Consider the following 115,343-nt stretch of genomic DNA (forward strand, 5'->3'; position numbering starts at 1 on the left):
CCTGCACGCTACTTGGCTGGTTCAGGCTCTCGCCCATTGACCAATATTCCTCACTGCTGCCTCCCGTAGGAGTTTGGTCCGTGTCTCAGTACCAATGTGGGGGACCTTCCTCTCAGAACCCCTACTGATCGTCGGCTAGGTGGGCCGTTACCCCGCCTACTACCTAATCAGACGCATCCCCATCCCATAGCGATAAATCTTTGGTATTAATCAGATGTCCTCATAATACAACATAGGGCATTAATCCGACTTTCGCCGGGCTATTCCCTACTACGGGGAAGGTTGGATACGCGTTACTCACCCGTGCGCCGGTCGCCATCAAAGTTTGCAAGCAAACTTCATGCTGCCCCTCGACTTGCATGTGTTAAGCCTGTAGCTAGCGTTCATCCTGAGCCAGGATCAAACTCTTCACTGTAAAAATATCTTTTTCAACTATAAGTTGATGCTCTGTCACAGAACGCTCTCATATCCGGTAGTATCTATTGAAGTCAAGTTATTGACGGTTCGTTCAATTACCCAAGAGATTCTTCATCTCTCGCTTCTTGTACTACTACTTCTTCTGTTTTATGTAAGTCTTTCAAAGAACTCTTTTCTTCATTGCCAACACCTATTTTTGAGGCGAAAGCGGATGCAAAGGTACAACCTTTTTCTTGAACTTGCAAACTTTTTCCAAGTTTTTTTGGGGCAAACCGAAAAGTTTTCGCATTTCATGACAAATCAAGAAATTCTCACCTTATTATATTTTATTAATACTGTAAAATTGCAAGAATAGATAAAAAAGATTATATTTGCAGAAAAATAGCAAAAACTGACACGACTATGAAGCAGATGAATATTTACGAAGAAGCAAACAGATGTCTATTATGCCTAGACGCTCCCTGTACAAAAGCATGCAGAACCGGTGACCCAGCGAGAGCAATCCGAGCCATTCGATTTGACAATCACAAGCCAGCATTACGTTGGGTAGCAAACTGCAGTGACGAAGATTTGGACAGTGCAGAAAAAGCCTGCATCCACTACAACTGGCCGATACGTATCAAAGACATGCTGCGTTCTATCAATCACGACGACGTGCCTGACGATAGCTACCCGCCATTGGACATTGACTTTTGTGGTATACACTGTGAAAATCCATTTTTTCTTGCCTCATCGGCCGTTTGTACGAACTATGAGATGGTTGCGCGTGCATTTGACGCCGGATGGGCAGGTGTTTTCTACAAGACGATATGTTTACAAGAAATAAAAGAAGTCTCACCTCGTTTTGATGCCATTCACAGCAATGGCACAAGAGGTGATTTCTATGGATTTCGTAACATGGAACAGTTAAGTGAGAACCCTGTGGAGATGGACCTTGACATCATGAAACGCCTCAAACAAGACTACCCGACCAAGGTTGTGGTCGCCTCAATTATGGGAAAGACAAAAGAAGAATGGATAAAACTCGCAAAGATGGCAGAAGAGGCTGGCGTAGATGCTGTGGAGTTGAATTTCTCATGTCCGCAGATGCGAATAACAGGTATGGGTAGTGATACAGGACAAGACCCAGAAATGGTACTAACAGATACCCGTTCTGTAAAAAATGCGGTAAAAATTCCTGTTATTCCAAAGATGACGCCAAACATCACACACATTGTACAACCCGCCTTATCCGGCTACCTCGCCGGTGCTGATGCCATTTCAGCAATCAACACCATTAAATCTGTAACGATGGAAACGAGGTCAAGTGTTTCGGGCAAATTCACCATCTCAGGTTATTCCGGACGTGCCGTAAAACCAATTGCACTGCGATATATCTTAGAGATTGCCCAAAACGAGGAAATGAAGAATATCGAACTAAGTGGTGTCGGAGGCATTGAGACATGGCGCGACGCACTCGAATTCATCCAATTGGGATGCAGTAATGTACAAGTATGTACGGCTGTCATGCAGTTCGGCTACCGTATCATTGACGATCTTATCCTGGGAATGAAACGATATATGAAAAAAAGAGGTGTCAGCAAGCTGAAGAGTCTTGTAGGCGAGAAACTTGCTACATTCGCAAGTCCGAGCGACCTAGACCGTTCGACCATTGTCTACCCCAAGATTGATTTTGAGAAATGTGTGGGCTGTGGGCGCTGTGAGATATCGTGTAGCGATGGAGGCCATCAAGCTATTGTCTTCAATCACGAGACACGTCAGCCACGGATTGTGGGTAGTAAATGTGTGGGGTGCCACCTATGTAGTTTGGTGTGTCCGGCAGGAGCCATTGGTCCTGCCAGACGAATCACCAAGAAATAAGAACAATATCAGAACTCCAGCACTAACGACTGTCGTGGCTTCATGGTTACGTCAGTCGTTAAATCGTAATAGCGGTTGGTCAGAACATCCTTTGCACGCTTTGTTTTACCGATAATCTCAGCATAACGTCCTACTTGCATTGAAGCAGGTTTTGAGGTGCCATTAAGGACAACAAGAACAGTACGTTCTTTGTACTGACGAGCAATGACATAGATGCCACCATAAGGAATAAACTGAGTCTGGGTTCCCTTCGTTATACACTCGTTTCCCTGTCGCCAGTGAAGTAGCCGACTCAGCCACGAGAACATCTGCTGTTCTGCACGAGTACGTCCTTCAGAGGTAAAGCAATTATGCGTATCGCCCGGGAAACCACCTGGGAAATCCTTACGTACGTTGCCATCTGTGATCTCCTTCGTACCGTTCATCAACACTTCTGTTCCATAGTAAAGCTGTGGGATGCGATTAACGGTAAGCAACAGGGCAAGAGCTTGTTTGAGTGCCAACGTGTCTCGTCCGTTTCCGAGGAAGCGGTCCGTGTCATGATTTTCGATGAAAGCCATCACACTCGATGGGTTAGGATAAAGATAGTCATAGACAAAAGATCCATAAAGTCGGTTTAATCCTTCCCACCAGGCATCGGTCTCTTCATTCTTGGCTTTGTTCAATTTGTCAAAGAAAGAGAAGTCCATGACAGTTTTCAGGAAAGAGTTGGTTTTTGCCAATTTAGAGTCCTTTTGCCACGTTGCAGTATATGCTGGTTCCGTAACCCATGTCTCACCGACTGTATTGAAGTTTGGATACTCCTCATCGAGTTCTTTCATCCATTGTGCCATTGCGTCAGCATAAGCATACGGATAGGTATCCATACGAATGCCATCGATGCCTACCGTCTCTATCCACCAGATGCTATTCTGAATGAGGTAGCGCATGAGATGTGGGTTATGCTGATTCAAATCAGGCATCGTTGAAACGAACCACCCTTCGGTAGTTTCCCTGAGATCCACCTTGGAAGCATACGGATCAACGACAGGAGTTAGTTTGTAACTTGTTTGCAAGAAGCTGGTACCACGTGAATCTGACGTGCCCTTCGATTCTTTCAACCATTGTGGCAAGTTAAGCCAATCGTGAGTAGGCATATCATGGGTCCATGGGTGTTCAAAACCACTATGGTTGAAAATCATGTCCATCACAACCTTAAGGCCTTTTTTATGAGCCTCATCGCATAAATGCCTATAGTCCGCATTTGTTCCAAAACGTGGGTCTACCCGATAGTAGTCAGTAGTAGCGTACCCATGATAAGTAGAGTAGCCCCGCTCACTGTCAGGCGAATCATTCTCCAACACAGGAGTGAGCCATAGGGCAGTCACCCCAAGTTCCTTAAAATAATCCAGATGTTCACATATACCGTTTAGGTCACCACCATGACGGAGGGAAGGCTGGGTACGATCCTCCTTATAGGGGCGCATACCTTTTATCTGCGACTGATGTCCCTTCCCCTGAGCAAAGCGGTCTGGCATGAGCATGTACAGCACATCGGCATTGGTGAAACCCATTCGTTTATCGCCACTCATCTCGCGTTGTTTCAGTACATAGTCCACTTTCTGTTTGTCGAAATGAAGTGTCATGGTACCTGCTTTGGCATTGCGAAGGTTCATATACACCAATAGATAGTTAGGCGATTCAAGTCGAATTACACTGTCAATAGCCACACCGGGATAGTCTGTGGACACGTTCTTTACCTGAGCTATATTTTTGCCATACACCATCAGTTGTACGTGTGGATTCTTCATTCCGACGAACCAATCGGTTGGGTCAATGCGATTAATCGTTAATTTTGCTGCACTCATAGTCATTGTAGCTGTTAGAAAAAGAATGCTAATTGTCAAAAAACGTTTCATAGTCAATTTCATATAGTTTAGTCATGTAATATTACGGCAGATTGAGGAGCCACATTAACTGTAGAACCTTCAATGGAATAGAGTCCCTCTTCGTTGATTATTCCTTCGGCACATACCACGGTATAACATCCTCGTGGAATAGTTGTTTCCATTGTTTTCCGGCTAGCATTCAACACCACGATAATGTTGCGCCAATTGTCACGTCCTGCATAGTCTTTCAAACGGAATGCCACAACATCTTTGGGAGACTTTAAAAACTCAAGATGCTTGCGTACCAAATCGGCAGAACCCATACGGAACGCAGGATGATTGCTGCGAAGTGCAATAAGTCGACTGTAGTAATTGAAAACCTGAGGATAACGCTGCATGTTTGACCAGTCAATCCGATTGACACTGTCAGGTGACTCAAATGAATTATGAACGCCTTTTTTGTCACGTAGCAGTTCTTCACCACTGAGTATGAAGGGTACTCCCTGAGAGGTAAGTACAGCAGTCTGTGCCAACAAATCAAGGCGTATCAGTTCATCAGTAGTCAGATGGGCAACACTTGTTTTCAACCTATCAACCAAACACATATCGTCGTGACAGGAGACATAACTGATCATTTGAATGGGATCAACAGCCCATGGAACAATCGAATAGTTCACCTTTGCCATATCAACCTGCGGATGACTAATACAGCCAACAATGCCAAACTTCAGACTTTCCTTGCTATCTACGACGCCTCCGAGCCATCCAGGCTTGGAATCATCACTAAAAGGACCTCGCAACGCATCACGTATCTCGTCAGAGAAAGCAGCGATACGGGGCATTAAGGGAATATTTGCCTTTACACCTAACTGTTCAGTAGGCAGAGCACATTGTCCAGCACTCCATCCCTCGCCATAAATAAAAATAGAAGGATCTATTTTATCAACCATCTGTCGGATCTGGTTCATCGTCTCAATATCATGAACACCCATAAGGTCGAAACGGAATCCATCAATATGATATTCGTCTATCCAGTATTTCACCGACTCCATCATAAAACGTCGCATCAAAGGTCGCTCTGAGGCCGTTTCATTACCACAGCCACTACCATTACTATAATGACCATCATTCGTTTTACGATAATAGTAATCAGGATAAGTGCGCTGGAAATTAGAATGTTCAATATCGTAAGTGTGGTTATATACCACATCCAGGACAACTCGGATTCCAGCTTGGTGGAGTGCCTGAACCATCTGCTTGAACTCACGAATCCGAGCCTCGGGGTGATACGGATCTGTTGCGTAAGACCCTTCAGGTACATTATAATTAACTGGATCGTATCCCCAGTTGTACTTGTTTTCACTGAGACGAGTTTCGTCAACAGAGCCATAGTCATAACTGGGCAGAATATGTACAGCATTAACGCCCAATTGTTTCAGATGACTGATAGCCCAAGGCTCTGTCAACGCCAGGAATTTCCCCTTGTGCTTTGCTTCAGGACGCGCTATGGAGAAGTCGCGATGATGCATTTCATAAATGACCAAGTCGACAGGTGTCTTGCAGACGGGACGTGTATCACGTTCCCACCCTACGGGATTGGTCGTTTCCATTTGAACAATAGCCGCACGTTGACCATTTACGCCAACAGCTTTTGCGAAAACGCCCGGACACTCCCCCTTACCGATGTCGAAGGTATAGAAGCGTCCCATCATGTCGCCTTTTACTGTAGCACTCCACAAGCCATCAGCATATTTCATCTTAATGGTTTTCAGAGCCTTCCCACCCTGTCCTTGTTGATAGATTCGCACTTTGACCGTCTGCGATTCCTTAGGTGCAAAGAGACGGAACGTAGTCGCTTCAGGAGCATAGGTCATCTCGTTAAAACAGAAATCTTGCGATGTTGCTCCTAACGACATCATTATAACTAGTGATAATAGAACTTTTCTCATCATTTATTGAGCTATTAAGGAAATGGCAAAGCCACCACCAGGAGCTGCGGTCATTTTCAAGACATCGCCTTGTTTCACAACCCTGTGAGTAATCGTATATGCTTTAGGATTCTTTTCATAATGAGCATCCTTGGCATCAGCATAGATGGTGCAGTTATATTTGCGTCCCTTCTCCAGGAAGTCAAGTTTAACAACTGACTTATGGCCATTCTCATCGCATTTTCCACCTATAAACCAATTCTCCGTTCCCTTTGCCTTACGGGCTACTGTGATATAATCGGCCGGTTCAGCCTCCAGATAGCGGGAGTCATCCCAGTCACAAGCCACATCCCGGATAAACTGGAAAGCATCGTTGAAGCGTTCATAGTTCTCGGGCAGGTCAGCAGCCATCTGTAAAGGAGAATACATGGTAACATAAAGAGCCAATTGACCAACCAACGTAGAGCGTACCCACGACGTGTTTTTACTCCATGTGGAGAGTTGGGTCTCAAATATACCTGGGGTATAATCCATTGGTCCCCCTTGCAAACGAGTAAAGGGAAGGATACAAGTATGATCCGGACGATTACCACCGAAAGCCTCATACTCAGTACCTCTGGCCGACTCCCCACCAACCAAATTGGGGTATGTGCGACAAAGACCTGTAGGACGGGTTGCCTCATGAGAATTCACCATGACATGATGTTTGGCAGCCTCCTTGATGACATAGAGGTAATGGTTGTTCATCGACTGAGAGTAATGGTGGTCGCCACGTGGAATGATATCACCTACATAGCCCGTCTTCACCGCATCATAACCGTAGTGGTTCATCAGGTCGAACGCTTCCTTGATGTGGCGCTCATAATTCTGCGTAGACGATGACGTTTCATGGTGCATCAAGAGTTTCACCCCTTTTGAATGGGCATAGTCGTTAAGCATCTTGATGTCGAAGTCGGGATAAGGCGTCACGAAGTCAAACACGTCGCGTTTCCAATGGTTTGCCCAGTCTTCCCAACCAATGTTCCAACCTTCTACCAGCACTTGGTCAAGTCCGTTTTTAGCAGCGAAGTCAATATAGCGCTTTACGTTCTCATTATTAGCCTTATGCGTTCCGTTAGGTGTCGAGAGTTGGTAGTTGAATGTTGAAAGTTTAATGGATGGCAAATCATTGGTATAATGCCAGCTACCGCGTCCTACTATCATCTCCCACCACACTCCGCAGTACTTTGTCGGATGAATCCACGAAGTATCTTCTATCTTACATGGTTCGTTGAGGTTAAGAATAAGATTCGATGACAGCATCTCGCGTGCATCATCACTAACCATCACTGTTCGCCATGGAGTCTCACAAGGAGTCTGCATACACCCCTTAAGTCCAGTCGCGTCAGGAGTAAGCCATGAGGTGAAGACGAAATTCTTGTCGTCCAGATTGAGATGCATGGTAGCATAATCCAAGCAGGCGGCCTCATGGATGTTGATATACAGTCCGTCATCCGATTTCATCTGCAAAGAAGTCTGCACACCTGTTTCGGAAAAAACGGAAACGGAAGAATTTCCCCAATTGACAGCCTTTTTGAAACGTCCCCGGATTTCAGACAGTTTCGTTTGCTGTGTTTCTTGTTCTTGCGTGTCATAGTCGCCAGGCAACCACCAGGCAGTATGGTCTCCTGCCATAGCAAACTCCGTCTTCTCTTCCTTAATCAAAAAATAAGTCAACTCTGGCTGCTGGGGGAATTCATAACGGAACCCTACCCCATCATCATAGACACGAAAACGAAGAACGATTTCACGACGTTCTGCAGTTTGTCTAAGTACAGCAGCATACTCGTTATAATGATTACGAATGGTAGCAGTCTCGCCCCATACAGGACGCCAAGTTTCGTCAAAGGTTGACGTCTGTTCGCTCTTCATGGTGAATCCGTCCATCAGGTCGGTTTCCTTCATTCCTTTGGAAGCATGTTTGTCCTTAGCCAGTTCCAAGCCAAGGTGTGAAGGCTTAATGACAGGACGTCCCTTATAAGTCAGCGTGTAGACAGGACGTCCTTGCTCCACATTGAAGTTTAGCACGACATTGCCATTAGGAGATTTAATTTCTGTTGCCAGCAATCCGGCAGCCATCAGCCAACAACCTACAACTAAGCCTATTTTTTTCATTTTCTACCGCTTTGAATAATTAATGTCTTTATGGTTTCATTAAACTCATCGGCCTGCATCAGTTGCTCTATTGTCATATGCATACGATAACGCCAGTAGTGACGAGGGTTAGCAGGAATGTTAATACGCTCAGCATTAGCATCAGGCAGTCGTAACTGCTCATCAATGGACAGCCAGTCCTGAAGTGACAACAAGCATAGCATCGAGGGTGATGTCAAGTGACGGCTCACGATATCCTTGGCAAGCCATCCGGGTAGCGGATGAGGTGCGGCTCCACCACGGTAGAGCATAGAATTGTAATAGTCCTGTGTACGCTCTTCGTCCTCATCCCACCATTGACGCAGCGTAGGCATGTCGTGAGTAGAGATGGTACAAACGGAGCGATAAGGATTGCACGACAAATGGCCAAACCGTACCTTGTCATCCTTTGGCATCGATTGGATTTCGAGCGAGAGGATTCGCAACTCATTCATCACCCAGGGCACACAATCTGGTACCATACCTAAGTCCTCAGCACAGCAAAGCATACGTGTAGCCTGCGTCAAACGTGGCAGTTTCTTCATCGCCTCATTATACCAGAACTGGTTATTTCGACGATAGAAATAGTCATTATAGAGGCGGTTGAAATTATATTTCTCACCCTCGTCCAACTTTTGGTAGTCCTCATGGTATTGTACTGCAATACGCGGATGCCAGCGGTCCTTCCGTTTATGATCAACCAAGAAGAGTTCCATGTGATTGTAGACTCCATAAGCCTCGATTTCCTCCCGACTTAAACCCAATGCAGGAGAGAACTGCCCCATCAAGCCAGATTTCTCTGGAACGGGGATTTCCCAGATGCGGAAGAAGCCCAGCACATGGTCTATACGATAGGCGTCGAAATACTGAGCCATCTTACGGAAACGGCGAACCCACCAGCGACAACCATCTTTGAGCATTTCGTCCCAGTTATAGGTAGGGAATCCCCAGTTCTGGCCATCAGCAGAGAATGGATCGGGTGGAGCTCCCGCCTGACCATTCAAGTTAAAGTACTTAGGCTCTACCCAAGCCTCAACGCCATCGCGACTAATTCCTATGGGAATGTCCCCTTTAAGAATGACGTGGTGGTTACGGGCATGATCATGAGCAGCATGCATTTGCTGGTCCAGGTTATACTGAACGAAATACCAGAACTGGACATCCTTGTTGGTACTTTTTATAGCCTTCACGGTAGCTTCTTTAGGCCACTCTGAGAAGACGGCTGTGCCATACTTGTCGCGATAATAGCAGAAGGCAGCATAGGGCACAAGCCACTCTTTATTTTGTTCAAAGAATTCTTTGTAGCTGGCCCGTCTGCTTATAGTTCTCCACTCCTGGGCGAACAATTCACGCAAGTATTCCAACTTGGCTTTGTTCACGCGTTCATAATCAATCTGAGGCAAAGCATTCAATTCCTGGCGCAACTGTTCATAATGTGCTTTTCGTTCTTCATTTTTGATTTCAGGTAACTGTCGAAGGTCAGTGTATTGCGGATGTAAAGCATAGATACTTATCGAATTATAGGGGTAGCTATCCTGCCATGTATATGTCATATTGGTATCGTTGATGGGCAACACTTGAATAACACGCTGCTGCGTCTTGTCTGCCCAGTCTATCATCTTCTTTAAATCACCAAAATCACCCACACCAAACGATCCCTCACTACGCAGGGAGAATATAGGGATAACGGTGCCTGCGCCCTTCCAAGGATAAACAGGGAAGTACACTTGTGAAAGTTCGTATACTATGACTTCATTGGATCCTATAGGAGGAAGCTCAACGACACGGTTTTCACCTTGTTCCCAAATAGGCTGGTCAAGTCCCATCAACACAAATTTAAATTCGATTGTCTGAGGCAGTTTAGAGGCGTCAAGACTAATCACCCATTCGTGATATTCATGTTCATACATGGGCTGGGCCTTGTTAACATCCCATTCACCAAGGACCTCGCCAGCACCTACCAAGTCTAGTTGCTCTCCAATACGTATTTGGGGAGCACGCACCTTCAGACGGACAGTCTGCTGAGATTCCGTCGTAGGACTAAACTCTCGCTGACATGCCATAATACAGTCAGTAAAAGCCGATGAATACATATAAGCATCTTCCGGAATATCTATCCAATGGTCGTAGATTGTATAGTTCATTCCTTTCTGAGCAACAAACTCTAAACGGTGTGGTTGGACAAGCCACTCATGACGGGCTTCCTCGTCACCTCGCATCACGCTATAGTAATAGTCAATATAGGTGCCTGGCTTTGCTGTCTTCGACAACTCACAGAACCAGTGCAGTCCGTCAAGGGTTGACAGCTTATGCTGCTGAACTTTTCCTGATTGCTCATCAGTGACGATATTCAACATCAGGAACTCACCAAAAGTGGTCTGATACTCAATGTTAAACAGTAATTTCATAGTTGTATCGTGTTAATTCATTATTATTTCTTCACTTTGATAATGGTCACACATGCCGCACCAATGATCAGACTAATACCTGCGACAAGCATCATCGTACTCTGTGCAGATCCGACCAGCGAGAGGATAGTTCCGCCAAGGGCTGCTGCAATAATCTGAGGAACACAGATCGTGCCATTGAAGAGTCCCAGGTAGGCACCCATGTGACCATAACCCTGCAATGCATTAGTAACCAGAGCAAAAGGCATTGCCAACATCGCAGCCCATGCACACCCTATTAAGATAAAGGGAACAAACAACAGATATTGGTCATGAATGAAAGGAACCATCGCAAAACCCACACCACCTAAAACCAAGCTGAGTGAATAAGCCAACTTTGTATTCTTAAATTGCGTGAGTATCGCAGCCCAAACAACAGAACCGATAGCCTGAACGGCAAACAGAATGCCTACCCAGTCGGCTGCATCCTGATAATTCTTGCTGGCAGTATCGGTCGTGTTCCAAACGGTATCAGCAATAGTGCCTGCAGTATAGGTCCACATGTACATAAAGGCAACCCAACAGAAGAACTGTACCAGTCCTATCTTCCAAAATGCCGATGGGGCATTCTTCAACAAGGTAATCCAGTTACCTGACGCTGTATCCTTGTAATCACCAGGGTCTTCTGACGATGCATTATATTCGGCATACTCCTGTGGGTTCCACTCTTTCACTTTCAACGTGGTGTAGATGACACATAGTATCAGAATTGCTGCACCGATGTAGAACGACCAGATAACGGAATCTGGAATAACACCCTTGGCTGCAACGTTGCTAATGCCTACAAACGCGAAGACATAAGGAAACACATAGCCCACCACGCTGCCCGCATTGCAGAGGAACGACTGGATGCTATAGGCCTTTGCCTTCTGTTCCTCGTTCACCATGTCACCAACCAACATCTTGAAGGGCTGCATAGCCATGTTGATGCTGGTATCCAAGAACATCAAGGCAACTAATCCAAAGACGAGTGCAGCACTGATGGTCAGTCCAAAAGAACCGGAATTGGGCAACAAGCACATGACAAGAACGGCTACAGCAGACCCTATAAATAAATAAGGTATGCGACGACCAAAACGAGTCCACGTCTTGTCACTCAATGTTCCGACAATGGGTTGTACCAGAATGCCCATTAATGGGGGCAGTATCCAAAAATAGCTCAGCGAGTGTGGATCAGCACCCAACGTAGCGAAAATACGCGAGATATTAGCCGACTGGAGTGCATACGCTATTTGCACGCCAAAGAACCCGAAACTCAGGTTCCAAAGACTCCAAAATGGAAGATTAGGTTTTTGTCTCATATATCACTTATATTAATTTCTTCTTTTCTATCTCGTTGTTCCACGGACAACCAGTCTTGTGCGGACAATACGCCGTTCAGCCTTGTCGCGAGGGATTATTCCTTCCACTTGATCTATCAAGATATCAGCAGCTTCCTCACCTACTTTCATTCCCCGTTGTTCTACTGTGGTCAGCATCGGGTCACAAGCCACGGCCCGCTGCCCATTCGTAAAGCCACAAATCGAGATATCCTCTGGTACACGGAAACCCATCCGTTTGGCGGTGTAGAGAATACCAATTGCCGTATCGTCGTTGACGGCAAAGAATCCATTAGGTGGTGTGTCATTTTCAAGCAATTCAGGAGTAACCGCTTCAGCATCAGCCCGATTGTCACAAATGCGAGTCAGTGATTCGTCATAATGCAGCCCATGCTTCAGCAGAGCATCTTTGTAACCGTTAAACCGATTCTTCGAGATCTCCAATGTTGGAGCCGAACCGTAAAATGCAATACGCGTACACCCCGTCTCTATCAGATGAGATACGGCATTAAAAGCACCCATGTAGTCATCAACCACTACCCTACTGGCATTCACGCCCGTACATATTCTATCATAAAATACCAACGGCACTCCTGCATCCATCAGTCGTTCAAAGTGATCATAGCGTTTCGTATCCTTGGCTTGTGACACAATGACGCCGCAGACTTTATTCTCATAGAACGACTGGCAGATACGCACCTCACGTTCATATTGTTCATTGCTCTGCGCCACCATGATGCGATATCCCCGCGAGGAAGCTTCCTCCTCTATGCCTGCCAGCACCGACGAGAAATAGAAATGTGTAAACTCTGGGATAATGACTCCAATCAGTTTGATGGGTTGCACTCTGGAATGCCGCAATGACTCAGCCAGTACGTTGGGGGTGAAGTCGTGCTCACGGTCATACTGCTGGATAGCAGCCCGTCTTTCCGGAGAAATACGGGGCGAGTCCTTCAGCGCACGCGATACAGTCGCTACGCTAATACCCAACTCGCGGGCTATGTCCTTCATTGTCAGTGGAGTCTTACCGTTCATAAGGCTTTCAGTCATTACTTTTGCAAAGATAGGTATTTTTTTAATTCATTATTTATTTAACTAAGCGAAATATGATTTGTTGTTGTGCAAACGTTTGCACTGCCTATATAACGCATTTAACTCAAAAAAAGTATCAACGTATCAAAACAATTTCTAATTTTGCACTTGATTTGAATCAATAGACGAAATTTCGAGACTAATAACTTTTATACTAACTCTAATTTACAAATGATGAAGCAATTAAACATTAGAACTCCGTTTAGGATGTTTGTCCTCCTATTAGGACTCTTCCTTTCGGTAGGTGCCTTTGCTCAGATTGACGTCAAAGGCCATGTGAAAGATGCTACGGGCGAGCCCATCATCGGTGCTACAGTACGAGTGGCGAACACACAAATCGCAACCGTTACTGATTTCGATGGTAATTTTGCCCTAAAAGCCAACCAGGGTGCTGACATCACTATCAGCTACATTGGTTATCAGACAGCTACCGTCAAGGCGGCTCGCTCTATTGAGGTAACGCTGGAAGAAGATGCCACCACACTGGAGAACGTAGTAGTCATCGGTTACGGTGTGGCCCGTAAGACCGACCTGACCGGTTCAGTAACGGCTATGAAGCCCGATGAGAAGAACCACGGTTTGCAGGTTTCTGCCCAAGACATGATTCAGGGTAAGATTGCCGGTGTGAACGTAAGCTCAGCTTCCGGTGAGCCTGGTGGCGGTGCACAGATTCGTATCCGTGGCGGTGCTTCTCTGAATGCATCCAACGACCCTCTGATCGTGATTGACGGAATGCCTTTGGATAACAATTCCACAAAAGGTATGAGCAACCCCCTGTCATTGGTTAACCCTAACGATATCGAGTCGTTTACCGTACTGAAGGACGCTTCTGCTACCGCTATTTATGGTAGCCGCGGTTCAAACGGTGTTATCATCATTACCACCAAGCGTGGTCGTCGCAACCAGTCTCCACAGATTAGCTACAACGGAACACTGTCTGTCAGCACGGTTGCCAAGAAACTGGACGTGATGAATGCAAGCGAGTACCGTGAGTTCATCAAAGATTATTATGGCGCAAACTCAGATGCATATGCTGGTCTGGGCAATGCAGACACTAATTGGCAGGATGAAATCTATCATGCAGGTGTCAGCTACGACCACAATGTAAGCGTAAGCGGCGGTGTTGGCAACCAGAAGTGGGCCATGCCATATCGCGTCAGCGTGGGTTACACCCATCAGGAAGGTGTATTGGTTGATTCAAACTTTAAGCGTTTCACTGCTGGTTTCACATTGAACCCCTCGCTTTTGGACGACCACCTGAACCTGAACATCAATGGTAAGTATGCTTATACTAAGACGAATCCTGGAGGTCAGGGTGCCATTGGTACTGCCACAAGAATGGATCCGACCCGTCCTGTCTGGAGTGACGAAGAGCAGTTTAAGAACTGGGGTGGCTACTGGCAGTGGATCAAGACTACATCAAGCTACGACCCCACCTACCCCTACGCCCGTAACGACGATGCTCCCAGCAACCCTGTGGAACAGGTCAAACACTATCGCAACGACAGAAATGCACATGTACTGTTAGGAAACTTTGAGGCCGACTACAAGATTCACGGTTTCGAAGACCTCCGCCTGCACATGAACCTGTCTGGTGACTATAGTACTGGTGCAGAATACACGAATAACGATCCGCAATCAACCTACGGATACTACTTTGGCGGTTCTGGTGACAATACAGAAAAGAAATACAATGTCGTGGCTACCGGCTATGCACAGTATTTCAAGGACTTTGCCAAGGATAACCACTTCGACATCATGGCTGGTTACGAATACAGCCGTATGAAGTACTGGGGAGGCAGTTCCTATGCCGACTATTATCCCGCAACTTACCAGAAGACCTTTGACGACGGAACACCCAAGGCTGGTACCATCAACAATTCCAATGAGGATTATTGGAAAGGTCAGACCGTATTGGTCAGCTGGATTAGCCGTGCTAACCTGACATTGCTTGACAGATACTTGTTTACCTTTACCTTCCGTGCCGACGGTTCGAGCCGCTTTGCAGACGGACACCGCTGGGGTTACTTCCCTGCTGCCGCTTTAGCATGGCGCATGAAGGACGAGCCATTCCTAAAGAAAGTTGACGTCGTCAGCGAAGCCAAGCTCCGCCTGGGTTGGGGTAAGACTGGTCAGCAAGACACTGGTAAGGAATATTATACTCCTGCCTATCGAAAGAATACGAACAATTCTTACATCTACCCGATTGGCGAAGGCAACCCCGGTACCCTTTACAAGCCTGAGGCTTACAATAACGATTTGACCTGGGAAACAACAACTACCTATAATATTGGTTTGGACTTAGGTTTCTTCGACCAGCGTCTGACACTGAATGTGGATGCATACTATCGCAAGACCACTGACCTGCTCTGCTCACCATCAGTTGCTGCAGGACAGAACTACGACAACAAGATCATGATGAACGTAGGTTCACTGAAGAACAAAGGTTTTGAGATTGCAATTACCGGCAAGCCCATCCAGTCAAAAGACTGGTTCATGGAACTGGGAGTCAATGCAGCCTACAACAAGAACGAGGTTACTGAAATCAACGCCAGTGGACGTGACATGATTGAAGCAGGTATGACAGTTGGTATGCAAAAAGACGTTACTTACCATAAGGTTGGACAACCTGCCAACTCCTTCTGGGTTTACCAGCAGGTTTACGACGAGGCAGGACGTCCTATCCAAGGTGTCTATGTAGACCGCAACGGTGATGGACTGATTGATAACAACGACCGTTACTTCTACAAGAGCATTAACGCTCCTTGGACTGGCGGTTTCTATTTCAAGCTCTCTTACAAGAACTGGGATCTGGGAACCAACTTCCGTGCAAGCTTCGGCAACTATGTCTATAACAACATTGTCCAGGGCAAGATGAATACGGATGTGCTTTACAATGCCTCTAAGAACTTCTACGAGAACAGCACATCTGACATTACAGCACTGAGATGGACTTCTTACGAATATCCTCTTTCCGACTATTTCGTACAGAACGGTAGCTTCTTGAAGTGTGACAACATCACCTTGGGATGGAACTTCAAGACATGGGACGAATACTTGTCTGGCCGCATCTATGCTTCCTGCACCAACGTATTCACGATTACGAAGTACAAGGGTCTTGATCCTGAACAGACTTCCGGTATGGAAAGCAGCCTCTATCCACGTAGCCGTACTTTCCTGGTTGGACTTAACCTGAACTTCTAAATAGACAATATAAAATAAGAACGCATTATGAAACTCAATAAGATAAAAGCAATAGCTCCGGCAGTAGCACTGCTGCTTGCTGCCACGATGAGTTCCTGCATGAACGATCTGGACAAGGGCAACATAAACCCGAAAGTAGAGAGCCAGCCAGACGTAACAGCACTCTACAGCAAGTGCTATGCCTGCCTTATCATGGAGGGCATGGACGGTTCTGCTGATTTCACCGTCGATGATAATGGAAAATCTACTTTCCTCCGTAATCTCTTCAATGCAAACGTACTTTCTACCGACGAAAGTATTTGTTGGTGGTCGGATGGCGGTCTTGGTGACTATGGATTGAACGATCCTAAGCCCAATTCCGACGCTATCAGATTCCTGTACTACCGAATGATATACAATATCTCATTCTGTAATCACTATTTGGAACTGCCAGAGGCACAGGGCGACGCCACAAAACTGGCTGAGGTGCGCTTTATCCGTGCATATTTGTATTCACAGATGCTCGACTTGTTTGGTGACCCCTCGTTCATTCCTGCTATTTCTACAGAGATTCCCAAGCAGGCACACGCCTACAATGAGAAGTTTGATGCAAGCCAGACCTATACCCGTGCACAGCTGTTGGCCATGGGTCGTGAATTCTTGTTCAACTGGGTTGTTAACGAATTGAAGGCTTGTGAGGCCAACCTGATGGATCCTCAGCCTAAGACTGACAGTGACCCCAACTACGGACGTGTTGACAAGGCTGCTGCATGGCTGATGCTGAGCCGCATGTATCTGAATGCCGGTACTTATCTGAATGACAATGGTCAGAACAACCCTTATTGGGCAGAAGCTTTGACCTATGCCGAGAAGGTTATCAACTCACCCTATGCACTCTTTGACGACAGCAAGATATCAGCCCAGGCAAAGGCTAATGGCTATAAGCCTTACGACTTGTTGTTTATGGGTGACAACGGTTCTAACGGTGCTTCATGCGAGGCTATATTCCCACTGCTTCAAGATGGTAAGACCACGAAGGGATGGGGTGGTTCCTTATTCTTCATTGCAGCCATGTGGAATCCTGATATGAGAAACGTCATGGGTCTGGATGCAGGTACAACAGGAAATACCTGGTCTGGTATGCGTGCACGTCCTCAGCTGATTGAGAAGTTCACCAGCGACCCCCAAAGCTTCGTTGGAAAGACTGCTGCTGAAATCCGTGCCATGGGCATTGACGACCGCGCCATTTTCTGGGGCGTAGGTAAAGACTTGGAAGTATTTCCTAACGATGCCACAGGTTTTGCACACGGTCTGACCACACCGAAATGGAACAACAACTATTCTACAGGCGGAACTCCGCACGACACTTACGATGTCGATATCGATTTCTTCTTGCTGCGTAAAGCAGAGGCTTACCTCAATGCAGCCGAGGCCGACATGCATATCAGCGGTGAGAGCTCTGCCAAGGCAGCAGGTTATCTGAAACAGCTCCGTAGCCGTGCACATGCCGGTGAGAAGAATGTTTTCACACTGCAGGACGTGCTTGACGAGCGTGCCCGTGAATTCTATTTCGAGGGCATACGCCGAACCGATCTGATTCGCAACAATCAATATGGCGGCTTGGACGTTACTTACGGTTGGCAAGGCAAGAGTGGCAACCAGGAATATACAGGTGCTCCATTCGACAAGACTCGTAACGTCTTCCCTATCCCATCTGTTGAGATGATGGCCAATCCAAACCTGACTCAGATTGACGGTTATAATGAGGCCAACTAACATGAGTGTAAACAAAACGAAACATTAATAAGAAACGCAATATGAAGAACAGACTATTGCTTGGCGCACTGCTCATAGGCACCGCCAGCTTATTCACAGCATGTTCGGATGACAACGATTCAAACCCCACGCTGATTCAGCCTACGGAGTTTACGTTGAACACACCAACATATATTGACCAGACAGTGGATCTGAAGAACACCGAAGCACTGCAACTATCATGGTCGCAGCCTAAGTACACTGCCGACAACGCACCTTTGCAGGTTACATACCAGATTCAGGTGTCGCCCACTAACTCGTTTACCGTTTCTACCGCTCAGGCAGAAGCTGACAAGGAAGGTAAAACTGTTGCTGACTATGCTAACATAGCGCGCACAACAACAATGTGCAAATATTCATTGCTTTCCGCCGACCTTGACAAGGCGCTGCAGACGATTGGCAAATGGCAAGCAGCAGAGGACGTTCCGGCTATTCAGAACGTATTTGTGAGAATTCATGCCTATATTTCAGAGAATGGGAAGCAGCTCAATTCCATTATCTCTACCAATGAGGTAAAACTGAGTGTTTCCCCGTACTTCGAAATTATGAAGGAGGCTGATCCTATCCTGTGGTACATGGTAGGTAGCTGTATCGGTAGTGCAGAATGGGACAATGGTGGTGATGCAAGTATCGGCAAGGGCCTCGTTCCATTGTTCAAACAAGCCAATGAGAAGTACGACAAGGCAACAGGTGCAGGTGTAATTGCATTTACTGGATTCTTCCCCCAAGGCGGTGAATTCAAGTTTATCAAGGTTCCTGGCAACTGGGATGATGACAAGCAGATTAACTACACCAAAGTGAAGGATGCTCCTTCTTATATTGAAGATAAGGGTGACTTCCATAATATTGGAATTGCACAAAGTGGTTACTACACCATCAGAATGAATACCACAGAAGGTAAAGAGGAAGTCACTTTCGAGAAATACGAAAAGGATGTGAAGGTTTACGAGCAACTCTGTGTCGCAGGAACCATGAACGAATGGGGCGACAGTGACATGATTCCCGTATGGACGCTTGCTGGCGAGAACCATGTATGGTCGTTCGTTGTAAAAGGAGCCGATCACATGAAGGTGAAGACCAAAGGAAGTTGGGACACCAACTGGGGCTACAGAGACGGACTCCAGGGTGAAGGTGACAAAGATGGAAACCTTGTTATTCCTGGTAAGGACACAGATAAATACCTGTTGCTGTTCAACGACATCACTGGTGACTATCTGCTAATTAAACAAAAGTAACCAACAAAATCAAGAAACGTATGAAAAAGATTATATTATGTGGAATCGCCTTGGTGGCAGGACTCATGTCCTGCACCGAGGACTACACTAACTGGGGTACGCCACAAAGCAACACCCCCAACGAGCCTCAGACGTTCGTGATGATGGTTCAGCCAACAGCCAGTTCTATAGACTTTGCCACCTACACAGAAGAAACAGTACAATTGTTTACGACCAATGTAGGCGAGGGACAAACTAAAGGCTACACGGTGACTATCACTGGCGAGAATGTGGATGGCATACAAATTATCCAGGCTGACGCAAATGGAAGAGTTGCCACTTCTACGTTAGAAGATGTCGTCATTGGCTTGTATGGCAAGGCTCCTACGCCACGTACACTTATTCTGTCCGTTGAGACTATAGTCAATAACATCAATACCGCTGAAGGCGTTATTTCTGCCAAAGTGAAAGCATCACCGTATTCTATGACGGCTAAGCTGGATGCTCCATATATTGACGAAAACGGATATTATCTCGTTGGAAACGTTGACGGATGGACATGTAAGCGAGTAGAAGCATATCACATGACGAACAATGGAGGAGATGTCTACGACAATCCTGAGTTCACTGTTGAACTAGAGCCTGTCGACGGTGTCACTACCTATGAGATTAAGATGATACCTGCCGCAGACTTCAACGACGACGGCACCGTAAAAGAATGGGGACGTGCCCTGTCTGCTCTCCCAGGTGTAGACACACCTGCATACAGCGGAAAGTTCTCAGACAAGAATGCAGGCGGCAACATCAAGTTTGATGCCGTTAATGGAGCCAAGAAGTACATCGTAAAAATCAATGCGATGGAAACGACCTACGATGTTAAAGCTATTACCTATAACCCATTCATTTATTTCATCGGAGCGACAGACGGATGGAATAATGACGAGCCTAATCGTCAGAGACTTGCTCTTGTCGACGAAAGCGGCATCTATACGGGTTACATCTATTGCGCTGACCCGAATGGCTGGGGCAATGAGTTCAAGTTCCAGAAGGTTGCTGGCGACTGGGGTACAGAGGTTAACTCAGGCATGATGTCTGGCGGCATCACTGGTGATGTGGCTGACGGCGGTGGTAACTTCAAGGCTACTGCTGGCGAAGGTATCTATTATTTCACGCTTAACATGGCAACCAACTCATTGAATGCCGTTCGTATTACCAATATGAACCTTGTTGGCGACTTCAACGGATGGAATCAAGCTGACGATGCCCAGCAGATGACATGGGATGCAGCCAATTACTGCTTCGTCATCACAGGTGCAGGCGTAACTGCTAATGGTTGGAAATTCACAGCCAACAACGCATGGGGAATCAACTTAGGTGGCGACATCAACGACTTGACACAAGATGGTTCAAATCTCTCTGCAGTTGGAACAACCATCAAGCTCTACCCCACTCGTAAGACTTCTGACAAGATTTACTGCACAGTAGAGTAAACCTCTTTTCTATTCGATATTCAAGCGGACATCCTAAAACGGTGTCCGCTTGTTTTATATTAAGGAAAAATATTGCTACCATTAATGCTCGCAATTGTTAGATTTAAATGTAGCATTTTTATTATTTAATATGCCAGTTCGGGATAAGTATATGACTTATGCTCTGAAAAATATTTTTTAAATTTTGCTGCCACCCTGCCACCAATCTTCTATAACACCAGTTTTTAGACATATTTTTGGTGGCAGCAGGGTGGCAGCAAATTCCGGTTTTTGGTAAAAAACAACAAAAAACTACGAGTAGTTTGTCAATAAGCGGGGGTTATTGTGTAATAACCCAGCCTTATTTTGGAATAACCTTACCTTATTCAAAATTACTTCCGGAGTAACAAAAAATACTTTCGGAGTATTCAAAAATACTTTCGGAGTATTCCCAAAAACAAAGGTAATAGAGTATCTAAAGATGCCAAATGCAACCGATTGCACATACTCTCAAAAAATATTCTACTACGTTGTAGTTCACCCTATTTGTAAATTTTGTATCTTTGCAAAGTAAATCTAACGACTAACGATTATGAAACGACTTTTTACCTCACTACTTATTACATTGACATCGCTGTGTATGATGGCACAGGGATGGCCCGAGAAATACGAAGGTGTAATGCTACAGGGATTCTATTGGGATTCGTATACTGATAGCAAGTGGACGAACTTGGAGTCTCAAGCAGATGAATTATCTCAGTATTTCAAGCTTATTTGGGTGCCAAACTCAGGTAAGACATCAGATTTTCACCACGCTGGAAGAAAAACGATGGGATACGACCCTTGTTATTGGTTTGACCACACTGGTGCATTTGGAACAGAGGCAGAACTTCGTTCCATGATTAGCACCTTTCAGACAAAAGGTGTGGGTATCATTGAAGATGTGGTGGTTAACCACAAAAACGGTCTGAACACTTGGGTGGACTTCCCTAATGAGACCAAGGGAACTTATAGTATCACATGGGACAACACCAATTTCTCTGGAATTTGCAAGGACGATGAATGCAACAGTCATCTAAGTGAATGGGCTACTGGAGCTTTTGCAGGCAAGAAAGCAACTGGAGCAAACGATACAGGCGACAACTTTGATGGTTTTCGTGACCTCGACCATACCAATGCAACTGTGCAGCAAAACATCAAGACCTATGTTAGTTTCCTATTAAATAATCTCGGTTATGTAGGTTTTCGCTATGATATGGTAAAGGGCTTTTCAGCATCATATATTGGCATCTATAACGCATCGGCAAATCCCACCTATTCTGTAGGCGAATATTGGGACGGAGACTTTAATAAGACAAAAGGTTGGATTGACGGGACCAAGGTGGACGGCAAGATTCAAAGCGCTGCTTTCGACTTCCCACTGAAATACAAGATTAACGCAGCTTTTGGTGGTGGTAAATGGGACCAGTTAAAGGAAGCCTTTTTAGCTAACAACACGGATTATTCTCGTTATGCGGTTACCTTTGTTGACAACCACGACACCTATCGTGAGAGGACCTGCCTAAACTATAACATTTGTGCAGCTAATGCCTATATTTTGACTATGCCTGGTACACCTTGTTTGTTTCTTCCTCATTGGAAAGATTACAAGGGAACACTGAAGAAGTTGATAGAGGCACGTAAAGCTGCTGGTATCAACAATCAGAGCACAATAGAGAGTGTAGAGACTTCTGACAAAGGACTTGTTTTGAAAGTGAAAGGCGATAAAGGCTCCTTGATGTTGGTTACTGACGAAGCAACAATAAATACAGCAGGCTATCAACTGGCTGTTGAGGGAGTATTATTCAAACTATACGCCAGCTCGGAAGTTGATCTATCTGGTGTCAATGCTGTTACTGACACTGATGCCAAACAGGAGCCAACAACAGTACCAGACTGCTGCGTAGTCAACGAAGGAGAAACATGTGCTTTCTTTGAAGTTCCTGCTTTCTGGGATATGTCATCACGAGTTATCAAGTGTTGGCGCTGGGATAAGCAATACAACTATACTGGAGGTTCATGGCCTGGAGTAACATGCACTAAAGTTGGAACAGCTCACAATGGTAATGCTGTATGGAAGTGGACTTTCAAGGAGTCGGACAAGAAAACTGCATCTGGCGGTAATGAAGGTATCATCTTTAATAATGCCATTAATAGCTCTGACAACAAAAAAGAACAGACAGACGACCTCGATTTCCAAAATACCGGCTACTATACCATGAATGGTATGTGGAAAAACGTATTGAAGGAAACTACTGGCATCCAAACAATAACAACAACCCGTCAAAATTCGGATACCCATTGGTACAATCTCAATGGTCTAAGACTCACAGAGAAACCTGCAACAAAGGGCGTTTACATCCATCAGGGTAAGAAAGTGGTGGTACGATGAAGCAGCGACTTCTTTTCGTATGTCTGGGTAATATCTGTCGTTCACCGGCTGCTGAAGGAATCATGCAGCAGCTGGTGGACGACAGAGGTCTATCTGACCGGTTCCACATTGAGTCGGCAGCTATCGGCCCTTGGCATATCGGTGATTTGCCCGACAGCAGGATGCGTCGCTGCGGCAACAAGCATGGATATAACTTCAACAGTCGTGCCCAACAATTGGACAGTTCCTATTTCGACCGCTTCGACCTCATCATCGGAATGGATCACGAGAACATCAGAGCTATCACCGCCAAAGCACGCAATGAGGAGGACCTGAAGAAGATAAGACTGATGGCTGACTATCTCCGCCACCACCCATCTCAGCCTACCATCCCCGACCCTTACTATGGCGTAGAGCGTGATTTCGAATTAGTCGTCGAACTGCTGGAGGATGCCTGCGAGGGATTGTTAGACAGCCTCATCAGAAAGACAAACAGGAATCAATAACACAAAAACGATGATAAGAAAAGCTGAAACAAAAGACATCAAGGGAATCATTGATCTTCTATACCAGGTGGACGCCGTGCATCATGGCATTCGACCAGACTTGTTCAAAGGGAACACGCCCAAATATGACGAACAAGCGCTTGAGGCTATTCTGAGCGATGGAAGCAAACCGATTTTTGTCTTTGAAGAAGGAAAAATACTAGGACATGCTTTCTGTCAGATTACGGAGATTAAGAACCACCGATTACTACAGGACACCAAAACACTGTATATTGACGACATCTGCGTAGATGAGGCAGTTCGTGGAAAGCATATCGGAAAGGCACTTTATGAGTTTGTCCGTGACTATGCCAAGTCCATAGGGTGCTATAATATCACTCTCAACGTCTGGGAGGGTAACGACGCGGCCTATTCTTTCTATAAGAACATGGGCATGCAAGTCCAAAAGACAGGCATGGAAACCATTCTATAAGTAAACCTATAACGATTATTTATGAATCAGAGTTCTTCGTCAAGCAACGCGACCCAAGACCGAGCATATCAAATCATCCGTACCAGTTGGATTGGTATTATAGCCAATCACAATTACAGCGAGAATGATTAGAGATTTCATCGCCATCGACTTCGAGACAGCCAATCAGGAGCCTTCGAGTGTCTGCTCAGTAGGAGCAGTCGTGGTGCGTAACGGACAGGTTGCAGATAGTTTTTATAGTCTCATCCAACCTGAGCCAAACTACTATAATTACTGGTGTCAGCGGGTGCACGGCATCACACAAAGCGATACCGACAATGCGCCTGTATTCTCGAAGGTTTGGGAGCAACTGGAACAGCGGATTGCCAATGTCTTCTTCTCCGAACAGCCATGCGATGATTTAAGATACCAGATAGCCACCCTACCCTTCGTCGCCCATAATTCCCGCTTCGATGAAGGATGTTTGAAGGCGGCTTTCAAAGTCTATCAGATGGACTATCCTGACTATCGTTTCTACGATACCCTTACAGCCTCACGCCACCAGTTCGGCCATACGCTGCCCAATCATCAGCTCCATACGGTTGCTGCTGCATGCGGCTACGACCTGCAAAACCATCACCACGCATTGGCCGATGCCGAGGCTTGCGCAGCAATAGCATTATACATTTTGTAAAACTGTAAAGAAGTGGTCTCCTTCCTTGCAATCGGCTGCTAAAGAATAGGTGTATCTTTTCTCATCAACCAGAAGATATATCGTCTGCGATATTTTGTTAATCATTCTTAAAGTTTAAGATAAATCGTTTGCGATATAAAATAATCTTCTTACCTTTGCAACTGCAACAAAAACAACAATAATAAATAATAATAAGGTATGCAAAAGATTTATGATTTCAAGGCTTTTTCAAGCAAAGGTAAGGAGATTGATTTCTCACAGTTTCAGGGTAAGGTATTGCTGATTGTCAACACAGCCAGCAAGTGTGGATTTACCCCTCAGTTCGCAGGACTGGAGGAGTTGAACCAGAAATATAAAGACAAGGGACTCGTTATCATCGGATTCCCCTGCAACCAGTTCAAGGAGCAGGATCCAGAGGGTGATGAAAAGATTGAGGAGTTCTGCCAGCTGAACTATGGCGTGACCTTCCAAATCATGAGAAAGGGTGATGTCAACGGTCAAGACGCGCAGCCTATCTTCGAGTATCTGAAGGCACAGGCTCCTACAGAGGAATACAACGGTCTGAAGGCTAAAGCTGCCAAAACACTTTTCAAGGCTATCAGCAAGAGCGTGGAGAAGGATAGCGACATCAAGTGGAACTTTACCAAATTTTTAATTTCAAAGGATGGTGAGACCATCAAGCGCTTCGCACCCATAACAGAGCCAAAAGATCTTGAAAAGGACATTGAGGAAATGCTGTAGTTTTTTAATTAAGAGTCAAGAGTTAAGAATTAAGAGTTATGCACGCAGAGTTACAACTTGACAACCAGATTTGTTTCCGACTCTATACGGCAGCAAGACTCATCATGCAGGCCTACACGCCGATGCTAACGGAACTGGGCATCACATACCCACAGTACCTCGTTCTGATGGTGCTGTGGGAGCAAGATTCCCAACCTGTGAACGACATTGCTCATCGTCTGCTGCTCGAAACAAACACTGTTACGCCCCTGCTTCAGCGTATGGAAAAGCTTGGTATCGTGGTTCGCAAGCGTGGCAAGGAGGACAAGCGTCAGCAAATTGTCAGTCTCACAGAGAAAGGCCGCGATATGGAGAAACAAGCCTACAAGATCATCCCAGCAGGCATGGGTGAAACACTGAAGGCCTGTCCGCTCCAGATGGATGACTACACGCATTTGGCCTGTGAATTAGACTCGATTATTGAAACACTAAAGAAATAAACAACCGACACACAAAGAAATAGAAGTATGACTTTAGAAGAAGCAATCAAAGCCCGTCATAGTGTTAGGGCGTACAAAGCACAGCCTTTGGCAGAAGAGATTGCCAAGGTGCTGGAGAAGGAGATTGAAGAGCAAAACCGTCAGGGACATCTGCATATCCAGTTGATTAAGAATGAGCCGAAAGCCTTCCAGGGCAAACTGGCTAAGTACGGAAAGTTCTCCAACGTGACCAACTATCTGGTCATGGCTGGCCAGAAAGCCGAAGACCTTGATGAACGTATCGGCTACTACGACGAACATCTGGTACTTCTGGCTCAGACACTCGGTTTGAATACCTGTTGGGTGGGACTCAGCTACTCAAAGATACCAGGAACCTATGTGCTCGAAGAGGGCGAGGTCATCAAGGCCTATATCGCCATCGGCTATGGTGAGACACAGGGAGTCAGCCATAAGATCAAGACCGTAGGAAAAGCGAGCAACGCCAGCGACATCACCCCCTCATGGTTCCGCAAGGGTGTCGAAGCAGCCCTGCTTGCCCCGACAGCCGTGAACCAGCAGAAGTTCTTCTTTGAATATGTATCCGCCAGAGACAGCAAGTCTGCCCAGGTAATCGCCAAAAGAAGCTTCTCGCTGATTGGCTTTACACAGATGGATCTCGGCATCGCGAAGTATCATTTCGAGGTCGGTGCAGGAAAGGATAACTTCGAATGGGCATGAAGATCAAAGAGTGGCTGCAATCCCTTTCGTTCAGGACTGGTGTTATCGTCCTGATGTGCTGCATACCGTTCTATATCCTGTCCTTCGCCCAGATGTTGCTGCCCATCAGTGCCACAATAAAGGGCGTGCTTTGGGCTGTGCTCTTCGGACTGGCCAAGACCTGCCAGTATGGAGGACTGACGATCCTGGGCGTTGAAGGCTATAGACGGCTACGGAATAAATTCAAAAACCAATAATCAAAAAAAAATGTTATGAAGAAACTTATCAAATCATCAGCCCTCGTGCTGACAGGCGCACTGCTCATCTACGCCTGTGGAAATAAGGAGCAGAAGAGTGAGGCAAACGTCAATGAGAATCCTACTCAGGAGAAAGTCGAGGTAAATGCCGTTGAAGGCCGCAAGAACTTCAGCGACAAGGCTGTTATCACACCGTTGCCCGCCATCATGATTGCTACATGGGACGAAAACAAGAATCCCGACGTGATGATGGCAGCATGGGGTGGCCAGTGTGGCCCCAAGCACATCACCTTCGAACTCTCCAAGCACAAGACCACGGACAACATCCGTCTGAAGAAGGCTTTCACCATCAGTTTTGCCACGAAGAATGACATCGTTCAGAGCGACTATTTCGGCATCGTGTCCGGCAATGACGTGCCCGACAAGGTGGCTAAGGCGGGATTCACCATCACACCAAGTCCCAATGTCGATGCACCTATCATCAACGAGTACAAGCTGACGCTAGAGTGCAAGGTCGTGACCTTCGATGAAGACGAGAACGGTGGTGCCCGTGTCGTTGGTGAGATTGTCAACATGAGTGCTGACGAGAGCATCCTCGATGAGGAGGGCAACATCGACCTCGGCAAGCTTCAGCCCGTCATCTTCGATTCTGCCAAGAACGAATACCGTGTAGTCGGCGAGAAAGTCGGTACGGCTTGGGGATCTGGCAAGACCATTCAGGAACGTGAAGTTAAATAACGAACAAGATTGAATCCCTGCTGGCACTTATTTACCAGCAACGACTTCAATCTCTACCAATGCGCCCTTCGGCAGTGTCTTGACGGCAACAGCTGAACGGGCAGGATATGGTTCTGCAAAGAACTCTGCATAGACGGTGTTCATGTCGGCAAAGTCATTCATGTCGGCCATGAATACCGTCGTTTTCACAACATCATTCATTGACAGACCTGCCTCTTCAAGGATAGCCTTCACGTTGAGTAGCGATTGGCGTGTCTGCTCCTTGATACCTCCTTCTGCAAACACACCTGTAGCTGGGTTTATGGGAATCTGTCCTGAAGTGTAAACGAGATTTCCTACTTGGATGGCCTGACTATACGGGCCAATGGCAGCTGGTGCTTTTTTGGTGCTAATTATCTTCATATTGTTTTCATTGATATATTGACTTCGAAGCCAAATTTCCTAAACTTTTTTGAAATTTTCTGCAAAAATAGCAAATTTACAGTAAAAATAAAAAAAATCTCCATTATCTTTAGTATCTTTGCAACTGTGAAAACTATTCGAAGACAAATATCTGCATGTATTTTGTTGGCAGTATTCCTGCCGATGCTGGTATTTTCATCGCTTCATATTCACGAAATCCCACAGACGACTGATACAGAATGTAGTGACTGCGTGCATCATAATTGCCACGGTCACCTGTCAGTTATGGCAACTTGGGCGCACGACTGCGTGCTGTGTCAGTTCCTCACATTGCCGATGTTGACTGCTGTCATGATGGCAGTCATGGTATATGTTCATGTATGTAAAGAATATCATGCGCGGCCTTTGTGCGGAAGCCGTACCGCCTGCTGTGGCTCCAATATCACCAGGGGGCCCCCTTTGGTCTGATTTCCTTAGAATTTTACATACATTATTATATACATCTCTTTAATCAAATCACAGAATGAAAATGAAATGCATTCTGCTATTGTTGTGTATATGCACGGCAGTGGCAGCCCAAGATAGTTTAAAACATCATCATAAGGAGGACTCGACGGATGTATTTTTCCGCCATTTGCAACTGAACGAACTGACAGTAACGGGTGTGACGGGCGACACAAAACTAAAACACGCCACGGCACCCGTGTCGATTATCTCACCCCAGGTGTTACGGGCTACCGCCTCGACAAACATCATCGATGCCATTGCGCACCAGCCTGGTGTCAGCCAGCTAACCACGGGCGGCAGCATCTCAAAACCCATTATCCGCGGACTGGGTTACAACCGGGTTGTGGTAATGAGCGAAGGTGTGCGACAGGAAGGACAGCAATGGGGCGATGAACATGGTGTGGAAGTCGATGGAAGCAGTGTAGGCTCGGTAGAAATTCTGAAAGGTCCAGCTTCACTGATGTACGGATCGGATGCGATGGCAGGTGTGGTTATCCTGCATGCACAACCTACATTGGCAGAGGGTGAGCTGAGGGCCAATATCAGCACGGAGTATCAGACCAACAACGGCCTCTTTCACTACTCACTACAAATGGCGGGTAACCAAAAAGGGTTCGTATGGGACGCCCGCTACAGTGACAAGATGGCTCACGCTTATAAGAACAAGTATGACAACTATGTGCCTGGCTCACAGTTCCGTGAACGTGCAGGGCGCCTGATGTTGGGTATTAATAAGGCGTGGGGACACTCACGACTCACATGGACGGCCTATCACCTGACACCGAGTATCGTAGAGGGTGAGCGTGACCCTGAGACGGGAGAATTAGAACATGAAGTGGGCTGGACAGGACATCAATACAGCAAGTCGTTGCCTTTCCAACAGGTGAAACACTACAGAGCCGTGTGGGACAACTCGTTGAGTCTCTCATCGGGCTATCTGAAAACCATTATCGGCTATCAGCAGAACTGCCGTCAGGAGTTCGAGGAGAGCGAGGAAGAATATGAATTGTATTTAAAACTACACACGCTGACTTACGACCTGCGTTACATCACCAACGAGTGGAACGGCTGGAAACTCTCAACGGGCATTGGTGGTATGTTCCAGAAATCAGGCAATAAGGGCGAGGAATACTTGATTCCTGACTATCGGCTCTTTGACTTCGGTCTCTATGCCACAGCCACAAAATCCATAGGCGACCAATGGACTCTCAGCGGAGGTCTGCGTTATGACCACCGACGACTGCATGGTTATGAGCTGATGGAGGATGGTGAGATGCGCTTTGCAGATTTCACGCGTCACTTCAATGGCCTGACAGGCAGCATTGGTGCCGTATGCAATATCAACGACCACTTTAACCTGCGCCTGAACCTCGCCCGTGGCTTCCGATCACCCAATATGAGCGAATTGGCCTCAAACGGTGTTCATGAGGGCTCTATCCGCTATGAGTTAGGAAACCGGAAGCTTAAGGCCGAATACAGTCTGCAGGCTGATCTCGGACTTGACTTCACCTCACGCTATGTCTCTGCACAATTAGCACTTTTTGCCAACCGCATTGACAACTACATCTTTATAAGAAATGAGGGGCAAGAGGTAATAGGTGAGAGAATGGACTATCCCGTTTATGTCTATACGCAGGGCGATGCCCGTCTGCTGGGTTTTGAGGCCGGTGTGGATTTCCACCCCGTCCACTCCGTTCATTTCTCCAACTCTTTCTCCTATGTTGATGCTCAACTGTTGCATGCTGATGCTAATACTAAGTATCTTCCCTTTACACCTGCACCTAAATGGTCATCTGAGTTAAAGTGGGAACTCTTTCACCATTCGCACAACACGGTTCATCATCACCACACCTCCGATGCTGCCCATCGTTCACCATTCAACAACCTCTACCTTGCCGCAGGACTTGACTGCTATCTGAAGCAGTCGAACATCTATAGTGCAGACGACACTGAGACGGTGACACCAGGCTATGCCCTGCTTTCTCTATCAGCAGGCACCGACATTCAAGTGAAAGGCAGGAAGATTGCAGAAATCTACATCACAGCCGACAACTTACTGAACAAGGCCTATCAGAACCACTTAAGCCGACTGAAGTATGCCGATGAGAATGTCATTACCGGCCGTCGTGGTGTCTATAACATGGGACGTAACATCACGTTCAAGGTAGTGGTACCAATCATTCTGTAACGTAGCCACCGAGTGGCTGTTTTACAAAGCATAGCAACTAAAAGAACCCTCACGATGGTGAGGGTTCTCTACATTGTAACGAAGTGGAAGTGGAGGGAATCGAACCCTCGTCCACACGAGGAAACCATACGCTTTCTACATGCTTATCTTGGCCTTCATTTTCGTGTTGCAGCAAGACCCAAGCCACCAACTGCAACCTTATCCTCTAAATCTCATCAGATTATCGAGGCCTAACCTGACTATTCCCGATTTACCTGCACCGCTTGACCCTCAGATTCGGGACAACATCCTTGGAGCGATGTCTCGTTCTCCTACCTTGTAAGAGAATTAGGCCAGTAAACTACTGTACTTCGTTTAGGCAGCGAGAGCGTACTTTGTTTCGCCAATTAATTTTCTGACCGACGTGATTATGGAGTCCACAGTCGTCACTCCGCATGCTTACGTACCATCTCGGCTCGCTGTCAAATCCAGTCACCCCCAAGATAAATATCGTAATTGGACTGCAAAAATACAACATATTTTCGATACAACCATCGTTTTCTCGGAAAAATTAGTTATTTTTGCACAATATTTTAAAGGACATCGTGTTCTTATATAATAATAATGCGAATAAACATGAAACGAATCTCTACAATCATACTCTGCCTGCTAATGGTATCGGCCGTCACATGGGCCCAGTCCGGCATGACAGATAACCAAGTGATGGACTATGTCATTGAGCAGAACGCCAAAGGAATTTCACGCCAGCAGATTGTCACGCAACTGATGCAACGTGGTGTCACCATCGAACAGATACGTCGCATCCAGAAAAAATATCAGAAGCAGATCAAGAATGGTTCTCTTGGTGCTGAGGATATCACAGCAGGCTCAAAGGCCGTCAAGAACCGTATGCGTGAATCAAATGGCGAAAAACGCGAAGAGCAGGCGAAACAGGATCAGAAAAAAGCCTCTCAGTACCGTGTCAAGGACAGCAAGTATGAGACTTACAAGAAGAAGCAAAAGCGTACTTACGACGAGAATGACAAGGAGTTCACGGAGATGGACGACGCAATGGATTTCATGATGCCAGACTCGCTGAAGTACTTCCTAAAGGAGGATGAGGAGAAAGAAGAGAAGCGCAAGATATTCGGTCACGATGTCTTCAACAACAAGAACCTGACCTTCGAGAGTAGCATGAACCTCGCTACTCCGCAGAATTACCGTCTAGGTCCTGGTGATGCCGTCAATGTAGATATATGGGGTGCCTCACAGGAAAGTGTCACTGAGACTATTTCGCCAGATGGTACCATTACTATTGAAGGCATTGGTGTTATTCAATTGGGTGGACTCTCCGTCAGTCAGGCAAAGGCACGACTGAGGAAAGTCCTCGGTCCCCGCTATCAAGGTTCTCAGATTGACCTGACACTTGGACAAACACGTACCATTACCATCAGTGTGATGGGCGAGGTAAAAGTGCCAGGAACCTATACGATGTCAGCCTTTGCCTCCGTCTATAACGCACTATACATGGCTGGCGGCCCAAACGAGATTGGTACGCTGCGTAATGTAAAGGTATTCCGTCGTGGCAAGCAGATTACCAATGTCGACGTCTACGACTTCCTGCTCAATGGCAAGCTGTCGGGAGATGTACGTCTTCAAGACAACGACGTAATAACCGTCGGTCCATATGAAGCCCTGGTCAATATCACAGGTAAGGTAAAGCGCCCGATGTTCTACGAGATGAAGAAAACGGAAACTGCTGCTACCCTACTCCGCTATGCCGGAGGATTCACTGGTGACGCTTATACCAAGGCTATACGCATCAACCGAAAGGCTGGCAACCAGTATTCCGTATTCAGCGTTGGCGAGTTTGACATGACCCAGTTTAAACTGATGGACGAAGACTCTGTCAGCGTTGACTCCACTATGAACCGCTACCGGAACATGGTTGAGATTAAGGGTGCTGTATTCCGTCCTGGCATGTATCACGTAGGAGGAAACATCAGCACCGTAAAGGCGTTAGTAGAAGCTGCCGACGGTCTGACAGAAGGAGCTATCTCACAGCATGCCATCATGCACCGCATGAGAGTAGACCGCACTTTGGAAATGCTAAGTGTCGACATCCGTGGCATTCTGGAAGGAACGACACCCGATGTTCCCTTGCGCAATGAAGACGTGCTTTACATTGCCAGTCGTGAGGAGAAAATACAGAAACAGACCGTCACCATCACCGGAGAGGTGCTTTACCCTGGTGTCTATAAATACGCAGCTAACGAGAGTGTAGAAGACCTCATCCTACAGGCAGGAGGACCTACTGATGCAGCTTCGTTGGTTAAGGTGGACGTTTCCCGTCGCGTCAGCAATCCGCAAGCAACAGAGGCAGGCGACCAGATAGCACAGACCTTTAGCTTTAAGCTGACTCGCGACTTCAATATTGCAGAACAACCAGACTTCAGACTGATGCCGTTCGACGAGGTATACGTACGCCGCAGTCCCAACTATACCGAACAGCAAAACGTCACTGTTGAAGGTGAAGTACAGTTTGAAGGCACCTATACCCTATCCAGTAAGGGTCAACGATTGAGTGAGCTCATCAAGCAAGCTGGCGGGTTGACCAACCGAGCCTATCCTGAGGGCACCAAGCTTCTCCGCCTGATGACCCCCGAAGAGAGTGAGCAAATGGAAGTTGTGCTTCGTACCGCTCAGCGTAATTCCGGTCGTGACTCCATTGATGTCAAGAAGCTCATGACAAATGCCAATTACCCCGTGGGTATTGAGCTCGACAAAGCCTTGAAGAATCCCGGTTCTGAGGATGACCCCATTCTGCGTGAAGGCGACCGCATCGTCGTTCCCCGCTACGATGGTTCCGTCAAAATCAATGGTGAGGTACTCTATCCCAACACCGTATATTTCAAGGAAGGGAAAGATGCCGACTATTATATCAACTTAGCAGGAGGTACCACCTCTAGTGCCAAGAAGAGTCAGACCATCATCATCTATATGAATGGCATGGTAGCCCGAGCCGACCGCAAGCACAAGCCCCGCCCAGGTTGCCAAATCATTGTTCCCACCAAGCGTCGTGGTCGCACACTTGGCATCACCGAATGGATGAGTATCGGCACAAGCGCAGCCTCTCTCGGTACCATGTTCGCCACTATTGCTAACCTGTTGAAGAAGTAAGAAGTATGGAAGATAAGAAGATTATTAATATCAATATAATTGATGTTATCAAAATACTTAAAGAAGATTGGCGCAAAGTATGCAAATACTCTAGCATAGCGGGTATCATTGGTGTATTACTAGCTTTCGGCACCCCAAAAATCTACAAATCGACTGTTGTTCTTGCTCCAGAAGAGTCTGGCAGCGGATTCTCCGGAAGTATTTCCTCATTGGCAGCCATGGTGGGTATGAACATGAAAATAGGGCAGACGGGAGATGCCTTATATCCCGAGATTTATCCAGACCTGATGGCATCGACTAATTTTATTGTCGGACTGTTTCCCGTAACAGTAACAACCCAAAAGACACACAATACTTTCACCTATCAAGAATATATAAGTAAGCACCAGAAACTAGCTATTCATGAATACCCTTCAGCCCTACTACATAACATTATTGAAAAGATAACTTCTGAAGAAACGCCAAAATCTGGCCATAAGCCTAACCCCTTTCAACTGACGAAGAAAGAGGATGAAATTGCCAAGAATATAAAAAGCAAAATAGATTGTACTGTTGATAAGAAAACAAATGTCATCACTATTGTTGTGGAAGACCAGGACCCTCTAATAGCAGCGACCGTGGCAGACTCTGTACAGATGCACCTTCAACTAGCCATCACAGATTACCGCACAAAAAAAGCGAGAGTAGACTTGGAATATATGGAAAAACTTTTCCAAGAGGCCTATCAACAATATACAAAGGCACGTCAGAAGTATGCAGCATTTGGAGATGCAAACAGCAATGTCGCCTTACAATCAGTCCAATCAAAAATGGATGATTTAGAAAATGAAATGCAATTGAAATACAATATCTACCAACAAGTAGTAGAGCAACTGCAGTTGGCTAAGGCAAAAGTACAAGAACGTACCCCTGCCTTCACGATTGTGCAAGGAGCAACAGTCCCTATCAAACACAGTAGCCGTCCGAAAGTCGTCACACTGATTATTTGGATGTTCCTCGGTCTCATTCTTCGTTTAGGAATGCTTTTATGGAGAAATCGACAACAATTTATTAATATATAATAAGGTTGAAAAAACATCCTTATATCACAGCAATTCTCATCGCCACCCTATTAGCTATAGTAGTGTGGCTTTGTGTGCCTAAAGAGTACACTGCCGTCACAAAAATTAGTGACGAGTACCAAGAGACGGATCTTGCCATTGGTCTTTCAAAGATACAGGCCAACATTAAAGAAGCCATTGGTAGTGCCAATAATGGGATTAATGACATGGAGACCTATTGTAAAGTCTTAAAAACTGAAGATTTTGCCCGTTCCATATCACACAAGCAGGTTCCCAATAAAGGAGTAACCTATGGAGAGTATCTTGCTGAAAAAGATACCATTGAAATCATACAAGCCCATATAAACTACAACTATAGCAGTAAACACGAAACACTAACTATAGGCTTTTCAGACAACGATCCTGTCATTGCAGCACAAATGCTAGATAGTGTTACTGCGGAATTACAAACAGTTATTACTCGATCTCGCCGTCAAGTCATTGAAGCAGCAATAAAAAATGCTGAGAAAGAATTATCAAAAGCATCCCAACTGTATAAAATGGCCCAAAAAGAATATGCTTCTTTTACAGATTCTCATTTTTCAACCACTTCGAAAAGTGTTTCTGAAAAAAAACATGCCATACAGCGCGACCTGACATTAGCACAAAGTCTTTACGAAAAAGCTGTTAAGCAGTATTCGCGGCAGATTGCACTAAAACAACGCACCTATCATTCTTTTACCATCATACAGTCAAACACAGTCCCTACCAATAGAAATGACCATTTTGCAAATTTTCTTTTTGCATTTGTCATTATTGGCCTGTTTGCTACAACAGCCTTTCGTCAATACTCATTAAAGAAAAAAAATGATACTTTATCCTTGGAAATGGGTGATTTTTTTTCTCCTTGGAGTCTTACTTTTGCTATTTGGGGTGGTTTATTTATTATGTACTTCCTACAAGGTACTTTGGATCCTATCGGTCCACTATTCATTACAAATTTTCTTCTATGGATAGGTACTTTTATTCCAGCATCTTTACTTACTTTTATATTAACAAAAGATGAAAGTAAGGCAAAACCCGTATGGCGCGGAAAAAGTATTGATGTTAATATGAATCTATTCTATGTCATTTTAATTGTCTCACTACTCTTTACAATACTTTATGCAAAACGGATATATGAAATAGTTAGTCAGTTCGATACAGAAGATTTATTGTATAATATTCGTTTGTACACTATCTACAAAACAGAATCGCCAGGAATATTAATTCTCACTCAAGGAATAAATTTTTCTTTATTTTTAACTGCAATATGGCTTTATCCTAAAATATCTAAATGGACTATAGTCCTTATTGTCGCTATTAATTTACTCCTTGAATTCTCCATGATGGAGAAAAGCGGTATTCTCATCATGACTTTGAGCACGCTATTCGTATTGTATGAGAAACAAACCATCAAAATACGCTCCATAGGACTTACTCTCTTAAGCATCATTGTCCTATTCTTTTTCTTTAACATGTCGAAAGAATCCCAAGATCAAGATTCTGTTGATTTTATAGACTTCTTGGGAATATATGTTACGTCACCCATAGTAGCCTTTGAAAAGTTACAAATAACCATTACCAATGGTTGGGGAGTAAATACATTCAACGACGTATTCCCTTATTTACGATACCTGGGCATCCATCTCGAGAGCATAGAACGTCTTCAGGATTTTGTCTATGTTCCAGTACCAACAAATGTATATACCATCATGCAGCCTTTTTATAACGATTTTGGATCAAAAGGGGTCGCTGTTTTCGGCATTCTATATGGCTGGGGTGCTGGATATGTTTATCGCAAGTTTTACGATGGTAGCAGTACATATAAATGCATTTATACATTTTTGATAGAAGTCATCATTATTCAATTCTACAATGAGAACCTGCTACAGCAGTTCCATATCGTTCTAGAGACATTCTTCTTTGTTGTCTTACTGACTGCCACCAGTCACAAAAAAATTACAAAAGAAACAGCAAATGAAGTTATTTAATAAAAATGACATAAGAAGCAATAAGATATACAAGAATGTAGCATTTTCATTCTTGTTAAAATTCATTGCCACCATCATTCTGTTTGTAATGGTACCTCTTACTTTAACATGTTTAGGGAACTATCAAAATGGTGTTTGGCTAACTATTAGCAGTCTTCTTATTTGGATTGACCAAATGGACATTGGTTTAGGAAATGGTTTGAGAAACAAATTGTCAATAAGCATAGCTCATCATGACATGGAAGAAGCTCGCAAAATGGTTTCGTCCTGTATGGCAATGCTAACCTGTATTATTATACCACTTGCAACATTTCTATTGTTTCTCATTCAAATAACAGATATATATGCATTTTTCAATGTTGAACCTGAACGCATACCCACTCTCAGAACAGCTTTACAAGCCGCTGTTATTTTTGTATGCATGACTTTCATCTTCAAACTGATTGGTAATGTATATATGGGAATGCAAGCCCCATCCATCAGCAATCTCATTATTGTAATAGGACAAGGCTTGGCTTTATTTTCCACATGGATTTTGCTTAAGACGGGAAATGCCACTTTCCTTAATGTGGTCATCGTAAATACGGCAGCTCCTTTGCTCATTTATATGATTGCCTACCCCATCACCTTCTACAAGGTATTTCCTACACTACGCCCCTCCTTGTCTCTCATCAACTTACGTTCTGCCCTATCTTTAGGCAATCTTGGTGTTCGATTCTTCTGGTTGCAGATTGCCGGTGTCATTCAAATGATGACGGCCAATATTCTCATCTCCAACCTCTTTTCTCCTGAGATTGTTACTCCTTACCAGATTGCATATAGATATTTCAGTTTGGTCTTAGCCGCGTTTACAGTTATCTGTATGCCTTTTTGGAATGCCACCACAGACGCTTATGAACGAGATGACATTCAATGGATTCGAAAGGCTGACAAGCGAATGGGGTTTGTCGTCATAATACTAGGACTGTGCCTCGTTTTGATGGTAACAATCTCACCATTTATATACGATTTATGGATTGGCGATAAATGCGAGGTGCCATTCGGAATAACATTGATGATGGCTATCTACACCTTTATTATTATTGCAAGCAGCCGATATTCTTATTTCCTAAATGGTATCGGTGCCCTTCGGCTTCAAATGTACATGACGGTAACCGTATTGTTCTTCATACCACTGGCATGGCTGGCAAGCCACTTGACGCATGACATCAATTATTTCTTGGCCGTTATGTGTCTGTGTATTACGCCAAGCTGGATTGTCAACAAGATACAGTTCAATAAGATAATTAATGGAAAGGCGACAGGATTATGGAAGAAATAAAAGACAAGATATCCATTATCACAATCTGCTATAATTGTGCTTCTGATTTAGAACGCACTATTAAGAGTGTACTTACACAAACATATAGTAATATAGAATACATCATCGTGGATGGCGGAAGTACTGACCACACGCCACAAGTCATAGACAAATATAAAGATCGTATCAAATGCATCATCAGCGAGCCTGACGATGGGATTTATGACGCATTAAACAAAGGTATCAGAAAGGCTTCCGGCGAATGGATTTTATGCTTAAATGCAGGAGATGTTTTACGCAACAGCCAAGTTTTAACAGATGTCTTTTCTAACGAAATACCTGATGATATTTCTTTTCTATATAGTGACTATGTGCTCACTTTCGGCAACGGAAAAACTGAGACACGCCATTGCGACAGGAACAAAGGAATTATCCATCACCAGAATTCCATATACAGACGCAACTTGCATGAAACTTACGGATATTACATCGTAACGCATCCCTATATTGTTAGCGACCTTTTGTTCTTTCTGGCAATTCCTGAGAACAAGTTCCTAAAAATGAATACAATTATTGCAAATGTTCAGTTTGGCGGTGTATCTAATGGACAATGGTGCACAATACAGCGATGGGCTGCTCATATCATTTATGGCAAAGAGACATTCCCAAGTGTTTTCAGGCAATATGCCCTTATGCAAATTAAGAATTTCGTAAAGTTCGTGCTACATATTAAACATTAACATTCCACATGACAGCAGATTTGCAAAAAAGCAAGATAACCGTACTCATGTCCACCTACAATGGAGAGAAGTATCTTACGGAGCAGATAGAAAGCATTCTCAATCAGAGGAATGTTGATATCAACTTACTCGTACGTGATGACGGTTCTACTGACCAAACACTAACCATACTGAAGAAATATCAAGAAAAAGGTGCCTTAGAGTTTTACACTGGCAAGAACCTTGGTCCACAGAGAAGTTTCCTGCATCTGCTGCAAAATGCTCCACAATGTGACTATTATGCCTTTGCCGATCAAGACGACGTATGGTTGGAAGACAAATTATATTCTGGCATCTCACAATTGGAGAACGCCAAGGGAAAGCCTGCCCTATATTTCTCACAGACACAACTGACAGACGAGAATCTACGCCCCATACCCAGCATTATCATCCATCCGAAACTGACCTTTGGCGAAATGTTGGTTTACAAGTTTATAGGAGGATGCACCATGATTCTCAATCATCCACTACGGAAAGTTATTGGGACATTTATCCCTGTCAATATGCCCATGCACGACCTTTGGGTATATTCCATAGCATTGGCAGCAGATGCACATGTTGTCTTTGATCCAAATTCCCATATACTATATCGTCAGCACGGTAACAACACCATAGGACAAGGACAAGGTTTCATCTATGAATGGACACTGCGCCTCAAGCGCTTTGCAACAAAGAAAAATGACAGATACAGCCAGGCCCAGGAGCTTGCCAATGGATATCTTTCCATCATGTCTGAAAAAAACGCAACCTTACTAAAGTTGTATCTGGAAGGAAAACAGAATTGGAGAAAGCGCTTGTCTCTTATGACAAATAAAGAACTGCGTTGTGCTGACAGAACTACGCAAATACTTTTTTGGATTAATGTAGTCTGTAACAAGTACTAAAACAATTGAGCCTGCTTAAGTTAAACGAAAACAACATAGAATAGAAAAAACAAGCGAAAATGATTTCATTAGTTGTGTACTTGATGACCTTGACAGGCATCAGCACCGCCTCGGCGCAGACCCTCGTGCTGCACCATGACGATGGCACCACCACCGACGTGGAGCTTTACCTGATGCCTCACATCCAGTTCCAGAACGACCATGTGCTAATCACCTCCTCGGTGCTCGATATGGACTATCCCAAAGAGAACGTCTTGCGGTTCTCATATAAAGGGGTGACCACTGATGTGAAGGCCGTGAAGCGCGATGCCGACTACTCACGTGAGAACGGTCAGCTGGTGTTCCACGGCATCGACCAGACCGACAAGGTGGCAGTCTATAACACGAACGGCATCCGAGTCCCCGTCCGCTTGATCCGTTCGGGCAACGATGTGACCCTTCCCCTCGCTTCCATCCCCTCTGGTGTGTATGTGCTTTCAGTTAATGGTCGGACCTCTAAATTCTCGAAACCATGAAGAAGTTCTTCCTTACCATGATGTTTGCCGTAGCAGCTATGGCAGGCATGGCTCAGACTATTGGCGAGGCTTTCTATGTTTATCGACATGACGGACAATGTTATACGTTCCTCAGAAATCAAGTAGATTCTATTGTTTATTCTCATATCAACGCTGATGGTGTGTTTCATGATGAAGTTGTTACCCAACTGATTTACACTAAAGATAGTATCAGTAAAATGCCATTATTGGAGGTTGATGGTATTGGATTTGTTAATATGGAAGATTTCTATACTTCCTGTCCCGGCTCCAACCACCCTCACATGATAGACCTTGGCCTGCCCAGCGGCACGAAGTGGGCCTGCTGCAATGTGGGGGCCAGTGCACCTGATGAATATGGTAACCATTATGCTTGGGGAGAGACCCAGCCGAAGAGTTCGTATTATGAAGTTACTTATTCATATTTTACTGGAAAAGACACTGATTGTGACGGCTGGTTTGATAATAGGATTTTCTCAGTAGTGGATATCGGCAGCGACATTGCTGGTACAATCTACGATGCCGCTACCGCCAACTGGGGCGCTCCTTGGCGCATGCCAACTTTGGAGCAAATGCAGGATACGACCTCTATTTGGACTTCTGAGAACGGGGAAAATGGTTGGAAGTTCACAGGTTCTAATGGCGGCACAGTGTTCCTTCCTGCTGCTGGCTACCGCTGGCATGGTGAGTTCCACTACGCCGCAGGCTCATGGGCCAACTACTGGTCGTCGTCGCTTTATGATGGCCAACCGCACTGGAATACTCAATTTGAGTTATCAGCGAATGACTGGTCGCACTGGGCATGCGACCTGGACGGCTACTCGGAAAGCGTAGGCTTGTCCGCCTGCAGCCGCGCCACCGGTTTATCTGTGCGCCCCCGTGCGTAAGAACTGAGCATGCTTCCAATGATGTAAAAAAGCCGTTTCCTTAAGTAAGCTCAATAAATGTTTATCTCATGAATATACTTCCCAAAATTTCTGTTATTACTATATCCTACAATAGTAAGGATACTATAGAAAAGACTATTAATAGTGTCATTTCACAAGATTATGACAACAAAGAATATATTGTGATAGACGGGGGCTCCAAGGATGGGACAACAGACATCATTCGACAATACAGCAGTGACATCTGCTTCTTTGTCTCTGAGCCGGACCATGGAATCAGTGATGCCTTTAACAAAGGCATCAGACATGCCACAGGAGACCTGATTGTTCTTATCAATTCCGACGATTATCTGTTACCGGAAGCATTAAAGAATGTGGCTCAGCATTATGACACAGCAACAGACATCTTTTGCTGTAACCTGTTACTGTGGAATGAGGATTCTGGTGAAAAACGTATTATCAAGCCATCAACAGACTTCCCCACCATGCCTTTCTTCCGTCGTCCTGCCCATCAAGGTGCATTCATCACGAAAGCATTATATGAGAGGATAGGTCTTTACGATACAAAGATACGCTATGCGATGGATCTTGACTTCTTAATGAGGGCGACAAAGCATCATGCCATATTCAAGCATATAGACATCAATGTGGCAGTATTCCGATTAGGAGGTGCCACAGACGAAAGTATTTTCAAGAAAAAAAAAGATTATCTGACAATCGTACGAAAAAATGGTGGATCACGGCTACAATCTTATCTATTCTATGCCTTTCTTGTCATCACCCAGACAACAAAGAAAGCCCTTCGTCTTTCCGGCATTGACTGGGTTCGAAAAATAAGATATCGTCCGGCCTGCCATTTAAGTCTATAGCAAGACAATAAACACACCTCATTTCCGTTTTGTAAAAAAAACACCGCGAATGAAGATATGTATACTCACACCACGCTTTCCCATGCCTGAATGTGGAGGCGACTTGCTGAGAATCAACTATATTGCCCGGCATCTAAAGTCACAAGGCCATCAGTTGGTATTGGTGTCATACACAGAAGAGACACCTGACATTGATGCTGCCCAAGAATTGTATGATAAGGTCTATACCGTAAAACGCAATAAGATAGCCTCTATATTTTATTCTGCCCTGTTTATGCTGACGGGACGCCCCATACAGTGTGGCTATTATTACTCATGGGCTTTCAACAGCCTCTTTAAGAAAATTATCCAGAAAGAAAAGCCCGACCTCTATATCTCCCACTTGCTACGTATGGTGCCTTTCTTGGAGAATGCAAAGCTACAAGGAAAATCTATCATTGAAATGACCGATGCCTTGTCAAAAACCTATGCGTTGGCTACAGGAGCGAAAGGCAACAATCTGCTTCAGAATATCTATAAAATAGAGAAACATCTGATTGCTAAATACGAAAAATTTGTCATCAGACGTTATCCTAAAATTGTACTGGTATCTCTGTCAGACATCGACTTCCTCAGCAGCAATATGAAGGGGAAATACACAGAAGCGTTGGAACTTCATACCAATGGTGTGGAGTATTTGTCAGAAACCATCAATCATACTGATACGAAAAAGATATGCTTCATCGGTCACATGCAGTCTCTTCAAAATCAGGACGCCGTTCTTCATTTCGTCAACGACATCTTTCCGCTCATTTTGGCCAAGAAACCCGACATGAAGTTCTACGTCGTTGGAGCGCATCCTCCCAAGAGCATCCTGAAACTCGACAATGGAAAAAATATCTTTGTTACTGGGTTTGTAGACGATCTCAACAAGTTTGTTGCCGACTCCTGTATTGCCGTTGCGCCTGTGCAAATCGCAGCAGGCATACAAAATAAAGTTCTTGTAGCTTTGGCTAACGGCATTCCCGTTGTCTTGACCTCACTAATAGCAAAAGCCATTCCAGAACTACGCGACGGCGAGAACTGTTTCATACGAGATGACGACCTGTCGTTTGCCGAAGCATGTCTCTCTCTTCTCGAAGATATTAATCTTCGCGCCAAAATTAGAGAACAAGGCCGCCATACAGTTATTGAGCACTACTCATGGCATTCAAAACTATATGGTTATGAACTATTTGACAAGCATTAAGATTATATCAGGGATAAATATTATAAAAACACTTGCATATCTCAAGAAAAAGTCAAACCCTTGCCGCATCGTACCCCATTTTAGACCTAACTTACCTCCAATACAACCTAGTACTAGCCTCTATTCTTGTGCGATTGAACTACATTTGATATACGTTTGTTGTCCGTTCATGAATCGAACAACAATCGGACAACAAACGGACAACAGTGGGAGGAAGAGCGAAGGAAGGGTTTGGAAAAGTTGGAGATAATATGGAGTGTGATATGACAGGAATTAGAGTAGAATTAGAGTAGAATTAGAGTAGAATTAGGGTAGAATTAATATACAATTAGAAAACAATGAAGTATGAAAAGGAAAGGAACAGGAAAGGGACTGATGATGGTAAGCAGATTGCGTCTTTCTATGGTCGAGGCGAGAATAATAGAAAAACAATATGAGAGAACACAATAAAACGCAGTTTTAGCAGTTATATTAAGTATACGACTGATAAAATAGCTTATGACGATATCTCTACTTGGTGCATTTTTGTTGAGTTTTATTTGTGGGATGGTATTTACACCCCTTATCCTTGATTTCTGCAAACAGAAAAACTTATATGACATTCCCAATGATCGAAAGGTACACAAAAATGCCATTCCACGACTGGGAGGCATCTCATTCCTTCCCAGCATGTTGATAGCTTTTTTCGTTATACTGATATTCTTCTCATTCTACAAACATGGCGATATTTCCATAAAGACGTGGAGCATGAGCTTCATTACAGGACTGGCTATCATCTATTTTGTAGGCATCATTGACGACCTGATAGGGTTGAATGCAAGTAGTAAATTTCTGACTCAGATAGCAACAGCATGTCTGCTGCCCTTTTCCGGACTATACATCAACAACCTCTACGGACTTTTTGGAATCTATGAGCTGCCTTATATTACAGGTGTTTTGTTAACCATCTTCATCATTGTGTTTATTGACAATGCCATCAATCTCATCGATGGGATTGACGGACTAGCAGGGGGACTATCGCTGTTAGCATTGAGTGGTTTTCTGGTATATTTCATACACTATGATGTTTTCATGCACACTTACAGCATCATTGTGGCAGGCTTGATAGGAGCGCTCATTGCCTTCCTTTATTTCAATATCTATGGGAGCACTGAGCGGAACACAAAGATTTTCATGGGCGATTCCGGCTCGTTATCGTTAGGATTCACACTTGGATTCCTGTCAATCAAATGTATAATGAACAACACATTGATTTGGCCTGAGCGTAGTGAGGCTTTTTTGGTTCCTGCCTCACTGCTTTTCATTCCTACGGCAGACGTTGTGAGAGTCACCTTGCATAGACTGCGCCATTGTCATCCACTATTTCTAGCCGATAAGAACCACATCCACCACAAGTTCATGAGAGCTGGATTGTCGCAGCATCAGACGTTAGCATTCATACTGATGCTGGCTGTTGCTATCGTGATACTGAATGCTTTACTCTACCCTACTATATGTGCAACATGGATAATAGCAATTGATGCTGCGCTATACTGCCTTGTCAATGTATGCATCAACCAATGGATAGATAGCAATTATATGAAGAGAGCTTTCGACGTGATTACATCATGTCTGTGTCTCATCATTTTTTCCCCTTTAATACTCTTATGCTATCTCATCATCAAAATTGGGGGAGGACCTGCTATCTACAAGCAAGAGCGCATAGGACTGGGAGGGCGCCCTTTCTACATTTACAAATTCCGAAGCATGAAAGTAGATGCAGAAAAAGAAGGTGAAGAGTTGCTGCAAATGGACAACGACCCACGACTGACAAAAATCGGACGCATTCTACGCAGTCATCATATTGATGAACTACCTCAGTTATGGAACGTCCTTCGTGGCGACATGTCCTTTGTCGGACCTCGTCCGGAGCGCAAGTACTATATTGAACAAATTATGAAGCGTGATTCACGATATGAAAAACTATACGCATTGCGCCCTGGAGTAACCAGTTATGCTACTTTGAAAAATGGTTATACAGATACAATTGACAAGATGCTGGTACGTCTGGAAATGGATTTATATTATTTAGAACATCAATCATTATGGACTGACATGAAAATATTACTGAAGACGTTTGTAAACATCGCATCAGGACGAATTTTCTGTATAGCTTTCGCCATACTATGTATGAACAATGCTATGGCACAGGATTCATTGCAGACCAACATCACCTACGACCTGACGACGGAAGCCGCCTTTGGTACGGGCGACTTCACAGCTTATCAACTGGTAACGAATCGACATCATGTATTGGCAACACGCCCCAACACGGCCTATCTGCGAGGTGCCGTCAATGTAGAGCATGCGTTCAATGAAGACTGGAAACTTTCCGGTACTATCGATGCCATCGGTTCTCTGCATGCTGATCACAAATCCTATCTGCAGCAGTGTTATGCCAACCTCTCGTGGAAATCGTTCTTTCTGGAGGTAGGCAGCAGGGAACAGCAACAGGTAGTGCGGGACGATCTGCTTTCCGTTGGCTCGTTCGTTAAAGGCACCAATGCCAAACCTATTCCTCAGGTACACATCGGAACTAATGGATTCTGGAACATTCCATATACAAAAGGATGGATACAGGTAAACTTCGATTTCGGCTATGGGAAATTCCTGGATAACAGCTATCGGGAGAAACAATATTTTGATCGTCAAGATGTCTGCTACCAATATGTCACAGGAGCTTATTATCACCAGAAGCATCTTTATATCCGCACCAACCCAGAGAAAACATTCTTTGCAATGGTGGGTATTGAACATGCCGCCCAGTTTGGTGGCACCAACTACAAGAATCAATCAGGTATCTTGGTCGCAAAAAGCAAGCCAGCTAACTTCAAAGCCTTCTGGAAAGTTATCCTGCCCCTAGGCGATAGCAACTATTTTGAGAATGAGGCTCTGGAGGATTGGGTGTATGGAAATCACGTGGGCGTGATGACCTATCAGATTGGATGGAACATCAACAAGAGCCATCAAGTACAAGCATATTTAGACAATCCATTTGAAGACGGATCTGGTATTCGTAAGGGTAATGGTTGGGACGGTTTATGGGGTTTGCAGTATAGCAACAAAACACTAGGCAGGCAGTATGTGCGCGGAGCTGTCTTTGAATATTTCCAAAGCACCAACCAGTCAGGTCCTTTGCATTGGGATAAGGGTGATTTTCCGGAACCTATCCGTAGCCAAATTACCGACTTAGTGACGGGTAATGACAATTATTACAACCACTTGTTCTATGGTAGTTATGCTCACTACGGCATGACGCCAGGCATTGCCCTGATTACATCTCCCATCTATAATAAGAATGGGTTCAATGAGTTTAGCAACAATCGTGTCAAGGCATGGCATCTGGGTGTCAATGGCGAGTTGACAGACCATCTTTCCTATCTTGTCAAAGGCTCTTATCAGGAAGGATGGGGCACCTATGGTGCTCCTGCACCTCAAAAGCTACACTCTTTCGATGCCATGTTCCAAGGCATCTACATACAGGGGCCTTGGAAGATCTCTGCTGCCTATGCTTTCGATGCAGGCAACGTCTATGGCGACTGTAACACGTTTAACATTAAAATAGGTTATCATGGCAAGATTCTTTAAATATTTTCTCTTTTCACTTTGTGCGATTCACTTTTCACTTCTCTTTTCCTCATGTCAAGAAGGAAGAGAAGCCGGCGATTTGCTGGGCCAGTGGCGCATGGATCATACCGATTCCAAATACATCAGTTTCTCTGGTTCTATTGTTTGGGTGAAGGATCTTAAGAACTGTAACGTGTATGGAAATTTCCAGCATGTGGGTGACAGTCTGTTCATTCAGTGTTATTCAGAAAAGGCAGAGAAAGCAGACACCATAATGATTGAGGAATCGTTTGGTTTCAAGCCTTTCAATAATATCAGGGTAAAAATAGCTGCCTTAGATAACGACCAGCTTGTCATTACCAAAGGCAGCCAAACATGGAGTTTCCACAAATACTGATTTATTTCTTGATGCGGTAGATACGGAACGACATGGCAGGAAGCAGGTCGTTGATGACCGACTGCTTTTTACCTACCTCAACTGCCGCACTACCTTTCTTCGGTGTGATGAATTCAGGATGCTGGATGCTGTTCTCATCATCCAGACCCTGATGACTCAGCGTAAGTGTCTGAGCAGTTTCGGCACCTGTCATGTCCTTCAGATTCAGTGTGATGGACTGCTCGTTCTTCGACGTATTGACCACCTTGACAATGACCTCGTTGGCATCTTTGTCATAGGCGGCTGAAGCAAAGAGTCCATTCTGACCTTCCTGGTTGGCGACAGGCTGAGGCTTGCCCTTTTTCGTCTTGGCTGGTGTGGTCAGCGAAAGAACATGCGTACCCTTGTTGGTGGCGTACATCTGCTGAACATAGTAGCTCACGGTCTTGAACATCTGTGTCTGGTCGTACCAAATCTGGTCTGGACGCCATTGCCATCCGTCGACATGGGCGAAGAGCGGAGCAGGAGTCGTCATATGTACGATGTCGGCATTACGCTCAAAGCCTGTCATGTGAGCAGCCTCCAAGATAGCAGCCTCGTAGTGGTTCCACTTCTTACCCTTGCCGTGACAGGCATACTCACCCGCAAACACCTTTGGTCCCTTGCGATCGTAAGAGTCGTAGCGGAGGCCATGGCTCAGGAACCATGCTTCATTACGATAATAGTGCTCGTCGTAGAGATCAACCTTCAGTTCCTTCATACGGGGTTGCAGCAGGTCGAAATCCCAACCCTCAGAGTTAGGGCCTGTGGTACCGATCAGTTTCAGCGTTGGATATTTGGCACGCAAGGCATCACTAAACTTCTTCAGACGAGCCGTAAATACAGGACCAAAACCACCGTGAGCCTCATCATAGTCCCACTGCTCGTTACCAACACCCAAGAACTTCAGGTTAAAAGGAGCAGGGTGACCCATGTCGGCACGTACCTCACCCCACTTCGTAGTTACATCACCATTGGCAAACTCTACAAGGTCGAGAGCATCCTGGATATAGGAATCCAGGTCGTCAAGGGCCACATGCACACCAGGCTTGGTGGGGTTAGGGTTCTGGAATTGACAACTTAGGCCACATGAGATGACGGGCAATGGTTCGGCACCGATGTCCTCAGCCAACTGAAAGAACTCAAAGAAACCCAGTCCATATGACTGATAGTAGTCGGGGAAGTAGCGGAAGTCAAAGGTATGTTCCCAGCGGTTCTGGTTCAGCGGACGGTTTTCTACAGGACCTACAGAGTTCTTCCACTGATAACGGGTTGTCAGGTCGGTACCCTCCACGATGCATCCACCAGGGAAACGGAAGATACCCGGGCGTAGGTCTTCCAAAGCTTGTGCTAAGTCGCGACGCATTCCATTCTCACGGTTCTTATAGGTTTTGACAGGGAACAACGACACATGCTCCAGACAGACTTTGTTAGCACTATTCAGGAAAATGCGCAGTTTAGCATGCTTCAGTGTTTTCGAAGCAGTCAGTGTAACGGTGTATTTCTTCCATTCCTTGGAGGTGATATTCAGTTTCTGCTCAGCAAACTCTTGGCGTTCATCCATCGAATTCTCCTGAATGAGCTGGACACGGATGGCAGAATTACCCTTAGGAGCCTTGGCCCATACGGAGAAGCGGTAGCTCTCACCTTTCTTTACGCCAATGCCGAAGTACCCCTCATTCACCAGACCTGTGCGACGGTCGCGATGACCAGGATTGCTCAATTCCACATAGTGCGGGCAACGCTCAAAGGGTCCGTCATCCTCCACCTCGACACGACCAAAGGCCTGCCATCCCATCAAGTGCTGAGGAAACTCGAAGGAGCGGTTCTTCACCAGTTCACCATACAATCCGCCATCAGCGGCATAGTTGATGTCCTCGAAAAAAATACCATACATGGTCGATTGGATAGGCGCACCTAATTTCTTGGTACTTACATCCATCGTCATTTGTGCCATAGCGACAAGGGATATACCCATGACAACAGCCAATGATAAGAATCTTTTCTTCATTTTCTTAGGTCTAATAAAGTTATACAAATGTTCATATTATTCTTCCCAACGGAAAACAGCCCCATTACGACGGGCAGGGTCTACACCTGTAAAGTCCATAGAATAAGGACTGCCCGTAGTAGGACTCTTGCCGATATATCGGTGGGTACGCATTGACATGAGCATAAACTCATGGTCAAGGTAGTCCTGCCACATAAACACCTCGGCTTTCGAAACATCAGTGGTCAGACGGACATCACCGGCAAGACCATAGCCAGCACAGAAAACGTAGCGACCGTCTTCACACTGGAGGATAACCTGTCCCTGTCCTTTATCAATGATACGAAAACGTGTTAACTTGGAATTGTCCTTGGCATAGGTGTCATGCAACAGGCCATGCTCCAGAGCAATAGCAGGACGACCTGTAGCAAGATTGATGATACGGAAACTCTTGCCGTAAGGAATATTACCCGAACGGTCAGCCTTGGGCTCTACGACAGTGAAATTGTCAAACTCTGCATAGCCACCCTGCTTGCCCTTGTGATTGAAAGCAAAGAGGGCGTGGCGCGAGCCTTGGAAGGTGATGAGCTGATAGCTTAAAGGCATCTCACGGCCTATCTGGTGATAATCCTCGCCATTGAGCGAGTATTCATAGTGTGCCTGGTCATGGTCATAGTCACCTACCATGCGCAACCAAACTTTTTTGATGGTCCCGTCTGTTGCGGCGATACCTAAGGTCACAGTATCGTTGACTGCTTGTTCGAAACAGCGCAGATGCAGGCGAGAGTCATCCTTGGTGACCCCTATCCACGAGCAAGGCACATTGATGTTGCCCAGTCCGGCGACGTCGCCATCCTTCATACCTTGAACATACAGTTCGACGGTAGCGACGCTGGCAGGACCAATAACGCGCTGTGTCAACGTGTTGCGGGCCCACATCAGCTGTTCGGCAGGCATTGACTGCAGGCGCAGACGGCCATTTTTCAGGCTCCACTTGGTGTCATCAGGATTGTGGTTCCATTGCCAAATAGGCTTCAAAGAAGTGAGAGGTGAATGGCGAGAGGTGAGTGAATAGTTGAAGTTGTCCGAGCGGTCGTATGGTGCATGAGGTTGGAAAATCCTTTCTTCTTGCTCCTTACCTCTCACTTCTATCTGAGGCTTTAGCCACGTGCGAGGAGCACGTCCGAGGTTACCTTCCAGTCCCAACATGGGCCATCCGTCTTTCCATGTAATCGGTGCCAGTGTCACCGTACGGCCGATGGAATGGAAGTCCATCATCAGTAAAGCCCACCATTGACCGTTCTGATCTTCGACAATGCCCCCCTGATGAATATTGGTACAAGCAGTAGCATCCTTGTCAACAGCAGGAAGACCAAACGGCGTGCCATCCTCACCAATGCGGTATTTCACACCACGAGGGACTTGTGTCAGTGGAGCTGCATGATAGCCAAACGTCTCGTCGGCAGTGATGGTGATGGTCTCGTAAGGTCCCCAGATACTCTTAGACCGCGAACAGAGGGTTCGTCCATTAGGTTTATAATCGGTAGAGATAAGGTAGTACATACCATTGATCTTATACATGTGGTGTCCCTCTCCAACTGCATTACCCTCAGGAATGATGACACGCTCTGTTTCCTCTTTCGGTCCGCTCATGTCGGGTTTCAGTTCTGTACACTTCACCTCTCCATATCCATGAATGGCATATATTTTTCCATCGTCATCGAAGAGCACAGAAAGGTCGTAGATACGGCCCTGCATGTTATGATGTTTCCATGGTCCACGGATATCCTTTGAGGTATAACATTGGAGCCCTTTACCGTTGACATTCGTAAAAACATAAAACTGTCCGTTTGCACAACGGATGGCTGGTGCCCATACACCCTGGCCATAAATCTCTTTATGGTTTTTCAGCGAAAACGCCTCATCGTCAAAATCGAAACGGTCAAAGCAATAGCTGATATTTTCCCAGTTAACCAAATCCTTGGAATGCAGGATGACAAGGCCTGGAACGGCATGCATTGTAGTACCCGCCAGATAATAGTCATCACCCACACGAAGGATGTCTGGGTCGGAGAACTCGTCATAGAACAACGGATTCGTAAAGGTTCCATTTCCATTATCAGCAGTCCATGAAGTCTGAGCACTTGCCGTGGGCAAATGAGAAATTAGAATAAAAAATGTGAGAATGATTATTTGTTTCATAATTCGCTATTATCTAATCGTTTTTAAAACGCTTTGTACCTTTAGGTCAAAGAATTAAATAGTCTGCACTCCAAAGGAAGGGCTGCTAAACAATAACAAAGGCTCCTTTATGCTCAATTTTGGAACAAAGATAGTGTTTTTTTGTGATAACACCAAATCATTTTGCGCTTTTAGGGAAATTCCCCTCTTCGATTAGGGAAAATCCTTTGTTATATCATTATTTTCTGTCTACTTTTGCATCGTGAACAAATAAAACCAACGATTATGAAGAAGATCATGATAGCCCTTACAATTATACTGACAATGGCAGCAACGGGCAAGGCAATGAGTTATGAACAGGCTCGCAACGAAGCATTGTTTCTAACAGACAAAATGGCATACGAGTTGAACTTGACGGACGAACAGTATGAGGCAGCCTACGAAATCAACCTCGACTACCTGATGGGTGTGACGAGCTACGATGATGTATATGGTAACTACTGGGAGCGCCGTAACCTGGACATGAGCTATGTACTATTGGATTGGCAGTGGCGCACATTCTGTGCTGCCAGCTACTTCTATCGCCCACTCTACTGGCGTGACGGTTTCTGGCATTTTGGCATCTACGCCCGCTATCCACACCGTGACTACTTCTACTTCGGACGTCCTGTATTCTACGCCAGCTATCGTGGTGGACATGCCTGGCACGTCATTGGTGGACGAGGCTACTACTATGGTCGTCGTGAGCATTTCCGCCCTGTAGGACGCACGCATTTCGGCATGCTGGACCGTTGGAACCGTGGTGATTTCCACCACAGCCGTGGGCCCGTCACCCGTTATCGTGACAACTACGGAGGTGTGCGCCACAGTTCTACACGTACCACTGTAAACCGTAACAGTGGTTCATTTACCGACCGTGGTTCTTTCCATCGCAACGGCACTTTCCACAATGGTGGAGTTCGCAGTACAAACCCACGTACTGGAGCAAGCGGCTCATATAGCGGTGGTGGCTCTTTTGGAGGAAGCCATAACGGTGGTGGATCATTCGGAGGAAATCACAGCGGTCGCACAGGTGGAGGCTCTTTTGGAGGCAGCACTAGCGGTCGCACAGGAGGAGGTTCATTCGGCAGTGGCGCTACCCGTAGCATGAGCAGCGGTTCCTTTGGAGGAGGTCACCGCAGCAGCGGAGGCAGCCAGGGAGGCGGTCACAGCAGCAGAGGCGGTGCTTTCAGCAGAGGTCGTTAACAGACGAACTTCAGCATTCATCATTCGCTGCACCTCACGCATCGTACACCTTGCATAAACGGCTAAGATAGCTTTGTTGATGATACCATGACCAACGGCCACTACTCGTTTCCCCGGGTATGTGGCCGTTAGATATAACAGAAAGTCGCGAGCTCTCAACAGCAAAGTTTCCTCACTTTCTATATCATCAGGCCACACCTCACCTTTCAATTCAGGAATATAGCGTCCCGTAAATCCACCCCAGTCGCGTTCACGCAACAAGGGTGTTGTCTCGACAGGTAACCCATGAGGTGCAGCAATAAACGCTGCTGTCTGGATGGCGCGATGCAAATCACTGGCCACTACAGCGTCAATGGTCTCTTTAGCCAAGCGTTGAGCCACTTGCTGCGCCTGTTCGATTCCCTGCTCATTCAGTTCACCTTGTGTCTGTCCCTGCATGATTTGCCGTGCATTATCAACGGTTTCACCATGTCGAACCAAAAAAATTGTTGTCTTCATGCATGCAAAGATACGAAAAATTTGTATCTTTGCCCCCAGAATCATAAAAAAACAAATATGAAGATTTTTCAGAGTTCCATTTTCCGAGCATTATGTGCCATTGTGGTTGGTGCACTGCTTATCAAGTATCCGCAAGACGGAGTTACATGGCTGACAATAGCTATTGGGGTGCTTTTCCTGTTATCGGGCATCATTTCCGTGATGGCTTATCTGAATGCAAAGAAACACGAAGGTGAATATACGATTACTGACAGCCAGGGGCGTATCGTTTCCGGAGGTCAGCCCACCTTTCCTATCGTGGGAGCCGGTAGCGTCATCTTAGGACTGGTTCTGGCCTTGTCACCTCATGTATTTGTCAATGGTTTGATGTATATCCTTGGTGCCATCATGATTCTAGGCGGTATCAACCAACTGATGAACCTGGTTTCTGCCCGTCGATTGGGCAAAGTTTCATTCGGCTTTTGGATTGCCCCATCCATCATCTTCATCACGGGCCTATTTGTTGTCTTGAAGCCCATGGAGACTGCTGAATTGCCTCTGCTCATATTAGGTTGGTGTTCATTGCTCTACGGAATAACTGAACTCATCAACGCCTTGAAAATTCGCAGTATTCGCAAATTGGCAGAACGTCAGCAAGAGGAGTCTGAACGTCTGAACCAGCAGGATACTGCCGTAGAAATCAGTTCTGAAATCAACAAGTCACAAGAAGAGAGTACCCCTACCTCAGAAGAAAAGGAGGAGGAGTACCCTGATTTTATCGGATAGCGACCAATCTCTACACGTTGGTCACAATACCTTCGATGTAGGTCTTTAGGATATGTATGCCGGTCTTATTCTCATGTCCCCAGGGGATGATAAGATCGGCATATTTCTTTGTAGGTTCTATGAACTGCTGGTGCATGGGCTTGAGCACTTTCTCATACCGGTCGAGTACCATATCTACGGTTCGTCCACGCTCCACTACATCACGTCGGATATTACGGATAAGACGTACGTCATCATCAGTATCCACAAAAATTTTAAGGTCCATCATGTCACGCAACTTCTTATAATGCAGCGTCATAATGCCCTCTAGGATGATAACAGGCTTCGGTTCTACATGTACAGTTTCTGGCAGACGGTTGGAAATGACGTATGAATAGGTAGGCTGCTCAATAGCCTCACCATTTTTCAACATTTTGATATGCTCCGTCAACAGTTTCCAGTCAAAGGCATCAGGATGGTCGAAGTTGATGGCCTTCCGTTCCTCGTCTGTCATTCCTGTAGTATCATTATAGTACGAATCAAGAGGAACAACTGCTGCGCAATGGGGAGGCAGAACTTTGGCAATTTTCTTTACGACGGTCGTCTTGCCTGAACCTGTACCGCCCGCAATTCCTATAATATACATTCTTTTTTAAATAAGAAATTAAACACTTTCTGATATGCCTCCGCCTTTCGTTCGACAGCCATTGGGTAGGCACGCGAACTACTTGGCATCCGATAAAGGCGCATTCTCCGATGATCGAATTCGAACTCAGTATAGTCACCCACTTGAGGTTCCTCCATATGGAACTGTCGACAAGCAATTGTGGTTGCCAACTGTCCAGCTGTCAAAATTGCCTGGCACGCTGGTATTTTGCGAACCATCTCCGCCAGATTGGTCTCCTCCACGATGTCCAAGTCCTTATCGCTGGCTGTATTCTTAGTACGAATAATGCGTGTGGCTGTATCATACATGGCAATCCCCTTCTCTTTTAGAAATGCCACGATGTTGTCGATATCGTAAGTCTTCTCCTTTAATCTGACAAAGTACATCTTGTCACCAAAGAAACAGATGCCCATGATGCGCCACATATCATTGGTAAAATTGGGATAATAGAACTTCATAGCCCATCGTTTCTCTGCCGGTGGGAAAGTGCCTAGCATCAACAACTTTGCATTCAATGGCAGAAAAGGTTCAAAAGGATGGTGCTCTATCTCCATTATTTCTGCTCTTTTACCAGATATACTAGTGTTGGCAGGTGATCGCTATAACCGTTGAGCCATACGCCACCAGCATGGGTACGCAACGTATTTCCCTTATACTTTCCTTCTTGCTGGAACAAGTAGTCACGACGGAATATCTGAGGTTGCCACAACTTCAATGTCGAATAGTCGCGCTGTCCTTTCTGGTTCAACAGCGAGTTCGACAAGATAATCTGGTCGAAAAGGTTCCAGGCACCATCATACATCAATGTTCCCGTTCCACTGGCATGGATATCCCAGAAAGGATTATATAGGTCAGCCTGTTCCTTGACTTCTTCAATCTTACGCTTGGCACCCAATGCAACAGACATTGAGGGATCCTTCGGGTCGTCGTTCATATCACCCATGATGAAAAGCTTCACCTGAGGGTCCTCAGCAATCAGCGAGTCCTTTACTACACGTATCTGTTTGCCTCCCAATTCGCGGTAATAAGAGGAGGCTCCACGGGAAGGCAAGTGGTTGACAATGATGGTGACATGCTCGTTAGCCATTGTTCCACTAACCACAAGGAAACCACGTGTAGCTCGCATGGAGTCTTTCGGCAAATCATAGACATAAGGCACCAATTTGACATTACGCACTGTGAAGAGTGACGGATTGTAAAGCAAACCGCAGTCAACCCCGCGTTGGTCTGGACCTTCAATATGACAGAACTGGAAATTGCGGGCCTTCAAGACATCCTGATTACACAAGTCCGTCAGACACTTGGCATTTTCAACCTCAGAGACACCGATAGCAGCACATCCCACAAGAGGCAACTTGTCGGTACCCATCTCGGAGAGCACGCGTGCCATGTTACGCAACTTGCTCGTATACTTTAGCCCTGACCATTTGTTGCGTCCATCGGGCAGATACTCATAGTCGTTCTTTCCAGCATCGTGACAAGTATCAAACAGGTTCTCAAGGTTATAGAATCCAATAGCATAGACCGAGAATTTCTTCTCCTGGGCTTGCGCATTCAACGTTCCTGCCAGGAACATGACGGCGAGAAGGGATAGTAATTTTTTCATATGCTTATAGTTTTATGTTGCGAAGATAGGCATAATTTTTGAGATAATCTAATATTTTTAAAAAAAAGATACGAAAACATAGCTATTTTTTCTTTTTATTCGTTAACTTTGCAGCAAATATACTAATAATTATAAACAAGTAATCTTATGCAAAGAAAACTGAAATTTGCCGTGTTGGCACTTTGTGTGGCAACGACAGCTTTTGCCCAGTCCCCAGAAACGGACAAGGAAGGACAGGCTGCCGTAACCAGCGAACAGGCCTTCACTTTCACGGAAGCTCAGTTGGGCGAGGACGATGACATGTCTCAGAATGTGACGATCATCTCTTCAAACCAGAACATCTACGCATCACAAGTAGGCTACATGTTCAGTCCCGTCCGCTTCCGCTATCGTGCTTTTAATCAAAAGTACAATGAGATTTACATCAACGGTGCCCTGATGAACGATATGGAGACAGGTCAGTTCCGCTATGCACTGGTAGGAGGTCTGAACCAGCAGACTCGTGGCGTGGAGAATGCACTGCCTTTTGAGTTCAACAATTTCTCCATGACAGGCATGGGTGGTTCGAATAATTACGACTTCCGTCCTAGTCACATGCCTACAGGACAACGACTGACGCTAAGCGGTGCTAACCGTAACTATACCGTACGTGCCATGTACACTATCAACACAGGACTTCGACCTGACGGATGGGCATTCTCTGCAAATGTCACCTACCGCTGGGCCAACATGAACACGTCGTATGTCGATGGAACGTTCTACAACGCCCTCTCCTATTTCTTTGGCGCTGAGAAGAAATTGAACGACTTCCACTCGCTAAGCATCGTTACATGGGGTAACCCAACAGAACGTGCCACACAAGGTGCTGGTACTGACGAGATGTATTGGTTGGCAAACAGTAATTTCTACAACCCCAACTGGGGATACCAGAATGGCGAGAAGCGTAACTCACGTGTTGTTAACGACTTTGCGCCCACAGCCATGATCACCTGGGATTGGAACATCAGCGACAAGACCAAACTGACCACCTCGTTGACAGGCCGTTACTCTATGTACAAGGCCACCAAGCTCAACTACAATGGTGGAGAGAATCCTGCCCCCGACTATTGGAAGAACATGCCATCGAGTTACTATGACGTTTGGAATGAAGATGACTACTGGGGACGTACCATGACAGGCTATAACGACTTCATGTATGCAGCTACCTACCTAGGGGACAGCAAGGCTAACCGCCAAATCAACTGGGATGGTCTGTATTATGCCAACCTGCAGGGCAATGCCACTGGTCGTGACGCCGCTTACTATGTTCAGGCCAAGCATAATAACAATCTGAACATCACTTTGTCGTCAGCCCTAAAGACGGAACTGAACAAAAACACGACGTGGAATGTTGGCCTACAGCTTGCCCACAACACGGGTATGCACTACCAGACAATGGAAGACCTGCTGGGAGCCAAGACTTTCCATAACATCAACACCTACGCACTAGGGAACTACCCCGCTTCTGACCCTCGCGTACAATATGACCTGAACAATCCGAATGGCGTTGTCAATGAGGGCGACCGCTTCGGTTATGATTATAACCTGTTGGTACGCAAGGCTCAGCTGTGGAGTGCCCTTCGTTACAACAAGGGTGCCCTGCATTCATTCCTCGCAGGTCGCATTGGTGGTGTCACCATGCAACGCGATGGCAAGATGCGCAATGGTATGGCTGCAGAATATTCCTATGGCAAGAGTGGTACGGCTAAATTCCTGGAAGGTGGTGGCAAAGTCGGTCTGGCCTATCGTTTCGCCAAGGGCAACACAGTAACGCTGGGTGCCGGCTTCGAGTTCAAGGCTCCACAGGCTCAGACTGCCTTTGTCTCTCCTGAGATCAACAACGACTTTGTGGCAAACCTGAAGAACGAGAAGGTGTTCAGTTCCGAACTGGGCTATCAGTTTGAGACTAGCTGGATGAAGGCCAACGTCAACGGATACTACAGCTACCTGACAGACGTTACAGAATGGCAGAACTTCTTCTACGACGACATCGGTTCGTTCTCCTATGTCTCTATGACAGGCATTAAGAAGGCTCACTACGGATTGGAATGGGGTCTGAACTTCAAGCTCGGCTCTGCTTTCAGCGTCAAGACCATCGGAACCATTAGCGAAGCCAAGAACATGAACAACGCAGCTGTTCGTTATATGAACTCCACCGAAGGGACCTATCATGATGACATTGTATATAATAAGAACATGCGCGAGAGCGGCACACCACTTTCTGCTTACAACCTGACACTGAGTTACCATGCTGGTGGCTGGTTCATTGATGTTATGGGTAATTACTACCACCGCATCTACTTAAGCTATTCACCTAGCTATCGCTATGGCAACACCCTGGAGAACCGTCAGACATCATGGACTCAGTTCTACGATGCCAACCACAACCAGCCTAACGCAGGTAACGATCCCAGCAAGTATATTGTGACAGGCGAACAGGTATACTATACCAGCGCACAGGCCGCCCAGGATCCCAGTGTCCAAGAAGGACAACTGTTGCCTGGTGCCATCGACCAGGAGAAGAGCAACGGCGGTTTTATGCTCGACCTCTCTATCGGTAAGAGCCTTAGACTGAAGAAAGGCTCACTCAGCATCAACCTCTCATTGTCCAACCTGCTGAACAACACCAAGCTCTGTACTGGTGGTTACGAACAAGGGCGAAGCAACTACTCTGTCAACTCAGAAACGGGTGAAGTTGGTTCTGCACGCGTTTACAAATTTGACAAGAACCCCAAGAAGTTCTATGCCTACGGAATCAACGGAATGCTGAACATTGCATATAAATTCTAAAAACAGGACAACTATGAAGACAAAGAAATATATTCTCTTCGCTTTGGCAGCATTGCTGACAGCCTCATGTCACGATGATGGTAACTGGGGACAAAAACCGTGGGAGCAATACGACCCAACCTACGGAATAGAAGCCAACGGCAACCAAAATCTGAGAGCGACCAACCCTAAGAGTATCGCTGACGTCAAGGCTATGTTCAGTAAAGAAATCAGTGGTGGAAGTCTGAGACAGGTTACCGAGCCTCTGCAGATACAAGGCATCGTGGTGGGTAACGACGAGGGTGGCAACATCTACCAGTCACTCTATATCCAGGATGCAACAGGTGCTATCAGCATCAGTATCTCACAAGCTGGTCTCTATGGTCCATTCTCCATCGGACAGGCCGTTTTGATAGAGCTGGAAGGACTTTATGTTGGTGGCTACGGACAACAGCCCCAAATTGGCACCATCTACGAGAATCCCAAGAACGGTAATATCCAGACAGGACGTATGAGCCGCTACGAATGGATGAAACACTACAAGCTATTGGAAGAACTGGATGATCTAAAGCCCACCCCCATAGCAGTAACCAGTATGGCTGCTCTGGATCTGGAAAAGGACTGCTGTAAACTAATTACACTGAAAAACGTGGAACTGACAGCAGCTGACGGAAAGGCCGTCTTTGCCCCATCTGACGGCAGTGTAACCCTGACTAGCAATTGTGCCAACCGTGATATCAAAGGCATGAACAACGTTGTCGTGCGTACCAGTACCTACGCCAAGTTCGCCAATGCTGTCATGCCAACGGGCAAGGTTGACATCACAGGTATTGCCTCACGTTTCAACAATACTTGGCAGATTCTGATGCGTACTGATAAGGACATCAAGGTTGCCCAATAACTTACTTAACCTCAACGAATAACAAAATAGAAAAAAGATATGAAAAAGATTGCAAGACTTATGACACTGGCATTAGTGGTATTTGCCCTAGCCAGCTGTGAGGACGTTCCGAGTCCATTTGGCACTGTTACGCCACCAAAGGGTGACAGCAGGGGTTCTGACATTCCGCCTACGGGAACAGGTACAGCTACCGACCCCTTCAATGTGCAGAAGGCTATTGACTTCGTGAAGGAATTAGGTGCTGACGTTGAGTCAGAAACTGCTCTTTATGTCAAGGGAAAGGTTCTCTCCATCTCTGAGATTTCTGCATCCTATGGCAATGCATCCTTCATTCTATCTGATGATACCGAAGGTACCAACAAATTTACAGCCTACCGCGTAAAGGGCTTTAACAACCAGAAGATTACCGACGAGAAGATGATTAAAGTGGGTGACGATGTCATTATCTGCGGTAAGATTGTAAACTACAAAGGTAATACGCCTGAGACCGTACAGAATACAGGTTATATCTACTCTGTCAATGGAAAAACAGGCGGCGATCCTGCGCCAACAGGTGAAGCTAAAGGTACTGGCACACAAGCCGATCCCTTCAACATTGCCGCTGCTATTGCGAAATGCAAGGAGATTGGCACTACAGCATCTACTGAGAAGTACTATGTAAAAGGCATTGTGGTGAAGGGGGGGACTGTTTCCGGTGGCTTTGGAAACGTGACCTTCGACATGGGCGACACCAAAGATGCAACAACTACCTTTAAGGCATTCCAAGTTGCAGGAACAGACGGAGAAAAACTGGCTGACGGTTACACAGTAAATGCCGGTGACGAAGTCGTTGTCTACGGACCTATTTACAACTATCAAGGCAACACTCCTGAAACATCAGGAAAGAGTGCAGCCCAGATAGTCACCATCAATGGAAAGAAGACAAGTGAAGGTTCTGGTGGCACCCCTTCCAGTGAGGTTAAGGCTGTTACCATTGCCGAGTTTAACGCTGCTGCTGAAAGCACCGATATCTGGTATCAATTGACGGGTACAATCAAGAGCCTAAAAGAAGGCGATAAGTATGGAAACTTCAATCTTGAAGATGCAACGGGTTCTGTATACGTTTATGGTCTGCTGTCAGAAAAGGGTGGAGCCAAACAGAAATTCCAAGAGTTAGTAGCTGCACAAGGCTTGCAGGCCGGTACCAAGATTACCATTATTGGAAACCGCAGCTCTTACAACGGACAAATTCAAGTTGCCAATGCCTACTTTGTCAAAGTAGAAGATAGTAGTGACACCCCTGGTGGTGGAGAATCCGGTGCAAGCAGTATAACAGTAGCCATGTCTTCATTGGGTGTAGCAAATGGTGTTGAAGTTGGTACCAAGACGCTCACTGACGGCACGGTACTGACTTTCGACAAAGGAAGCAATAACAATGCACCCAAATACTACGATTCAGGCACAGCAGTCCGCATGTATCCCAACAACAGCGTTACTGTGACTGCATCCAAGAAGATTGCCTCCATTAAGCTAACTTGTTCCGCAAACAACGCTGAAGGAAAGATCTCTGCATCAAAAGGAACGATTGTTATTGAGGGCATGACTGTGAACCTCAATGGCATAGACGACACGACGACAACCATTACGAATTCCCATACGGGTACTGGTGCTGCCAGTCAGTTGCGAATAGCCTCAATAGAAATCACTTACGCGAAATAATAATTCGCATCATAACCATCAAAAAGGCTGCAAGACCAACAGGTTTTGCAGCTTTTCACTTGATTGCAGGAAATAATTTTTGAGAAAAGAGATAAAATATTTGGTTAGAAGGATTTTTTTTCTTACCTTTGCACCCGCTTTTATGCACAATAGACAAGTAACATATAATAATTAACAAGAAAATGAAAAAAGGTATTCATCCAGACAACTATCGCCCCGTCGTGTTCAAGGACATGTCCAACGGCGATATGTTTCTCTCGAAGTCTACAGCAAAGACTAACGACACTGTAGAGTTCGAAGGCGAAACTTACCCCGTGGTAAAGATTGAAATTTCGAGCACTTCTCACCCCTTCTACACTGGTAAGAGCAAGCTCGTCGACACCGCTGGTCGTGTTGATAAGTTCATGAGCCGCTACGGTAAGGCTGCGAAGAAATAAATAATTTCAAGCCTAACAAGATTTAAGGCGCGTCCGAAGGTAGTTGCATATGCCTTTTGACGCGCCTTTTTAGCTAATAACAAAAACATCAGCAACTATGAAGACTAAACAACTTATCTTTCTTTTCGCCTGTGCACTTACAATGGCTGCCTGTGGTGGTGACGACCCTGTCAACATCCACGGAGACTCCAAGACAACATCCATCAGTGACGACACTAGTGCAAATACCAACAAGAACACATCTGGTCCCACTGAGGCTCAGACACACTATGAGTTCCCAAAAGTGAAAGGTGGCACAAGCGACATCATAGTACACTCCACCACGAATTATGGAGTGAACTTTTCTTTGGAGTGGGATCATCAGAAGAAGGCCACACGTTGGGTCTGCTGGGAAGTGAACAGCGAAAACCGCGTTGAGAAATACAGCAGAAATCAGTTATGGCCCAATGGCGATCCCTGGGCATACGACCCGAAGGTTCCTCAAACCGAGCAACAGGCGACCTATAGCGAACTGAGCAAGAGTTACTACCCAGGCTATATCCCCGGTGTTCACAAAGAATCAGATTATTTGTATCAGAAAGGCCACATCTGTGCCTCACAAGACCGCATCTATGATAAAGAAGCCAACCAACAGACGTTTTACATGACAAACATCTACCCGCAGGTAGGCAACTTCAATGGCAAGCTGTGGGCTAAGCTTGAAGGACAGGTACGTTCTTGGGGCAAGAACAGCAACGTGATGTATGTCTGCAAAGGAGGCACTATCGACAAGGATAGCGAAATATTAGGATACACCATTGGCAAACACATCATTCCAAAATACTTCTTCATGGCTATTGTCAGTCAGACGACCAAGGGAGTCAGGGGTATCGCTTTTTGGATGGAGCACCTGAACGAAGACCGTTCTGGCGACCTACTCAGCAAGTATGCCATGAGCATCGACGACTTGGAAAGCAAGACCGGAATCGACTTCTTCTGTAATCTTCCAGACGACACAGAGAACAAGGTTGAGGGCACACTGACGCTTAGCGACTGGAATCTTCAATAAAAAAAATTAAAATTCTTGGCTATCACAAGGAAATGTTGTATCTTTGGGCAGGCTAATTAACCGAAGATACAACATTTATAATAAATTACACATAAACAATGAAGACTATTTATGATTTCTCTGTCAAAGACAGAAAGGGAAAAGACGTTTCACTGAAAGAGTATGCCAACGAGGTACTGCTGATTGTCAACACAGCCACCAAGTGCGGCTTCACCCCACAGTACGACGAATTGGAAGCATGCTACAAGAAATACCATAGCCAGGGTTTTGAGATTCTCGATTTCCCCTGCAACCAGTTCGGACAGCAGGCTCCCGGCACAGACGAGAGCATTCACGAGTTCTGTAAGCTCAACTTCGGCACCGAGTTCCCCCGATTCAAGAAAGTCAAGGTAAACGGTGAAGATGCCGAGCCACTCTTCAAGTTTCTGCAGGACCAGAAAGGCTTTGCCGGATGGGACCCAGAGCACAACCTGACCCCCATTTTGGACGATATGCTGTCCAAGGTTGACCCTGACTACAAGCAAAAGTCCGATATCAAGTGGAATTTCACCAAGTTCCTCATCAACAAGAAAGGACAGGTTATTGCACGTTTTGAGCCCACCGAGAAGATGGAGAACATTGAAAAGCAGATTGAGGAACTCTTGAAATAAGTATGGAACACGTAAAATGCTTGATTATAGGTAGCGGCCCTGCAGGCTATACAGCAGCCATCTATGCCAGTCGTGCCAACCTGCATCCCGTTGAATATAGCGGTATGCAACCCGGAGGACAGCTGACTCAGACTACTGAGGTCGAGAATTTTCCTGGTTATCCTCAGGGAGTTGATGGCAACCAGATGATGATGGACCTCCGGGAGCAGGCCGAGCGTTTTGGTGCAGACATTCGCGACGGATCTATCACCAAGGTCGATTTCTCACAACGTCCCTATAAGCTTTGGGCTGAGGATGGCACAGAACTGCAGGCAGATACCGTCATTATCGCCACAGGAGCCTCAGCCAAGTACCTGGGACTCGACGACGAGCGTAAGTACAATGGACAAGGCGTCAGTGCATGTGCCACCTGCGACGGATTCTTCTATCGCAAGAAGACCGTAGCCGTGGTTGGTGGTGGCGATACCGCCTGTGAAGATGCCCTCTACCTCAGTGGACTCGCCAAGAAAGTGTACCTGATCGTACGCAAGCCCTTCTTGCGTGCCTCCAAGGTCATGCAGGATCGTGTCATGCAGGCAGAGAACATCGAAATTCTGTTTGAGCACAACACCCTGGGACTGTTTGGCGAGAACGGCGTAGAAGGTGCACACCTCGTCAAGCGTAAGGGAGAGCCCGACGAAGAAAAGGTAGACATCGCTATTGACGGTTTCTTCCTCGCCATTGGTCATAAGCCAAACACCGACATCTTCAAAGAGTGGCTTGACACCGACGAAGTAGGTTACCTGAAGAAGATTGACGGAACCCCACGCACCAAGCTAGCAGGCATCTTTGTTGCCGGCGACTGTGCCGATCCTGTGTATCGTCAGGCTATCAGTGCAGCAGGAACAGGTTGCCAGGCAGCCATCGAAGCCGAGCGCTTCCTATTGGAGAACAGTTAGAGTATCACCTTTTGGGATATGCATCAAAAAAGCCTCGCTTCCCAGCGAGGCTTTTTACATAAAAAACTAAATTAATCAACCATAAACCTTAACCATTAAAATTCTATTCTGTAATAGGGAAACCCCTATCAAGTAATTTAAATGAGGAAGAGAATTCTCTAATTCTCTGTTTTTCTGTTGCAAATGTACTACAATTCCATAGCAAGGGGGTTCACATTCCATTAATTAAGGTTTAAAATTCGTGATTATTACATTTTTTGGAGTATAAATAATGATAATTAAACCAAAATCGTCATTTTAACATAAATTTCAAACCTCTTTTTATCATTATTTGTGCAAAAGTTGTAAATTTGCACCGAACAAATGTACCCATTATGGATATTTTAAACCTTCTACTTATCATTATTATTGTTATATTACTCATATATTGCACACGGTTGAAGCTTCGTCAGCCATTGCAAGACCACCCTATTTTGCCCAACAGTGACCTATCCGTAAAGGTCAGCAATAACGACATCATGCATTGCATCCGTAATACCGCTGTACATTTCAATACATTGATGGAGGAAAATCATTTGGAATTCAGCATCAAATGCAATCCAGACAGTATGATGGGATGGACTGATACAGACAAGATAGACAAGATTATCCTGCTATTGCTCTCCGACATGGCCCAACACACCCCTTCAGGCGGCAAAGTCATGCTGGAAGCCTCAACCAACACCAAATACGACCATATCACGATTAGTTTCAATGATACAGGATCTAAACTTCCTGGGACAGGACTCACCCTTGTCTCCCAATTGGTAAGCCTGCACCACGGAACGCTCAACAGCAACTATTACGAAGGGCATGGTAACTCCATTTATATAGAGCTTCCCATCAAGAAAGAAGCCTACCAGTTTCAACCAGGCGACAACGAGGCCATATTGCCAACAGAACAACTTTCCACCTTCCACATTCCTAATGACATAGCACTCAACGTGCCAACCATCCAATTGCCCAAAGATGCCGATATAGACAAGAAGACACTGGAGAGCATCGTGCAAGAGGCATACGAGTCGCCTGACCAGAAATTCCTGCAACGCGCCATCAACTGTGTCCAGGAGCATATCGACGACAGCGACTACGACCGTGAGACATTTGCAGCTGATATGGGAGCCAGTCCCAGTTCTCTTTATAATAAAATACGTGCCCTTACAGGCAAGAGCATCACCAATTTCATCCGCGACATCCGCATACAGGCAGCCTGTCGCATGGCCAAGGAAAATCCAGACCTCCGTATCAGCGATATAGCCTACCGTGTAGGATTCAGGGATCCCAAATACTTCGCCACCTCCTTCAAGCGCGTCATAGGAACCCAGCCTAAGGAGTATTTTGAAAAGCTCAGGGCAGAATAGCTGTTTAGAGACCATCATTACGACGCGTCAACCATAGTCCCGTAAAGGTAAACAAGGCATTCAGCATCAGCAGCTCATAGCCAAAACGATAACCCGTCCATTGCCCTACCCCATAGTCCAGCAGGTAGCATAGCAAGGGCGAGGCGACAGCGATATACGGCACGTAATAGTCGTTAACGACGTATTTTGTCAGCAGTCCGAATGCAAACAAGCCCAGCAAAGGCCCATAGGTATACGATGCGATGATATATACTGCATCTATCAGACTGGTGGAGTTGACCGTCTTGAACAGAAGGATAACCAGAACGAACAATACGCACATAACGATGTGGACGCACTTTCTCAATGCCTCATCATCAGCCCGTTCCTTGATATCCACACAAAAAATCGTCGTCAGCGATGTCAAGGCAGAGTCAGCACTAGAGAACGATGCCGCCAGAATGCCAAGCACGAAGATGGCTGTGAGAGGTGACAGGTTAGAAGTGAGCGAAATGTATTGAGGCAGCAAGTCGTCACCCATGACAGGAATGGCTATGCCCTTTTGCTGGTACCACATTACGAGCAACACGCCCAGCGAGAGGAATAGCAAGTTGGCAGGCAGGAATGCCAGGCCATAGGTACACATATCTTTCTGGGCTCCCCGTAGCGTCTTACACGTCAGGTTCTTCTGCATCATGTCCTGATCCACCCCCGTCATGACCAATACGACGAACACACCACTCAGAAACTGTTTCCAGAAATGCTGTTTCGACACCCAGTCATCCATCACGACGATGCGCGACAGGTCGTTGGCAGCTATGGCACGCACCGCTTCCGTCATCGTCATGTCCATATCTGTCACTACCTTATATATAATAAGGAGAAGAGCCGTAAACAGACACACCGTCTGCAACGAGTCCGTCCACACCAGTGTCTTGATACCACCCTGTCGCGTGTAGAGCCATATCAGCAGCACCATTCCCATCACCGTAGCCACGAAGGGCACTCCCATCGGTGTTAACACAAAATGTTGGAGAATCATGCAGACCACATAGAATCGCACTGCAGCTCCCATCATCTTCGACAACAGGAAGAACGACGCCCCCGTCTTATGCGACCTCCTTCCCAGTCGCTGAGCCAGATAGCCGTAGATAGACGTCAGGTTCAGCTTATAATAGAGTGGCAGCAGGAGGAAAGCCACCACGACATATCCCAGGATGAAGCCCATACACATCTGCAGATACGTCATTTGCGTATGAAGCACCATTCCCGGAACCGACACGAAGGTAACACCCGATATCGAGGCACCCACCATGCCGAAGGCCACCATATACCACGGTGATCGCCTGTCAGCTCTGTAGAACGTCTCGTTGGTTGCCCTACGACCTGTCCACCGACTGATGCCGAACAGCAGCAAAAAATAGCCCAAAACGATAGCAATCATCATCATAATGGCTGCAAAAATACAAAAAATTACGCAATTGAACAATAAATTGTAAATTGTAAATTGTCAAATATTAAATTTATTTGTATCTTTGCAGTCGGTAATCTCTAACCAACAACAATAAGCAAAATGACAAAACAGAAAAAATTCATTCTCCAAGAGAGCGAGATTCCTACACAGTGGTACAACATCCAGGCCGACATGCCCAACAAGCCGATGCCGCCTATCCACCCTGCTACCAAGCAGCCCTTAGGCGTCGATGACCTGGCACACATCTTCCCCCGCGAGTGCTGTGTGCAAGAGTTGGACACTGAACACGCATGGATAGATATTCCGGAAGAAGTGCTCGACAAATACAAATATTACCGTTCTACACCGTTGGTACGCGCCTATGCCCTTGAAGAGGCCCTGGGCACCCCTGCCCATATCTACTTCAAGAACGAGAGCACCAACCCGTTGGGTTCGCATAAAATCAACTCCGCCATTCCTCAGTGCTACTATGCCAAGCAGGAAGGCACCACCAACGTCACCACAGAGACCGGTGCCGGCCAGTGGGGTATGGCCCTAAGCTATGCTGCCAAGCTCTACGGACTGGAGTGTGCCGTCTATCAGGTGAAGATCACGATGCAGCAGAAGCCCTATCGCTCCAGTGTGATGCGCACCTTCGGAGCTGCTGTCACCGGTTCTCCTTCCATGTCCACCCGTGCTGGCAAGGACATCATCACCAAGGACCCCACCCATCCTGGCTCTTTGGGAACGGCTATTTCCGAGGCTGTCGAACTGGCCACCACCACCCCCAACTGTAAATACACCTTGGGTTCTGTGCTCAACCACGTCGGTCTGCACCAGACCATCATCGGACTGGAGGCTGAGAAGCAGATGGCAATGGCAGGCGAATACCCCGATATCGTCATCGGATGCTTTGGCGGTGGCTCCAACTTCGGTGGCATCTCCTTCCCCTTCATGCGCCACAACCTGCTGGACGGCAAGACCACCGAGTTTATTGCTGCTGAGCCCGACAGTTGTCCGAAGCTCACACGCGGCCAGTTCCGTTACGACTTTGGCGACGAGGCAGGCTACACGCCGTTGCTGCCCATGTTCACGTTGGGCCACAACTTCAAGCCCTCTAACATCCATGCTGGCGGACTGCGCTATCACGGTGCAGGTATGATTATCTCCCAGCTCATCAAGGACGGTCTGATGCATGGTGTCGACATTCCCCAACTCGAAACCTTCGAGGCAGGTATGCTCTTTGCCCGCACCGAGGGCATTATCCCTGCTCCCGAGAGCACTCACGCCATTGCGGCTACCATCCGTGAAGCCAAGAAATGCATCGAGACGGGCGAGGAGAAAGTCATCCTCTTCAACCTCTCCGGTCATGGCTTGATTGACATGCCTTCTTATGAGTCATACATCAACGGTGACCTGCAGAACTACACCGTCACCGACGAGATGATCGCCCAGAACCTGGCAGAACTCGACAAGCAATAATCATTCTACGATAAAAGAAGCCCGCTCTGTTTGAGCGGGCTTTCTTTGTGTTATGCGATATCAATCTGTCGCGAGACCTTCACTTTCTCCTCTACCAGTTTCGGCAGGTCAACGGTCAGCACACCGTTTTCCACTTTGGCAGAGATCTGCTCCTTGTTGACATCGTCAGGCAGAATCAGCGTCTGCTCGTATTTTGAGTAACTGAACTCACGACGCAGATAGCGCGTATTCTTGTCCTCCTCCTTATGTTCCTGTTTACTTTCCATCTTGATGATGAGGTTACCCTCGTCGTTGATGTGTACGTTGAAATCCTCCTTCTTCATGCCCGGGGCAGCTAGCTCCACGGTATAGGCTTTGTCCGATTCCTTTACGTTGATGGCAGGAGCCGTAGCGTTAGCCTTCGGCATAAAGTCAGCATCAAACAAATCGTTAAACACGGTAGGAATCCAATTGTTTGTTCTCATCATTGGCATCATAATTTTTACCTCCTAATTATATTTTTATTTGTTACACATGTTGTTTTTTTTCTTGATTGCCTTACGGCTCTCACCCAACCATATGCAACTATGATGCCAATCCGTTTTCGTATGTCATTTTGTCACGCCCTGCCGACAATTTGTCGTAACAATACTTTTTGCAACCGTATAGGCCGTGGTCCATGCCGCCTGGAAGTTGAAGCCTCCCGTCACACCGTCAATGTCCAACACCTCACCGGCAAAGTACAGGTGGGGCACCGCCCTGCTCTCCAATGTGGCAGGATTGACACTGCTCAGGGCGACACCTCCACAGGTCACGAACTCGTCTTTGAAGACGGACCTGCCTGCTATCTGGTAAATGTCGTTGGCCAGCGTGTTCACCAGCCGGTTCATGTCTTTCTTGTTCAGCTCCATCCATCGTATCTTGCTACGTGCCCCCAACGCCTTCTCCGTCAGGTATGCCCACAGTCGTTGTGGCAAGGCGATGGGTGAGAACGTTCCCAACAGTTTCTGTGGCTCGCGGATAGCCGTTTCCTGCAGTACCTCCTGCACTTCACTCTCCTTCAACGGTGTCCATCTGATGCTGAGGGGCATCTGGTATCCAGCTTCTGCCAATAGTCGAGCTGCCTGACTCGACAGTTTCAGGATGGCAGGTCCACTCATACCCCAGTGGGTAATCAGCAGTGGACCCTCGCCTTGCAACTTTGTTCCGGGGATGTGCGCCACGGCATCTTCCACCACCAGTCCCATCAGACTCGTCAGCTGTGGCTCGTTGATGGTGAAGGTAAACAGCGACGGCACCGGACTGACCACCTCATGGCCCATCGTCTCCAACCATCTGAGTCCCTCGCCACGAGGCGATCCGCCAGTGGTCACGGCGATGTAGTCGTAGTCCTCCAACTGGCTCAGCGCGTCTATCTTATGGTTCTTCTCGATGTTGACATGATATTGGACAGCCAGTCGCAGGAAACAGTCGATGATGGCATGCGAGTCCTGGGCTTTAGGAAACACACATTCGTCGTCCTGTGTCACTAAAGGCACCCCATGTTGTTCGAACCAGGCATAGGCATCTTGGTGGTCGAAGCCTTTGAAGAGGCGCTTCAGCAGTCGGTGACCTCGCGGATAGACCTGTTGCAGGTCGCGCACCTCGGCAAACGAGTTGGTACAGTTGCACCTTCCGCCTCCCGACACCTCCACCTTCGCCAGCACCTTACTGCTCCGCTCGAAGATGGTCACCTCCATCTCCGGCATCATCTCCTTCAGGTTCACCGCCAAGAAAAAGCCAGCAGCACCACCTCCTATGACAGCCGTACGAATCATTAAAAATGCCTATTTTTTACGTTTTCTGTCTGCAAATATAGGGATTATTTACGACTTTTTCATTACTTTTGCACAAAAATTAATTTGTCTTATCAGAAAACGACGATTACCGTATGGAATATATGTCACAGGAAGGCTACGACAAACTGGTAGCCGAGCTACGCCACATGGAGAGCGTAGAACTGCCTCAGGTGCGTGAGGCCATTGCCGAGGCACGCGACAAGGGCGACCTCAGCGAGAATTTCGAATATCATGCTGCCAAGCGCGAACAGGGCCGTCTGCTCAGTCGCATCCGCTTCAAACAGCGTGTCTTGGAGAACGCACGCGTCATCGACACCTCCCGTCTGGGCACCGACAGTGTCCAATTGCTCAGCAAGGTCGACATGACCAATCTCACCACCAATGGCAAGATGCGGTGGACTATTGCCAGTCCGCACGAGGCCAACCTCCGCGAGGGCAAGATTTCCATCAAGTCGCCCATCGCCCAGGCTTTGCTCAACCACAAGGTAGGCGATGTCGTCGAGGTCACCGTGCCTGCCGGTGTCATGAAGTTACGCATTGAAAATATCCAGCTATGAAGAAGCGCACCGTCCTTTACGTCGTCGTGGCTGTCGTCCTTGTCCTTGCTGTCGCCCTCGTAGGAGGCAGTTTCTACATGGTCGACTTCTCCCTGCATCCCGACCCCACGCGTGCCAACCGCGACTCCTGCTACGAGCAACTGTACACCAACTATCCCGAGACACTTCCGTGGGTTGACAGTCTGCAGAACGCCGGTGCCTTGCGCGACACCTTCGTCGTCATGCCTACTGGCGAGCGCCACCATGCCTATTTCATCAAGGGGCGCACCCCCAAGACGGCTATCGTCGTCCACGGATGGCGCGACCAGGCCATCAAGTGGTTCTGCCTCGCCCAGCTCTACGAACAAGCCCTGGGCTACTCCGTCGTCATACCCGACCTTCACGCCTGTGGAGCCAGTGAGGGCGATGCCATCGGCATGGGGTGGAACGACCGTCTCGACGTGCGCCACTGGATGCAACTGTTCCGTGCCGACACGATGGTGGTTCACGGGGTTTCCATGGGTGCCGCTACTACCATGATGCTCTCCGGCGAGCCAATGCCCGAGGGCATCCGCGACCTGCGTTTCGTGGCTGACTGTGGCTACACCTCCGTATGGGACGAGTTTGCCGATCAGCTGCATGAACAGTTCGGACTCCCTCCCTTCCCCCTGCTCTACTCCTCCAGCCTGCTTTGTAAGCTACGCTACGGATGGAGCTTTGGCGAGGCGTCAGCCCTCTCTCAGGTAAGCCGTTGTCCCTACCCGATGTTCTTTATACACGGCGACTCCGACGACTTCGTTCCCACGGCGATGGTACACCGTCTCTATGATGCCAAGAAAGGCGTGAAACAGCTCTGGATAACCTCCGATACGGATCACGCCCATTCCTATAAGAACCATCGTGCGGAATACACCCGTCGCGTGCATGAATTCCTCATGAAGCAACAATCAAACACACAAAAACTATGAAGAAAGTCATTTTATCCCTTCTCACCTTAGTCGCCTGCCTGACACTCCAGGCTGCTGAGGTCAACCAACAACAAGCCATGGCGAAGGCCAAGGCTTTCCTGTCGCAACGGTCTGGTAGCCACCGTGCTGCCGCTAACACGACGTTACAATCAGCCACCACGGGTTTTCGCCAACTGCATGCCTTCAATATGGAGGGTGGCGGATATGTCATCGTATCGGCCAGCGATCGTACCAAGGACATCTTGGCTTATGCCCCCCAGGGGACGCTCGACGGACCCATACCTCCTGCCATGGAGAAATTGCTGAAGAGCTATGCCGCACAGATCAAGGACGCTGAGCAGGATGATGGTGACGCACAGGACAACACCCCCTCTGTTTTCCCGGTGAGATATGAGATAGCACCGCTTATCAAGCAGAAATGGGCACAAGAATACCCCTACAACAACCAGACACCGATGGTCAAAGACCCCGAAGGCAAGCAGATACATGGCTATACAGGTTGTGTGGCTACTGCAATGGCTATGGTCATGAAGTACTACCAGTGGCCTAAGGCTCAGACACCAACCCTCCCTGCCACTCGACAAACCCCCGAACTGCCTCCCGTCACCTTCAACTGGGCAGCCATGACCGATACCTACTCCGACGAGTCGCCGAAGGAGGCGTGCGATGCCGTGGCCACCCTGATGCAATACTGTGGAGCAGCCGTCCAGATGGACTATTTCGGTACGGCGTCGTCGTCAGACTCCTTCAAGATGGCCCTCGGCCTTATCCGCTTCTTCGGTTACAACAGCGACAGCATTGAGGTGACGCGACGCACCTTCGTGACGGAATGGGAGTGGCAGAACATGATTTACTATGAACTGAGCAAGAAGCGCCCTGTCATCTGTGGTGGCGACGGACACCAGTTCATCATCGACGGCTATCAATTTGGCGACTTCTACCACATCAACTGGGGATGGGCAGACAACAGGGACGGATTCTTCCAAATTTCCGCCTATGCCAACGGCAAGAAGAAGACCTTGCCCCACTTCCCCTACGACATCGCAACAGGCGTCATACCCACTGACAAGCCCTATTCCCAGGTCGAGACACTGTTTACCGCGGGATTCCTACTGTCGAAGGACACCCCGTTACAGCTGCAACGCACCGGCGACACCGATTTCCCTGCCGTGAAGGTGGACATGGTACTTAAAAACCAGAGCAAGCAGACGAAGGACAACACCTACGACGTTGGGTTGGCACTCTATCAGGACAATAAACTGCTGAAGGTCGTCGAGGCCGCCAAGGGAAAGCTGGTGAAACACGACAAGTACCTGGAAAACGTACAGGCCTCCATCACCTTCGGACAAGGACTTGCCGATGGTCATTACAAACTCTATCCCGTCAGCCGTGTGCAAGGCGCTGAGAAGTGGGAACAGAACGAGGATGTGAACGACAACCTCGTCGATGTCGAGATCAATGGCCAGCAGATGACACTGACACCCCACCCTCGCGATTTCCGCCTGAAGGTCAACAGCATCAAGTATTCGGGCGACTTGAGAGAGGGGTGCAATGTAACTGCCGTGATGAACATCACCAACGGCAGTGCCTTCGACTACGATGGCGTCATCGCCCTCGGCGAATCCAAGGACGGCACCATGGTCAGTGCAGAAGCGCTTGGGGAGAGCTATGCCAGCATCCCGGCAGGAAAGACCGTCGACGTCGTTATCCGTTTCATAGCAGGCGAACCCAAGACCTACCAGACATACCTTTATTATGAAAACTTCATCTTGGGCGACCCGGTACCGCTGGTCATCAGCAACTACGAAGGAACCATCTATCAGAACTCCATCGAACTGGAAAAGTCGGTGAAGCTGAAGAACGTCAGCAAGGAAGAAACCCGCACCGATGGCAACAAGGTCTACGATATCACGGGACGTGAACTGGACCTCACGCTCACCTTGCGCAATCCCGATGCCAGCAATGCCTACAAGGGCAATATCTCGCTGACCATCTTCCAGGAGGAGTCTGTGGGAGACAACCAGGCTTACAACACCATCAACGAACAGACCAAGAAGGATGTGGCCATCGCCCCGGGAGCAAGCACCGATGTCAAGTTCAGCTACGACAAGTTCGAGCTCTCCAACACGTATACCATTTGGATACGCTACGAGTATAAAGGCAGTGTCAACAACGACCCGAAGCCCCTCTATTCGTACATCCATGTCAAGCCCGGCGTCAATGTGTTCAAGAAGGATCGCACGATGACCTCCTTTGCACCCCAGGATGATTTCACCACCCCTGAGGATGCCCTTGCCGTTGAGCTGAACGGCACCAACATCAAGAACCTGAAGCCCAACAGCAATCCCAACTGTCTGTATTTCCTGAACGACACCGATGCCAAGCCCGCTTCTTTGGAGGGACGCAACGTGGTGGTGCTCGCCAACGACGAATATACGGCAGAGAACATCAAGCTGACCGATGGCTACGACTTCATGACACCCCGCTGGTTCACCGCTAAGCAGATTGAGTACAAGCGCACCTTCACCGATTCCGAACGGAATACGCTCACCACCCTTCTCCTGCCTTTCACCGCACAGAAATGTGAAGCCGGAGGTGAGGCGTTCACCCTCGAGAAGATGCTGCTCGCTGCCGACCAGGCTGGCAAGGTCTACTTCAGCGACACCCCTGAGATGATCGCCGGCGGCACGCCTGCCATCGTGCGTCTGAAGGCCGACAAGGCACTGACCAACCCCGTCACCTTCTCGGCATCCAATGCCTCTGTCTGCGACAGCATCTTCATGCAGACAGCAGGTCGCTATAACATGACGGGCACCTTCACGAAGGCAACCTATTCCGATGGCGAGACCTTCGCCTTTGCCGATGGTCACGGTGGCAGTGTCGCTCCTAAGGCCACCTCGTGCTCACCGTTCCGCGCCTGCTTCCAGGCCATTGGCCTGCCCACCGGTTTCGAGACTCTTACCATCGACACCACCACCTATAACACCACAGCCATCGATGCGTTGCGCCACGAGGCCAGCGACGACGCGCAACCCTACTATAATCTCAGCGGACAGCGTGTCCTCTATCCTCGTCGTGGCATCTACCTCCATGGTGGCAGAGTCGTGATTAAGTAAGAAAAAAAACAATGATCAGAAAAACATTATTCATCCTGAGCTTCGTACTGCTCGCCACCGTCAATGCGAGCGCACAACGAGTGAAGATCCACACCACGATGGGCGATATCGTCGTACGACTGTACGACGAGACGCCCGTCCATCGTGACAACTTCCTGAAACTGGTTCGTGAGGGCTATTACGACGGAACCCTGTTTCATCGCGTCATCAAGGGATTTATGATCCAGGGGGGCGACCCCAATTCCAAAGGAGCCGCCCCCGACCAGATGCTGGGCAATGGCAACCCGGGCTATACGCTGGAAGCAGAGTTCCGCGAAGGCCTGTACCATAAGCGTGGGGCCTTGGCAGCAGCGCGCGAGGACGACGCCACCAACCCCGAGCGACGCAGCAGCGGTTCCCAGTTCTATATCGTCTGGGGCAGAACGTTCAGTCCCCGTCAGATGGAGTATCTCATTGACCAGATGCAGATGAAACATCCCGAGACCGGAGGACTCACTCCCGCCCAGCGCGAGGTGTACGCCACCTACGGAGGCACCCCTCATCTCGATGGCCAGTACACCGTCTTTGGCGAGGTCGTGGAAGGTCTTGATGTCGTAGAGAAGATACAGAACCTGCCCACCAATCCTGCCGACCGCCCCATCGACGATGTCAAGGTCACCATGGAGATCGTAGAGTAACGGTCTCTTGCAGAGCGCAGCATCTATTTCGGCAGACTTTTCTCTAAGTTTGTTCTACGCCGATTTCCTGTCGGGCGCACCGCAAAATGAATCCAGATGACGCTACGCTTCTGCTCTATCAGCAGCTCGTCGAAGTCTTCGCGTGGGTTAGTAAAATATTTCCATGCAAAGTTATAAATTTTTCTCTACATCTACAAGAAATCCCCCATTTTTTACTCGTTTTGAGAAAAAATGGGGGAGAGCTATGTGACACAATAGGATGCGGTGTGCTCGAGCTCGCTCACGTTCGGAAGTGAGAACAAGCTCTCACTTCTCTCACTTAATCACGACCTTTTTGCCTTGGTAGATGTAGATGCCCTTGGCCTTGGGTGCTTCGTTGAGTCGCAGACCGCCGAGGGTGTACCATACGCTGGGGGCACTGAAGTCCTTGCTGGTTGTTATCTCGCTGATGCCTGTCGGTTTTTGGGAAGATTTGTCCTCGGTCAGCCACCTGGTGTCGAGCTGGAAGGTAATCTTCTCCTTGGCGATGGGCTCGGTGCTGAAGTCGTAGTCGTCAGCCTTGTATGCCACCTCGGTGCTGGGCGTGAAGTCGTAGTATCCGCCGTTATTCGCAGTGACGGGCTTGGTGACGGTCTTGCCGTTCTTCGACGTAGCCTCGATGTAATAGAACACCTTCTTTCCTTGGGGGAACTTGCTGGCGGGCACTCGGCAGTACCAGCGGTTGCCGTTGCTGGTCATGTCCACCTTCTGCCACTCGCCGTCTCCTACGCAGTAGTGCAGCGAGGCTTTCTGGATGCCGCTCTTGTTGGTGATGAAGGCACTGAAGGGTACTTCGGTCAGTGTGCCGAAGTTCACATTGTTGTAGAGAGCGTCGTGCAGGATGCGCACGGGGTTGTCGGCAGGTATCTGCTTGGTGATGCAGTGGATGGAGCCGCCGGTGCCGTCGTAGGTGCGCATGTCGAGGCAGTGGAACGTGTAGCCGGGATAGAGCTTCTTCATGGCCTCGATGTTGGCGCGATCCCATGCGGCAGTAGGCATGTTGTCCACATCGACGGGCGAGAAGCAGGGCTGCAGGATGTAGTTGTTCACGATCAGGTGATTGGCATAGGTGCGTGCAAATTTTCCATACTCCTCCTCGCTATTCCAGTCGCTGCCGTCGTCGTAGGAGGGGAAGGGCAGGTCACCCCAGTTAACGTATGGGCCTTGCCAGCAGTTTTTCTGCTTCAGCATATATGCCACGTTGCCTTCCAAGATAGCGTAGTCTTCCCAGTCTTTATAGGTTTCCGGCATCTTCGCAAACAGGAAACCGTTCTCGTCGATGGCGTCGGCATACAGGTCGATGTGGCCTGTTCCGCCGTCATTTTTCAGCCTATCCACGAAGCAGGTTCCCGCTTGTCCCACCATACCTTTGAGTGCATCATAACACTGGTCTGCGTTGAGGGGCTCTCGCGTGGTGTACTTAATGGTCTTGGGGTCCTTGCCGTCCCAGATGACGGGACCTACCGTCGTGTTTTGGTTGTATTCATACGTGGCCGTAGAGGTCAGCAGTCCGCCGGCACCGTCAACGAGACAGTTGCCACCTTCCCAGACGACCTCGTTGATGTAGTTGGGGATGCCCATCTGGCGGTGAAGAACCGATGGCAGCACGTCGTCGAGCGGGCGCTCGAAGTCGTACTGGAAGTCGAGCATGGCCAGCTTGTCCTCGTCGCCATAGTAGAAACAGATGGGGCCGCAGTCGCGGAACCAGACGCTGTTGCCGCCAGACACGAAGAAGCGTATCTTGTCAGTCCTCATATCGTGCGTTTCCATGTAGTAACGTATCACCTGTTCATCGCCGGGTTGCTCAATGCGCACCCATGCCTCGACACCGGCTCTCTGAATGCCGTCGATGAGCTGCAGGGTCACCTGGCCGCCTTCGCTGTTCAGGTCGAAATAAGATTCATAGGGACCTCTGCCTACTTCTTTAGGCTCCTCCTCTTTCGACTCGGCGTAGTAGTGGATGGCATATCCTTGAACGATGGGTAGGGCGGAATAGCGCGTGTCCCCTTTTTTCCCAGGCACATAATGTAGATAGGGTATGGCGACGACGATGGCCTTCACCTCCTCCCATTCGCCAGGGAACCATACGCGGTCGGGGAAGTTCAGCGGTGCTCCACTGGCATCGTGTGCTCTGCGCATGTCCTCAGCCGTAGCGATGGGGAAGTCGGGCTTGGGAAAATTCTTGGGAATAGCCCGTTGGTGCATCAATTTGTGGAGGTTAAAAGTCTGTTGCTTACTGTCCTGTGCGTTGGCCGTCACTGACAATGCCAAGAGGACTGTAAGGAGCTGTGCCGACCTGCCGAGGCAGCTGACTGCGGCGCTCCAAAGATTTGTGTGTAAAAGTTTTTTCATTGCGTTTTGATTTAGTGAAGTAATATTGTTTGTTTTGGCAAATATGCTCATTTTAATATTTAGCTACCAAAGTTGTTGCCGTCATCGTTAATAGTTGGCCCGAATCCACTCGATGATTCTGAGGAAGAAGGTAATGGCGGATGTCTCGTGGTTGGTGATGCCGGCTTCCTTAGTCGTTTCGGAACTGTACTCGCCGACAAACTCTTCCGGTTGAATGCCATTAGCCTTGAGGAACTGACTCATGGCGTAGAAATTCTCCACTGGCACGACATCGTCTTTCGTATCGTGGAAGAGCATGATATCGAAGTCGCTGAGGGGTTTCCAGCCGCTGGTGAGCGCATCGGCGCTGAAGGCGGTCTTGAAACGGCGCATCAGGGCGCTGTTACCATCGCAGACGGCTTCTGTGCAGAGCTCGCTCACTTTCTTGGTCTTGATAAGTTCCTCGTCGAGAGCCTTCCGCTTGTTCTTCTTGCTCAGGAACCAGTCGTCGAAGTTAGCGGCAACGGGGTCTCTCAGATAATCGTGGATGTCGAAACCCAGACGGAAGAAGTAGTTGTAGGCATAGAGCAAGTTGCAGACGGTGCTGGGCATCTCGGTAGTGCCTTTGGTGAGGGCGTCGAACATGGAGTTGATGTCGTAGGGTCCGTCGCCGGCAAAGGCTCGTTTCACCTTGACTTCGGGATGGCGCTCGGAGATCTCGCGCAGAACGCCCATCGTGGTCTGTCCACCCTCGGAATAGCCTGCGATGATGAAGTCGTCGTTTTTCTTCACGTTCAGGTCTTCTATCAGTCGCTTGGCAGCGAAATAGGCATCGAGCGAGGCGCGTCCGTTAGCCCGTGAGATACAATAGGCCTGCGGCTCTTTCTCGGTGATGCCGAAGCCGTAGTAGTCGGGAGCTACGACGATGAAGTCGGTGAGGGATGCTCCTGTAGGGAACTCGACGGCTCCGCGCGAAGGTGCCTGCGTGGTGGCGTAGATGGTGAAGTGGTTGAAGAGCAGGATGCCGTTGAAGGGCTTATCTTCTTCTATCAGCGACTTGTTGACCGTAATAGTACCGCTGAGGGTGCAGGGATTGCCGAAGGGGTCGAACGAAGGATAGTTGAACACGTAGTTCATGTGGTTGGGGAAAAGCAGCACGGGAATGCTGTCGGTGATGCACGCCCGCGGAAGGGTGGACTTCGCCATCCATTCCTGTATCATTTCACTATTACTGCTTTCGGCCTTGGCGAGGGTTCCTTCGTGAGATGCGTTGCTGAAGGCGACACTGCTCGAGCCACTTGTCATCTTGATCTGACTGATATCGACAAAGTCGTTGTGACTGCTGGCGGCGCGCGTGCGCGACGGTGCATAGGTCTCGCCTGTTGCAGGGTCTTTCAGGATGACTTTTCCTTCAGCTGTCACCTGCCATGTGAACGGTGCATCCTTCGGTCCGCCGTAGATCTCGAGCGGTTCGTTGAAGGCATCGTCAAACACGGCCAGTGCGACATAGCCTGTATGGTCGGCGTTGGCTTCCACGGCAATCAGTGCGCGGTTGAATGGCTTGCCGCTCTCGGTCACGTCCTCATAGTCGAATGTTTCATACCATAGCCCGACAAGGCTCTTTTCCATCTCCTGTTGACTGGGAACCGTAGGGTTGTCGGTTCCGTTTGTGCAGGCGCTCATGCTGAGCAGGAGCACCGCAATCATTGCTATATATTTCGTTTTCATCATCATCATTTGATAAACTTCTTACCTTGAAGGACATGGCTAGTAATGAATACTTCTTAGGTGCAAAGATAACATTAATTTTTTTTAATACAAACTTTTGGACCATTTTTTTTCGTATTTTGCACACAGCGTAAAAACAAAAAAGGGGCTGTCCCGTATATTGGACAGTCCCATTTTTTTCTCTGGTTACTCGAAAACCGAGAAATTTCAATTCCCCAGGAACTTGTTGAGTGCGCTAACAATCATCTTCTCGGACTCGATGGTGTAGAAGCTGCGATGCAGGAAATAGTCGTTATGAATGGCTGTACCGTCAACCACTCTTTCTATCATCGGGTTGTTATTGGCGGTGTCGTCGCCAATGCCAGCACCCGTCCATGGGTCGTTGTAGGCATAGACGAAGATGATAGGCTGTGTGCGCTCCGTCTCAACCCATTTGCGGAAATTGGTCATCAGCTGGCCGCGATCCTGCTTGTATAGGCCTGATTTGGCTGACTGTGAGTAGAGATACTGGTTTGTGAACTGGTAGTTGACTCGCTCACATTCAGCAGCCGTCAGGAAGCCTGTGCCGTTCACGAAGTCGTAGTTGTCTTCTGCATATCCCAACTCCTTGAAGGCCTGTATTCTGTAGGGTGCGGAAGGTGTCTCGCGGCGGAACCGCAGGAACGCCCACTGTTCTTCACTGAGTTCGGTGTTGATGGGTGTGGATCCTTCATCGGCGCGCGTGGTGGCAGGCGCTTTCTTCGGTTTATTGATTTTTTCCAAGTATTCACCCAGTTTCTCGTCGTCCCAGGTGATGAACTGCATGAAAAAGGACCATTGTTCAACCGTGGCCGTATTGTTTATCAGGGGTGTCAGGTCGGGCACGATGCCAGCCCATGTGTAGAAGGCGACATTGCTGAATTTGTTGAACAGCGATGAGTAATAGATATGGACGGCGTATGCTGTCTCGTCTTTGGTCTTGTCGCCCGTGCTCAGTGCGCTCTTATTGTTATACTGTTCCAGCACACGGGCAAATTCGTCGGGGTATACGTTATAGCATGCTCTGATTGCCGCCTCGCGGATATACTGGTTGGTGCATATCAACTCGGGTATTTTGCGTAGCCGCTCGTAGGCGATAGCCTCTTTCGAACCGGCAGGATAGCCGTTTCCACAGACTTCTCTCATATAGGCTGATGCGTTGGTGTCGTTGCAGCTGAAGGTGCCGTCGGTGTAGGTTGTTCCCGTCATGAACGGTGCGCAGAAGGGAACGTAGACGTTGAAGTCCTTCCATCCGTTCATGTCGCTGTAGTATGCCTGCAGGGCGGTGGTGATACCGTCTTTGCTCGTGCCTGTGCTGATCCACTTGCCGGTCTTGAAGAAATGTTGCTTCAGTGCGCTGACAATGTTGTGGATGTCGCGTGCTTGCTGGTCGGCATCGAGGTAGGTCATCTTGAGGTCCTCGAAGGGCTCGGGAAGTGACTTTCCGAAGTAGCGGTGCTCGATGTGCAGTTCATTGGCATCCAGCTGTTTGGCCATGTCGGTGAGGTAGTTGGACAACGCATAGCCGTGTGTCAGTACTACAACATTTTTGTCAACGCCTTTGAATTTGAGCCAGCACCGCTGGAAATAGGTTCCAAGCTGGGGATTGTGATGGTCAACGGGTTGCTCGAAAGAGAACGAATAACATTTCGCTTCATTTTTCCCGTCGCTGCTTGCCTTTTTGTCGTCATTTTTCTCATCGATATCGACACCTTCCGGGGCATATTGGACATTGTAGATGCCAGGAACAGCCTTGAGGGCTTTCAGCACCTCGTCGACGCTTCCCTCCTGCTCTTCGGTAGGATATTTGAATTCGCTCATGCTGTTATCTTCCGTACAGCCGACAAGCATCATTACGGTCAGCAAGGCCAACAGGTAATATCTGATTTGTTTCATAACTTTCATATCTTAATATCTCTTTCTCTCAATTTCCGGTACGAATGTACTGCAAGGCGCGTTCCAGCTGTGTGTCGCGACCCTGCTTGAACTGGGCAACATCGAGGTCGACATCGATGTCAGGCTGGATACCATTACCCTCCACGATATGCTTGTTCATGTCGAAGAGACCGACCATAGGCAGGTTGACATAAACCGGCGTAACATTTTTTTTGCCGATATGACCAGTATAGTTGCTGGTAAAGTCTTCCTGGCTTGTCAACGAGCAGATTCCACCCCAGGTGCGTTTGCCAATGATACGTGTGTTGGGCAACTGTTTGGCACTCAGCACCGTCACTTCCGACATGCTGACGGACCAGCAGTTGACGAGTATGGTGATGGGAACATCGTCGACAACCTCATGATCAGCATCCATCGTTGGAGACATCATTGGCATGAGGGGAGAATAGTCATATCGGCCAGAACCACGCTTGAAGCGCGCATAACCATACTGAATACCACCCTTGGGAGCCAGGCTGCCCAGTACGTAAATGGCATCATTTGTCGAGCCGCCGAGATTCGACCGCAAGTCGATGATGACGCCCTTCAACTTCTGCTGCTTGTGCAACCGCTGGATAGCGTTGAACCACGCCCAATAGGCATCCGATATCGCCTTGGCAATCTCCGTGGCGTGCTTGCTGTCGCCATAATACTGTTGGAATGACGCATTATCCAAATATGAAGACAGGCTGAATTCGCTCAGATGGAGGTAGGCGATGTTGTCCTTGAACAAGCCATACTTCAGCTTAATGCCAGTATTCTCGAAATTCTCGTCGATAGGGTCCAGGAAGGGAATGTTCAGGACGGCATACTTTTCAACCAGCCTATTGTAACTCTCGAGAGGATTCGCCTGATTACCCAATCCCTGAATCTCATTGATAAATTTTTTCAGCAGAACCAACGTGGTGGCGTCATTCTCCGTAGGGTCCTGCTTGGCAAGCAGCTCGTCATATCTGGCCTTTGCCCACTGCAGTCCGATGCCCTTGGTTTGCATGATATGCCTGAGCTGTGTTAACACATAGGTGTCGCCCTCTTTCCATTCCTGTAACTCATCACTGTAGGGTTGCAGGTTCGGCGAAAAATCCTCGAGGTTGAAGTCAGGACGTACGCTATTGCGAATCAGATTCGGTGAAGCTCTTACATATTTACTAGTCGAGTGATTAAAGAAATATACCACCATGTGTCCGTCGTGCAACGGTGCAACCATCTCTTCCATCACGGTCTTCAGCATGTCGTCGCTGACGTTCTCCAGCGTGTCGAGCCCCTCGAACTTAGGTAGCATCACGCGGTAGTGCTCATCCCAGTCAAGACCGCAATCTTTCTCATAATCCCAAAGCGAATAGGTGCTGTTCATACTCTTCCAGAACACCTTGAACTTTTCTGCATAACTCCTATTGGCGGCATAGAAAGCCATATCGTCGTTGTAGACATAGCTCAGCATGACGTCACTGTCCTTGTGGCATGATGTGACACTCAGTGTCAGCATCAGCGCCCCTAATATCATGAACTTATTTTTCATCATTTCAATTCTTCAATCCTTAAAAACAATACCAAACTCCCGCTTGCAAAGCTAACGTTGAATGATAGCGGTAGTCCTTAGCCAGATCACTCACTTTCACGGTGCTCACCGTGCTATAATAGTAGCGCAGCTCAACCTGAGCAGCCCAATGGCTGGCAAAGCGATATTCAACACCAGCACCGCCTACGAAACCGAAGTCCCAGCGCTGGTCGCGATCATCATAGAAATCTATCTTCTCAGTGAATTCAAACTCTGCGTTCGTCAAGCCGTTGCTGTCCCAACCTTTGCGGTTGCTGTTCAGCCAATAACCGCCGTAGATACCGAGGTTGCAGAAACCGCGAACCTGCTGACCGCCAAAGCTAAAGGAACCCATCACGGGCAACTGCAGGTAGTTGTTGACGTACTTGTAGTCGCAGGTTTTCAAATACTCACGTGTCTGACGATAGTTCTTCTGCGTCCAGTCCAGTTCAACGCGCACACCCGCCCAATCGGTGATGTCATACTGTCCCATCACGCCCAGGGTAACACCCCATCGGTCCTTGAACACATAGTCGTTCTGATACTGTTTGTCAATGATGAAGTGATTCAAGTCTGCACCACCATTGACACCCACGCGCCACTGGGCAAAAGCCAGCATCGGCAGCATGAGCGCAAGCATTGTTAATGTCTTTTTCTTTTCCATTTTTTAATACAACTGCAAAGGTAAACCTTTATTTTCGTACGAAAAATTTACAACAATCTGATTAGCCGATTTTCTCGCGGAAATAGGCGATGATGTGGTCAAGGCCTTCGTCGAGGGTGACCTTGGGCTCCCAATGGAGGTTCTCCTTGGCTACGGTAATGTCAGGACGGCGCATCTTGGGATCGTCGCTGGGTAGCGGACGGAAGACAATCTTGCTCTTACCGCCAATCTTCTTGATGACCTTCTCTGCCAGTTCGAGCATGGTGAACTCGCCCGGGTTACCAATGTTGACAGGACCGGTGAAGGAGTCGGGCGTTTCCATCATGCGGAGCATGCCTTCGATGAGGTCGCTGACGTACTGGAAAGAGCGTGTCTGCTGACCGTCGCCGTAAATGGTCAGGTCCTCACCGCGCAGTGCCTGGATGACGAAGTTGGAGACGACGCGACCATCGCTAACAGCCATGCGTGGTCCGTAGGTATTGAAGATGCGGATGACCTTGATGCGCACGTTGTGCAGGCGGTGATAGTCGAAGAACAGGGTCTCGGCACAACGCTTACCTTCGTCGTAGCACGAGCGGATGCCAATGGGGTTGACGTGTCCCCAGTAGGACTCGGGCTGCGGATGTACATTCGGGTCACCATAGACCTCGCTGGTCGACGTCTGGAGAATTTTCGCCTTGGTGCGACGCGCCAGTCCAAGCATATGATAAGCACCGAAGACTGACGTCTTGGTGGTCTGTATCGGGTCGTTCTGATAATAGATAGGAGATGCGGGACAGGCGAGGTTGTAGATTTCGTCGACCTCAGCCCAGTAGGGGTTAATCACGTCGTGGCGCACCAGTTCGAAGTTAGGTTTGCCGATGAGGTGCCACACGTTTTCCTTGGATCCACTGTAGAAGTTGTCGAGGCAGATGACGTCATGTCCCTCGTTGACCAGTCGTTCGCACAAATGGGAGCCGATAAAGCCAGCGCCGCCCGTTACTAAAACTCTTTTCATATTGCTAAGCCTTTAATATTTTTTTAATTTAGTTTTCCGCCTTCTTGATGATCTGCAGCGTGGTACTGTCGGTGGCGAAGACGGAGTTCAGTCCCTGAGCCTCCTGGGCGGGATCATTGGTGTAATCGTCGCCGGGCTGCCACTGGATGTGCTGCGGATTGGCAAAGCCACCCCATCCCCAGAAGTTGCATCCGGCAAAGCAGCCTCCATCAGCAGCATGCTGTTTGACCGTGGTAAATACGAAATCATAATAGCGGTCGCGCCATTGCGTGGTGCTGGTCTTGGAGTAAGAAAAGCCGTCGCGCGGGAATCCGAACTCCTCCATGACGAGCGGCTTACGGAGCGAGTCACAAACGGTCAGGTGCTGTGAGATATAGTCCATCGTGTTGCGCTTGGCGACACCAAGTGTGGAGTCGTTCATCACCTCCTGTCCGGCCTGATTGCGGAGCCATCCCCAGTTGTAAGGCCACAGGTGGATGTTGCAATAGTCTACGTTAGCGTCGGCACAGATGCGCGTCCAACTGCTGAGGTCGTTCTCGCAACCCCACAAGCCCTCGCTACCCACGGAGATGAGATGGTTCTTGTCGAGTGAGCGTATCAAGGCAGCCGCCTCGGCAAGCCATTTCTCGAAAGCGGGAAGTGCCTCCCGGGAGAAGGCACGCGGTTCATTGCCTATCTGCCACGACATGATGGCAGGGTCGTCGGTGTACTTCACGCCGGTATAGCGGTTGGTGCGTCCGATGATGAAGCGCACATAGTCGTAGAACAGCTGGTGAGCCTTCTCGTTAGTAGCGAACTGAGCCATTGCCTCCATGAAGGCGGGATAGCCCACCTCGTCAGGGCGCGGCTGTCGTCCGAGTCCGGCATGCTCGAGATAGAAGCCGTAGCCCCCACTCCACTCCCACGAGTTGTTGAGGTAAAGCACTGCAACCATCTGGCGCTTACCCATCTCCATCAGCAGAAAGTCGAGTCCTGCCAGGATGGTATCGTTATAGACGCCAGGCTTTACTTGCAGGGTGGGTTCGACCTTGGTCTTAAAGCCACGTTCACCATCGGAGCCTACCAGGATTCGCAGGTTGTCGATGCCCCTGCGCTTCATCTCATCCAGTTCTTGGATGAGTCGTTCGCGACTGCCTCCCTGCCCTTCAGAGCCGAGGATGGCGCCATACCAAAAGTTAGTACCGACGTAATAGTAAGGTTTTCCACCACGCACGAAATGACCGTCCTCAACCTTGACGAAGTCCGTCTGTTCAGGACGTGATGACTGACACGCAACAATCAGCGCCAAGGTTGTCAGAAGCAGGAGTAGTTTCCTCATAATCTGCTATTATTTGCTGTGATAAGTAATCAATCCCTCCATCGGGCTCTTCATGATGTTGCCCAGTAGAAAACCCTCTGCCTCGGCAGCCTCAGCAAGCAGCGTACTGTAGTGGTGCGCCATCGAGCCTATGAAATGAACGGGGAGGTCCTTGCGCTGATAGGGCACGATGTTAGCGCGGAAGAACTGTCGGAAGTTTTGTACGACAAGGTCGCGGAGTATCGGATTGTCGAGATGCTGCGAGATATAGAGTGACGTGCTGGCAAGGAACCGGTTGGCCAACGGTTCACGGTATACCTTATTAATAATATCGGCCTGTGTCAGCTTGTGCTCAGCCAGGTAATTGTCGCGGACTGCTGCCAGCTGAGGATTCTTGAAGATGGCGTTGAAGAAGAGGCGTCCCAGCACGGCACCACTACCCTCGTCGCCCAGGACATAGCCCAGTGCCGGAGTGTTCTGCACGATGTCCTTTCCGTCGTATAGGCAGCTATTAGCCCCTGTACCGAGAATACAGGCAATGCCCGGCTCGTGCTGACAAAGCGCACGCGCTGCCGCCGTCAAGTCGCTGTATACCTCGATGCCTTCGAGGCGGAAGTACTGTCCCAGCATCTGCTTGACACCCGGAATATGTACGGGTGTGCATCCACTGCCATAGAAGATGACACCAATCTGCGACATCAGCGGCATCTCTAGTGCCTTCGAGTTGACAAGCGCAGCCCGTGAGAATGTGGACAATTGAGAGACCACTTCCTGTCCGATAATCTGCCCGATGGCATCCATCGACTGGTGAATGGGGTTAATACCTTGCGTCTGGAAAGAAGTTATCACATTCCAATACTGTGGATAAGGAGAATGGAGAAGCGCCCAATCGGTCTTGGTGCCGCCACTGTCTGCAATAAGTATCATATTTATTATCTTTAGATTGATTTTTGTTGCAAAGGTAATGAATATTTTGAAAAAATGATTATCTTTGCACACAAAAAATATAATTCATCAGAATGAGAAGATTATTGACTATCATCGTCATTTTGGCAACCACCCTCAGCACACACGCCGTATTGAAGGAGAAAGACCTGCCACAGACACTCCAGATACTGAGAAGCGAGCTGGTAAACTACCACCGCGAACTGACAGGAATGATAGAACAAAACAGGAAGCAGAGCGAGTCGGTACGCAACCAGTTGATAGAAACCATGCTGCGGTCGAACCAGAACTCGCTGATGCTATACTCGCAGAAGCAGGAATACGTCTTCGACCTGACCTATGCCTGTAACGAGGCGACCGACCAATACCACCTGTTCCAACAGCAACAGTTGCCCTTCAAGGCTTACCTGAACAAGACGAACAACGACATTGCGCGCTACGACTCGCTGATTGGCAGTCTGAAGGCGATGCCCGTCACCATGCTCAGCAATCAGGCCCAGACCGACCGCAACATCTGTCTGACACTGGCTACCAACATCCGCAACTCGCTGGACGAGAACCGCATCACCATGCAGGACTACATCCGCTACTACGACATGACAGAGAACCGGCTGAGCCACCTGAACGACTATGCCCAGAAGCGGTATAATGACATTCAGACCAGCATCTTCCGGAACGGTGGCGACAGTTACCCGAACATCCTGAAAAACTGGCCTGCACAATGGCAGAACATGCTCACAACGGTACACAAGAAATATCGCCCCAACGAGAACTCGCAATGGGACAGCCGATGGATTTTCGGTCTGCTGATATCAACCATCCTCTATGCTGTCATCGCCAGTCTGATGAACCTCGTCGCCATACGCTATATCGTTCCCAAGCGCCTGCGCACCGTAGAATTCATGAAGAAACGCGCCTGCATCACCATGGCCACCACAACCATCACATTTGCCCTCATCCTAGGACTGACGATGGCCATTACGAAGCAGAACTTCATCGTCATGGCCTCCAACCTGCTAGTGGAGTTTGCATGGCTGTTAGGTGTCATCCTGATTTCACTGCTGCTGCGCGTCAACGGCAACCAGATCAAAAGCGCCTTCCACATCTACACACCGCTGCTGGTTGTCTGCTTTATCGTCATTGCCTTCCGCATCATCTTGATACCCAGCGAACTGGTGAATATGCTGTTCCCGCCCGTGCTGCTGGTATGTGCCTTCTGGCAATGGCGGGTCATCAAACGACATAACAAGAACGTGCCGCGTTCGGACATGTTCTACACCTACTTCTCGCTGTTGGTGTTCATCATCTCCGTTGTCTGCTCTTGGAGCGGCTACACGCTGATGTCTGTGCAGATTCTTATCTGGTGGATGATGCAGCTGACGTGCATCCTGACCATCACATGCGTGACACAGTATATCAAGCTATACGGCATCAAACACCACTTTGCAGAGAGACCTATCACGCAAACATGGGCATACGACTTGGCTGGACAGGTGCTGTTACCGATACTCGGTGTCTGCTCCGTCATGATTAGCATCTGGTGGGCTGCTGATGTCTTTAACCTGTCAGACCTCTGCTGGCGCATCTTCAAAACCAACTTTGTTGACTTGAGCAATCTAAAAATCAGCATCCTCTCGCTGTCGATGGTCATCAACCTGTGGTTCCTCTTCGCCTACATTAACCGCACACTGCTCAAGCTGATGCGCATGCACTATGAGATAAAGGACGCTTCGACAGCTGCCAGTCGCGAGGTGATGGGCAAGAACGTAGTACAGGTCATCGTCTGGGGAGCTTGGTTCATGATGACGATGACGATTATGGGCATTTCCATGGAATGGCTGCTCGTAGTGACCGGAGGATTGTCAACCGGTATCGGCTTCGCTTCGAAAGATATCATCGAGAACATCTACTACGGCATCTCACTGATGACCGGCCGCATCAAGGTGGGCGACATGATACAGGTGGACGGCACGATGGGCAAAGTAACCAGCATTAACTACACGTCGACAGTCGTGGAATCTGTCTACGGAGAAGTCATCACCTTCCAGAACTCACAGCTCTTCTCCAAAAACTACAAGAACCTGACGCGCAACCACGGCTACGTGCTGCAAGTCATCCCCTACGGAGTGGCTTACGGCAGTAACCTGCAACAAGTGATGACGCTGGTGGACGATGCTGTGAACAACATGCGCCACCAATGGATGGACCGCTCGAAGAAAGCAAAGTCGGTTATTGGTGAACTGGGGGATTCGAGCATCAATTTCAAGATTTTCGTGTGGGCTGATGCCGTCAAGAAATCGTACGTCATCAGCGACGTGCTGCGCACCATCTACGACACGCTGAACCAGAACGGCATCGAGATTCCGTTCCCGCAACAGGACGTCCACATCAAGAACGAATAAGTTCTGTGCAGCGAAAAAAACAGCAAAAAGTTGGCTGTTTATAGAAAAATGCTTACCTTTGCAAGGTATTATGTGAAAGGACATAGACATGAAGCATACGTTTATTGCAGGACCCTGCGTGATAGAGTCGGCTGAACTGCTGGACATCGTGGCAGCTAAACTGGTAGAAATCAACCAGAAGCAGGGAACTGATATCATATTCAAGGCCTCGTTTGATAAGGCCAACCGCACCTCGCTGCACTCCTTCAGGGGTCCGGGCATTGACCGAGGTCTCCAGATGCTCAGCGACGTGAAGGATAAATATGGACTGCGACTGCTGACCGACATTCACGAGGCCTGGCAGGCAAAGGCCGCGGGAGAGGTGGTCGACGTGCTGCAGATACCAGCATTCCTGTGCCGACAGACCGACCTGCTGCTGGCCGCCGCCAAGACCGGACGCACAGTGAACATCAAGAAAGCCCAGTTTCTCAGCGGCAGCGACATGCGCTACCCCGTAGAGAAAGCCCGCGAGGCAGGTGCCAAGGAAGTTTGGCTGACCGAACGCGGCAATATGATGGGATACAACAACCTGGTGGTTGACTTCCGCAACATTCCAGACATGCTGGAAATCGTCGACAACGTCATCATGGACTGCACCCATAGCGTACAACGACCGGGCGGAGCCAACGGCAAGACAGGGGGCGACCGCCGCTTCGTGCCACAGATGGCACTGGCAGCCAAGGCCTTCGGAGCCACCGGTTGGTTCTTCGAAGTACACCCCACCCCAGACCTTGGCCTCAGCGATGCCGCCAACATGCTGGAGTTGGACAAATTGGACGCACTCATAGAGCAACTAAGGAAATGAATGTAAGAGAACACGCTATACAATGTATCAAGGACGAGGCACAGGCGGTGCTGGACCTGATACCTCAGATGGACGAGAACTTCGACAGAGCAGTAGAACTCATCATGAACTGCCACGGGAAGATTATCGTGACAGGCGTAGGAAAAAGCGGACACATCGGTGCCAAAATAGCTGCGACGCTAGCCTCAACGGGTACACCATCGTTCTTTATCAATCCCCTGGATGTCTTCCACGGCGACCTGGGCGTGATGGCAAAAGGCGACGTCGTCATAGCTATCTCGAACTCAGGACAGACTGACGAACTGCTGCGTTTCATCCCGATGGTGCTTCACATGCAGATTCCCATTATCGCCATGAGCGGCAACCCTCAGTCGCTGCTGGCAAAATATGCCACCTGCCATCTGAACGTCAGCGTAGCCAAGGAAGCTTGTCCGCTGAACCTGGCACCTACCAGTTCGACAACGGCAACTCTTGTCATGGGCGACGCCCTGGCAGTAGCCCTGATGGAAGAGCGCAACTTCCAGCCGCAAGACTTCGCCCAGTTCCACCCCGGTGGAGAGTTAGGCAAACGACTGCTTACCACGGCACAAGACGTGATGTTGACGGAACACCTGCCCATTCTGTCGGCAGAGATGCATCTTGGCGATGCCATCATCTTGGTCAGCAAAGGCAAACTTGGATTGGGCGTAGCCATTAAGGACGGAAAAATAGAAGGACTGATTACCGATGGTGACATCCGTCGCGCTATGGAGAAATGGCAGGCCGAGTTCTTCAACCGTACCGTGGCAGACATCATGACGCGGACACCAAAAACAGTGGGACCGCAGACAAAGATATCAGAGATACAAGCAACAATGAATCAGAACAAGATACACAACGTACTGGTCGTAGACGACGAGAACCAACTGCTCGGCATCGTAGACCGCTATGCATGTGTGCTATAACAACCAAAGCGATATGAGAACATTGAAAAAGATACTATTGGTCTTGATGCTCGCCCTGCCATTGGCAGCAGCAGGTATTTACATGTTTAAGACGCTGGATGCCCGCAATGGCCTTACCATCAGTCAGATTAACTGTGTGATGAAAGACTCGCGAGGCTATATCTGGTTAGGAACACCCGCCGGACTGTACCGCTACGACGGCTACACCTTCCACAGTTTCCAGAGTAATTCACAGGACGGTTCCTCACTGCCCGACAGCTACATCAATAGCATCCAGGAGACACTGGAAGGTACGCTGCTCATCAAGACTGCTGCCGGTTTCTGTATCTATCACCCTCAGACCGAAAACTTTGAACGCGACACCAAGCAGACCTTTAGCCGCATGGGTATTGAAGGTAAGCCCGATGTCATCTACATAGACCAGCACAAAAATGTATGGGCGTCCATCCCCAACAAGGGTGTCATCGCCTATAACATGCAACAGCAGACAAGCTATGAGTTCAGCTATACCAACGACGCACACGGTATTCCGCTGGGCGCCATCTGCTCCATCGGAGAGTGCCGAGATGGTGCTGTACTAGTCTATACCGACGGACGACTGGTGTGCTGCGACATCATGCACCAACAGCACACGGTATGGCAGACCGATCATATCGCCCAAGAGGGACTGCGCAAAACCAGCACCCTAAAAATCTTCGCCGACCAAATGGACAACATCTGGTTGTACGGACAGGGAACCCTGATGGTTTACAACAAGAACACCAACGTTTGGGACACCACGATAGGCAACCAGCTGGGACTGACCGGCATCAGCGTAGACCATAGCGTCAACGGTATCGCCGGTGACCGCAACGGCAATATCTGGATTGGTACAGATCGTGAAGGACTGATTCGCACCAACGTGAACAACCACGAGATGGAGCTGATACCCCCGCGTAGTACCAGCAACGACCTGAGGACTCAGGAGGCTATCGGCGTGCAGAGTGTATATATCGACGACACCGACCTGCTTTGGGTTGGTACTGAGAAATCAGGACTAGCCTATTACGGCAACAATATCTACAAGTTTGAGTCTCTGATGAACGGTGACATCACCGCCATCACCCAGGACAGCGAAGGCAAGGTATGGTACGGAACAGGCGACAAGGGTGTCATCGGATACGAAGGACCTTTGGCAAGCCTAAAAGTATCAGCCATGACGACGACGCCCGACGGTAGCCTGTGGATAGGTTCGAAGCAGAACGGTCTGACACGTATCAAGAACGGCACCAGCACGTTCTACTCTGCAGCCCGCGACAGCATGAGGACCTTGATTGACGATCATATCAACGCCCTCTGCACCGACCATAGCGGTAATCTCTGGATAGCCACCAACGGAGGCTTGCAGGTGTACAACCCGAAGATGAACACCTTCTCGGCATACACCCGCGAAAACGGCATCTTGAATACCAACAACATCACCTCTCTGTTCTTCGGCAAGAACAACCACCTGCTCATCGGTACGGCGGAAGGACTTATCATCCTGAACCTTTCCAACCGAGAGAAATTGGTGTTGACTGGAAATTCCACCAATTTGAAGACCTTTACCAACAATTATATTACCCAAATCTACGAGGACTCCCGCGGACTCCTGTGGATAGGTACTCGTGAAGGTATCAACATCCTGAATCCCGATAACGATGAGTTGAGTTATATCACCGAGAAAGACGGACTATGCAACAACTCCATCTGCGGTATCACGGAAGACAAGAACCACAGCATGTGGGTGTCGACCAGCAATGGTGTCAGCCGTATTGTCGTACAGCGTAACTACAAGGACGAGACATTCAACTACGGACTGTACAACTACAACATCAGCGACGGACTGCAGAGCAACGAGTTCAACATGGGTGCCATCCTGACGAAGAAGGACGGCAACGTCGTCTTCGGTGGTCTGTATGGTGTCAACTGGGTTCGTGAGGGAAGCAAGGAGAGTCAGGAGTCATTGCCGCGTGTCATGCTGACCCAGCTCTTCATCGGTGAGGAAGAAATTGCCACTGGTGTGGAATATGACGGAAATATCATTCTGCCGCAAGCGCTGAATGAAAGCAATAAAATAGAACTGACTAACAACCAGAACAGTTTCACCATCAAGTTTGCCGCCGGTAACTACAACCAAGGAGAGCGCCTACAGTTCATGTACTGGATGGAAGGACTGGATAACGACTGGCGCAACGGTGACGCCCTACTTCACGGAGTGAGATTCAACAAGCTGAGCAGCGGTGAATACACACTGCACGTCAAAGCTGTCAGTGCGGAAGGTGCTGTGAGCAACCAAGAACGTACGTTGGTTATCACCATTGAGCGCCCTTGGTGGCTGTCTTGGTGGATGCTGAGCCTCTATGTCGCCATCTTGATTATCGCTCTGGCTATCTGGCGATATGGTATCAAGAAATTCAAAGCTATCTGGAAGAGCAAGAAAACGGTAATTGAGGAACTGAAGATACAACGCGAGGAAATCAAGATGACCAGCGACGAACTTCGCCAGCCTATGGCTCGCATGACGACCATCATCAGTAACCTTGCAGAAAAGGAACAGACCCTGGAAGGTCGCGAACAGCTGAACTCCCTACATTTCCAGATGCTCCAGGTCATCACGCGCATCTCTGAGATGCAAAGCACGCTGGAGAACCCGGAGAAGAGAGCCGTGTCGTCAGCAAAAGACCGTCTGGAGCTGAACGATCATGGAGAGGTATCACTCACCGCCGCAGAACAGCAGCAGTTCGCCCTTGATGCCCGCTCGCTGAAAGTGGACGAACAATCGAAGAAATTCAGTGTTATCCTGATTGACGACAATCGTGACTTCCTGAACTTCATGAACGCACACTTACGTGAGGTTTACAACTTCCACGTCTACAGCAGCATCAAGGATGCACTGCCCGACATTGATACGCTCAATGCCGATGTCGTCATCTGTAAGCAGGATATGGGCAGCATGACGGGTAGCGAACTCTGCAACCAGTTCAAGTCAGACCCGCACAAGAGCAAGTTGAAGTTCATACTGATGACCGACTCCGTACTGACCGAGCAGGATATGACAGACATGAACATTACCTTGGCTGCCGACGATTACCTGGCCAAGCCGTTCAAAATGCAGGAAGCCGTTATGCGCATCAACAAGTTGCTGGGCCTTGCTCCTATCGAGTTCAACCAGGACGTCATCGAAGGCAAGGAGACCCGTATATTGGAAGGTCAGAATGCCAGCATGACAACAGCCACGATGGTCTACGACGACATGGGTGGCAGCGTACTGTCAGACAACGGCGAAGCCACACAGCCCATTGAGGATGTGCAGACTGACGAGCCTGTTGCCAAGCCGGCGGCATCGAGCAATCTGCTGGCTAAGTACTATAACGGCAACACCATTGGCGACTACACGATGAACTCGCTGATGGACCAGCAGCTCATGAGAAACGTAGAACAGTTCGTCCTTCAGAACATGAGTCGCGGACAGATCAGTCTGGACGAGATGGCAACAGCGATGGGAATGGGACGCGTTCCATTCTTCCACAAGATACGCAGCATCACAGCCAAGACACCTGCCGAAATCGTTCGCGAGTTGCGCCTGAAGCATGCATGTACACTCCTTGTCACTACCAACATCAACATGAGCGAGTTAGCCATCAACGTTGGTTTCATGACAGCAGAGAACTTCATCAACGTCTTCAAGGAGAAATTCGGTATCACCCCACTTGAATACAGACTAAGAAATAAGAAACAATAATGTTCAAGGGGATTATTACCGTCATTGTTTCAGCCATCAGCTTGTCTGTCCATGCGCAGACAAGCGATTCGCTGATTGCCAACACCCTGCGCGAGAGCAACATCCGTTTCTCGCATGACAATAGTGTCACGCTGTTACTGTCAGGACAGGAGAAGTTCGATGACATGTTCCGTGCCATCCGACAGGCTAAGAGCAGCATCCATCTGGAATATTTCAACTTCCGTAATGACTCGATAGCCTCCTTGCTCTTCGACCTATTACGCGAGAAGCGGAAAGAAGGCGTCGAGGTTCGCGCCATGTTCGACGGCTTTGGCAACGACTCCAACAACCAGCCGCTAAAGAAATATCATCTAAAAGCCCTCCGTGACGATAGCATCGACATCGTGGAATACTCCCCCATCCGATTCCCGTGGGTTAACCACATCTTCGGACGCGACCACCGTAAGATTGTCGTCATTGACGGACAGATAGCCTATACGGGCGGCATGAACGTTGCCGACTACTACATCAAGGGAACCGAACAGGTAGGGGAATGGCGCGACATGCATTGTCGTATCGAAGGCGATGCCGTCAATGAGTTGCAGGCAATCTTCATGCGGATATGGAATCGTAGCACCGGACAGCAGGTGAGCGGCATGAAATACTATCGGGGTGGTACGCTAACACGCTTTGCCGGACTGAAACCCGACACCACCTGCACGAAGGGTCGTAAGATGGTGGGCATCATTAACCGTGAACCCGGTGTGACACCCAAAATCATGCGCACGTTCTACATCAACGCCATCAACCAAGCCCAGGATTCCATCCACATCATCAATCCCTACTTTACCCTGATACCCAGTGTCACACGCGCCTTGACACGCGCCATCAGAAGAGGTGTCAAGGTAGAAATCATGCTGTCGTCAAAGAGCGATATCCCTTTGACGCCTGACTGTGCCTTGTATCAGGCCCGCAAGTTAATGAAACGTGGTGCCAAGGTGTGGCTCTACAAACCGGGATTCCACCATTCCAAGATCATGATGGTTGACGGACGGTATTGCACGGTAGGCAGCACGAACCTGGATGCACGCAGTCTGAAATGCGACTTCGAAGAGAATGCCGTTATCATTGACAAGGCTACGACGAAGGAGTTAGACGACATGTTCTGGCGCGACAAGCAGAAGAGCTTCGAACTGACCGACCAGACGTGGGATGAGTTCCGCACCGGATGGCAGAAGTTCCGTGGTTGGTTTGCCCACTTGCTACAACCGTTCCTCTAAGCACCTATTAGGTCTTCCATCATCCTGACATCCGTTCTGCTGATGCCTCGCTTCAAGAGCCATTCCACATCCCATTGCAGGAAATGCGCATGGGATATTCCCTCCTTCTCATGATAAGTACGCAACGCCTCGGCGGCTTCTTCAATACGTCCTTGAAGCCATAGGCAAAAGCCCTGATTCTGGAAATCACTTGCCACGGGATTGTCGACACGAACCAACGTCTGGAACAACTTGTCGGCCTGTTCCAGTTTTCCGTCACACGTCAACGCCCATGCAAGCGCCCGTTGCACGCTCAAGTCGTCAGGATGTTCATAGTTCAACTGGTAGAGCAGTTTCAACGCATCCTCATATTCCTCCATGTTCACCAGACAAACAGCCTTGTTGAGCATGTAGCTGGCTTTATCAGCTCGCAACAACAGCAGACGATCATAGATGTCAACGGCCTCTCCAAAGTTACCCTCTTCAAAAAGCTTGCGGGCACAATGAGCCAACGCCTTCTCGTGATTGGGATCCATTTCAAGCACGACATCAAACTGTTCTGTCCACAGATAATACTGGACATCACGCATGTCCTCGGGAAACGATTTCAGCAACGTATCAGCGGCTTGCAACAGTCCTTTTTTCCGCAACATCGCCACGACCTCAGGTTTTTGTTTTTCCAAGGGTGTGTGACAAAACAGTTCAGAAGCGAAGAAAAGACACATGCCCAACTGTTGCTTGCTGTTGTCGAAGGGATTACAGAGTGCCGCACGATTAGGGAACAAGCGGAAGAAACGGTACAAGTCCATGAGATAAGAACGTCTGATATAGGCAGGCTGTTGCAGTTCTTCCTCCTCAAATTCGGCAGGTTGCACCTCTCCCCGACTCATCAGACGAGCCACATTCTCCGGCAGGTTACCCATCACTTGCTGGAAGGCAATCACGAAAGAGTATTTATCACTGTTACAGAAAGGACCTTTCGTGAGGATGCCGTTCAAGAACTTATTCTCGCCCAACCTGTCGGCAATAGGGGCAATGTCAGGATGCTGCATAAAGAAAGGTACGAGCCAGTTGCTGATATCATAGAAGAACGGGAAGCGCTTCATCTGCGAGAAGCCTCCGAAGAAAATATCGGCACCTTGCTTTTGCATCTTCTTCATGCGGTTGTACGAAGCCTCCAGCTTTTCCATTCGCTGTTCTGCGGCATCGGGATGCAGGATATCCTCCAGCGGGTCGTCAGCCACTTCTTCCAGTCCGTTGTGTGTCATGCGGAACTGGTTGTTCTTCAACATATCGGGAATGATTTCCTGTTGCACTGTCTGGGTATCCTTCTCAGCATCCAGGGTATAGACCAGTTGCATCTGTAACTCCGTCAGTTCCTTACACGCCCGTTGCGACTTCAAGAGTTCACCCACCATCTCACGCACCGACGGATAAACCGTCAGCCAGTCATCATCGATGGAAAGTGCCCATCCCACCAAGGCCCGTTGTCTGACATGTTCGTCTTGAGAGCGATGGTATACGTTCAACAAGGTGCGGAACTTCACCATATCGAAACGGTTCATCAGCGACAACGTAACCGCCGACACCACCAGCTGCTGGTCGTTGGAATCCACGGTAGGCGACAACAGGATTTCCTCCATTTCCACACCGATGCCCTCCGTCCAGATGTGTCCTGTCAGGATGTAGTTGAACAAGCCATTCATCTGTTGTTGGTGTTGCTGATAGATTGCCTTGCTCTTCTCCTTCCGCTTGTTCTCCGGCTCCAGCTCCAACATGGCAACATCACTGACGAAGTCCTCCATCTCACGACGGATAGCCGTGATAGACCATGTTTGTCCTGGTTGGCGTGCTGCAGTATAGAGTCCTTGCAGATAGGACGAAGACATCATATGCTTGTGGATGGCGATATTAGCACAAAGGACATAGAGCCGTTGCAACAAGCGTTGGTATTGATTGTCCAACTGCGGGTCACGCACACCCTTCTTCCAATATTCCGTCATCAATCGGTATTCCTCCTGGAGAACATCCAGTTTCTCCTTGGTTTGCGGATTAGGCCATGCGGCGAGATAGGTGTCTACCTCAGCGATGGCCAACCCTGCGTTTCCAGCTATCAACTGTTGGAAGATGCGTTGTAATGAAACATCAAGAGTACCCATCGTCTGTTATTTCTTTCCTAACCATTTTTCCACGATGTCAATATCCTGCTGACGCGGACCTTTGGCATGTGCGAACTTCATATCCTGGGGCAAGGAGTCAACCAACTCCTTCCTGATTTTACACCGTTTAATAATCAGCTCACGGTAATGCTTCAACCCATATTTGTTGATGGAGTCACATGCCTGGTTGTAAGCTTTAACGAACAAGTCGAACTGCTCGCGACGAGCTTGGCGCTGCATCTCCTTGTCGCGGAAGGCGACAACCCCCATTTGCCAATCCAGCGAACGGGTATCCAGGATGACGGTATTCTTCATCGAACGGGCCCATGTAGCCTGAGGCTCTGTCAGACAGAGGGCATCCATGATGTTATTCTGTAGCATCTGCATGCGTACGAAGAGGTCGTTCACCTGCACCTTAAACACATGGTCCTTATCCAGTTTTGCGGAGTCTACGGCCCGGTCGGCCAGCATATCCGTCACCGAATAGCGTGTCATCGCTACCATCTTGTCATCCAACTGCTTGAGTTGTCTGATACGTGAGTTTCGGTTGGTAATGAGTTGCCAGTAAGCAGGTGTTACAGCCGAGAATCGCATCTTCGTGCCACGCTTGGCAATACGGGTGGCTCTGACGAGGTCAGTCACCATACCCTCTACACGGCCTCGTTCCAAAGCGGTGTCACAATCCATCTGTGCCGTGAAATATTTCAAGCGGACACCACCATGTATGGTATCGTATAACTCATGATACTGGGCAACATACATCGGCAAGCAATCAAGCGTAGGCATCACGGCAATTTTCAATGCCGCAGAGTCCTTCCGGGCTGCCTCTTTCCTTTGTTGGCGAGTCATCCGTTTTGTATCCTCATAGCTCTGTCCGCAAGCGACAACCAGCAGGCAGAGCATTACCATTGCTAATATTTTCTTCATAATTGTCCGCAAAGGTACGAATAAAAAACGGGACTGCCAAACGACAATCCCATTTTTACCTTTGGTAACCTTAGAAGGTTATTTCTTTTCCTCGGCCTTAGGCTCCTCGACCTTCGGTTCCTCGGCCTTCGGTTCTGCAACAGGAGCGGCTTTCTTCGGAGCAGCTTTCTTCGGAGCAGCCTTCTTAGGAGCAGCCTTCTTAGGAGCGGCTTTCTTAGGAGCCTCTTTGGGTTCAAGTTTCTCCAGACGAGCCTTCAGACGGGTAATTTCCTTGTCCTTCATCTCAATCTCATCACCCTGGTTACGGATGGTGGTGAGCAATGCGTTGAGCTCATCATTCTCGATTTCAGGAGGATAGAGAGCATTCACCCTGTTGATGAAGTCGCCGAGGATATTCATGTAGTTCGTGAAAGCATCGAACGGTCCGCTATAGATGCCACGATCCAGTCCTACATTCGATGGTTTGGTCGTCATAAAGCGGAAGTTATTGCTAGCCTGCAGATAGTCCCAGTCCTGATTGATGCGTGGGTCGTCGGCAATGCGCAGACGGTCTGCCACACTGTACAACTTGTTGAATGCCTCACGCTGCATGGCGTTACCCAACCAGCAAGAGCAGTCACGCTCCTCGTCAACCCATGAGAGGGTGTCAGGCACGTCGATACTGCCAACACTCTTCACCTTCATACAGATTTCAGAAGGTGTAGAGAAGGTGATGCCCTTTTCCTTGGCACAAGCGGGAAGAGCCTTCAGGAATTCCAGGATGTTAGAGCTGAGCGGTTGGGCGATACCCAAGGCAGAGAGCTCCATGAAGATGTTGATGATCTGCTCTTCTTCGGGCAGACGGGCAATGCGGTCGATATAGGCATCGGCAAACAAGGGATAGCCCGCCCAGTCGCTATTGTTGAAGCGCAATGAGATGTCATCACTCAACTCGACGTCACGCAACAGCAGCTTCAGGTTGGGAGCGATGTTACAGTTATACACGTAGTGAGGCGACTTCCAGCCCAGCACATGCTTGGCACCCTCAGTCAGCATACCCTTGAAGCCCATAGCGGCAATCTGTCCACCGATGTCGTCGCTATAGATGAGCGAAGAGTTACGGGCTACTGTAGGCTTTTGTCCGAAGAGTTCCTCAATCTTGGCGGCCTGCTTCTTGACGTCAAGGGCGAAGGTCTCCTCGTTAGCCAGAGAGGAGAGTCCGTGCGAGTATGGCTCTGCCAGGAACTCCACGCAACCGGTCTGGCTGAGTTCCTGCAGTTTCTCAATCACCTGCGGAGCATGGAACTCCAGCTGTTCGATACCCGTTCCCGAGAGCGAGAAGGCAACCTTGAAATACTGTCCGTGTTCGCGGATCATTTCACCGATGGCGGTCAGTGCAGGCATATAGCTGCGATTGGCAATGTCGGTGATGCTGCGCTCGTTCTCATAGTCATCGTAGTAATAGTGATCTGTTCCGATGTCGAAGAAGCGATAGCGCTTCAGATGGATAATCTGATGTATCTCGAAATATAAACAAATTGTTTTCATATCTTTAAACTATAAACTTTAAACTATAAACTAATTACTGCTCCCAGCCAAGCGTGCGCTTGTAGAGTGTGGCAATCCATGCACCCACCTTCTCCCAGGTAATCTGGTCAACCTCTTTCTTGCCTTCTTCTTTGAGGTACTGGAAGAGTGACTCGTTGGCGCAGATGGAATAGATGGCGTCGGCCAGTGCGTGGATATCCCAATAGTCTACCTTGATGCAGTTGGTCAGAATCTCTGCACATCCGGACTGCTTTGAGATGATAGAGGGTGTTCCGCACTGCATGGCTTCCAACGGTGAGATACCGAAAGGTTCGGATACCGAAGGCATGACGTAGACGTCAGAGTCCTTCAGGCACTCATACACCTGCTTGCCTCGCATGAATCCGGGGAAGTGGAAGCGGTCTGCGATGCCTCGTTCAGCAGCCAGATGAATCATGGCGTCCATCATATCACCCGATCCTGCCATGCAGAAGCGCACGTTACGGGTACGGCGGATAACCATGTTGGCGGCTTCGACGAAGTACTCAGGACCCTTCTGCATCGTGATACGTCCGAGGAAGGTAACCACCTTGTCCTTGCCCGTATGGTCCGGACGTGGGATAGCCTGGTACTCGTCAGGCAAGGGATAGACGGCATTGTGTACCGTGTAGCACTTGCGGGGATCCTGGTGATACTGGTTGATGACGGTCTGACGCGTCAGTTCCGATACACACATGATGCAGTCGGCATTGTCCATACCGTTTTTCTCGATGCTGTAGACGGTGGGGTTCACCTTACCGCGAGAGCGGTCGAAGTCTGTAGCGTGGACGTGGATGCACAAAGGCTTTCCGCTCACCTGCTTGGCGTGGATGCCAGCGGGATAGGTCAGCCAGTCGTGTGCATGGATGATGTCGTAGTCGAGTGTGCGTGCCACCACACCTGCGATAATCGAGTAATTGTTGATTTCCTCATGCAGGTTTCCCGGATAGCCACCGGCAAACTCCATCGCACCAAGGTCGTTGACGTGCATGTAGTTGAAGTCGGCATACAGATGGTCGCGCAAGCGGAAATAGAAATCGGGATCCATGATGTTGCCCACCCGTTCGCGGACATAGTCGGCTGACACGTCGCGATAGGCGATGGGTACAGCATTCATAGCCACGATGTTACATGCCGACCGGTCTTCGTCACCGAAGGGCTTGGGCAGACAGAGTGTGATATCCATATCGCCCTGGGCGTGAAGTCCTTGCGATATACCGTAGTTAGCGGTGGCCAGTCCACCGAAAACGTGAGGAGGATACTCCCATCCAAACATTAAAACTTTCATAGCGTTTCCTCCTTATTTATTTTTGATACGTATATTTCTCCATGAGTTGCAGTGTGCGCAGGATTTCAGCCACATTCATAGCGAAAGCCATAGCGCCGCGTCCGTGGAACGGTGGGTTACCGTCGAACAGCTCACTGATGGTTCCCATAGCGTGATACATCATCTCATCTTCATAGCCTACCAGTTGGCGCTCGATGAACGAGAGGCGCGTACGCTTATAGAGTCTCAGACAGGCCTCCATATAGAATCCGCCGAGCCAAGGCCATGCCGTACCCTGATGGTAGGCATAGTCACGCTGAGTCTGCGGACCTACGTACATGGGGTTGTATCCACCACTCTTCGGCGACAGCGAGCGCAGTCCCTTCGGGGTCAGCAGTTCGCGCGTACAGATGTCGAGCACGCTCTTCTTCTGTTCCTGGTTGAGTGGTGAGTAGTCGAAGGCTACGGGGAATATCATGTTGGGGCGAACGCTCCAGTCCATCATCGTTCCGTCCACATAGTCGAGCAGATAGCCGTACTCGTTCAGGAAGGTGTCGATGAACGACTCCTTACACAGCTCGGCACGCTTCTCCAGCTTGGCGGCAAGTTTCTTGTCACCGAACTCCTCCTCCATAGAGGCGCAGAACTTCAGGGCGTTATACCACAGGGCGTTGAACTCTACGATATAGCCTGAGCGCGGAACGACGGGACGTCCGTTGGCGGTTGAGTTCATCCAGGTGATAGCCTTGTCGCGACCGTTGGCATAGAGCAGTCCGTTGTCGTCGAGACGCATATTCGGGTTACCTCCGTCGATGACGTATTTCACGATGTCCTTCACGAGTTTTCCGTACATCTTGTAACCTTTCTCGCGTCCGGCATCCTTGGCATATTGCTGGATAGCCCAGACGGCCCACAGGGGTACGTCGGGATGTTCTATCTCATAGAGCTTGACACTCAGCGGCTTGCCTTCCATGAACTCGCGCAAGCCCTTCTCTGAGGTCTTCATCACGTGTTCGAAATAGTCCTGTTCGCCGATAGCCAGTGTCAATCCAGGCAGTGCGATAAACGTATCGCGAGCACGGGCCTTGAACCAGGGATAGCCTGCCAACAGGTAACGGTCGTCACTGTCGTCAAGGTGTTCTGGTGAACTGCCACTACGGCGATCGCGATAGTGGAACTGATGAGCCGCTGCTACCAGACAGTGGTAGAAGTTGTCACGCGGCTGACGGAGATCGAGCTCCTTCTGGAACACCGTCTTCAGCGTGTTGCTCTTGATAGGTGACGTCGATGCGGCGAAGATGATGCTCTCGCCTTTCTTGATGCTCAACTCGAAATAACCGGGTACGTAGAGGTCTTCGTTGGAGGCATATCCGCGCTCCTGTTCCTTGGGATACTCTATGCCGCGATACCAGTCGGGCTGGAACACGAACTCGTTCTTCTTGTTGAACTGCATGTACAGGTCGGGATAACCGGCATACATACAGGTCTTGATACCGTTATCCACCTCATGGTACTCGCGGCTGGCCGTTGCATTCTCATGCGTAAACTGGCGCACGGAGCGGAAGGCGAGGAAGGGACGGAAACGAAGCGTGGTAGCAGAATGGGCATCCTCCAGGGTGTAGCGGATGAGGATACGGTCCTCGTAGGCCTGGAAGATGGTCTCTCTCTTCAATAACACACCACCTACGCGATAGAGCGTGGTAGGCACAACGTCGCAAGAGAACTCGCGAATGTACTTGTGACCCTTGGGGCTGTAGTTGTTGCCCTGGTACTTGTGGAGTCCGAGGTTGAACTCGGCACCGTGCTGAATAACCGTACAGTCAAACGACGAGAGCAAGACATGGTTCTCATCGTCCAGTTCAGGTACGGGAACAACGAGCAAACCGTGGTATTTGCGGGTGTTGCAGTCAACGAGTGTCGAGCTGCTGTAGGCCCCTGAGCGGTTCGTTCGAAGCAATTCACGACGGAGCGACTCCTCCAAGTTAGTCATGACGGCTTTTTCTAATCGTAAATAACTCATAGTTCCTATTTTAAGGTTTTACATTTTTGTTTTAGATTTGAATTTTCCTCAAAAGTACGCAATTTCATCGTGATGACAAAATAAATTTCGATTTTTTTTCAGAAAAGTGGCAAAATTTGCCTCTGTGGAATAGAATTTACGACAAACTTATACACGTTTTAAAGATTTTTTGTACTTTTGCACCGTCATTTATGTAATGAACGTAAAAAGATGGTATCAGGAATTTTTTACAGTGCATCCTATTTGGTCAATGTCCTCAAGGAGCTGTGGAACCCGCTTACGGAATCACAGTGCCTGTTGCTGCTTGACAACGTGACGGTCAAGGGCTACAAGAAGGGCGAGATCATCTACCACGAGCAAGAAATTCCGCAACACCTGTTCTTCCTCGCCGATGGCAAGGTGAAGATCTACAAGGAGGGCGTTGGCGGACGACAGCAAATTGTGCGGATGCCTGAGCTCAAAGGTTTCTTCGGCTATCGCGCAGGACTCGTTGGCACGCCCTACATCACGGAAGCTGCTGCTCTGGAGGACACCACCCTTTGCCTGATACCGCTTCCCGTCATCAAGCAACTCATCCGCGAGAACCACACGGTAGCCCTGTTCTTCATCGAGCACCTGGCAACCTTGCTGGGACATGCTGACGAACAGACCGTCAGTCTGACGCAGAAACACTTGCGCGGACGACTGGCTGAGGCCTTGCTCATCATGAAAGACCGCTATGGTGCTGACCTGAAGAGTAACACGCTGGCGATGGAACCCAGTCGTGAAGACCTGGCAAACCTGTCGAACATGACTACCAGCAATGCCATCCGCACGCTGTCCAGTTTTGTCAGCGAGAGACTTGTCGCTGCCGACGGACGAAAGATTACCATCTTGGACGAGCCACAATTGAGGCTCATCGCCAAGAACGGCTAATCGGGTATCAGGAAATTAATGACTTCTTGCTCCACACTGATTTGGAAAGGCCCTACGGGTTTTCCCAGCAGACGACCGTCAACGCCTACCAGTGCGTGCTTGGCTTCCTCCACCACCACTTCACGGGTGCGATAGGGATGCACACTGCGATGGTTCAGGAAACGGCCTGTCAGCAACAGCCACAGACCTGCAAAGAACTGGAGCAGTTCGGGGTGATAGATTACCGACACGTCAAGCATACCGTTGTAGGGCACTGCACTGGGTGTCTGTCCGTAGCCTGGTCCACTGCCTATACACATCGTCATCACCTTGCGGTTGATGGTGTCGCTATTGATGCGCAGGTACATCTTATAGTCCATCCGGTGGAAAATCATGAGGAAGATGGAGACGATGAACGACAGCTTGCGCGAGCCCAGCAGCGAACGTGCCTGACGACGCAGGTTCATCACGTCGGCTATCATGCCTACGTTGACACAGTTCAGGAAATAGCGGTGACACTGCTCACCCTGTTTGTTCGTATATCGGATGCACCCCAGGTCTACCTTGCGCACACGGTGCTTGATCAGCCAGTCTACGGTCTTCTCCGTCTCGCCTTCCTTGAAGTCCCAATAGCGGGCAAAGTCGTTCATCACGCCGTGGGGTATCACACCGAGGGCTATCTCGTCGCGCACTTGTTTCTCCGTCTTCATCAGACAGTTGACGGCATCGTTCAGCGCCGAGTCGCCTCCCACGATGATGATGGTCTTGTACCCGTTGTTAATCAACATGGTAACCAGGCGCTCCACACTGTCCATCGACTCGCTCTGCACGAAGTCATACGCCACGTGGCGCTCGTCCAGCACGCGCTGCAAGCGTTCTCTCTGTTTGTTTCCGTTTCCTTTAGGACAATACAGGATGCCCCATTTTGATTGACTGTTTTCCAATTTACAATTGACGATTTACTGTTGTTGATTGACTATTTCAAGTATCTTCCCCACCTTGTCTTCCATCGGCCGGAGGGCGTCTATCCAGTGGATGGTGAACCCGCGCCGTTCCATTCCCCTGAACCAGGTCATCTGTCGCTTGGCAAACTGGTGGATGGCTATTTCCAGACGGGTGAACATCTCGTCGTAGGTTGTCTTTCCCGTCACGTATTCCGTCACGAACTTATATTCCAGTCCGTAGTAGATGAGGTCTTCGGCAGGGATGCCCTCGTCCAGCAGTCCCCTCACCTCGTCAACCATCCCTTCTTCCAGTCGGGCTTTTAGTCGACGGGTGATTTTCTCACGACGGGCCTCACGGTCTATGTTCACACCGATAATCAGCGAGTCAACGGGAGGCAGTTCGCGCAAGGGCACGGGGTGCTCCAGGTTATAGCTTTCTATCTCGATGGCTCGGATGGCACGCTGACACGAGTCCACATCGGTCTTGTTGTGCATCACGGAACCCGTCTTCGCCTTCAAGGCTGCCAACAGCTGTGTCAGCTCGTCCAGCGTCTTGCCTTCCAGTTGCTGGCGCAAGTCGGGGTTCTGTGGAACGGGCGACAGCTTATATCCTTTCAGCACGGCTTCGATATAGAGCCCTGTACCTCCGCAGAGAATGGGTGTCTTCCCTCTGGCCATGATGTCCTGGTAGGCGTCGTAGAAGTCCTGCTGATACTGAAACAGGTTATATTTCGTGCCTGGCTCCACGATGTCTATCAGGTGATAGGGAACGGTTATTGGTTCACGGTTATTGGTTATTGTATAGTCCGCGAGGTCTTTGCCCGTTCCGATGTCCATACGGCGATACACCTGACGCGAGTCGGCGGAGATGATTTCCCCTCCGATCTCATACGCCAAAGCGGCAGCCAACGGAGTCTTTCCGCTGGCAGTAGGTCCGAGTATGGTTATCATCTTCTGCATGGCACTCACTTCTTTACCTTAATATATACTCCATCGAACGACCCGCCTCCTTTGAAACAGCCGAGGGTCTCGGGACTACTCGTCGTCTTCAGTACCACGAACCTTTTGAAGAAATGGGCACTAAAGCCATAGTCGCACTCGTTGAGATGTTCGTAGTAGAAGTAATCATGAGTGGTTTCTCCCAAAATGGCAGGGCGGTCAGGAGCACTCCTGCCTTCAGCAATACTACCGGGAGTGTTGGAGACCATGAAGTGCCACTTATTCTTGCCAGCGTACGTCATTCTCACAGTACCACCCAGCATCCGCTCATATTGCGGATTCCAGAGATAATAGACATATTCGTGGTCAAAATCCTGCTGCTGATCATAGTCGAGGAAGTCTGTCACATCAAATGGTCCGTTAACAGCATCGTCATTCTTCTTAAAATGCTTCATAGGAAACGACTTCCCCGTCTTGGGATTGGTCCATGTGCCCTCAGAGATATAGGCGCCTTCGACGCTTCCCTCGCCCTCTATACAGAATGACAGAATACCTGTGATGGTACCATCGTCCTGATATTCCTTCAGACAATACCAGCCATTCTCTGTTGGCGCGCCCACCACCAGGATAGGTGCCGGATTCTTGGCCTTGGGATAAAAGACCTCGCCCACAGCAATCTCGTCGGCATTAACGGCAAACTTAAGTCTCATGGGAATCTTGTCGCCTAACGTTCCTACAAAACTGTACTCACCCAGCACATCGGCCTGGGCGGTAACAGCCATCATCAAGGCTGCTATGTACAATAACCATTTCTTCATACTACTTACCGATATTTACTTTCGAAGCGAAGCCCCCCTGCAAGTCTTCTATCAAGAGTTCTGTTAATTGTTCCTTACTTAGGTTCTTCTCCCCAGCCAGACGGTTGGCCTGCTGCTGGATGCTTTTCTCGAAAACGTTACGCGCATAGCGGGCATTACCGAAGTTACGAGTCTTATGTGCTACAACATCATCGAAACGCTTCTTCAGGTACTCTTCTGCCTCGCTCGACATCGTGTACTGGTTTTTCCTCATATACATCTTGAAGATGTCTGTCAACTCTGCACTGGTATAGTCAGGAAAGTTGATATAACGACTGAAGCGCGACTGAAGACCAGGGTTCGAGTCGATAAACCGTTTCATCTCATTGGTATAGCCTGCGATGATAACCACCAGTTTGTCACGATCGTCCTCCATACGCTTCAGCAGCGTCGAGATGGCCTCCTGTCCGTAGTCTTGCGAAGGATTCTGAGGCACCAGCGCGTAGGCCTCGTCGATAAACAGTACACCATTCAGCGCTGAATCCACTATCGCATTGGTCTTGGTGGCTGTCTGACCTACATAGTTGGCCACCAGTCCAGAGCGGTCAGTCTCTACCGTATGTCCTTTCTTCAGCACGCCCAGGTCTTTATAGATTCGTGCCACAATACGCGCAACAGTAGTCTTACCCGTACCAGGACTACCCGTAAACACTAAGTGGTACGACATCTTAGGCGTCTTCAGCCCCTGCTTCTCACGCTGTTTCTGCAACTTCACAAAGTTGGCCAGCGAGTGCACCTCTTCTTTCACCTGTGTCAGACCTATCAGTTCGTCCAACTCCTGGTAGGGGTCGCCCTGCAGGGGTTCCGTCACCACCACGCTGTCTTTCTTCACCTTTGCACTGTCCACCTGCTCTGTAGGCGTCGCCTTATCATCATCCGTACCCTCCTCATCAGCGTAAATACCAATGAGAATCACGATAATCATCAGGATGACGATGCCTATTGACACGCATCCGCAGCCTTGCAGAGTCTTGTTTTTTATGTCTTGAAAGTCCATGATGGCAGTAATTTGGTTGCAAATATACACAAAAAAAGCCACTCAGCAATGCTAAGTGGCCTTTTATTTTTATCTCCGTCTGGTATTATTTCAACTCAGCGAGGTACTTAATGGTGCGAACCATCTGAGAAGTGTAAGAGTTCTCATTGTCGTACCAAGCAACAACCTGTACGAGAGAGTTGCCGTCACCGATCTTAGAAACCATGGTCTGGTTAGCGTCGAACAGTGAACCGAACTTCATACCGATGATGTCTGAAGAAACCAGCTTCTCCTCGGTGTAGCCGAAGCTCTCGTTGGTAGCAGCCTTCATGGCAGCGTTGATACCCTCAACAGTTACCTCACCCTTAACAACAGCGTGCAGGATAGTGGTAGAACCTGTAGGAGTCGGAACGCGCTGAGCAGCACCGATCAGCTTACCGTTCAGCTCGGGGATAACCAGACCGATAGCCTTAGCAGCACCAGTTGAGTTAGGAACGATGTTCTGAGCACCGGCACGGGCACGCTGTACATCACCCTTGCGCTGAGGACCGTCCAGAATCATCTGGTCGCCAGTGTAAGCGTGTACGGTGGTCATGATACCGCTCTGGATGGGAGCGAAATCGTTCAGAGCCTTGGTCATAGGAGCCAGACAGTTAGTGGTGCAAGAAGCAGCTGAGATAACGGTGTCAGCAGGAGTCAGAGTCTTGTGGTTAACGTTGTAAACGATGGTGGGCAGGTCGTTGCCAGCAGGAGCTGAGATAACAACCTTCTTAGCACCAGCGGTCAGGTGTGCAGAAGCCTTCTCCTTAGAAGTATAGAAACCAGTGCACTCCAGAACAACGTCTACGTCCAGCTTGCCCCAGGGCAGCTCAGCAGCGTTAGGAATAGCATAGATGGTGATCTTCTTGCCATCAACTACGATGTAGTCCTCACCAGCCTCTACAGTGTGCTTGTTCTCACCGAACTTGCCGCAGAAGCCACCCTGAGCGGTGTCATACTTCAGCAGGTGAGCGAGCATCTTAGGACTTGTCAGGTCGTTGATAGCTACTACTTCATAACCTTCAGCCTCGAACATCTGACGGAATGCGAGGCGACCGATACGGCCGAAACCGTTAATTGCTACTTTTGTCATAATTACTAATAAACTTTTTTATTAATTGGGTTATAAATATACTTTCTTTACTCAAAAATCATGTTTTTTGAACACTTTTTCTTGATTTCGTGCGCAAAGTTACAAAAAAATATCTAAATTTGCATCTGAAATCAGTATTAAATTAAGTGAAAAGTGAAAAGAGAGAAGAGAAAAGTGACATAAGTCAAGGTTTATAGCCTAATATTGTCATACGCAGATAGCAAAAAACATTCTATATTAACTTTTTAAAACAACAAACATTATGGGATTTATTAGTGAGTTCAAAGAGTTTGCCATGAAGGGCAACGTATTAGACATGGCAGTCGGTGTTATCATCGGCGGTGCCTTCGGTAAAATTGTGTCTAGCCTGGTTGACGACGTCCTCATGCCGCTGGTTGGTATGATTACGGGCAACATCGACTTCACCAGCCTTGCTTTCCAGATTGGCGAGGGCGAGGGAGCTGCCGTGCTGAAGTATGGTAACTTCATCCAGAACACCGTCGATTTCGTCATCGTGGCATTCTGTATCTTCCTGATGCTGAAGGGCATCAACAAGATGAACCGTAAGAAGGCTGAGCCTGAGGCTCCCGCTGCTCCTGCCGGACCTACCCAGGAAGAGCTGCTCGCTGAGATTCGCGACCTGCTGAAGCAGAAATAAATCAAGAAAACGAGTGCTTTTTATAATATAAGGTGGTAAACATTTTGCCACCTTATATTTTTTGCATACCTTTGCACCCCGAAAATCGAAATTTTTAGGATAATGAAGACTTTAGACTTTAAGCCGAAAATGTTTTCGGCTATTCGTAATTACAACAAACAGACATTCATGGCCGACTTCATGGCCGGCATCATCGTGGGCATCGTAGCCCTGCCGTTGGCCATCGCTTTCGGTATCGCCAGTGGCGTGTCACCCGAGAAGGGCATCATCACCGCCATCGTCGCCGGACTGATGATTTCCGTCTTTGGCGGTTCGAAAGTACAGATTGGCGGACCTACCGGAGCCTTTATCGTCATCGTCTATGGCATCATCCAGCAGTACGGCATCCAGGGCCTCACCATCGCCACCCTCATGGCTGGCGTGTTCCTCATCCTGTTGGGTGTGCTCCGTCTGGGCACCATCATCAAGTACATCCCCTACCCCATCGTGGTGGGTTTCACCTCCGGTATCGCCGTCACCATCTTCACCACGCAGATCAAGGACCTGCTGGGAATGACCATCGAGGGAGGCGTGCCAAGTGACTTTATCGAGAAGTGGGGCACCTATTTATATAATATAGGCAACATCGACCTGTGGAGCACCCTCGTGGGCATCGTCTCCGTCGTCATCATCGCCGTCACACCACGCTTCTCCAAGAAGGTGCCGGGCTCACTGGTAGCCATCATCGTCATGACGGTAGCCGCCCTGTTGCTCAAGCAGTATGCCGGCATCACCTCCATCGAGACCATCGGCGACCGCTTCAGCATCAACTCTACCCTGCCCGGTGCCGTGGTTCCTGAACTGACGTGGGAGACCGTCAAGGGCCTCGTAGGTCCCGCCGTCACCATCGCCGTCCTCGGTGCCATCGAGTCGCTGCTCTCGGCTACCGTTGCCGACGGTGTCATCGGCGACCACCACAACTCCAACACCGAGCTGATCGGTCAGGGCATTGCCAACATCGCGTCACCCCTCTTCGGAGGTATCCCAGCCACAGGAGCCATTGCCCGCACGATGACGAACATCAACAACGGCGGACGCACTCCCATTGCCGGTATCGTGCATGCCGTCGTCCTCCTGCTCATCTTCCTGTTCCTCATGCCACTGGCACAGTACATCCCCATGGCGTGTCTGGCTGGTGTCCTCGTCGTCGTCAGCTACGGCATGAGTGGATGGCGTTCGTTCATGGCAATGCTGCGCAACCCCAAGAGCGACATCACCGTACTCCTCCTGACCTTCTTCCTCACCATCATCTTCGACCTCACCGTCGCCATCGAGTTCGGCCTCATCTGCGCCTGTCTGCTCTTCATGCGTCGTATGGCTGAGACCACCGATGTCCATGCCGTACTCGACGAGATAGACCTCAACGAGGATGCCGACATGGAGCGTGGCAACCTCGAGCACCTCACCATTCCCGAGGGCGTAGAGGTCTACGAGATCAACGGTCCATACTTCTTCGGAGCCGGCAACCGTTTCGAGGACATCATGGCGCGCTACGGACGTCGTCCCAAGGTGCGCATCATCCGCATGCGTAAAGTACCCTTCATCGACTCCACCGGACTGCACAACCTCGAGAACATGTGTCTGATGAGTCAGAAGGAAGGCATCACCGTCGTCCTCTCTGGTGTCAATCCCAAGGTCGAGGGCGTGCTGAAGCGCAACCACTTCGAGCGTATTGTGGGTGAGCAGAACATCTGCAACCACATCGACCTCGCCCTGTCACGCGCCAACGAGCTCGTCGGAGCGTGACAGGCTATCGGCCTAAGACCTTTGTAAAAGCGAGCGGAGCCTAAGCGAGGTGCGCCTCCGGTTCCCCGATGGGCGCACCGCAAAATGAATCCAGATGACGCTGCGCTTCTGTTCTATCAGCAGCTCGTCGAAGTCCTCGCGGCTCATATCGCTGATGTCGAGCAAGATTGCTGCATAGCGCAACGCCTGTTCCATCCCGATGCAACGGATGTCCACGGCGCACCCCGTCAGGTGGTTCGACGTGGGCACACCACCCACCGCTTTGTTCACCTCTGGACTTCGGAACCCCGAGTTGATGATAATCGGGTCATCACCATCGCCGTACTTGTCGTTCCATCGCTTCCGCAGACGTTCCAGCCATCGGCACACTCTACGAAGGTTCTCTACTTGTGCCTCATTCGGCACGTTTGCTATTCCCGTATTTGTCTTGGTTAACTCCCGGAGCGTAAAGTGCTCCGAGAGTTTCATGTTTGTGTTTATCTCTGTAATCATAATTACTCATTCTTGCTTAGGCAAGCGAGCAAAGCTCGAGTCCTAATTACTAATTTTCCAAACGGTACACTGGTGCACTGGTGCACCGGTGCACAACGTCTTCCTATAACATGATATTCCCCGTTTTTCGGAATATTGACTGTGCCTTTATATTGCCTCGCCCGTCACTCACTTTCTCTATGAGATGGTCACTCAAGAGTCGGTGCATCCTGCTTTCAGTATATCGAACAGTGCACCAGTGCACCAGTGCACCGTTTCGATTTTCGTTTTTCACGCTCAAGACTCACTATTTTTTTTATTTATATATATACTTATTATATTATATATATTTTAATATATATAATATAATAAAATAGAATACCTCCTTTTCTACGCCTACCTAAAACTTGAAAATGCTAATGGTACACTGGTGCACTGGTACACAATCCACCCGGGATGATTTACCTATCAAATAGGGAAAATATGGCTCTCTGGGCAGGAAAAACTTTTTTCCTGGGCAGCGAGAAAAAATAATTGAAAAAATTTTGAAATTTTTTGTCAAAATATTTGGTGGAATGAAAAATTTTTACTAACTTTGCAGTTGTAATTGAGATGACAACGGCGACTGTGGGCTGCGGCTCAGCATAGCTCGAGCGAGCTCGGTTCTGCTTTCGCCTTGCACCGCATTTGCAGTGTTGAATTGAAGGAGCAAGCGCGCAGCACTGGAGAGGAGACAAAAAAAAACAATAAACCGCTCGAGCTTTGCTCGCTTTCACAAAGCGTAGCGACTGAAAGAATAACCAATAACTAAAAAAATTAACATTTGAGCAATTCCCGTTAAACGGGAAAGCGGCGTAAGCCAAAAGGGCTCATTATTATCAACTATTTAAAAACTAAGAGGAGATTAAAATTATGGCAATGAAAGTAAAGGCAGTAGAGAAGCTACTGAAGTTTGACAAGAATTCTGCGGGTGTTTACCGCTATGTGATGTCGCCCGAGATGTACTCGAGCCTGAACCAGAAGAAGGTGATCAAGGAGGCTGCTCTCCGCAGTGGCGTAAGTCAGGGTGTGATGCAGGCCTGCTGGGACGCAGCTGGCGAGGTGATCAAGGCGTGGGCTACCGAGGGTCACAGCGTGGCACTGCCCGGACTGGGTACCATGCGCTTCGGACTGCGCTCGAAGTCGGTAGAGGACGTGAACAAGGTGAAGACCGGTCTGATTACCAGCCGACGCATCATCTTCACTCCCGACGTGGACCTGAAGGACGAGCTGAAGAATACCGCTATCGTCATCACCTGCTACGACCGCGACGGCAAGGAGGTGAAGCGCGTGACCAGCGACGACGAAGGCAACGTAGAGGATCCGGAGGATACTTCTAACGTTAACCCTAACGTTAACCCTAACCCTAACGATAACACTGGTGGGGACAACACTGGTGATAACGGGAACGGGAACGACGACGGTGGCGACAGCGGTAGCATCGTAGACGGCGTGGACGAAGGGTAACGTTAAGAGGTAAGAGGTAAGAAATAAACCGCAGATTACGCAGATTATACAGATTTCTCTCACCTCTCACCACTCACCTCTAAAAATTTTTAATCTATGAAAAAAGAGACTTGGAAGACGATTCTGCAGTTCATTGTCAGTATTCTGACGGCTGCG

87 protein-coding genes, 1 rRNA gene, 1 other RNA gene and 4 pseudogenes (1 of these 93 running past the window's edge) are annotated in these 115,343 nt (G+C 48.3%); 55 read left to right on the plus strand and 38 right to left on the minus strand.

Annotation, left to right across the window (positions count from 1 at the left end):
* Together BLU47_RS03280 and BLU47_RS14660 are read right to left on the minus strand one after the other, a co-directional pair.
* Positions 1-415: ribosomal RNA gene (locus tag BLU47_RS03280) — 16S ribosomal RNA — on the minus strand; the annotation flags it as partial.
* A gap of 97 nt (positions 416-512) precedes the next feature.
* Positions 513-662 (minus strand): hypothetical protein, encoded by a 150-nt coding sequence (locus BLU47_RS14660; RefSeq protein ID WP_176780431.1) that lies wholly within the window; start codon positions 660-662, stop codon positions 513-515.
* A gap of 325 nt (positions 663-987) precedes the next feature.
* On the opposite strand from BLU47_RS14660, the gene preA reads away from it, so the two are divergent.
* On the plus strand, positions 988-2,277 hold the full coding sequence (preA, locus tag BLU47_RS03290) for an NAD-dependent dihydropyrimidine dehydrogenase subunit PreA (protein WP_255402074.1): 1,290 nt from the start codon (positions 988-990) through the stop codon (positions 2,275-2,277).
* An 8-nt stretch (positions 2,278-2,285) separates the two neighbouring features.
* Here preA and BLU47_RS03295 read toward each other — a convergent pair whose 3' ends face one another.
* The 6 genes from BLU47_RS03295 to BLU47_RS03320 are packed head-to-tail and all read right to left on the minus strand — an operon-like array spanning position 2,286 to position 13,061.
* Positions 2,286-4,175 (minus strand): alpha-amylase family glycosyl hydrolase, encoded by a 1,890-nt coding sequence (locus BLU47_RS03295; RefSeq protein ID WP_091958399.1) that lies wholly within the window; start codon positions 4,173-4,175, stop codon positions 2,286-2,288.
* 17 nt (positions 4,176-4,192) lie between these two features.
* Positions 4,193-6,097 (minus strand): type I pullulanase, encoded by a 1,905-nt coding sequence (gene pulA, locus BLU47_RS03300; protein WP_091958402.1) that lies wholly within the window; start codon positions 6,095-6,097, stop codon positions 4,193-4,195.
* Positions 6,098-8,227, minus strand: coding sequence for a glycoside hydrolase family 97 protein (locus BLU47_RS03305; protein WP_091958405.1), 2,130 nt, complete (start codon positions 8,225-8,227; stop codon positions 6,098-6,100). It abuts the gene before it with no gap.
* A complete protein-coding gene (locus BLU47_RS03310) occupies positions 8,224-10,653 on the minus strand; it encodes a 4-alpha-glucanotransferase (protein WP_091958408.1) in 2,430 nt (809 codons plus the stop codon). The genes BLU47_RS03305 and BLU47_RS03310 overlap by 4 nt, the downstream gene beginning before the upstream one ends.
* Positions 10,654-10,676: 23 nt before the next feature.
* Positions 10,677-11,993: an SLC45 family MFS transporter gene (locus BLU47_RS03315; RefSeq protein WP_091958411.1), complete on the minus strand. Its 1,317-nt coding sequence runs from the start codon at positions 11,991-11,993 to the stop codon at positions 10,677-10,679.
* A 27-nt stretch (positions 11,994-12,020) separates the two neighbouring features.
* A complete protein-coding gene (locus BLU47_RS03320; protein WP_369796957.1) occupies positions 12,021-13,061 on the minus strand; it encodes a LacI family DNA-binding transcriptional regulator in 1,041 nt (346 codons plus the stop codon).
* A 213-nt stretch (positions 13,062-13,274) separates the two neighbouring features.
* Here BLU47_RS03320 and BLU47_RS03325 point away from each other — a divergent pair, with 213 nt between their 5' ends.
* The 13 genes from BLU47_RS03325 (at position 13,275) to BLU47_RS03385 (ending at position 27,756) form a co-directional block, all read left to right on the plus strand.
* Positions 13,275-16,307 (plus strand): SusC/RagA family TonB-linked outer membrane protein, encoded by a 3,033-nt coding sequence (locus BLU47_RS03325; protein ID WP_369796958.1) that lies wholly within the window; start codon positions 13,275-13,277, stop codon positions 16,305-16,307.
* Between the two features lie 27 nt (positions 16,308-16,334).
* Positions 16,335-18,062, plus strand: coding sequence for a RagB/SusD family nutrient uptake outer membrane protein (locus BLU47_RS03330; RefSeq protein ID WP_091958415.1), 1,728 nt, complete (start codon positions 16,335-16,337; stop codon positions 18,060-18,062).
* Positions 18,063-18,103: 41 nt separating this feature from the next.
* Positions 18,104-19,336, plus strand: a complete 1,233-nt coding sequence (locus tag BLU47_RS03335; protein ID WP_091958417.1) for a SusE domain-containing protein — start codon at positions 18,104-18,106, stop codon at positions 19,334-19,336.
* A 20-nt stretch (positions 19,337-19,356) separates the two neighbouring features.
* Positions 19,357-20,805, plus strand: coding sequence for an Outer membrane protein SusF domain-containing protein (locus BLU47_RS03340; protein ID WP_091958420.1), 1,449 nt, complete (start codon positions 19,357-19,359; stop codon positions 20,803-20,805).
* A gap of 571 nt (positions 20,806-21,376) precedes the next feature.
* On the plus strand, positions 21,377-23,215 hold the full coding sequence (locus BLU47_RS03345; RefSeq protein WP_091958422.1) for an alpha-amylase family glycosyl hydrolase: 1,839 nt from the start codon (positions 21,377-21,379) through the stop codon (positions 23,213-23,215).
* Positions 23,212-23,700: a low molecular weight protein-tyrosine-phosphatase gene (locus tag BLU47_RS03350; RefSeq protein ID WP_091958424.1), complete on the plus strand. Its 489-nt coding sequence runs from the start codon at positions 23,212-23,214 to the stop codon at positions 23,698-23,700. Before BLU47_RS03345 ends, BLU47_RS03350 begins: the two co-directional genes overlap by 4 nt.
* A gap of 10 nt (positions 23,701-23,710) precedes the next feature.
* On the plus strand, positions 23,711-24,172 hold the full coding sequence (locus BLU47_RS03355) for a GNAT family N-acetyltransferase (RefSeq protein ID WP_091958427.1): 462 nt from the start codon (positions 23,711-23,713) through the stop codon (positions 24,170-24,172).
* A 127-nt stretch (positions 24,173-24,299) separates the two neighbouring features.
* On the plus strand, positions 24,300-24,845 hold the full coding sequence (locus BLU47_RS03360; RefSeq protein WP_091958949.1) for an exonuclease domain-containing protein: 546 nt from the start codon (positions 24,300-24,302) through the stop codon (positions 24,843-24,845).
* Between the two features lie 198 nt (positions 24,846-25,043).
* Positions 25,044-25,586 carry a glutathione peroxidase gene (locus BLU47_RS03365; protein WP_091958430.1) on the plus strand — a complete coding sequence of 181 codons (543 nt, stop codon included), beginning with the start codon at positions 25,044-25,046 and terminating at the stop codon, positions 25,584-25,586.
* A gap of 38 nt (positions 25,587-25,624) precedes the next feature.
* Positions 25,625-26,065 carry a MarR family winged helix-turn-helix transcriptional regulator gene (locus tag BLU47_RS03370; RefSeq protein WP_091958433.1) on the plus strand — a complete coding sequence of 147 codons (441 nt, stop codon included), beginning with the start codon at positions 25,625-25,627 and terminating at the stop codon, positions 26,063-26,065.
* A gap of 27 nt (positions 26,066-26,092) precedes the next feature.
* Positions 26,093-26,782: a nitroreductase family protein gene (locus tag BLU47_RS03375; RefSeq protein WP_091958435.1), complete on the plus strand. Its 690-nt coding sequence runs from the start codon at positions 26,093-26,095 to the stop codon at positions 26,780-26,782.
* Entirely contained in the window at positions 26,779-27,018 is a 240-nt protein-coding gene (locus tag BLU47_RS03380) for a hypothetical protein (RefSeq protein ID WP_369796959.1), read from the plus strand. Before BLU47_RS03375 ends, BLU47_RS03380 begins: the two co-directional genes overlap by 4 nt.
* Positions 27,019-27,033: 15 nt before the next feature.
* Entirely contained in the window at positions 27,034-27,756 is a 723-nt protein-coding gene (locus tag BLU47_RS03385; protein WP_255402075.1) for a flavin reductase family protein, read from the plus strand.
* A gap of 27 nt (positions 27,757-27,783) precedes the next feature.
* Here BLU47_RS03385 and BLU47_RS03390 read toward each other — a convergent pair whose 3' ends face one another.
* On the minus strand, positions 27,784-28,158 hold the full coding sequence (locus tag BLU47_RS03390) for a RidA family protein (protein ID WP_091958440.1): 375 nt from the start codon (positions 28,156-28,158) through the stop codon (positions 27,784-27,786).
* 285 nt (positions 28,159-28,443) lie between these two features.
* On the opposite strand from BLU47_RS03390, the gene BLU47_RS14480 reads away from it, so the two are divergent.
* A complete protein-coding gene (locus tag BLU47_RS14480; protein WP_143025444.1) occupies positions 28,444-28,626 on the plus strand; it encodes a hypothetical protein in 183 nt (60 codons plus the stop codon).
* 61 nt (positions 28,627-28,687) lie between these two features.
* Positions 28,688-30,853 (plus strand): TonB-dependent receptor, encoded by a 2,166-nt coding sequence (locus BLU47_RS03395; RefSeq protein WP_091958954.1) that lies wholly within the window; start codon positions 28,688-28,690, stop codon positions 30,851-30,853.
* A gap of 81 nt (positions 30,854-30,934) precedes the next feature.
* On the opposite strand, the gene ssrA is transcribed toward BLU47_RS03395, so the two are convergent.
* Positions 30,935-31,332: a transfer-messenger RNA gene (ssrA, locus tag BLU47_RS03400) on the minus strand.
* Positions 31,333-31,468: 136 nt separating this feature from the next.
* Between ssrA and BLU47_RS03405 the strand changes: the two genes are divergently transcribed.
* From BLU47_RS03405 to BLU47_RS03460, 14 genes and pseudogenes are all read left to right on the plus strand, one after another.
* Entirely contained in the window at positions 31,469-34,012 is a 2,544-nt protein-coding gene (locus BLU47_RS03405; RefSeq protein WP_091958956.1) for an SLBB domain-containing protein, read from the plus strand.
* A 5-nt stretch (positions 34,013-34,017) separates the two neighbouring features.
* On the plus strand, positions 34,018-35,073 hold the full coding sequence (locus tag BLU47_RS03410) for a chain-length determining protein (RefSeq protein WP_091958443.1): 1,056 nt from the start codon (positions 34,018-34,020) through the stop codon (positions 35,071-35,073).
* A gap of 5 nt (positions 35,074-35,078) precedes the next feature.
* Positions 35,079-37,085 (plus strand): O-antigen polymerase, encoded by a 2,007-nt coding sequence (locus BLU47_RS03415; protein ID WP_091958446.1) that lies wholly within the window; start codon positions 35,079-35,081, stop codon positions 37,083-37,085.
* The gene (locus tag BLU47_RS03420; protein WP_091958448.1) at positions 37,072-38,406 is read left to right on the plus strand and encodes a lipopolysaccharide biosynthesis protein; all 1,335 of its coding nucleotides are present in this window, start codon (positions 37,072-37,074) and stop codon (positions 38,404-38,406) included. The genes BLU47_RS03415 and BLU47_RS03420 overlap by 14 nt, the downstream gene beginning before the upstream one ends.
* Positions 38,394-39,125 carry a glycosyltransferase family 2 protein gene (locus BLU47_RS03425; RefSeq protein WP_255402076.1) on the plus strand — a complete coding sequence of 244 codons (732 nt, stop codon included), beginning with the start codon at positions 38,394-38,396 and terminating at the stop codon, positions 39,123-39,125. Before BLU47_RS03420 ends, BLU47_RS03425 begins: the two co-directional genes overlap by 13 nt.
* A gap of 8 nt (positions 39,126-39,133) precedes the next feature.
* On the plus strand, positions 39,134-40,048 hold the full coding sequence (locus tag BLU47_RS03430) for a glycosyltransferase family 2 protein (RefSeq protein WP_091958452.1): 915 nt from the start codon (positions 39,134-39,136) through the stop codon (positions 40,046-40,048).
* A 59-nt stretch (positions 40,049-40,107) separates the two neighbouring features.
* Positions 40,108-40,563 (plus strand): T9SS type A sorting domain-containing protein, encoded by a 456-nt coding sequence (locus tag BLU47_RS03435; RefSeq protein WP_091958455.1) that lies wholly within the window; start codon positions 40,108-40,110, stop codon positions 40,561-40,563.
* Complete coding sequence (locus tag BLU47_RS03440) at positions 40,560-41,468, plus strand: hypothetical protein (RefSeq protein WP_091958458.1); 909 nt, start codon at positions 40,560-40,562, stop codon at positions 41,466-41,468. The genes BLU47_RS03435 and BLU47_RS03440 overlap by 4 nt, the downstream gene beginning before the upstream one ends.
* Before the next feature lie 68 nt (positions 41,469-41,536).
* Entirely contained in the window at positions 41,537-42,337 is an 801-nt protein-coding gene (locus BLU47_RS03445; RefSeq protein WP_091958460.1) for a glycosyltransferase family 2 protein, read from the plus strand.
* 49 nt (positions 42,338-42,386) lie between these two features.
* On the plus strand, positions 42,387-43,565 hold the full coding sequence (locus BLU47_RS03450; protein ID WP_091958463.1) for a glycosyltransferase family 4 protein: 1,179 nt from the start codon (positions 42,387-42,389) through the stop codon (positions 43,563-43,565).
* A 747-nt stretch (positions 43,566-44,312) separates the two neighbouring features.
* Positions 44,313-44,786: pseudogene (locus tag BLU47_RS15260) on the plus strand (MraY family glycosyltransferase); the annotation flags it as partial.
* A gap of 357 nt (positions 44,787-45,143) precedes the next feature.
* Positions 45,144-45,710, plus strand: a pseudogene (locus BLU47_RS15085) (sugar transferase); the annotation flags it as partial.
* 195 nt (positions 45,711-45,905) lie between these two features.
* Positions 45,906-47,192 (plus strand): annotated as a pseudogene (locus BLU47_RS15090) (capsule assembly Wzi family protein); the annotation flags it as partial.
* A 97-nt stretch (positions 47,193-47,289) separates the two neighbouring features.
* Positions 47,290-47,568: a hypothetical protein gene (locus BLU47_RS03460; RefSeq protein ID WP_176780432.1), complete on the plus strand. Its 279-nt coding sequence runs from the start codon at positions 47,290-47,292 to the stop codon at positions 47,566-47,568.
* Between the two features lies 1 nt (position 47,569).
* Here the strand turns inward: BLU47_RS03460 and BLU47_RS03465 are convergent, their stop codons facing one another.
* Positions 47,570-49,597: an alpha-L-arabinofuranosidase C-terminal domain-containing protein gene (locus BLU47_RS03465; RefSeq protein WP_091958471.1), complete on the minus strand. Its 2,028-nt coding sequence runs from the start codon at positions 49,595-49,597 to the stop codon at positions 47,570-47,572.
* 36 nt (positions 49,598-49,633) lie between these two features.
* Positions 49,634-51,778 (minus strand): glycoside hydrolase family 43 protein, encoded by a 2,145-nt coding sequence (locus BLU47_RS03470; protein ID WP_091958473.1) that lies wholly within the window; start codon positions 51,776-51,778, stop codon positions 49,634-49,636.
* Positions 51,779-52,042: 264 nt separating this feature from the next.
* Here BLU47_RS03470 and BLU47_RS03475 point away from each other — a divergent pair, with 264 nt between their 5' ends.
* On the plus strand, positions 52,043-53,002 hold the full coding sequence (locus BLU47_RS03475; RefSeq protein WP_255402077.1) for a hypothetical protein: 960 nt from the start codon (positions 52,043-52,045) through the stop codon (positions 53,000-53,002).
* Here the strand turns inward: BLU47_RS03475 and BLU47_RS03480 are convergent.
* Positions 53,000-53,500, minus strand: a pseudogene (locus tag BLU47_RS03480) (histidine phosphatase family protein); the annotation flags it as partial. The gene BLU47_RS03475 and the pseudogene BLU47_RS03480 overlap by 3 nt on opposite strands.
* A gap of 57 nt (positions 53,501-53,557) precedes the next feature.
* Here BLU47_RS03480 and BLU47_RS03485 point away from each other — a divergent pair.
* A complete protein-coding gene (locus BLU47_RS03485) occupies positions 53,558-54,265 on the plus strand; it encodes an HdeD family acid-resistance protein (RefSeq protein ID WP_091958479.1) in 708 nt (235 codons plus the stop codon).
* Positions 54,266-54,275: 10 nt separating this feature from the next.
* Here BLU47_RS03485 and udk read toward each other — a convergent pair whose 3' ends face one another.
* From udk to BLU47_RS03500, 3 genes are read right to left on the minus strand one after another with little or no spacing between them, the layout of a single operon-like run.
* Positions 54,276-54,890, minus strand: coding sequence for a uridine kinase (gene udk, locus BLU47_RS03490; RefSeq protein WP_091958482.1), 615 nt, complete (start codon positions 54,888-54,890; stop codon positions 54,276-54,278).
* Positions 54,878-55,465, minus strand: coding sequence for a uracil-DNA glycosylase family protein (locus BLU47_RS03495; RefSeq protein WP_091958485.1), 588 nt, complete (start codon positions 55,463-55,465; stop codon positions 54,878-54,880). Before BLU47_RS03495 ends, udk begins: the two co-directional genes overlap by 13 nt.
* Complete coding sequence (locus BLU47_RS03500) at positions 55,465-56,517, minus strand: endonuclease/exonuclease/phosphatase family protein (protein ID WP_091958488.1); 1,053 nt, start codon at positions 56,515-56,517, stop codon at positions 55,465-55,467. The genes BLU47_RS03495 and BLU47_RS03500 overlap by 1 nt, the downstream gene beginning before the upstream one ends.
* A gap of 147 nt (positions 56,518-56,664) precedes the next feature.
* On the opposite strand from BLU47_RS03500, the gene BLU47_RS03505 reads away from it, so the two are divergent.
* The 8 genes from BLU47_RS03505 (at position 56,665) to BLU47_RS03540 (ending at position 66,397) form a co-directional block, all read left to right on the plus strand.
* Positions 56,665-59,346 carry a TonB-dependent receptor gene (locus BLU47_RS03505; RefSeq protein ID WP_091958491.1) on the plus strand — a complete coding sequence of 894 codons (2,682 nt, stop codon included), beginning with the start codon at positions 56,665-56,667 and terminating at the stop codon, positions 59,344-59,346.
* Between the two features lie 13 nt (positions 59,347-59,359).
* Positions 59,360-60,226, plus strand: coding sequence for a DUF5689 domain-containing protein (locus tag BLU47_RS03510; RefSeq protein WP_091958493.1), 867 nt, complete (start codon positions 59,360-59,362; stop codon positions 60,224-60,226).
* 39 nt (positions 60,227-60,265) lie between these two features.
* Positions 60,266-61,924: a single stranded DNA-binding domain-containing protein gene (locus BLU47_RS03515; protein ID WP_143025446.1), complete on the plus strand. Its 1,659-nt coding sequence runs from the start codon at positions 60,266-60,268 to the stop codon at positions 61,922-61,924.
* A gap of 182 nt (positions 61,925-62,106) precedes the next feature.
* A complete protein-coding gene (locus BLU47_RS03520; RefSeq protein WP_091958498.1) occupies positions 62,107-62,361 on the plus strand; it encodes a type B 50S ribosomal protein L31 in 255 nt (84 codons plus the stop codon).
* A gap of 97 nt (positions 62,362-62,458) precedes the next feature.
* Positions 62,459-63,409 carry a DNA/RNA non-specific endonuclease gene (locus BLU47_RS03525; RefSeq protein WP_091958501.1) on the plus strand — a complete coding sequence of 317 codons (951 nt, stop codon included), beginning with the start codon at positions 62,459-62,461 and terminating at the stop codon, positions 63,407-63,409.
* A 98-nt stretch (positions 63,410-63,507) separates the two neighbouring features.
* Positions 63,508-64,059: a glutathione peroxidase gene (locus BLU47_RS03530; RefSeq protein ID WP_091958504.1), complete on the plus strand. Its 552-nt coding sequence runs from the start codon at positions 63,508-63,510 to the stop codon at positions 64,057-64,059.
* Positions 64,060-64,061: 2 nt separating this feature from the next.
* Complete coding sequence (trxB, locus tag BLU47_RS03535; protein WP_091958507.1) at positions 64,062-64,997, plus strand: thioredoxin-disulfide reductase; 936 nt, start codon at positions 64,062-64,064, stop codon at positions 64,995-64,997.
* Positions 64,998-65,371: 374 nt separating this feature from the next.
* Positions 65,372-66,397: a helix-turn-helix domain-containing protein gene (locus BLU47_RS03540; protein WP_091958510.1), complete on the plus strand. Its 1,026-nt coding sequence runs from the start codon at positions 65,372-65,374 to the stop codon at positions 66,395-66,397.
* A 4-nt stretch (positions 66,398-66,401) separates the two neighbouring features.
* Here the strand turns inward: BLU47_RS03540 and BLU47_RS03545 are convergent, their stop codons facing one another.
* Positions 66,402-67,826: a sodium:solute symporter gene (locus tag BLU47_RS03545; RefSeq protein WP_091958513.1), complete on the minus strand. Its 1,425-nt coding sequence runs from the start codon at positions 67,824-67,826 to the stop codon at positions 66,402-66,404.
* Between the two features lie 123 nt (positions 67,827-67,949).
* On the opposite strand from BLU47_RS03545, the gene BLU47_RS03550 reads away from it, so the two are divergent.
* Entirely contained in the window at positions 67,950-69,311 is a 1,362-nt protein-coding gene (locus BLU47_RS03550) for a TrpB-like pyridoxal phosphate-dependent enzyme (RefSeq protein WP_091958515.1), read from the plus strand.
* Positions 69,312-69,361: 50 nt separating this feature from the next.
* On the opposite strand, the gene BLU47_RS03555 is transcribed toward BLU47_RS03550, so the two are convergent.
* Positions 69,362-69,787 (minus strand): Hsp20/alpha crystallin family protein, encoded by a 426-nt coding sequence (locus BLU47_RS03555; RefSeq protein WP_091958518.1) that lies wholly within the window; start codon positions 69,785-69,787, stop codon positions 69,362-69,364.
* 114 nt (positions 69,788-69,901) lie between these two features.
* Entirely contained in the window at positions 69,902-71,107 is a 1,206-nt protein-coding gene (locus BLU47_RS03560) for a BaiN/RdsA family NAD(P)/FAD-dependent oxidoreductase (RefSeq protein WP_369796960.1), read from the minus strand.
* A gap of 113 nt (positions 71,108-71,220) precedes the next feature.
* On the opposite strand from BLU47_RS03560, the gene greA reads away from it, so the two are divergent.
* Genes greA through BLU47_RS03580 form a run of 4 tightly spaced genes read left to right on the plus strand, consistent with a single transcriptional unit; the run spans position 71,221 to position 76,425 of the window.
* Entirely contained in the window at positions 71,221-71,685 is a 465-nt protein-coding gene (greA, locus tag BLU47_RS03565) for a transcription elongation factor GreA (protein ID WP_091958520.1), read from the plus strand.
* Positions 71,682-72,632: an alpha/beta hydrolase gene (locus tag BLU47_RS03570; RefSeq protein WP_091958521.1), complete on the plus strand. Its 951-nt coding sequence runs from the start codon at positions 71,682-71,684 to the stop codon at positions 72,630-72,632. Before greA ends, BLU47_RS03570 begins: the two co-directional genes overlap by 4 nt.
* Positions 72,629-75,748, plus strand: a complete 3,120-nt coding sequence (locus BLU47_RS03575; RefSeq protein WP_091958524.1) for a C10 family peptidase — start codon at positions 72,629-72,631, stop codon at positions 75,746-75,748. Before BLU47_RS03570 ends, BLU47_RS03575 begins: the two co-directional genes overlap by 4 nt.
* A gap of 11 nt (positions 75,749-75,759) precedes the next feature.
* On the plus strand, positions 75,760-76,425 hold the full coding sequence (locus BLU47_RS03580) for a peptidylprolyl isomerase (protein ID WP_091958526.1): 666 nt from the start codon (positions 75,760-75,762) through the stop codon (positions 76,423-76,425).
* A 315-nt stretch (positions 76,426-76,740) separates the two neighbouring features.
* Here BLU47_RS03580 and BLU47_RS03590 read toward each other — a convergent pair whose 3' ends face one another.
* The 8 genes from BLU47_RS03590 to BLU47_RS03625 form a co-directional block, all read right to left on the minus strand.
* Complete coding sequence (locus tag BLU47_RS03590) at positions 76,741-78,816, minus strand: agmatine deiminase family protein (protein WP_176780434.1); 2,076 nt, start codon at positions 78,814-78,816, stop codon at positions 76,741-76,743.
* 87 nt (positions 78,817-78,903) lie between these two features.
* A complete protein-coding gene (locus BLU47_RS03595; protein ID WP_091958533.1) occupies positions 78,904-80,532 on the minus strand; it encodes an alpha/beta fold hydrolase in 1,629 nt (542 codons plus the stop codon).
* Positions 80,533-80,730: 198 nt separating this feature from the next.
* Positions 80,731-82,437: a S28 family serine protease gene (locus BLU47_RS03600; protein WP_176780436.1), complete on the minus strand. Its 1,707-nt coding sequence runs from the start codon at positions 82,435-82,437 to the stop codon at positions 80,731-80,733.
* 28 nt (positions 82,438-82,465) lie between these two features.
* Positions 82,466-83,998: a S41 family peptidase gene (locus tag BLU47_RS03605; RefSeq protein WP_091958539.1), complete on the minus strand. Its 1,533-nt coding sequence runs from the start codon at positions 83,996-83,998 to the stop codon at positions 82,466-82,468.
* Between the two features lie 16 nt (positions 83,999-84,014).
* Entirely contained in the window at positions 84,015-84,677 is a 663-nt protein-coding gene (locus BLU47_RS03610) for a porin family protein (RefSeq protein ID WP_091958541.1), read from the minus strand.
* A 61-nt stretch (positions 84,678-84,738) separates the two neighbouring features.
* Complete coding sequence (locus tag BLU47_RS03615) at positions 84,739-85,674, minus strand: UDP-glucuronic acid decarboxylase family protein (RefSeq protein ID WP_091958544.1); 936 nt, start codon at positions 85,672-85,674, stop codon at positions 84,739-84,741.
* A gap of 28 nt (positions 85,675-85,702) precedes the next feature.
* Positions 85,703-86,992, minus strand: a complete 1,290-nt coding sequence (locus tag BLU47_RS03620; RefSeq protein WP_091958545.1) for a glycoside hydrolase 5 family protein — start codon at positions 86,990-86,992, stop codon at positions 85,703-85,705.
* 9 nt (positions 86,993-87,001) lie between these two features.
* Positions 87,002-87,898: a hypothetical protein gene (locus tag BLU47_RS03625; protein ID WP_091958548.1), complete on the minus strand. Its 897-nt coding sequence runs from the start codon at positions 87,896-87,898 to the stop codon at positions 87,002-87,004.
* A 92-nt stretch (positions 87,899-87,990) separates the two neighbouring features.
* On the opposite strand from BLU47_RS03625, the gene BLU47_RS03630 reads away from it, so the two are divergent.
* The 5 genes from BLU47_RS03630 to cls all read left to right on the plus strand — a co-directional run bounded on the left by BLU47_RS03630 (position 87,991) and on the right by cls (position 97,128).
* Positions 87,991-90,318 (plus strand): mechanosensitive ion channel family protein, encoded by a 2,328-nt coding sequence (locus BLU47_RS03630; RefSeq protein ID WP_091958551.1) that lies wholly within the window; start codon positions 87,991-87,993, stop codon positions 90,316-90,318.
* Between the two features lie 88 nt (positions 90,319-90,406).
* A complete protein-coding gene (kdsA, locus tag BLU47_RS03635) occupies positions 90,407-91,162 on the plus strand; it encodes a 3-deoxy-8-phosphooctulonate synthase (RefSeq protein WP_091958553.1) in 756 nt (251 codons plus the stop codon).
* Positions 91,159-92,106, plus strand: coding sequence for a KpsF/GutQ family sugar-phosphate isomerase (locus BLU47_RS03640; RefSeq protein ID WP_091958556.1), 948 nt, complete (start codon positions 91,159-91,161; stop codon positions 92,104-92,106). Before kdsA ends, BLU47_RS03640 begins: the two co-directional genes overlap by 4 nt.
* Positions 92,107-92,119: 13 nt before the next feature.
* Positions 92,120-95,869 (plus strand): two-component regulator propeller domain-containing protein, encoded by a 3,750-nt coding sequence (locus tag BLU47_RS03645; protein ID WP_176780438.1) that lies wholly within the window; start codon positions 92,120-92,122, stop codon positions 95,867-95,869.
* Complete coding sequence (cls, locus tag BLU47_RS03650; RefSeq protein ID WP_091958561.1) at positions 95,869-97,128, plus strand: cardiolipin synthase; 1,260 nt, start codon at positions 95,869-95,871, stop codon at positions 97,126-97,128. Before BLU47_RS03645 ends, cls begins: the two co-directional genes overlap by 1 nt.
* On the opposite strand, the gene BLU47_RS03655 is transcribed toward cls, so the two are convergent.
* From BLU47_RS03655 to BLU47_RS03675, 5 genes are all read right to left on the minus strand, one after another.
* Positions 97,125-99,266 carry a tetratricopeptide repeat protein gene (locus BLU47_RS03655; RefSeq protein WP_091958563.1) on the minus strand — a complete coding sequence of 714 codons (2,142 nt, stop codon included), beginning with the start codon at positions 99,264-99,266 and terminating at the stop codon, positions 97,125-97,127. The genes cls and BLU47_RS03655 overlap by 4 nt on opposite strands.
* A 6-nt stretch (positions 99,267-99,272) precedes the next feature.
* Positions 99,273-100,193: an ABC transporter substrate-binding protein gene (locus BLU47_RS03660; RefSeq protein ID WP_091958565.1), complete on the minus strand. Its 921-nt coding sequence runs from the start codon at positions 100,191-100,193 to the stop codon at positions 99,273-99,275.
* Positions 100,194-100,271: 78 nt separating this feature from the next.
* Entirely contained in the window at positions 100,272-101,720 is a 1,449-nt protein-coding gene (locus tag BLU47_RS03665; protein WP_091958568.1) for a glycoside hydrolase family 57 protein, read from the minus strand.
* 34 nt (positions 101,721-101,754) lie between these two features.
* Entirely contained in the window at positions 101,755-103,026 is a 1,272-nt protein-coding gene (locus tag BLU47_RS03670; protein WP_091958571.1) for a glycosyltransferase family 4 protein, read from the minus strand.
* A gap of 16 nt (positions 103,027-103,042) precedes the next feature.
* Positions 103,043-105,025: a glycogen debranching enzyme N-terminal domain-containing protein gene (locus BLU47_RS03675; RefSeq protein WP_176780439.1), complete on the minus strand. Its 1,983-nt coding sequence runs from the start codon at positions 105,023-105,025 to the stop codon at positions 103,043-103,045.
* A gap of 210 nt (positions 105,026-105,235) precedes the next feature.
* Here BLU47_RS03675 and BLU47_RS03680 point away from each other — a divergent pair, with 210 nt between their 5' ends.
* Positions 105,236-105,940 carry a Crp/Fnr family transcriptional regulator gene (locus BLU47_RS03680; protein WP_091958576.1) on the plus strand — a complete coding sequence of 235 codons (705 nt, stop codon included), beginning with the start codon at positions 105,236-105,238 and terminating at the stop codon, positions 105,938-105,940.
* Here the strand turns inward: BLU47_RS03680 and BLU47_RS03685 are convergent.
* From BLU47_RS03685 to gap, 5 genes are all read right to left on the minus strand, one after another.
* Entirely contained in the window at positions 105,937-106,863 is a 927-nt protein-coding gene (locus BLU47_RS03685) for a diacylglycerol/lipid kinase family protein (RefSeq protein ID WP_091958578.1), read from the minus strand. The two genes, BLU47_RS03680 and BLU47_RS03685, sit on opposite strands and share 4 nt — an antisense overlap.
* Before the next feature lie 15 nt (positions 106,864-106,878).
* Positions 106,879-107,814, minus strand: a complete 936-nt coding sequence (gene miaA, locus BLU47_RS03690) for a tRNA (adenosine(37)-N6)-dimethylallyltransferase MiaA (protein ID WP_176780452.1) — start codon at positions 107,812-107,814, stop codon at positions 106,879-106,881.
* 14 nt (positions 107,815-107,828) lie between these two features.
* Complete coding sequence (locus BLU47_RS03695; RefSeq protein ID WP_091958583.1) at positions 107,829-108,620, minus strand: hypothetical protein; 792 nt, start codon at positions 108,618-108,620, stop codon at positions 107,829-107,831.
* 1 nt (position 108,621) lies between these two features.
* On the minus strand, positions 108,622-109,656 hold the full coding sequence (locus BLU47_RS03700; protein ID WP_091958586.1) for an AAA family ATPase: 1,035 nt from the start codon (positions 109,654-109,656) through the stop codon (positions 108,622-108,624).
* Positions 109,657-109,741: 85 nt separating this feature from the next.
* Complete coding sequence (gap, locus tag BLU47_RS03705; protein WP_091958588.1) at positions 109,742-110,767, minus strand: type I glyceraldehyde-3-phosphate dehydrogenase; 1,026 nt, start codon at positions 110,765-110,767, stop codon at positions 109,742-109,744.
* 262 nt (positions 110,768-111,029) lie between these two features.
* Between gap and mscL the strand changes: the two genes are divergently transcribed.
* Complete coding sequence (gene mscL / locus BLU47_RS03710; RefSeq protein ID WP_176780440.1) at positions 111,030-111,425, plus strand: large-conductance mechanosensitive channel protein MscL; 396 nt, start codon at positions 111,030-111,032, stop codon at positions 111,423-111,425.
* Between the two features lie 102 nt (positions 111,426-111,527).
* Positions 111,528-113,210 (plus strand): SulP family inorganic anion transporter, encoded by a 1,683-nt coding sequence (locus BLU47_RS03715; RefSeq protein WP_091958594.1) that lies wholly within the window; start codon positions 111,528-111,530, stop codon positions 113,208-113,210.
* A gap of 12 nt (positions 113,211-113,222) precedes the next feature.
* On the opposite strand, the gene BLU47_RS03720 is transcribed toward BLU47_RS03715, so the two are convergent.
* Positions 113,223-113,702, minus strand: a complete 480-nt coding sequence (locus tag BLU47_RS03720) for a D-Ala-D-Ala carboxypeptidase family metallohydrolase (RefSeq protein WP_091958596.1) — start codon at positions 113,700-113,702, stop codon at positions 113,223-113,225.
* 891 nt (positions 113,703-114,593) lie between these two features.
* Here BLU47_RS03720 and BLU47_RS03725 point away from each other — a divergent pair.
* Both BLU47_RS03725 and BLU47_RS14675 read left to right on the plus strand, forming a co-directional pair.
* A complete protein-coding gene (locus BLU47_RS03725; protein WP_091958599.1) occupies positions 114,594-115,187 on the plus strand; it encodes an HU family DNA-binding protein in 594 nt (197 codons plus the stop codon).
* A 96-nt stretch (positions 115,188-115,283) separates the two neighbouring features.
* Positions 115,284-115,343, plus strand: partial view of a smalltalk protein gene (locus BLU47_RS14675; protein ID WP_176780441.1) — the 5' portion only. 57 nt of this gene lie beyond the right edge of the window; only the first 60 of its 117 coding nucleotides appear in the window; the start codon lies at positions 115,284-115,286; its stop codon lies off the right edge, out of view.

The organism is Prevotella sp. tc2-28 (assembly GCF_900107705.1).
In the GTDB taxonomy this organism is placed as follows: domain Bacteria; phylum Bacteroidota; class Bacteroidia; order Bacteroidales; family Bacteroidaceae; genus Prevotella.

Excerpts from the sequence above, each read along its gene's own strand:
- BLU47_RS03295 (WP_091958399.1), bottom strand. The coding sequence starts at position 4,175 with ATGAAACGTTTTTTGACAATTAGCATTCTTTTTCTAACAGCTACAATG.
- pulA (WP_091958402.1), bottom strand. The coding sequence starts at position 6,097 with ATGATGAGAAAAGTTCTATTATCACTAGTTATAATGATGTCGTTAGGA.
- BLU47_RS03305 (WP_091958405.1), bottom strand. The coding sequence starts at position 8,227 with ATGAAAAAAATAGGCTTAGTTGTAGGTTGTTGGCTGATGGCTGCCGGA.
- BLU47_RS03310 (WP_091958408.1), bottom strand. The coding sequence starts at position 10,653 with ATGAAATTACTGTTTAACATTGAGTATCAGACCACTTTTGGTGAGTTC.
- BLU47_RS03315 (WP_091958411.1), bottom strand. The coding sequence starts at position 11,993 with ATGAGACAAAAACCTAATCTTCCATTTTGGAGTCTTTGGAACCTGAGT.
- BLU47_RS03320 (WP_369796957.1), bottom strand. The coding sequence starts at position 13,061 with ATGACTGAAAGCCTTATGAACGGTAAGACTCCACTGACAATGAAGGAC.
- BLU47_RS03325 (WP_369796958.1), top strand. The coding sequence starts at position 13,275 with ATGATGAAGCAATTAAACATTAGAACTCCGTTTAGGATGTTTGTCCTC.
- BLU47_RS03330 (WP_091958415.1), top strand. The coding sequence starts at position 16,335 with ATGAAACTCAATAAGATAAAAGCAATAGCTCCGGCAGTAGCACTGCTG.
- BLU47_RS03335 (WP_091958417.1), top strand. The coding sequence starts at position 18,104 with ATGAAGAACAGACTATTGCTTGGCGCACTGCTCATAGGCACCGCCAGC.
- BLU47_RS03340 (WP_091958420.1), top strand. The coding sequence starts at position 19,357 with ATGAAAAAGATTATATTATGTGGAATCGCCTTGGTGGCAGGACTCATG.
- BLU47_RS03345 (WP_091958422.1), top strand. The coding sequence starts at position 21,377 with ATGAAACGACTTTTTACCTCACTACTTATTACATTGACATCGCTGTGT.
- BLU47_RS03350 (WP_091958424.1), top strand. The coding sequence starts at position 23,212 with ATGAAGCAGCGACTTCTTTTCGTATGTCTGGGTAATATCTGTCGTTCA.
- BLU47_RS03355 (WP_091958427.1), top strand. The coding sequence starts at position 23,711 with ATGATAAGAAAAGCTGAAACAAAAGACATCAAGGGAATCATTGATCTT.
- BLU47_RS03365 (WP_091958430.1), top strand. The coding sequence starts at position 25,044 with ATGCAAAAGATTTATGATTTCAAGGCTTTTTCAAGCAAAGGTAAGGAG.
- BLU47_RS03370 (WP_091958433.1), top strand. The coding sequence starts at position 25,625 with ATGCACGCAGAGTTACAACTTGACAACCAGATTTGTTTCCGACTCTAT.
- BLU47_RS03375 (WP_091958435.1), top strand. The coding sequence starts at position 26,093 with ATGACTTTAGAAGAAGCAATCAAAGCCCGTCATAGTGTTAGGGCGTAC.
- BLU47_RS03380 (WP_369796959.1), top strand. The coding sequence starts at position 26,779 with ATGAAGATCAAAGAGTGGCTGCAATCCCTTTCGTTCAGGACTGGTGTT.
- BLU47_RS03385 (WP_255402075.1), top strand. The coding sequence starts at position 27,034 with ATGAAGAAACTTATCAAATCATCAGCCCTCGTGCTGACAGGCGCACTG.
- BLU47_RS03390 (WP_091958440.1), bottom strand. The coding sequence starts at position 28,158 with ATGAAGATAATTAGCACCAAAAAAGCACCAGCTGCCATTGGCCCGTAT.
- BLU47_RS14480 (WP_143025444.1), top strand. The coding sequence starts at position 28,444 with ATGGCAACTTGGGCGCACGACTGCGTGCTGTGTCAGTTCCTCACATTG.
- BLU47_RS03395 (WP_091958954.1), top strand. The coding sequence starts at position 28,688 with ATGAAATGCATTCTGCTATTGTTGTGTATATGCACGGCAGTGGCAGCC.
- BLU47_RS03405 (WP_091958956.1), top strand. The coding sequence starts at position 31,469 with ATGAAACGAATCTCTACAATCATACTCTGCCTGCTAATGGTATCGGCC.
- BLU47_RS03410 (WP_091958443.1), top strand. The coding sequence starts at position 34,018 with ATGGAAGATAAGAAGATTATTAATATCAATATAATTGATGTTATCAAA.
- BLU47_RS03420 (WP_091958448.1), top strand. The coding sequence starts at position 37,072 with ATGAAGTTATTTAATAAAAATGACATAAGAAGCAATAAGATATACAAG.
- BLU47_RS03425 (WP_255402076.1), top strand. The coding sequence starts at position 38,394 with ATGGAAGAAATAAAAGACAAGATATCCATTATCACAATCTGCTATAAT.
- BLU47_RS03430 (WP_091958452.1), top strand. The coding sequence starts at position 39,134 with ATGACAGCAGATTTGCAAAAAAGCAAGATAACCGTACTCATGTCCACC.
- BLU47_RS03435 (WP_091958455.1), top strand. The coding sequence starts at position 40,108 with ATGATTTCATTAGTTGTGTACTTGATGACCTTGACAGGCATCAGCACC.
- BLU47_RS03440 (WP_091958458.1), top strand. The coding sequence starts at position 40,560 with ATGAAGAAGTTCTTCCTTACCATGATGTTTGCCGTAGCAGCTATGGCA.
- BLU47_RS03445 (WP_091958460.1), top strand. The coding sequence starts at position 41,537 with ATGAATATACTTCCCAAAATTTCTGTTATTACTATATCCTACAATAGT.
- BLU47_RS03450 (WP_091958463.1), top strand. The coding sequence starts at position 42,387 with ATGAAGATATGTATACTCACACCACGCTTTCCCATGCCTGAATGTGGA.
- BLU47_RS03460 (WP_176780432.1), top strand. The coding sequence starts at position 47,290 with ATGGATCATACCGATTCCAAATACATCAGTTTCTCTGGTTCTATTGTT.
- BLU47_RS03465 (WP_091958471.1), bottom strand. The coding sequence starts at position 49,597 with ATGAAGAAAAGATTCTTATCATTGGCTGTTGTCATGGGTATATCCCTT.
- BLU47_RS03470 (WP_091958473.1), bottom strand. The coding sequence starts at position 51,778 with ATGAAACAAATAATCATTCTCACATTTTTTATTCTAATTTCTCATTTG.
- BLU47_RS03475 (WP_255402077.1), top strand. The coding sequence starts at position 52,043 with ATGAAGAAGATCATGATAGCCCTTACAATTATACTGACAATGGCAGCA.
- BLU47_RS03485 (WP_091958479.1), top strand. The coding sequence starts at position 53,558 with ATGAAGATTTTTCAGAGTTCCATTTTCCGAGCATTATGTGCCATTGTG.
- udk (WP_091958482.1), bottom strand. The coding sequence starts at position 54,890 with ATGTATATTATAGGAATTGCGGGCGGTACAGGTTCAGGCAAGACGACC.
- BLU47_RS03495 (WP_091958485.1), bottom strand. The coding sequence starts at position 55,465 with ATGGAGATAGAGCACCATCCTTTTGAACCTTTTCTGCCATTGAATGCA.
- BLU47_RS03500 (WP_091958488.1), bottom strand. The coding sequence starts at position 56,517 with ATGAAAAAATTACTATCCCTTCTCGCCGTCATGTTCCTGGCAGGAACG.
- BLU47_RS03505 (WP_091958491.1), top strand. The coding sequence starts at position 56,665 with ATGCAAAGAAAACTGAAATTTGCCGTGTTGGCACTTTGTGTGGCAACG.
- BLU47_RS03510 (WP_091958493.1), top strand. The coding sequence starts at position 59,360 with ATGAAGACAAAGAAATATATTCTCTTCGCTTTGGCAGCATTGCTGACA.
- BLU47_RS03515 (WP_143025446.1), top strand. The coding sequence starts at position 60,266 with ATGAAAAAGATTGCAAGACTTATGACACTGGCATTAGTGGTATTTGCC.
- BLU47_RS03520 (WP_091958498.1), top strand. The coding sequence starts at position 62,107 with ATGAAAAAAGGTATTCATCCAGACAACTATCGCCCCGTCGTGTTCAAG.
- BLU47_RS03525 (WP_091958501.1), top strand. The coding sequence starts at position 62,459 with ATGAAGACTAAACAACTTATCTTTCTTTTCGCCTGTGCACTTACAATG.
- BLU47_RS03530 (WP_091958504.1), top strand. The coding sequence starts at position 63,508 with ATGAAGACTATTTATGATTTCTCTGTCAAAGACAGAAAGGGAAAAGAC.
- trxB (WP_091958507.1), top strand. The coding sequence starts at position 64,062 with ATGGAACACGTAAAATGCTTGATTATAGGTAGCGGCCCTGCAGGCTAT.
- BLU47_RS03540 (WP_091958510.1), top strand. The coding sequence starts at position 65,372 with ATGGATATTTTAAACCTTCTACTTATCATTATTATTGTTATATTACTC.
- BLU47_RS03545 (WP_091958513.1), bottom strand. The coding sequence starts at position 67,826 with ATGATGATGATTGCTATCGTTTTGGGCTATTTTTTGCTGCTGTTCGGC.
- BLU47_RS03550 (WP_091958515.1), top strand. The coding sequence starts at position 67,950 with ATGACAAAACAGAAAAAATTCATTCTCCAAGAGAGCGAGATTCCTACA.
- BLU47_RS03555 (WP_091958518.1), bottom strand. The coding sequence starts at position 69,787 with ATGATGCCAATGATGAGAACAAACAATTGGATTCCTACCGTGTTTAAC.
- BLU47_RS03560 (WP_369796960.1), bottom strand. The coding sequence starts at position 71,107 with ATGATTCGTACGGCTGTCATAGGAGGTGGTGCTGCTGGCTTTTTCTTG.
- greA (WP_091958520.1), top strand. The coding sequence starts at position 71,221 with ATGGAATATATGTCACAGGAAGGCTACGACAAACTGGTAGCCGAGCTA.
- BLU47_RS03570 (WP_091958521.1), top strand. The coding sequence starts at position 71,682 with ATGAAGAAGCGCACCGTCCTTTACGTCGTCGTGGCTGTCGTCCTTGTC.
- BLU47_RS03575 (WP_091958524.1), top strand. The coding sequence starts at position 72,629 with ATGAAGAAAGTCATTTTATCCCTTCTCACCTTAGTCGCCTGCCTGACA.
- BLU47_RS03580 (WP_091958526.1), top strand. The coding sequence starts at position 75,760 with ATGATCAGAAAAACATTATTCATCCTGAGCTTCGTACTGCTCGCCACC.
- BLU47_RS03590 (WP_176780434.1), bottom strand. The coding sequence starts at position 78,816 with ATGAAAAAACTTTTACACACAAATCTTTGGAGCGCCGCAGTCAGCTGC.
- BLU47_RS03595 (WP_091958533.1), bottom strand. The coding sequence starts at position 80,532 with ATGATGATGATGAAAACGAAATATATAGCAATGATTGCGGTGCTCCTG.
- BLU47_RS03600 (WP_176780436.1), bottom strand. The coding sequence starts at position 82,437 with ATGAAACAAATCAGATATTACCTGTTGGCCTTGCTGACCGTAATGATG.
- BLU47_RS03605 (WP_091958539.1), bottom strand. The coding sequence starts at position 83,998 with ATGATGAAAAATAAGTTCATGATATTAGGGGCGCTGATGCTGACACTG.
- BLU47_RS03610 (WP_091958541.1), bottom strand. The coding sequence starts at position 84,677 with ATGGAAAAGAAAAAGACATTAACAATGCTTGCGCTCATGCTGCCGATG.
- BLU47_RS03615 (WP_091958544.1), bottom strand. The coding sequence starts at position 85,674 with ATGAAAAGAGTTTTAGTAACGGGCGGCGCTGGCTTTATCGGCTCCCAT.
- BLU47_RS03620 (WP_091958545.1), bottom strand. The coding sequence starts at position 86,992 with ATGAGGAAACTACTCCTGCTTCTGACAACCTTGGCGCTGATTGTTGCG.
- BLU47_RS03625 (WP_091958548.1), bottom strand. The coding sequence starts at position 87,898 with ATGATACTTATTGCAGACAGTGGCGGCACCAAGACCGATTGGGCGCTT.
- BLU47_RS03630 (WP_091958551.1), top strand. The coding sequence starts at position 87,991 with ATGAGAAGATTATTGACTATCATCGTCATTTTGGCAACCACCCTCAGC.
- kdsA (WP_091958553.1), top strand. The coding sequence starts at position 90,407 with ATGAAGCATACGTTTATTGCAGGACCCTGCGTGATAGAGTCGGCTGAA.
- BLU47_RS03640 (WP_091958556.1), top strand. The coding sequence starts at position 91,159 with ATGAATGTAAGAGAACACGCTATACAATGTATCAAGGACGAGGCACAG.
- BLU47_RS03645 (WP_176780438.1), top strand. The coding sequence starts at position 92,120 with ATGAGAACATTGAAAAAGATACTATTGGTCTTGATGCTCGCCCTGCCA.
- cls (WP_091958561.1), top strand. The coding sequence starts at position 95,869 with ATGTTCAAGGGGATTATTACCGTCATTGTTTCAGCCATCAGCTTGTCT.
- BLU47_RS03655 (WP_091958563.1), bottom strand. The coding sequence starts at position 99,266 with ATGGGTACTCTTGATGTTTCATTACAACGCATCTTCCAACAGTTGATA.
- BLU47_RS03660 (WP_091958565.1), bottom strand. The coding sequence starts at position 100,193 with ATGAAGAAAATATTAGCAATGGTAATGCTCTGCCTGCTGGTTGTCGCT.
- BLU47_RS03665 (WP_091958568.1), bottom strand. The coding sequence starts at position 101,720 with ATGAAAACAATTTGTTTATATTTCGAGATACATCAGATTATCCATCTG.
- BLU47_RS03670 (WP_091958571.1), bottom strand. The coding sequence starts at position 103,026 with ATGAAAGTTTTAATGTTTGGATGGGAGTATCCTCCTCACGTTTTCGGT.
- BLU47_RS03675 (WP_176780439.1), bottom strand. The coding sequence starts at position 105,025 with ATGAGTTATTTACGATTAGAAAAAGCCGTCATGACTAACTTGGAGGAG.
- BLU47_RS03680 (WP_091958576.1), top strand. The coding sequence starts at position 105,236 with ATGGTATCAGGAATTTTTTACAGTGCATCCTATTTGGTCAATGTCCTC.
- miaA (WP_176780452.1), bottom strand. The coding sequence starts at position 107,814 with ATGATAACCATACTCGGACCTACTGCCAGCGGAAAGACTCCGTTGGCT.
- BLU47_RS03695 (WP_091958583.1), bottom strand. The coding sequence starts at position 108,620 with ATGAAGAAATGGTTATTGTACATAGCAGCCTTGATGATGGCTGTTACC.
- BLU47_RS03700 (WP_091958586.1), bottom strand. The coding sequence starts at position 109,656 with ATGGACTTTCAAGACATAAAAAACAAGACTCTGCAAGGCTGCGGATGC.
- gap (WP_091958588.1), bottom strand. The coding sequence starts at position 110,767 with ATGACAAAAGTAGCAATTAACGGTTTCGGCCGTATCGGTCGCCTCGCA.
- mscL (WP_176780440.1), top strand. The coding sequence starts at position 111,030 with ATGGGATTTATTAGTGAGTTCAAAGAGTTTGCCATGAAGGGCAACGTA.
- BLU47_RS03715 (WP_091958594.1), top strand. The coding sequence starts at position 111,528 with ATGAAGACTTTAGACTTTAAGCCGAAAATGTTTTCGGCTATTCGTAAT.
- BLU47_RS03720 (WP_091958596.1), bottom strand. The coding sequence starts at position 113,702 with ATGATTACAGAGATAAACACAAACATGAAACTCTCGGAGCACTTTACG.
- BLU47_RS03725 (WP_091958599.1), top strand. The coding sequence starts at position 114,594 with ATGGCAATGAAAGTAAAGGCAGTAGAGAAGCTACTGAAGTTTGACAAG.